Below are 115,343 nucleotides of genomic sequence, written 5' to 3'. Positions count from 1 at the left end.
GAATCCAGTGCATATTTGATGATTGGTGCGCTTTGCTCAGCATTGAAAATCCAGGGTTTCCAAGAAGATGAACCCATATTCATGGTGCCTAAACATAGGCGCGAAACTTTTAAACCTGAATTGCCTAAATTGATATATTCCATGGTCTTAAACCTTAATCTTTAGGGGTATAAAATGGATTTTTGATTGTTTTAAGTGCGACTAAATCATTCTTTAGCGGTAAATGATTCAATGCGGCATGAATGGCCCGAGCACAGGCCTTATAATTATTGCGATACACTTCATCCAAATCATTGCAGTTTGGATTGACCCAGTTCGCAGTGACTATGGCCCACTCATCTTCCGCTTCTACAGGAAAAACGCCTGACACAAGTGCTTCATTGATGGCCTTGGCAATCCCTGCCTGTGAGGCGCCCCATGTTGCATTTGCATGCAAATCCCCTTGGATTTCCGCTTTATTCACATACAAAGTCATTGGTTTTACGGGGATATTCGGTTGTGCAATCACCATAAATGGGCAATGTCCTTGAGAAGGTGAAGAGAGGCTATTTGCAAAAGCCTGACCCACTGGCCCGCCACGCGGACCAATTAAAATATTGATATGTGAGGCATTGACTCCGTCACCTTCAAATCCTTCACCGATATAAACCTCAGCAGTTAACTTATCCATGTACTTTCCTTGAGCAAATAAACTGCTATTACCATCCCTCGTTTTAAATAAAAATAAAATGCAAATTAATTCACAACACTATTAAAAAAACTAATATCAAAAAAACTCACATCACTGTGAATTAACTTCATAGTAAGCATGCAATATTTATTATAAATAACAGTAAAAATATGATTAATTAATCCAAAACAAGGAAATTAAAATTTAATTTATTTTCAAGGATAGAAAATGTTAAAAATAAAATCAGCACAAATTAAAACCCTACTCTTTATAGGTAGTTTAGTGCTAAATCAAACCATTTATTCTGGTATAAAATTTGGCGAACCAACTTCAAACTTGGGGCAGTTAAATATTGGTGGTGCAATCCGTGGTAAGTATGTCTATGACCATGATGCTAACCCGACTAGTAGCAAATTTTCTTTTAGTGATGCCATCTTACGTCTTGATTATGACTCGCCCAAGCTCATTGGCGCGTTAGATTATCGTCTATATGAATATTATGGTCATGTTGGCGATGCCAGCTGGTTAACGGATGCTTGGATCGGATACAAACTAGACCATCACCACAAGATTATTGCAGGTTTGAATCCAGTCCCATTTGGATTGGATCGTTATTGGGGAAATACCTTTTTTCTTGGCATTGCCAATGTGATGGGGCTGGAAGATGTCCATAATGTTGGAATCAACTATCAGTTTAAAACAGCTAAGAATCAACTCTCCTTGGCCTTCTATCCCATTGATGGCGGCAATTTTAGAGGGCATTCAAAAGATGCGCGACGCTTCAGTATTAATATGGTCAATGCTGATGATGCTGTTGAAAACGGAACTAATACCCAAGAAAAAAACATAGTCATTGCCCGTTATGCATACTCTTCAAACTATGCTGACCTCAACTACCAAGTTGGTACATCGGTTTGGTATTCAAGCATTGAAAATAAAAATTATTCCAGCACAGGATCACGTCAAATATGGTCTATTTTTGGCGATTTTAATTATCAAAACTGGAATAGCAAATTGCTGTTTGGTCATCAAGATATTGCCAATAAAGACCGCTTGAGTCCTGATCATATTAGCTTAGGCGGATTTGACTATTCCTATAATTCAGCAACGCAAGGCGACTTTTTTTCTACAGAATTGAGCTACTTATTCCCATACAGTTTTGAATATGTACAATCCATTCGCCCCTATCTCAATATCAGTGGTTATATCAACAAAAGAAATAGCAGCACAGATAGTTATAGAGTTATTCCAGGTATTGCATTTAAATTTAAAGACCTTGCCATTCAAGCAGAACATTTAATCGGTAAATATGACCCTTATCTTGGCGATCAAAATGGTTTAGCACAAGGAACAAATAATAATTGGAATCAAAAAACATATATTTCACTTGCTTATTATTTTTAACTAACCAATAGAATATTCCTTATTTAAATTATAAAAATTATTTTTATAGCTAAAAGCACCTCATACAAAATATACGCTATGCTACACTGAGTACAATGGATTGTGATGAATATGAAGCACCACTTCAGGACAAGAGTGGTCATCTTCATCTTATAAAAATCAGGGATATGATCAAAGGACCTATGGATGCGACAATTACCTCCCATGAACGCTTTACGCATCTTTGAAGAGGTGGTCAAGCATTTAAATTTCTCTCATGCAGCCCAGTCGCTCTGCCTAACGCATGGGGCTGTCAGCAGACAAATCAAATTACTAGAAGAGTATTTAGGTGTTCAGCTTTTTTTGAGATCACCCAAAGGAATCGAACTCACCTCTCATGGCCTTGAGTTCGCAAATGATATGCAAGTTGTGTTTGATCAAATTGAAGTCTCCACCCTCAAATTTAGGGCAAAAAACATTCGAAGCAAACTCAACATCGAAGCGCCACCAACCTGGTGTAATCGAATATTGTCACCAAATTTAAAAAATTTTTTGCTTGTAAACAAAGATTATTCTTTTACCGTAAACTACACTCAGGATGCCGAAAGTCATGAAGTTGCTGTAGATACAGATATTCGAATTCGCTTTGGTCTCGCCCCCTCCAACCATTGTCAGAGCAGTCTACTTTTAAAAGAAGACTATGTGATGGTGGCCAGCCCACAACTCTTTAAAGAGGGGCTCGCCCCGAATATTCAAGATTATCCGCTCATTCATGTCTTATATAATCGTAAAAGGCTAGATACATGGCAGATCTGGTTACAGCAAAACCACGCTGTTGATTTAATCGATTCACATTGCGCCATTGAGTTTTCAACCACAGAGCAAGTTATTCAAGCTGCTGTTGCGGGTTATGGTATCGCCATCATTGATAAACCCATGATTCAAAATGAACTGCATACTGGTCTGCTCAAGGCAATGATCGAGACTGGAATCCAAAGCAAATATGGTTATTGGATTGATATTCCCTTTAACAAAGCCACTCTTCCCAAAGTTCAAATTTTCAAATCTTGGTTAGAAAAGTTATTGATACAATAAGTTTCCAAGCCATTCTAACGGCGACGCTTTATTGCTAAACACCCTATGTTTTATTTTAGTTTTAAAGTCGCCACCTACACTTCATGCTACACTGCTGCAAAATTCAACGTTATTCTTTTTCGAATTTATGAGTCAAAAACAGCCTTATACCCCTGGCGAGTTTCAATGGGCTTTTTTATTGCCCAAATATTGGAAAATCTGGATCGCCATTACATTTTTAATGCTATTGGCCGTCTTACCTTGGGCAATTCAATGGCGCTTGGCCCATGGCTTGGCGGCTTTGTGCTGGCGCTTACTCAAATCACGCCGTAAAACTACACTCCGGAATTTAGAACTCTGTTTCCCTGAGTGGTCACCAGCTGAGGTTGAAGCACAAGCGAAACAGGTGTTTGTGGATATGATGCTCGGTGTATTTGAAACTCTCAATGCATGGTACTGCCCGAAGTGGTTTAAAGGTCGCCACAGTATTGAAGGTCTAGAACACATCACCAATGCAAAAGCACAAGGCAAAGGTGTGTTGTTACTGGGTACACACAGTACCCTACTCGATGCAGGCGGTTATATTTGTGCTCAATATTTCGAGCCTGATGTGGTCTATCGTCCTCAGAATAATCCACTGCTGGATATGCTGATTTATCGTTGCCGCGCCACCATTTATCAACATCAAATTGACCACGATGATATGCGGGGTTTGATCCGCCGACTCAAAGATGGCGGTGCGATTTGGTATAGCCCCGATCAGGATTTTGGTTTAAAACAAGGGGTGATGGCGCCCTTCTTTGGTGTTCCTGCTGCAACAGTGACTGCACATCGTCGTTTACTCAAAATATCGAAAGCCGTTGCGATTCCCTTATATTTCTATCGCTATGGTGATGTACGTAATCCACAATATAAAGTGCTGATTGAGCCAATTGTGGAAAATATGCCAAGTGAAGATGAAGTCGATGATGCGATTCGCGTAAATCAAATCATTGAAGCTCAGCTTCGTATTGCACCAACACAATGGATGTGGTTCCACCGTCGTTTTAAAACCCGCGCCGAAGGTTACGACAAAATCTATTAAGTTAAAAAAGCCGCCTTATTCATATATAAAGCGGCTTTTTTCTAAAGCAATAACAACAATTAATTCGGGAAAATCACCCCAGTATTTAAATCAAAATAGGTTGGGGTATTGCTATACACTGAACCCAATTTGACATTAATAAACCAGCCCAAATTGCCTTGATCTTGTAAACGGTTTTGAATCTCACTCGGAAGATCAAGCTTATAAATCGCATCTTCTTTAAAGACTTTTGATTCAATGCTTGTTGTACTAACGCTATCACGTTCAAATAAATAACCTTTGGTGTTAAAGAATGCAATCGCATTGTCCTTATCAATCAAATGATAACCCTCAGCCGCTTGTTGCTTCAGTAGCAAATCAAGCTTAGTTGGGTTGTCATCATAGAACCCTGCCTCTGTTTTTGGCATCTCAAAATAACGATAACTATAAGTTCCATTATGGGTACTGCTATTCACACAGGTCGGCACATAAAAAGTCCCATTGCTAGCACCATTATTGGTAAAAGTACTGCCTGCATAAATCAATTTACAACCTTGCGCTCCAAGTTCATTAAAGGCTGCCATAATATTGGTTCGGTTTGCATTACCACTCACAATAAAGCGATTGTCATAATTATAAGTTGCTGACTTTTTATCGTTTTTAACAAATAAATATTTATAGGTATTGCTTGGATCTTCACCTAAAGAAGACTTATACGCAAAGCCGAGCGCACCTTGCTTTTTAATTTCTGCTAACCAGAATAAATAGACATTGGCAACCACGTTGGTTTTTACATCGACAATTTTATAGCTATAAGTATCGGTTGAAGCATTATTTTTCACATATAAGTTTTTAGGTTCAGGGAAGTCACTATTGGCTTTTTTCACATCCAAAGACGTAGCTGCCAAAGCAAAACCTTGGCTGCCTTGCGTATTGGCTTGCGCCAAGAAGTTCGTCCAAGAACTTTGATTATCGAGTAGACGATAACTTGCGGTGGCTTTACTCACAGTCGGTTTTAATAAGCTATAGCCTTCGACAGTGGTACGGGTATAACAGGTCACTGTTTTCGATGGGTCGACTGCGTCCATATAGGCTTGAATATCTTTGATCGTTGCCGTTTCATTCACGGCACACATCCCATTACCCTTAAAAGCATAAGCCCATGCGCTTCCATTACGGTATCTATCCGTATATTTCACTCGATTCGCTGTCGTTGTACCGCTAGTTTCTGTCGGAGCGATCTCGGTAATCAACGCATCATCGGAAGCAACATCGTAATTTTTAATCACAGCACCTGTGCAATCCTCTTTTTCAAACTGACGTGTTTCGGTGGTAAAGCGAACACTATTCGCGGAAGTCTTATGCACTGTTAAATTTGAACGGCGTCCTTCAAAGCAAAAACCTCCTAACCATGAACCCACAAAGCGATCAGCCACGACTGGGGTTGGTGTCGGTGTTGGCGTTGGTGTTGGGGTTGGTGTCGGTGTCGGCGTTGGGGTTGGTGTCGGAGTCGGCGTTGGCGTTGGAGTTGGGGTTGGGGTTGGTGTCGGCGTCGGTGTTGGCGTTGGAGTCGGGGTTGAATCTGAATCGTTATCAGATCCACAACCCACCAAGATTGCGCAGGTTACGCTCAGTGCTAATTGTGTCCATATATTTTTCATTGCATCACCCTCTGTGTGATTTTTTCACATATTTGTGTATGTGAAAATTTAACACTTTTATACTTGAGTGCAAATATGTTTATGCGTAAATTAATAACGAAAGGTCAAAATCATTTTTTATGGATGGTTGGAATGTATGGATACACAAGCAAGCCTAGCAAGACAATTTAGTGCCTTATCGAAAGAATGGCGTGCATGGCTAGAAGAAAATTTAGATCGTGGCTGTAACCCAGTCGACTTGGCTAACATCTTGTTACGAGAAGGATTGATTGATCTGAATCAAGATTTTTCTGTGCCAATACAAGCTGAAGAACAGCATTACGCAGTACTTGAGAAAATCGCAACAGAAAAACAAACTCAACTCAGCAGTACATTTACGCCAGAACAAAAGAAATGGCTGGCTCAAGCAGTACTTGATGGTTTAAGCAAAGCCGAAATTTATTATTCATTAGTGAAACAAGGCTTAAGTGAAATTGATATTGCCCTCGAATGGGTCCAGTTAAAACAACATCCTTATTTTCAAATTGCTCAAGAGCAGCATTTCCTGCTCAAAAAACGCAATTGGTTACTCAACACTCTCGATCATTTTGCCCGTTTGAATCCTGATTATCAGCAAATCAAGCGAATTTCAAAACCGGAGTTTCCTGATTTTATTCAACATTATTACAGCCGAAACCTGCCTATTATTCTGACCGATGCCATCCAGCATTGGCCCGCCTTACACAAATGGTCACCGCAATATTTCAAACAGACTGTCGGTATGCAGGAAATTGAAGCCCAGTTTAATCGTGAACAAGATCCTTTATTTGAACGTAACTCGATTCAACATAAAACCAAAATGCAGATGAATGATTTTGTTGATTTAATTGAAAAAACTGAGCATTCCAATAATTTTTATATGACCGCCAACAATGCCAAGGCCAGCCAATCCAGTTTGGCCGTATTGTTTCAAGATATTGGTCATTTTCATGGCTATACTGACCATGCTCAAGTTTATGATCGTAGTTTCATCTGGTTTGGTCCCAAAGGCGCTTTTACCCCGCTACATCATGACTTAACCAATAACTTTTTAGTGCAAATTTATGGACGGAAAAAAGTCACCCTGATTCCTGCAATGCAAACACCACATCTCTATAATGATGTGGCTGTGTTTAGTAAAATTGCCGATCCTCATCGTCCTGATCTCCTTGAGTCATTCCCTGATTTTGCCCATAGCAGCAAAATCGAATGTATTCTCAATGAGGGTGAAACCTTGTTCATTCCACTGGGCTGGTGGCACTGTGTCGAGAGTTTGGATATCTCTATCAGCGTTTCCTTTACTCATTTTAATATTGATAATGCTGGAGCTGAATCCTTTCCATCTCCAAGTGGACATTAAACCATGTCAACGAATGACCTATACCGAATCTGTTCTTAAGGTGCTTTAATGGTAAAACCAACAGACCAAGCCATCCTCAACACAACCTCATCTGCATTAAATGCACAAGGTGTTATTCCGCAAGATGCAGAAACCACCTTGGATAGCATTTATCCGATGATGCAACATATCGCACGTTGGTTAATTCATTCAGGTGTCGGCTATACCGATTTCGTGGCGGCACTCAAACCGATTTTTTACGAGCAAGCCTTGCTTGAATTAGATCGAATCAAGCAGAACAAGACTGATTCAGCAGTCAGTTTATTATCTGGACTGCATCGAAAAGATGTCAGCAGTTTTAGGCAGCAAGCCAATCAAACTGCCACAGAAACACCAAATTTCGCCATTAGTGTTCCTGCCCGTGTCATTGCCCGCTGGATTGCACTTGATCTTCCAACTCAAATTCCTATTTCTGGTGAAGAAAATAGTTTTGAAGCCTTAGTCAAGCATATTTCAACAGAAAAGCATCCGCGCTCGATTTTGTTTGAACTACAACGCTTAGGTGTGGTTGTGCAAATCGATCAAGATGTCATGTTACAACAACATAGCTTTACCCCAGATAATCAAATGCAAGAGAGCAAAGCACTGTTCTCTGCGAACCTTAGCGATCATTTGGCCGCAGGGATTGATAATTTTATTAGTGAAAAACCGTTTACCCATCTTGAACAAGCCGTGCATGCCGAAAAATTAACGGCTCAATCGGTTGAAGCACTTCGAGAGTTGAGTATCGAACTGTGGCAAGACATGGCAAAACAACTCTTAAATGCCGCGATTCATCATTGTGATCAAGACCAAGAAAAAGCTGATGCACATTATCAATTCCGATTTGGCGTTTACCAGTACGATACTCAAATAAAACTACAAGTGCCTTATATTTTTAAGGATAAATAACCATGAGAAGCTTATTGTGCCCTCTCGTTTCTCTCATTTCAGTGCTTAGCTTAACTGCATGTGGCGAAAATTTTTCAGTCGCGAATGTGAGTTTAGGTGGCAGTGGATCTGGTACACAAAAACCTCTACCAGGCGGTGGTGGCAATGGTGGGAACTCTAATCCATCTACAGGCGATAAAGATGAAGCCTATGAATATGTGGTAACGATTCCTCATGAAGCACAAGATACTTGTTTCGGCATTCAACGAAGTCTGCGTTTAATCGACTCAGGGACCAAACAGCCATTGCCTACAGGTCGAATTCAATCCCTTAAGACCACACCACTACAAATTGAAATTAAGAACACGACACCCAATTATATCTATCAATTGATACCGCTTTGTCGACCTATTGAATATCAAATTGGCCAAAATGTATTATTCGAGGGCCAATCTCTCAGGTGCGAGGCAGATCAAGATGAATTACAAGTTTTACGTCCATTTGAAACTCGTCGCTATGAACTTGATCTCACCTTTGCAGAAACAGAGCTTCCTTTCGTAGTAAATTACAACGCCTTTTACCAAACCGAATTACCAACAGCAAATACCGCATGGGAAAAATGTGATGCAGCTAAAATCACAATCCCTATTCATAAACGTCGAATTGTAAAAGTCATTGAAACGTCAGATCAGCCAACCGAGACTCTGCCAGAGATCCCAAAGGGAGAAAAACCAGAATAAGAATTTAAAAAATTAAAGCCCGAGTTCTGCATCCTGCAAAACTCGGGCAAATGAGGTTGTGCTTTCAAACTACTTTTATTATCCTGCGTCCATCGCATGCATCATATCCATGATGACTTTTCCATCTCAGCGTCGCTATCCTTAAGCGGAAATCCATTCCTGCGTCCTTGTGCTGATGTATTTAGAATAAACCTTTTACCGATTCCGTACTATTCGTTGCAGACTTAAATCTATGTACGAAATAACGTACATTAATTAGTTAAACTTTAAAATTAAGCCATTGTACAAGTCTCTCTCAGCTAACATCAGTTTTACATCCGTTGCTTATGCGGTTGAGCTAAAGAATCAGTCACTGCTTTTTCTTCTTGCTCAGCCTTTTCAATACCCTCTTGTATCGCTTCTTGCGCTTCTTGTTCATCCTCTGCGGTTTGCTCTAACGCTTGCTGCTGCTGTTCGAACACCCGTCCTGTTTGTAAGACCACATACACGGGGAAATGATCTGAACCAATATGCGGAAGGCGTTTCATATCGACCAGACCAAAATCGGTACTATGAAAGATATGATCCAGCGACCATCTTAAAAGAGGATAATCTGCATGAAAAGTATTCATAAAATAGCGCCCGACTCGAGGATCAAGTAAACCACTGATACGCTGAAATAACCGCGTTGTTCTTGACCATGCGACGTCATTTAAATCTCCCATGACGATACAGCTCTGATCAATATCTTTAATCTGATCCCCCACAATCAGCAACTCCGCATCTCTTAAAGTCGAGTCCTTGGCCTCGGTTGGACTCGGTGGTTTAGGATGTAAACAATACAACTGCACTTGTACGCCTGAAGGTAATGTCACCGCGGTATGAATTGATGGAATTTCATCACTTAGAATAAATTTAACTTCGGTATCATTTAAGGCTAAACGGCTATATAAATGCATGCCGTACAAATTTTCTAAAGGCACGGCAACACGAAACGGATAATCTGCTTCAATTGGACTCAGCGCTTGCTGCCATTCCGCATTTGACTCCAATGTGAGCACCAAATCTGGTTTTAAAATTTCAATCTGTTCGAGTAATAGATGATACTGATGATTAGGCGTAAGCACATTCGCAACCAATAAGGAAATTTGCTGCTCTGGATTCAATTGCGCCTTTTTGACTTTTTTGACTTGCTTGCGCCATAACGGGGTATAAGGCAACACCATTTTAAGCTGATAAGCAATCGCCGCCACTAAGCCAAGAAAGAGCAGTTCAGTACTCAAACTCCACTCGGAAAGCACAAATAACATCGCAAAAAATGTGATGATGCCCAGTGCCAATATTTGTAATCTCGGAAAGTCTGCACCCCGAAACCACCATTCATCTCTGGGGATCAAAGACCAAAATGAAAGCCATATCACCAGCGCTGCGCAAATCTGAATCCATATCATGTTCATTTTTCTCTTTGGGGTAGCATAGATTTACAATAAAGTTTCCGCTTTATCAATTTTCTATCTAATATAAACAAGATATTCCACTCAATAAACGCACTGTTTTATTTCAGTAAAGCTTGCAGTTGTGGGCACTTTTGATACACTCAAACCCCTTTAAATTTTTTTACATACCGAGGCACAATGACATGAAAGTAGGTCTGGTCGGTTGGCGTGGGATGGTTGGTTCTGTCCTGATGCAACGTATGGTTGAAGAGAATGATTTTGCTCATATCGAGCCATTCTATTTCTCTACCAGTAATGCAGGTGGCGAAGCACCTTCATTTGGTGGTAAGACTGCCCCAGCACTTATGGATGCAACAGACATTAACAGTCTGAAGCAAATGGATGTCATTTTAACCTGCCAAGGTGGTGATTATACCTCTGAAGTTTTCCCTAAACTGAAAGCTGAAGGTTGGAATGGTTACTGGATTGATGCTGCATCTACACTGCGGATGGCAGATGATGCAATCATCGTGCTTGATCCAGTCAACTTAAACGTGATCAAAGATGGTTTGGTCAACGGGACTAAAACTTTCGTTGGCGGTAACTGTACCGTTTCATTGATGTTGATGGGCTTAGGTTCACTGTTCCAAAATAATTTAGTGGAATGGGCGACGTCAATGACCTATCAAGCAGCGTCTGGTGCGGGTGCGCAGAACATGCGTGAGCTGATCACTGGCATGGGTTATTTGTATAACAATACTCAAGCATTATTGGATGACCCTAAATCTGCAATTCTTGATATTGACCGTCAAATCGCAGAATTACAGCGTGGCGAAGGCTTCCCGAAAGCAAACTTTGGCGTGCCATTGGCGGGTTCATTGATTCCGTATATCGACAAACAACTCGAAAGCGGTCAATCGAAAGAAGAATGGAAAGGTCAGGTTGAAACCAACAAGATTTTAGGTAATCAACAAATCGTTCCGATTGATGGTCACTGTGTACGTATTGGTGCAATGCGTTGCCACTCTCAAGCAATCACATTGAAACTGAAAAAAGATGTGCCACTTGATGAAATCGAAGACATGATTCGCAACTCAAGCCAATGGGCAAAAGTAGTTCCGAATACACGCGAAGCGTCAATGACTGATCTGACTCCAGTTGCAGTTACAGGGACTTTAACTGTTCCTGTCGGCCGTTTACGTAAACTGAATATGGGTAAAGAATACCTCGGCGCATTTACTGTAGGTGACCAATTACTTTGGGGCGCTGCTGAGCCATTACGTCGTATGCTCCGTATTCTAGTTGAATATAAGAACGCCTAAGCAAAAATCCCTAAAAATCAAAAGCCGATCACATTTGATCGGCTTTTTTCTTGCGATGAACGATGAATAATTTACAATTCATTTACATCACGGTAATGTATACTTTTTCCAGACGATAACATCACTTTTTCATGGATCGAGATGACTGTTTATAACAAATTAAAAATTGCCATTTTAGCCATCATTTCTTCACAACACCTTTATGCAATTACACTTGATCCAATTCAAATCCAGTCTGCACCCGGCGAACTTTTGTATGCAGAAATGAGCTTTCATCAGGCAGATGCCAACTCCAAATTAGATGTGAGTTTAGCAACGCCTGAAGATTTACTGATGCTTGGCGCTGCACACCAGCCACCATCCAGCCTGAATTTTTTTACCCGTCGAAACAACCAAGGTGAAGGGGTTATCGTCATTACTTCATCCCGTCCAATAACGGATGCTGAGCTAAATATTATTTTAAAAATTCAGGAAGACGGTGCATCTCATCTAAAGCATATTCGCCAACCCATGCGTCAAATTGCCAAAGCACCGATCGCAAAGAATGCCAATGAACAATCATTGACACCCAAATTTATTGTCAGTGAAAAAGATATCGCTTTAAACCTACCTGAAAGTACCCGCTTTAATGTTGCGAATCCAAATCCGCAGCCACAGAATTTAAAACAAGAAACGCTGTTGAATGCACCTTTTACGCTGCCACCTGTGTTAGAAACATCAAAACCAAATTCGACAGCAACAGCCGCCAGTGCAGTTGCAATTGCTGCACCAGTTAAAGTAGAGGCTGTAACCACTGCTGCTCCCCCATCACAGCCCGTAACACCCGTCGCTGATACTGTAAAACAGCCGCTAGCGGCAACTCCAATGAAACAGGAAGATACTCAAACTGCGAATGCGACGACCAGCACCAAGCAAAATGCAGCATTGGATGAGGAATTAAAAGTAGCTGAGCTTAAACCGATCGAAACCAAAGAAAAAACTAAAACACAGGAACAAGTTCAAGAAACGGTTCAGGCCACCAAGAAAAAGCCTGCTACAAATTCAGCGCCAAACAATGACAAGCCTCAACAGCATTTGGTGCAACGCAATGAATCTTTATGGAGTATTGCGCAACGCATTGCGGGACAAACACAACAGCCTGTTGCTCAGGTCATGAATCAGATTAAAGCACAAAATGAACACGCCTTTATTGGGGGAAATGCCAATCGACTCAGACAAGGCTCTCATTTAAACTTTAATCTTACAGCAACGTCCGTACAGCAAAATAAAAATACCCAGCAAATTGCGGCGCAAACACAACGTCCGACCACTGGAAAAACGAAATATCGTTTGCAACAAGCTGAAATGTCTCTGGTGGCTGAAAGTCATCAAGATTCCAGTACAGGAAGTGCCAAGAAAGACACATTACAGCAAAAAACCAGTGCTGACTTATCATTAAAAGTTATGACAGCACGAGAAAAAACCGTTACATTACAAAGAAACGTAACACAGTTAGAATTGGCACTACGTCACAAGGAACAACGTATTCAGCTGTTGAATGCACGGCTTGCCGAACTGCAAGATCAGTTGAAAGCGCAACAGGACACTAAAAAGCCAACACGCTAGGTTGCGAGAATATTCTCATAAATTTGCATAAAAGCGGCTCTATCTTTAAGGGGTATAGATCATGTCAACTATAATCATTGTACTGCTGGTCATTGTACTGATTGTCGCCATCGTTTTAAAAAAACGTGAAAGCAATCAAGCCAATGCTGCACCGAAAAAAGGTGCCAGCAAAACGGCAAAAAAAGCAGCGACACGATCTGCTTCACGAACCACATTAGTCCGTGAGGAACAGGAATATGCCCCTCCAACCACGACTGAAATTTCTGAAAGTTTGCGCCAGAAACTTGAACAACAAATTCAAAACGGTAATTTCCAGTCTGCCGAAGCACAAATCAATCAGGCCCTAAAGCAAGATAACGCTCAACACGAACTGTATCTGTATTTACTTGATATTCATTTAAAGCAAAAAGATGATTTGGCAATTGATCAATTGATCAAACATATTCATGCCTTGAAACTTGAAGATATTGCACAAGCAGCTGAAGCTAAACATCGTGAATACGAACAAAACAAACAACCTGATTCCATTGATTTTAATTTAGCATCTCATCATTTTCAGCAACCATCTGCAGCTGCTGAGCCCCAAATTCAAAATAATGTTGCGGACTTTGATGCACTGGTTCAAGCCCCAGCAGCACAATCATTTGATGACTTGCAGTCTGAATATGCAGCACCTGCAGAAGAAACCAAACCTGTAGAGGCAGCGCCTGAAATTCAGCCTTTAGACTTTAATTTCTCCTTTGAGCAGAAGCCAACTCCTGAAGCTGCACCTGCCCCAGTTGAAGCACCTGAGAGCAAAGAACAGCCTCCACTTGAGTTTTCATTTAACTTAGAACCAACAACGCCGCCAAGTATTGAAGAAGCAAAAGTTGAAGAGGCAAAACCAGCGCTTGACTTTAACTTTACCAATTTAGAAGTTGCGTCTCAACCGATTGAAGAAAAAGCACCTGTAGAAGAAACGGCACCAAGCCTAGATTTTAACTTTGAACCTACTGTAGCAAAAACTGAACAACCTACGTCACTTGAAACCGCAGCGTTTTCATTTGATGTTGCTGAACCTGCCGCAGTTGAAACACCACCTGAGCCGATCGCTCCTGTTACTGCACCGTCAGCAACGATTGCGATTCATGACCCATTGGTACAGTCTTTCCCTGATCTACAACAGCTTGATGAAGCCCAACTGAATTTAGAGCTTGCAGAGCAGTATATTGAACTAGGTGCCTATGATTCTGCACGTGAGTTGTTAAAAAACAATCAGGCATTCAATGCAGAACAACAGCAACGTTCAGAAAATTTACTGAATAAAATAGCTTCCTGAATTTGATCAGTCTAATATAAGCAGTCTCTCAGACTGCTTTTTTTATGATGAAAACAATCGCTTTAATTTATATGGGTGGGACGTTTGGTTGTATTGGCGAACCCTTGATGCCAATGCCTGAACAGGATTTTTTGCCTTTATTAGCGAAGGTGATTCCAGCACATTTACAGGTTGAATGTTTTGCTGCGCCCAGCATTAAAGACAGCAGTGCCTGTACCGCAACCGATTGGTTGCAATTGGTACAACAAATCCAACAATTACAACTCAATGGCTTTCAGCATTTTGTCATCATTCATGGGACAGACACCTTAAGCTATGCTGCTGCAACACTGGCACGTTTTTTAGGCCATTCTTGCCATGCCATCATTACGGGCAGCCAATACCCATTATTGAATATTGAAGGCAACGATACCCGTGAATTCACCGATGCAATTGGTAATCTGTATTTAGCACTGGAGCAAGTGCTTGCCTTACCGAGTGGTGTTTATCTTGCCTTCCATGAGCAAGTCTTTCATGCACAAAGTACTTTAAAAGCCCATACCACTGAATTAGATGCTTTTGTTGGCATCAAAGCAGACCAGCGCTGTGACACCACTGCAGATGCGCTTATTGTCCAAAATCAACAGATTGATCAAGCCGCTCAACTCAGTATCTTGAATTTGATGTTGCAGCCGATTGCGAAACAACAATTTATTTTGCAGTTAAACAATCTTCTGCTTAGCCCACCCGATTTTTTGATTCTGCAAGGCTTTGGTACTGGCAATATTGCTGTGAATGATGAAATTCTGGCACTGTTTGAACAACTTTATCAGAAACAATGTTTGCCGATTATTAGTACGCAAGTGACCTTTGGGCAAATTGACCAACGCTATGCTGTCAGTTCATGGATTCAATCCGCCAAAGTTTTAGTCAATGATTGTCATAGCCATGCCGATTTATATGCAAAAGTCTTGCAAATGTATTTAAAATATCCGACCCACGAACAGTGGTTCGAACATTGGCATCAACATTAATTCTGAGGTTAGAACATGCAACGTTATGCAATCGGTATTGAATTTTGCGGTACTCAATACCGTGGTTGGCAAACCCAACAGGCTGGCGTTATCACTGTTCAGGAAACCCTAGAAAAAGTGCTGAGTCGTATTGCCAATCAACCGATTATGTTGCATGGTGCTGGACGAACGGATGCTGGTGTACATGCGACCAATATGGTGGCGCATTTCGACACTGAAGCTATTCGCCCAGAGCAAGGCTGGATTCGTGGTGCCAACAGTCAACTGCCCAAAGATATTTCAATCCAATGGATTAAATGCATGGATGAAAATTTTCATGCACGCTTTAAAGCAGTGGCCCGCCGTTACCGCTATGTGGTGTATAACGCTCCGACTCGCCCAGCCTTACTACATAAGCAGGTCACCCATCTTTATCAAACCCTTGATGTGCAAAAGATGATTGCCGCGGCAGCAAAATTTGAGGGTACGCATAATTTTGAAACTTTCCGCGCCGCAGCCTGTCAATCCAATCAGCCAGTACGCCACGTAAAACACTGCCGCCTATTTGAACATGGGCGCTATCTGGTCTTAGACATTCAGGCAGATGGCTTCTTGCACCATATGGTGCGTAATATCATGGGCTGCCTGCTTGAAATTGGGCAAGGTCTGTATGAAATCGATCATATTGATACCATGTTTGCCGCAGAAGATCGTACCGCTGCAGGTATTACCGCGCCACCTGATGGTTTATATTTTATTCAGTCTTATTATCCTGATGAATTCGACTTACCTCAGCTACCTTTAGGGCCACACTGGTTGAATTTAGCTGAATAATAAAAGGCCTTATCACTGTGATAAGGCCTTTTTTATTTGCAACCAATTAACGTTGTTTACGCTTACGATATTCAACAGGCGTTTCATTGGTCCAGCGCTTAAAGGCGCGATAGAAGGTACTTGGTTCAGAGAAACCCGTTAAATACACAATACGTTCTACACTTTCATTGGTATTTGCTAATAGCTTTTTCGCTAAACGGCAACGATAATCCGAAAGAATTTGCTGGAAGCTGGTATTGGCTTCGCTGAGCTGGGTTCTTAAACGACGTGGCGTGATATTCAACTGTGCCGCCACTGTCTCCAATGTGGTTTCACCACTTTCAAGAGTTGAACCAATGGCACGGCGCACTTCACCCACTAAATCATAACGTGCTAGTTCTTGTAATTTTTCAATCGCCAATTGCTCATGCAATTGCAATAACTCAGGTTCTGCTTGCCATAACGGATAATCCAGTACAGCGGCATCAAAATAAAGACGGGTTTCTTTTTGCCCCAGGCTCACTGGACAACCATAGACTCTAAAGTATTCGTCATCAGCAGCACCCTCATTGAAGTTAAAATCAATATAAATTGGGTGAAACTGACCTTCAGTAATAAATTTAAAGAAACGTAAAATGCCTGACATGGCACATTCAGAGAAATGACGGTTAACTAAATTATCTGGCCAATACTGTTCGCCATTGCTTAAATAGCAGCGACCATCTTCAATCACCAGTTTGGCGTCAAAAGCATCACTGATCAGACGTTGATAGGCCAAAGCACGCTTCAAGCCTTCGCCAAAGGTTTCACTGCTGATAAAGAGATGTTCAATGACTTGACCACGATATAACGGTAAATGCTCACCCAGATGTAGCCCAATATCAGGATCATTACTGACATCCTGTGCAGCAATCCAAAATGCATTTTGTGCACTTAACGGCGTTCTTGCATTGGTATCCACCTGATTTAATGCTACACCGGCCTTTGTTAAAATCTCTTCAGTTGGTAATCCTGCTTTACGAATTGCCTGATAACCAAAGCGCAATACAACTGATGCATCTGTTAGCTGACCCACGCAGTGCCCTTCCCTGTAGATACGTTATTATGACAATGAACAACAATTTTAGATTAACGTTGATTGACCAAACTGACAACAATATTCTGCTTATTTTGTTAAAAAAATTCCAAGATTGTCTGACAGTTTCTTTCGGTTAATATCTGACAGCCTCTCACCGACTTGATCTTGTAAATTTTAAATAAATTGACTATAATTTGCGCCTTCCCAATTTGATCTCAGGTAGGCTATGGCCAATAAAGAGGAACTCATTGAGTTCGAAGGCGTTGTCACCGAAACGCTTCCTAATACGATGTTCCGTGTACGTTTAGAAAACGGTCACGAAGTTATTGCTCACATTTCTGGTAAAATGCGTAAACACTATATTCGTATTTTGACAGGTGACAGTGTTAAAGTTGAAATGACGCCTTATGATTTGACGAAGGGTCGTATCACTTATCGTGCACGCTAAGTCAGATTAGTGAATGCAAAAAAGCCACATTATGTGGCTTTTTTTATTATTCATGCGAACGTTTATTCACTCAGGCGTGTCGTTTTACAGCCCACTGTCTGACATTCACGGATACGTTCTTGCAGCCAGTTGTTGCGTTCTTGCGTTGCATTCAATTGGCATTGCACATAAACCGTACTTTTGGAGTCATCACTACACTCTGCATCACGATGGCGAATCCACGCCAGTTGTGATTTTTTCAAAATTTTTTGTTGTGTATCACTCAGTTGTTTGCGTAATTGCTGATAGTTTTTATTTAAATCAGCATCTGCACTAGCAAAAATTTTATTGGTGCAGTAGATATCATCATAAGTATTACGGGCATTTTCGCAGTTATCAGCATAGCTCAAAGTTGCCATTGCCCCACAGATCAAGCCAAATATTATTTTGCGCATGAAGTTGTCCAAATCGCTTAATTATCATCATTATCTAAGCATATTTTTCTGGGCTTGAACATTGCCCAAAAGTAGACAAGATTGTATCTTTTTAGCAATTCACAGAAATGCTCTCGACACTCCTGCACTTTTGCCATTGAATAAAAAAAGATCAAAAAGATAAAGGATGATCATAATGAAAAATTATAAGTATCTGTTGTTCTGTACACTTCTCGGTTTACAAGCTTGTGCGACATCAAAGCAGCCAAATATAAGCCTGCCCGACTATCTAAAGCCGTTTATTGGGCAATCTGCGAACACCATCCAGCAACAGCTCGACTTAAAACCCTTAGGTTTCCAAACATTGGCCCGACCAGTTAAGCAAAATAATCAACTGATTTATACCGTGATTCGTCCCATCCGTATCCCAATTCCGATAGCACAATCAACCGAACTTGGCGCTCAGAATATTCCGATTCAAAGTGCTGGCAATGCAGGCAGTGCTTATGATCTGAACTTAAAATGCCATATTATTTTTGAGCTTGATCAGCAACAAATCGCACGATCTATTCGTTATGAAGGTAAAGCCTGCTAATCAAAGCAATAAAAAAACGCAGCTATTGCTGCGTTTTTTTATAGACTTCAGTGCTTAGTTTAATGCTGCAACCACAGCTTCACCCATCGCATCTGTCCCGACTTTGTTCATGCCTTCAGACATAATATCGGCGGTACGTAAACCTTGGTCTAAAACTTGACCGACCGCATCTTCAATTGCTTTTGCAGCCGCTTCCTCACGGAAGGTATAGCGCAGCATCATCGCCACTGAAAGCACCGTCGCCAATGGATTGGCAATATTTTGACCTGCGATATCTGGCGCAGAACCATGACATGGTTCATACATGCCTTTGCCATTTTCATCTAAAGACGCCGATGGCAACATCCCAATCGAACCGGTCAACATCGCTGCTTCGTCAGACAAGATATCACCAAATAAATTGCCTGTGACGATGACATCAAATTGCTTTGGTGCACGCACCAATTGCATTGCCGCATTATCCACATACATATGCGATAACTGGATATTTGAATACTGTGCTTGCTGTAGGTCAGTGACGGTTTGCTTCCACAACTCAGTTACTTCAAGAACGTTGGCCTTATCCACCGAACAGACCTTGCCACCACGCAATCCAGCCAACTCAAAAGCGACTTTGGCGATACGTTTGATTTCACTTTCTGAATAGACGTCAGTGTTATAGCCTTGTTTCTCACCATTTTCGAGTTCACGAATACCACGTGGTTGACCAAAATAGATCCCCCCCGTTAATTCACGAACAATCAGAATATCAAGGCCAGCAACGATTTCAGGTTTTAAGCTCGATGCATCTGCCAATTGTGGATACAAAATCGCAGGGCGTAAATTGGCAAATAGATTGAGTTCACTACGAATTTTTAACAAACCGCGTTCGGGACGGATTGAACGCTCAATGCTATCCCACTTCGGACCACCAACCGCACCCAATAAAATCGCATCGGCTTTTTTCGCCTGTTCGCTGGTCACAGCAGGATAGGGTTCGCCATGTGTATCAATTGCAGAACCACCAAGCAAACCATGTTCCCATGTCAAAGCTAAATTAAATTTATCATTGACCTTGGTTAAAACCTTTTCAGCAGCAGCTACGATTTCAGGACCAATGCCATCACCCGCTAAAATTAAAATATGCTTAGACATCTATTCTTCTTCCAATTTTCCTATGTGCAGCGATAACACTGCGAGCCAATTAAACCTTTTTCTCAACAAACTCACCTAAACCGGTACTGACGTCAAATGGACGGCAGAAACGGCGAATGGTGTGTTGCTCTTGCTGTAAATCCACACACAATGGATCAGGTACGGAAACATTAAGCAAACTACCTGAACGACGTGTTCGATCTCGGTACATTTTAAAGGTATAGCGCACATGCGGTTTAAATGCATGAATCACATGGAAAGTTTCGGAACGGTCAGGAGAAATAGGATAGAAGCGAATCACGACTTCGTATTGCTTGGCTGGCACACTTAAATAGACCTGCTGTTTGCGGCTAAATACTGAGCCATGTAAGCGTACAATACCGCGTTCCATTGCCTTTTGGCTAATCCGATGAGTCTTTGCATCAATGACATCGATATCACCAATACGTTCAAACTCACAATTCTCAACACCTGAACAATATAAAGTTGTGTTGTCCGCCTTACTTTCCAATGTGTTCTGTGCAATACGAACTTGATCCACCACATTGGGTGCATTTTGACACGCAGTCAAAGTCGTAACAGCGCCTAGACACAGTAAAATACTGCGAGCGAGTCTTCTTTTCATTATTCAAGCCCAGTCCTCATGTCTTGTAACATGTAAGCAAAATATTATCCGCTAGCATGTTAACAAGAGTTCAATCTCTGCGCTACGCCTATGTTAAAAATGTCTAAAACCTAGTGTAATTTCCCTGATCCAAACCTAGGCTTGGATCTCTTGAAACACCCATGGACGTGCTTGTTTCGCCTTTGCTTCAAAAGCACGAATATCATCTGCCACTTGTAAAGTTAAACCGATATCATCCAAACCATTCAATAAACAGTGCTTACGGAATGGATCAATTTCAAATTTAAATGCTTCACCCGTTGGGGTTCGAACTTCCTGAGCCTCTAAATCAATTGTTAACTGATAGCCCTCATTCTCAGCACATTCCTTAAATAACTGATCCACCACCTGTTCAGATAAAATCACAGGTAACATGCCATTTTTAAAACAGTTATTAAAGAAAATATCAGCAAAGCTTGGCGCAATGACGGTACGGAAACCATATTCATTCAATGCCCACGGCGCATGCTCACGGCTAGAGCCACAACCAAAATTGGTCCGTGCCAATAAAATACTTGAACCTTGATAACGCGGTTGATTTAACACGAAGTCAGGATTCTTTGGGCGTTTACTAATATCTTGACCTAAATAACCTTCATCCAAATAACGCAATTCATCAAATAAGTTATCGCCAAACCCTGTACGTTTAATCGACTTTAAAAACTGTTTTGGAATGATTAAATCGGTATCGACATTGGCACGATCTAAAGGCCCAACAATACCTTGCTCTACAGTATATTTTTCCATGCTTGTGCTCCTTTAGAATGAACGAACATCAACAAAATGACCTGCAATCGCGGCTGCGGCTGCCATCGCTGGGCTGACCAAATGGGTACGTCCGCCGTTACCTTGACGACCTTCAAAATTACGGTTTGAGGTCGAAGCACAATGCTCGCCCGGCTGTAATTTATCTGCATTCATTGCTAAGCACATCGAACAACCTGGTTCGCGCCATTCAAAACCTGCTGCCAAGAAGATTTGATCTAAACCTTCTTGTTCGGCTTGCTGTTTTACCAAGCCCGAACCTGGCACGATCATCGCCTGCTTGATGCTCGACGCAACCTTACGGCCTTTTACCACATCGGCTGCTGCACGAATATCTTCAATCCGCGAGTTGGTACATGAACCAATGAAAACGCGGTCTAACTGAATATCAGCCAAAGCTTGACCTGCAGTTAAGCCCATATATTGATACGCACGGGTCCAGTCATTGCGTTGTACATCATCTTTGGCTTGTTCTAAAGTCGGTACTGCTTGTGAAACAGGAATCACCATTTCAGGAGAAGTTCCCCAAGACACTTGTGGCTCAATCTCTGCACCATTCAAAACCACCACCGCATCAAATACGGCATCTTCGTCTGAATGTAAGGTATTCCAGTATTCAACCGCTTGATCCCACTGTTCACCTTTTGGTGCATAGTTACGATCTTTGACATAGGCAATAGTTTTATCATCGACTGCAACCATACCCACTCGAGCACCCGCTTCGATCGCCATATTACATACAGTCATACGACCTTCAATCGACATATCACGGAACACTTGGCCACCAAACTCAATGGCATAACCTGTACCGCCCGCAGTCCCAATTTTGCCAATAATAGCTAACACCACATCTTTTGAAGTGACACCAGTACCTAATACGCCATCAACACGCACCAACATGTTTTTCGACTTCTTCTGTACCAAACACTGCGTTGCCAACACATGTTCCACCTCTGACGTCCCGATACCATGTGCCAAACAGCCAAAAGCACCATGTGTCGCTGTATGCGAGTCACCACAGACCACGGTCATTCCCGGCAAAGTTAAACCTTGTTCTGGGCCAACCACGTGGGCAATACCTTGACGGATATCATTAATCCCGAACTCAACGATATTAAAGCTTTTACAGTTGTCATCTAAGGTTTGTACCTGAATACGAGAGGTATCATCTTCAATCCCTGCGATGCCCTGTTCACGCTCTTTTTTAGAGGTTGGTACGTTATGGTCAGGTGTTGCAACGTTAGCACTTAAACGCCAAGGTTGGCGATCGGCAAGCTGTAAGCCTTCGAAAGCCTGAGGGCTGGTCACTTCATGTAATAAATGGCGGTCGATATAAATTAAGCTCGAACCATCATCGCGTTGTTTTACTAAATGGTCATCCCATAATTTGTCATATAATGTTTTGCCTGCCATGTCGTCGCCCTCCATCGTGCTTGCCATTGGTCTGGGTATTTTTGATCTTAAATTGATTATAGCGATGCTTTCACATAAATCTAATTTATCATTTTTATAAATTAACAAACTTTTAGGAATGATTTTCAATTCCCTTGATAAACTTAATGTACTTTATAAGATACGAATACCTTTTGAATAATTCATAAAATAGCTATCCGCAAAATAACTAATTTTATATAATATTTCACAAATATATAAAACAACTCATACCTTAGGATACAAAATCAATGCAGAAAGTGATATTCCCATCTATTCTTATCTTTATAGCTCTATTAACTGGATGTGCAAGCACCCAAACCCAAAAACTGAATATAAATGCTGTAAAAGCATCAAATCCAACATCCGTGATTATCTCTAAACGAGAGAAACCACCTTTCCTTGCAACTACAGCATTAAATGTACAGTTTGCTCTTCTTGGAGTGGCTGCTCAGATATCTAGTGGTAACAAGATCATTAACGAAAATCAGGTAGAAGATCCCTCAATCTATATCGCTAACGAGCTATCGAAAACACTAGAGAGTCAGCTAGGGATAACGAATATCACAACAAGCACATCTAAAACTACAACGAATAATGTTAAGACACTTGCTGAACAATACAAAGGCGCAGATCTTTTACTCGACGTCCAAACCACACACTGGCAGTCTATTTACTACATTTCAGATTGGAATAACTATAAAGTTTTATACGCTGCAAAACTAAGATTGATTGATACGAAGAATCAAAAAGTCCTTGCTGAAAGCAGTTGTTCAAAAAACCAAGACGACAAAGAGAACTCACCATCTTATGACCAGTTAATTGCTAATAATGCTGCTGTATTAAAGGCCGCACTTAAATCACATGCAGATGCCTGTATCAGCGAGTTTAAAACAAATGCTTTAAGCTCAATCTAAAATTTCATATTAACGCTAGCCCAAAGCACTCGTTTGGGTTAGCCTGATACAGATAGAATCCCCCTTAACTGAATGATCATCCTATAACTTGTCATACAAAGTTTTATCTGTTTGAGTCTTGCCAGCCATATCGTCACCCTCCACCGTGCTTGCCATTGGTCTGAGTATTTTGATCTTAAATTGATTATAGCAATCGCTTCACATAAATCTAATTTATCATTTTTATAAATTAATAAACTTTTAGGAATGATAAATTGAAATTTTAGATCTTGATCATCTCATTAAATAAAAAAAATTTAAATCATCTTCGCTGAGCACATTTCATACGTGCTCTGGTTTTGAGCTACTTATTTAAATGAATCATTTCACGATTTATAAATCCAATCGTCCTAAATTGAAATTTCTTTTTTACATTTTATTCGATAATGATTATTATTTACATTAATAGAGCTTCTTAAGGGCATTCCCATGACTCGTATTCAAAAATTTGTACATAACAATCGTCGAACTTTTAAAAAAACTTTAAGTTATTATATTGTACATATTAGTGTGGCAATGATGGTTGCTTATGTGATTACAGGAAACTTTTGGATTGCAGCAACCTTAAGTTTGCTTGAACCAACAGTACAAGCCTTTGCTTTTTTCTTTCATGAGAAAATTTGGAATCATTTCGAATTTAAATTAAATAAAGATACTCAACAGCTTTAAAATTTCTTTGGATACTTTTGTATGAATCTCGCTGCTTTTGAAGCATTTGTTAAAGTCATGGAAACCGGTTCAATTTCTATCGCAGCAGAACAATTATTTATTACCCAACCCGCAGTCACGAAGCGGATTCATAGCCTAGAAGACTACTTCGGGGTCAAACTGTTTGAATCAGCCGGGCGGGGCATTCAACCTACTCATGCCGCACATTCTCTATTACCTAAAGTCCGAACTTGGCTGAATGAATTAGGGGAAATTCATCATACCTTGAGTCATGAACAAGCGCAGGTGCAAGGCCGTTTAAAGATTGGCACCAGTCATCATATTGGTTTACATCATTTGGCTGAACCGCTGAAGAACTTTGTGCAGCATTATCCCCAAGTGACCTTGGATGTGCATTTTGTCGATTCAGAACAAGCACATGAACTGGTTCTGGCCGGTGAACTGGAACTGGCATTTTTAACCCTACCGCCCGTTGGGGATGATCGTCTGAATTATGTGACCATCTGGAATGATCCATTGGTGTTTGTGGCTGCGCCCTTCCATCCTTTGTCACAACACCCCCAACTCAAACTTGAAGACCTGATTAGCTACCCAAGTTTGTTACCTGCTGCACAAACCTATACCAGTCAAATCACTTTGTCTGAATTTGAACGAAATGGCTTAAAACCGAAAATCACCATGAGCAACAATCCCTTGGAATCCATTCGAATGTTGGTCTCGATTGGTCTCGGCTGGTCAGTGTTGCCAAAAACCTTAGTCAATCAGGATTTAAAACAACTCGATTTAAAACTAGATATGCAACGTCAACTGGGTATGGTTTGGCATCCTGCACGAATTCAGTCTAAAGCGGCTGAAGAACTGATCCGTATGATGCATGTCGGTTAATTTCAGGATTAGTCTCCCCCACCACCACCACAACTGCTGCAACTACTACAGCTATTGCTGCTACTGCTGCAGCTTGACGAGGATGACGAAGATTGTGCTTGCAGGTATTGCGCATAATCCTTGGTCATCAATTCAATATTAAAATACTGTCCATCCTGCCAATTTAAAGCTTGATCAATCGCAAACAGTCTCGGTAATAGCGTGGTATTTCTTGGCTGATAGGCATGTAAACCGCAACTGTTCCGCCACGCGGCGAATAACTGTTGTGTTTGCTGTGTGGACGTTGTGCTCGCATCATAGGGGTTATGATGGAGCTGTCGACCAATAAGCTGTTCACACAAGTCTTGATACTGTTTTGGAAATTCCAGCATGACATGCCATAGGCTATCCACGGCATGTGAAGGCATGGCATAGGCCTGTTTTTGCATGACATGCAAAGCCAAGTAGTCCTTAAATCCAGCTTCGATCAATTGTCGTTGTTTTAGACCCAGTTCTGGATAATAGAATCTGAATTTATTCCAAAAAACTGGATCGAATTTGAATTGCTCAATCTTTTGTAATTTTTTAGATTTAGAACGCGCAATCAAGGCAAGATTCAGCACAATCACTGACCATAGAAAGGGCAAGATCACCCAAGCAGTAAACAGCTGTTGCTGCCAACTGTACATCAAAATCAAAAGCAAGATCGGGAGCGCGATCCATCGCATTTTGATCATCGGTTGTTGTCGTTTTAATTGCAATAATGTATCGAGCAAGATGGAAGTCTGAGCTTCCTGATTTATTTTTATTTTCATGGTTTGATCTTAAAAATAAATGATGACAGTAATATGACAAAAGAACCTCCCCAAAGGGAGGTTGAAGCAGACTTATCCAATCTGCAATAAACGGCGAATTTGCTGGGTCATCTGAGCGACATCTAAGAGATGATGCGGAATGGTCATCGACAATAATTGATCTGAGCGGAAACGGCGGTCAATCTCAAGCATGACATGGGTTTGATGCGCTTCAGCAACAAAAGACACTTCAACCTCATTAAAGCCACTGAACATAGTTGAAGATACAAACTCTAGTTCTTGGTAGCAGCCAATCGTCGATCTAAAGTGATGCGCTGTGAGTTGCCCTTTTTCGACATCCACCGTCGATAAAACAAATCCACATTGCTGCATCGCTTGTAAAAACATTTGCATGGCGGGTGTTGGCAAGATTCTTAAATAATCACGATCCGTTGCGTCTACGCCCCAATCCACATCCAGACGGGTATTGATCCAGACCCGTGTTGCATTACGGCGGCAAGCAACTTCGGTGATTGGTGTTTCATGCGGGATTTCCATGGTAAAAGGAACATGGTGTGATTGATTTGCCGGCAATGAAAAATTAGAACTGATTAACCACTGATCCAAAACCAACGGTTGATTAAATTCATGATCACCAGACTCGACCTCCGCCATGGTCATCAGTTGCAAATACAGACCTTTTATATCTTTATCGGTTGAGCCACCTTTAAAGTTAATCTCACCGCGTAGCGTCTCTCCTGCCTGTAAAGTCGAATTAAATAAACGGGTTTCAACAGTGACACCTTGCAGGCCCAAGCCTGACATAATTTTACTAAACATTTTTCTCTTTTTCTCTCAAATCAAGACTATTCTTCTATCTGTTCTAACAGGCCTATGATTAAAGGACATCATCGCCAGCGAGCTGAATCTTAGCATCTGCTACCGCATTCATAAATTGCTGATAGTCATTGAAATTACGTTCAGCTGACTGGGTCGCATAATCCTGTAAAACTTCAACGATGGTACTGCCTTCACCTAAATATCCCATCAATACATCCGCATTGCCGGCTTTGGCATGTGCATGGGCTAAAGCGAGACCACAGCTTTCCGCATATTCATAAAAATATTCATCATCCATATCAGTAAGATCAACCGAAATTTTCATATCTCGTAACTGACGCACATGGAAATCTTGATTTAAGCTGGAAAAGCCCAAGAAAATATCACTAGCCGCTTGCATCAATTGCTGTCCATGAATCACTCGCTCGCCTTCATGCTCAACCTTATCTTTAAATAGCGGACTCAGAATTGAAGGGTTGGCTTCTTTCATTTGTAAAATCAATGGTTCACGGTCTGCATCTTCAAATAAGGCAATCGCTGAACGGGTTCCGACACTACCGACCCCCACCACTTTCAGCGCTACATCGGTCCGTTGATAACGATCAAACAACACCTGTCGATCAAATTTCAATGAATCTCGATATCGTAGAAAGAATTCATCGACCTGCTGAGCAAAAGGTTCATCGGCTTTGGGATGCCACAGCAAAGGAGCATCATCAATAAAATGTCTAAACCCAGTTTCAGCATCTTGTTGAGTGAGCTTTGGTAATACTGAATGCGCATTACGTTTTTGAGCTGAATCTAAATGCTTGGCGCGTTTCTTCCTGAGTTTTCGGCATTCCGTGTTCTCTAATAAAGTCGTGGCATCGACCTTTTCATACCAAACTTGCAATGGTGATAAGGCCATATTTTCAAGCAAGTGTTTGCGGTAGCTATTCAGCATGGTTTTAATGGCTTTTAAACCACTGCGCTCTCCCAAGCCAATGTCTTTGGCCGCAATCACAAAACTGGTCACCAGACGTTTTAAATCCCACTCAAATGGCGCAACCAAGGTCTCATCAAAGTCATTGATACCGAATAACAGGTTACGTTCAGGACTGGCAAAACCGCCAAAGTTACTTAAATGGCAATCGCCACAAATTTGCTGAAACAAGCCAGAATTGTATTGTTCCCATGCTTGGTCAAACAGCATCAATGCAGGCATTCCACGATAGAACGTAAATGGCGAGACACTCATCCGCTTGGCACGAATCGGCTGTAATTGTGCTAGGCGTCCTTGATTGCTCCAATCATAAAGTGTTAACGCCGTGGTACCTTTGGGGCGTACTGAAAGTTGAGCCAAGTTTTCACGTGGAACTTTTTTTCGTTGTGTCTTACCTAATTGAAAGCCTTCGCTTTTGCTCAATAGCTTGCCTTGATAACGATGTCGTGTGAGATCAATACTCTCTGCGGTCCAGAGTTGTTTTGGTAATTTTATTTGTTGTTTTGGCATAACACCCCCTATAAATCCAGTAGTGTTATAGCAATAATTTGAGTGAATACGATAATAATTTTTTTTAATTCGATTTAGAACACTGCCAAATATTCCATTTCATCCGGACATATTTGGCAGCAAATCAAAACTTTAGATCGACCAGTCTTGAATGTCCCAAGCCTGTTCCTGCGCTAGCTTTTCTAAACGATCATCTGGATTGACCGCAATTGCATGGGTGGCATATTCCAGCAAGAAACGGTCGTTGATTGAATCAGAATAGGCCCATGACTCGGTCACGGAGCGACCAGCCAACCACTGATCCAGACGCGCAAGCTTGCCTTTTTGATAACACGGAATCCCTGTCACCTTGCCCGTATACTGTCCATCCACCACTTCTGCACTGGTGGCTATAATCTCGGTAATGCCAAATTCACGGAAAATCGGTGCGGTAATAAAGTCACTGGTGGCGGTGATGCCGACAATGGCATGACCAAGATCTTGATGTTTTTTAATCGCCTCAAAACCTTTAGGGCGCATTTGTGGACGAATCACCTTTTGCATAAACAACTGATGTAACTCAGTTAAATAGGCATTGTCGTGTTTGGTCAGAAATTCGAATACAAATTCATTATAGGCAATCGGGTCAAGCTGTCCCGCTTTATAGTCTTCATAAAACTTGTCATTCATTTGACGATGATGAACTGGATCAACCAAAGCCTCATTGACCAAAAACTCTCCCCAAGAATGGTCAGAATCGGTATTTAACAGCGTATGATCTAAATCAAACAAAGCCAATTGCATAGAATTTCTCGTTTAAACTGAAAATTAAGAAAAAAAATGTAAATCTATCTCCGCTAGTCGATAGAAATTCGTTAAGATCATAGCAATTTTTAAACATTTTACTTTGACCTTTTTCGAGTTGGACAAGAAGAGTGACTGTCCCCGAGATCAAAGTCAACGATATAGACAAAATTTAGGTAGCCAAATGATCGACTCAGAAGGTTTCCGACCCAACGTCGGGATCATTTTGGCAAACGATGACGGACAAGTTTTATGGGCAAAGCGCATTGGTCACAATGCTTGGCAATTTCCACAAGGAGGGATCCAATTTGGTGAAACCCCTGAGCAGGCACTTTTTCGTGAACTGAGAGAAGAAGTCGGTTTATTGCCCGAACACGTCCAAATTATAGCGCAAACAAAAGGTTGGCTGCGTTATCGTTTGCCACATCGGTACATTCGGTCAGATTCAGATCCGGTATGTATTGGACAAAAGCAAAAATGGTTTTTACTGAAGTTAACGGCATCGCCCCATCATATTCAGTTAAACCTATCAGACCCACCCGAGTTCGATGAATGGCAATGGGTGAGTTACTGGTACCCATTGGGTCAAGTGGTCAACTTCAAACGTGATGTTTACCGTAAAGCCATGATGGAATTATGTTTACAACTACCTCAGCGTTAATTGTCAAAGAATCATCACTTTAAGCAATGATTTTTGACAAGAGAGCTGTTATAACTAGGCCTATAACGATTCAATAAATTGGAGTAAACATCCATGTCAAACATGCAACTCGACACGCTTAGACGCATTGTGCAAGAAATCAATGCGTCCGTCAGTTTGCATGATTCCTTGGACATTATGGTCAATCATGTGGCCGATGCCATGCATGTCGATGTCTGTTCAATTTATTTATTGGACGAGCGTAATCGTCGCTACGTGTTAATGGCCTCTAAAGGATTAAAAGCTGAGGCAGTTGGCACCGTATCGCTCAGTGTCGGTGAAGGCTTGGTTGGCTTGGTGGGGCAACGTGAAGAAATTGTTAACTTAGACAATGCGCCCAAACACGAACGCTTTGCCTATTTGCCTGAAACAGGTGAAGAACTATTTAACTCCTTCCTTGGCGTTCCTGTCATGTATCGCCGTAAGGTGATGGGCGTATTAGTCGTTCAAAATAAAGAATCACAAGACTTCAGTGAAGCGGCGGAATCCTTTTTGGTGACTTTGTGTGCACAACTCTCAGGGGTAATCGCCCATGCACATGCGGTCGGCAATATTGATGTATTCCGTAAACCTAGCAACGGGCCAAGCTATAAAACCTTCCAAGGGGTATCGGGTGCTGGCGGTGTGGCTCTCGGTCGTGCCATCGTACTTTACCCCCCTGCTGATCTCGCTGCAATTCCTGATCGTGAAGCCGAGGACATCAGCGATGAATTGGAATTACTCGATCAAGCCATTGCAGCAGTACGTTTAGAGATACAATCGCTTGATGACAAAATGCAAGATTCACTGATGTCAGAAGAGCGTGCGCTGTTCAGCGTATTCTTGCGCATGTTAGATGAAAATGCCTTACCAAGCGAAATTAAAGACCATATTCGTGCAGGCAGTTGGGCACAAGGTGCTGTACGTAAAGTCATCGATAAACATGTGGCGCTGTTTGCACAAATGGAAGATGACTATCTGCGTGAACGTGTCTCTGATCTGAAAGATCTTGGCCGCCGAATCTTGGCTTGCTTGCAAGAAAATGATACCAGTCACCGTGAACTCAGCCCAGACAGCATTTTGATTGGCGAAGAGATCAGTACCGCAGCCTTGGTCGAATTACCCGTCGATAATATCGCAGCGATTGTCACTTCTGAAGGCGCTGCCAACTCGCACATGGTCATCGTTGCACGTGCTTTGGGCATTCCAACTGTGGTCGGGGTAACCGAATTACCGATTACCACACTCGATGATATCGAGATGATTGTAGATGCTTATCAAGGGCGTGTTTTCGTCAATCCACCACGTCGTCTACGTCAGCGCTATAAAGAAGTTCAAAAAGAAGAAGAGCAAATCGCCAAAGATTTGAAGCAATACGAAACCAAAGATGCAATTACCCCAGATGGTGTATCCATTCCTTTATTCGTCAATACCGGTTTGATGATTGATGTGGTTCGTGGTGTACAACGTGGCGCCAAAGGTGTGGGACTCTATCGTAGTGAAATTCCATTCATGCTACGTGAACGCTTCCCTGGTGAAGAAGAACAACGTGCCATTTACCGCCAACAGCTTAGCCATTTTGCCAACAAGCCTGTGATCATGCGTACCCTTGATATTGGTGCGGATAAAGACCTTCCTTATTTCAGTATTGAAGAAGAAAATTCGGCTTTGGGTTGGCGTGGCTTACGCTTTACGCTGGATCATCCTGAAATTTTTTCTGCACAAATTCGTGCCATGCTCAAAGCCAGTATTGGCCTAAATAATTTACACATTTTATTGCCGATGGTGACCAGCGTCAGTGAGGTTGAAGAAGTACTCTATCTCTTAGAACGTGACTGGATTGCAGTACAAGAAGAAGAGCAAGTCAAAATCACCAAACCGAAAATCGGCATCATGGTCGAAGTACCGAGTGTGCTGTTACAGATTGATGAATTTGCCGAACTGGTTGATTTCTTCTCGGTGGGTTCTAACGATTTAACCCAGTACTTATTGGCAGTCGATCGGAATAACCCACATGTCGCCAACGTTTATTCACATTTCCACCCATCAGTACTACGTGCCTTAAAGCGCTTAGTTGAAGATTGTCATATCCATCAAAAACCAGTTAGTGTTTGTGGTGAAATGGCGGGAGATCCGCTGTCGGCCATTCTATTGATGGCAATGGGCTTCAATACTTTATCGATGAGCTCAAGCAATATTCTGAGAGTCCGCAAAGCGATTTGCCATGTCCCAATGAGTGATGCCAAAAAACTCTTGGATGATGTACTGCAAATGAATAACCCACTGGTGATTAAAAGCTGGTTGGAACATTATTTCAAAACTCACGGCTTGGCGGATATGGTCAAATCCAATCGCATGCTCAATGTCTAAAATAGATATTTCGCTGTAAAACCAAGTATAAAAAAGGGCGACTCGTTCAACACCGTCGCCCTTTTCAATACATCTCTTTATTTTGCTGAACGCAGGTAAATCTGCTGTTTAGCACCATTCAAACTCACGCTTGGAAATTGACGATCATAATCAATCACGATGGCATCTTTACCTGTTAAATTTTTGGCATCTGATTCCCAAGTCACATAGTATTTGATTTTAGCATCATCACGGACTGGTGGCTGAATGCGCTGACGGTGATCCGCTGGGACGGTAAAATCAACGCTAAATGGTACTTGAGAGATTGCAACTTTTTTCTGTTGAATCAAGGTTGCTGGAACATCCGCGATCTGACTGTCCACGGCATATAAACTTACGGTGCCCTGTTGCGGAGTTACGGCATAACTACCTTGACCCACAAACTCAACCTTCAAGGAATTTGCTTTAGTCTCATCTTTTTGTGGCATGGAAGTACAACCTGCTAAAACAGTTAAAGACAACCCGAAACCTAATGCTAGTTTTTTCATTTTTTTAATCTCTTTAAAGATAATCCAAAATAACATAGCAAACGTTAAAATATGAAAGCTTTACATATTTTCTACTCAGCTTTCGATGTCAGAAACCCCAAGCAATTGATTAACTTTTATACACAACAAAAACCATAACAGAAACCGTTCTGGGCCTTTTTACATAACTCCAACAGGTAAAGGCGCTATTTTTCAGCAAAAATGGTGGCTCTCAAATTTAATTAATCTAGCGTCCGATTCAGTTTTCGTTAAAACCAAGCAAAGTAGTAAGTCTTTATTTTTAAATTATCTTTTATCTTTTTTTAACAATTTTTATATCCACAAATACGCAGCTCATGTTTAAGATTTAGACAGCTTCAATCGAATAAAGCATTTATAACATCAACTTTAATCCATTGGAAAAAAAGCTTTCATCAACCTAGAGTAAAAATACAAAGGATGTGAACTTGATCATTATAAATCGCACTTAGGCATCTGATATTTCGATACCCAATTTGCACATGAGACAGTTAAGCATTCATATCTTTGAACGGTCAAACAATTGAGGTGACCTAGCTCACAGGTCATCTTGATGGAGATAGAATATGAGCCAAGACGATAAAAAATGTCCTTATAGCCACTTAACCACTGATTTTGGTGCACCTGTGGTTGATAACCAAAATAGTATGACCGCTGGCGCTAGAGGACCGTTATTAGCCCAAGATTTATGGCTAAATGAAAAACTTGCCAACTTTGTCCGTGAAGTGATTCCTGAGCGCCGTATGCATGCTAAAGGTTCTGGTGCATTTGGTACATTCACCGTCACCCATGATATTACGCAATATACCCGCGCTAAAATCTTTAGCGAAATTGGTAAAAAAACCGAGATGTTCGCGCGCTTTACCACGGTTGCAGGTGAACGCGGTGCAGCAGATGCAGAACGAGACATTCGTGGTTTTGCTTTAAAATTTTATACCGAAGAAGGTAACTGGGATATGGTGGGAAATAACACCCCTGTATTCTTCTTGCGTGACCCGCGTAAATTCCCTGATTTAAATAAGGCCGTTAAGCGCGATCCTAAAACCAACCTACGTAGCGCAACCAATAACTGGGATTTCTGGACTTTACTACCCGAAGCGTTACATCAAGTGACCATCGTGATGTCTGATCGTGGTATTCCTGCAAGCTATCGTCATATGCATGGTTTTAGTAGCCATACCTACAGCTTCATTAATGCTGCCAATGAACGTTTCTGGGTAAAATTCCACTTTAGAACGCAACAAGGGATTAAAAACTTAACCGATGCAGAAGCTGGTGAATTGGTGGGTCAAGATCGTGAAAGTCATCAGCGTGATTTATTTGATGCGATTGAACGTCAAGACTATCCAAAATGGACGCTTTTCGTGCAAATCATGCCCGAGCAAGATGCCGAGAAAGTTCCGTATCACCCATTCGATCTAACCAAAGTATGGCCTCACGGTGATTATCCACTGATTGAAGTTGGTGAATTTGAACTAAATCGAAATTCTGAGAACTTCTTCTTGGATGTTGAACAATCTGCTTTTGCTCCAAGTAACCTAGTACCAGGCATTAGTGCTTCTCCAGACCGTATGTTACAGGCACGCCTGTTTAACTATGCCGATGCACAACGCTATCGCTTGGGTGTGAATTATCAACAAATTCCAGTCAATGCTGCACGCTGCCCTGTACATAGTAATCACCGTGATGGCCAAGGCCGTACCGATGCCAACTATGGCGGCTTACCACACTACGAACCAAACAGCTTTGGTCAATGGCAAGAGCAACCTCAGTACAAAGAACCGCCATTAAAAATTAATGGTGATGCTGATTTCTGGGATTACCGTGAAGATGATAATGACTACTTCAGCCAACCACGTGCCTTGTTCGAATTGATGACACCTGAACAACAAGATGCATTATTTGGTAATACGGCTCGTGCCATGGGTGATGCCTTAGACTTCATCAAGTATCGTCATATCCGTAATTGCTATGCTTGCCATCCTGCTTATGGTGAAGGTGTAGCGAAAGCATTAGGCATGACCGTTGCAGATGCTCAAGCTGCTCGTGAAACCGATCCAGCCCGTCATTTACCTAGTTTTCTGTAAACCTTAAATATTGAAATAAAAAGCCATCCTCGGATGGCTTTTTTAATGCAGTTGAGTGACAATTTATTCAACACCCAATTAGAACAATAAATATGCTGAAATCATTAGAACACCTAATCCAAAACCATGACATTATTCTGTTTGATGCAGAGTGCGTGCTATGCTCAGCTTGGGCAGATTTTATGATCAAGCATGATCCACACTGCCAATTCAAACTGGTCTCGGTGCAATCCAATCTGGGGCAGCAGTTATTAACGCGATATCACTTCCCAACTGACCAGATTGAAACCATCCTGTTACTAGAAAAAGGTCAATGCTATACCGAATCGACGGCCTTTCTTCGTATTATGCAGCGACTGAATTTCCCTTATCGCAGCTTGAAATATGCCCGTCTTGTGCCTCAAGCCATCCGAGATTTTGCTTATCGCCGTATCGCCTTAAATCGCTATCGCCTGTTTGGTAAAACTGAACAATGCTATGTCGTGACCCCAGATATTCAGCAGCATTTCCTCGTGGATGAAATTGTCACATGAACAGCGAAAACCAAACCATTCAGCAGATCTTAAGGTTTTCTCAGTGGGTGATTGCCAGCCTTTGGATGTATCAGGGCCTGATTCCCAAGTTAATTTTTCAGGTGCAAGATGAGCACTATGTTTGGCAGCAACTCAATATCGCTCCATCATATATTGCTTGGATGATTTCACTTTCAGGTCTCGCCGAAATCATTTTTGGTAGTCTTTTTTTATGGATGCAACATAAATATCTGCACGGGCTCAACATCATCAGCCTGATTGGCTTATTGATTGTCGTTTTAGTGATTTATCCAGACAAGATCTATCAGGCGTTCAATCCTGTGGTCATGAATATTGCATTGGCAAGTCTTTCGGTGATTTCACTGTGGTGTATCAAAGCACTACAAAACGCTAAGCCCGAATAAAGTGCCCTTCACGAATACAATAAAATGGATTCACCAATTTTGAAGACGATTTCATGGCTTGCTGCAGTTCATGTTCAGGCGCATCACGATCTTCATCCGTAAGCTGGAAGGTACGGTAATGTATCGCCAAAGAACGATGGGCATGCAGATCTAAATGGGCATGAAAAGCATCTTGCGGATTCATATGCACATAACGCATCAGCAAGCGTGGCTCATATGCTCCGATCGGCAATAACGCCACTCGCGCGTCACCATAACGTTCATGGATCTGTTTAAAGTGGGTGGAATAGCCGGTATCACCCGCAAAGAAACAATGGCCTGTTTTGGCGAGTAGGGAGAAACCGCCCCACAAAGCCCGATTTTGATCTCTCACCCCACGCCCAGAAGTATGCTGCGCAGGTGTATACGCGATCTTCAACTCATCATGAAACGGAATTTCCTGCCACCAATCCATTTCAATCACATGTAAATGCTTAGGTAGATAATAGCCATTGCCCAAGCCCGTATAAATCGGCATTTCGAATTTCTGATGTAACCATTCTAAAGTTGCCAAATCCATATGATCATAATGATTGTGGCTTAACAACACCCCATGAATGCTTGGTAAATGCTCTAAGGCAATTCCCGCAGGACAGACACGGCGTGGGCCATTGCCCTGTTTCGGGCTGACATACTCACACCAGACAGGATCGGTTAGGAAATTATAAGGGCCAATTTGAATGAGAACCGTGGCATGACCCACAAACCAAATTTGCCAGTCATTCAAATCGGCATGCGGGCGGTTCTGCGGCAGCTCCAACATGTGATTACGCAAAGTCCATTCATGTGAACGGTCTACATTCCAAGTATAAGACTGCCGTGTCGCCAGCCATTTGAGCAAACCTTTACGATCAAATGGGGTTAAGGGTTTCTGTAAATTATAAAAACGGTCAATGCCACAATGGTCAGAAGCCTCATGTGGAAAAGGAGGTTTCCCCCAAGTATGGCTCAAGCAAGATTGTGTCGGCAATTGATAGGTTAATGTCGGCTTATCTTTCATGTAGGTCTTCTTTGGTGGAATCTCATCGCATGAGGTGAATGGTTTGGTATACCGTTTAGGTCATGGACTATTTTTTAATGCGATCGCCTTTCAAATCGTAATGATTTTTTTAGGATTCTCGTTTTATTCCAGTTTCTAACATCGGTCTTTGATCCTAACATAAGCTTATGCCATATGTTGATTTTCTCTCGCTGAGTCAACACAATTTTACCGAACTAATAAGGCATAATGACAATTCAGTCCCAAGTGCAAATAACTCATTTTTGCTATTTTTTATATTTTAGAAAAAAGCATATTGTATATAAAACAAGCTTAGATATAATGCGGCAACAGTATGATTTTCTCACTATCATAAGCAAAACAATAATAAAACATTCTTGGACCCGTCTTATGGAATTACGTCATTTACGCTATTTCATTACCGTCGCTGAGGAGCTGAGTTTCAGTAAAGCAGCACTCAAACTACACACGTCTCAGCCCTCTCTCAGTCAGCAAATCAAAGACCTCGAAGATGATGTTGGTGTGCAACTGTTACATCGCACCAAACGTAAAGTTGAACTAACCGATGAAGGTCAGGTTTTCCTCGAACAAGCTCGCCTGACGCTCACACAGGCAGACAAAGCGGTGACCATGGCACGACAGGTGGCTGCGGCCAAAGTGCAATGCTTAAAAATCGGTTTTGTGCCCTCTGCCGAGATTCGGATTTTCCCTTATATCTTGCCGCGTTTAAGAGTTCGCCTACCCAAACTACAAATTCGAACGCTCAATCTCAAAGAAAGCGATCAAATCAATAAGCTTAAAAAAGGCGATTTAGACCTGATTTTTATTAATCAAAAATTTGAAAATGAAGCATTTGTAAGTCAATTGGTCATCAAAGAAGCTTTAGTGTTTATGCTGCCGAAACAACATCCTTTAGCACAGCATGCAGAGATCAACATTGCCCAATTACAGGACTTACCTCTGACCATTTTAACCCACAAGCTGTCTCAACCTTTGGCACGAATCATTACCCAATACATTAAACAGCAGCAAATTCATTTTCAAAGTATCGATGAAGCCAGCACCATTGCAGAGGCTATTCAAGCGGTGCATTCAGGGCATCGTTGTGCCATTTTACCGGCCTATATCCAAGCATTAGCCACTGACCAAATCGTCGTCAGACCGCTCAACCACCCGCTGCCCTGTCTAGATGTGTTTATCAGCTATCAAAAACAAGACCCAAGTGAGGCAACACAACAGTTCATTGAAGAGATTCAACGGGTATTTGCATTCGATCTCATCACCAATCTCAAACCAGAAGAGTAAATATAAAAAGCCGAACGAATCGGCTTTTTATTGGATGAGGAAACTTTCAGCTTAGGCGTTACTAAAAAATTCAGCAAATTTTTGATAGCTTGGTCTTTGTTTCATGTTGTCCAGATAATGCTCAATTGCAGGATGCGATTCGATCTCCCCCATTTTTAGCTGCCAAAATAACATGGCTGCAACCGTGACATCCGCGGCCGTAAACTGCTTGCCACATAAATAGGGATCAACTTCACTCAGTCCTTGCACAAAGGCATTGTAGGCATCCTGATAATCCCCATATCCAACAGAAGATTTTTGCTCAGGTGCGACATCCACACCGAGCATTTTATTAGTCGAAGCAGCTTCCCACGGCCCTGAAATAAAGAATAACCAACGATAATACACGCCACGCTTGGGGTCATTCAGTGCTGGTGCCAATCCTTTGTCCGCAAATTTATCCGCCAGATAAGCACAAATTGCATCCAGCTCATACACCACCACATCACCATCGACCAGCACAGGGACTTTGCCAAAAGGATTGATTTTCAGATATTCAGGCGTTTTCATCTCAGTTTGAAAAGCCACTTCGATACGCTCGCATTCAATGCCCAGTTCGATCAGCAACCAATCAACCACGACGCCACGCGAAAAATTATTGGTATAAAGTTGAAGAGCCATTTTGATATTTCCTTGGTGAGTTATTCTTATTTCAATGTAAGTGTTTTGATTGTCAGTTTTTGTCAGTAGTCGAACGACACACTTCCTGTGTCCACCAGCGTTGAAAGAGTTGTTGTTTGAATTGTGGGTACAGCTCCTGGCTCAGCGCCAATTGCTGAATGCGATCAATTCTAAAATGACGAAAACCTTGACGTAATTCGCACCATGCTGCCAGTACAATTCGATCATTAAAATAGCCCAGTGCAAAAGGCCACAATGTACGGGAACTGACCCGTTGCTGCTCATCCGCATAATCGACAACGATTTTGACTTGCTGGCGGATGGCTAAGCGCACCTGCTCCACCAAAGCTTCATTTACAGGTAACCAGACATTGATTGATCTTAATGTAGTGTGTTCTAGCATGTGCTGGCAGCGCTCTGGCAAAACTGCATTCAGTTTGGCAAGCACAGCCGTTGAAGCCGACTTTAGGGCCAGATCAGGAATATCGTTCAACCAGTTCAGAGCCAAGAAAATTGCTTCGATTTCGGTTTCATTCAATGTCATCGGTGGCAGTAGGAAATCTTGTTTCAGCTGAAAACCCAATCCAGCTGCGGCATCAATACAAACGCCTTGCTCACGCAAGGTATCAATATCGCGATAGACACTACGCTGACTGATCTGTAAACGCTCTGCCAACACCTGCGCGGTCACCGGATAGCGATATTCTCTCAGCAGCTGTAATAGATTAAGTAAACGGATTGAACGACTCATACGATCCCTATTGTTATTATGAATGATGGGAATACGAACCCTCCCATCATTGTCGTTTCATCTGATTCGGATAAATTAACTCTCGGTTAAGGCAGCCACATTCAACACACTTTGCAAATAAGCATGTAGATCCTGCACATTGTGCGCAATGGTCAAGGGTTGATATTGCTGCAAGGTTTCAATGCTATGCACCCCATAACTGACCCCAATCCGTGGCATATTCAGATTTTGTGCCATTTCCAAGTCATAACTGGTATCCCCCACCATCACAGCACGGTCAGCAGTGACATCCATTTCAGTCAAAATTTCCTGCAACATCAATGGATCTGGCTTGGATTTGGTTTCACTGGCAGCACGGGTGATATCAAACAGTGTATGACTATCGGTTTGTGCCAAGACACGATCTAGGCCTTTACGGCTTTTGCCTGTTGCCACAGCAAGCTTTAGACCTTGCTGTTTTAAATCAGCGAGCAACTCTGCAACACCGCTAAACCATGCATCCCCTTTGGAGTTTGCCACATAATGGTCTGCATAACATTGCAAAATATCTTGCTGTAAATGCGGAACTTGTGGAAACAGGATTTGCATGACTTCAGGCAAACCTAAGCCAATAATACTTTTTGCAGCTTCATCCGTCAGCGGTTGTTCAAATTGCTGTGCTGCGTATTGCAAGCTTGCTACGATTTGCCCAACCGAGTCGAATAAGGTGCCATCCCAATCAAAAATCACCAGTTCGATATTTTGACTCATTTCTGCTTTCTCAACTGATCGATCACCTGTTGCATATCTTCAGGCATGGGCGCTTCAATGCTTGGATAGTTTGGAATATCTAAACGCATCGCATGTAAGCACAAACGGCGGGCTTCTGGACCCGTATAGGCCGTATTATGGCCATATTTATCATCCCCAACCAAAGGATGACCAATACTGAGACCATGCACACGGATTTGATGGGTACGACCCGAGAGTGGTGATGCATGCACCAAAGTCGCGGCTTTAAAACGTTCAACCACTTTCCAGTCCGTCTTGCTCGGCTTACCCTCTTTGGTCACACGAACACGACGCTCACCATTGGCCAGTTCATAACGCAATAAGGGTGCATCAATCATTTGCTGATCTAGGCTGACTTGACCTTTGACAATTGCGGCATAAGTTTTTTGAATCTTATGCTCACGCAATAAGTCTTGCAGTAATTTTAAAGTGCTGCGCTTTTTACTGATCATCACCAAACCAGAGGTATCACGGTCAATACGATGGATCAGCTCCAGATATTTTTTACCAGTTGCGGCACGCAAGGCTTCAATCAAGCCATAAGCCACACCACTGCCACCATGTACCGCAATCCCTGAGGGTTTATTGATCACCAACAGCCCTTCATCCTCATACACCACACGACTGAGTAAACTTTGCGCTACGCTATCGCTTACTGGAGCAGCCGTTTCATCCTTTTGTTCATAACGAATTGGTGCAACCCGAATCTGGTCGCCAATGTTCAATCGCGTTTCGGCTTTTATTCTTTTTTTGTTTACGCGTACTTGTCCTTCACGAATCAAACGATAGATTCGACTCTTCGGTACACCTTTTAATCGGGTAAATAAAAAATTATCTATTCGCTGCCCGTCTTGATGCTCATCCACGTCAAACCAAGTGACACTTTGCCATTGTTGTGTAGAATTCATACGCTCGATTAATCCAAGATTTGCTAAATATGATTAAAAAATGATCATTTAGCTAAGTTATTTCACAAGAAACCTAAACTTAGCCCATAGGCAGATGCTGCAAGGTTTGATATATTCAGCGCACGGATACCGCCGTAAGTGAGCATCAAATCAGAAATTTTATTTAGATAAAATTTTCAATCGATGAGATATTCACCAACAACTCGGATAGGTCCTAAAGAATTATGCCGACGCCGAAGGCTTATTATATCGGCAAAATGGCAAACTGTTGCGTTTAATTGTGCATCAGCACATACAGTTTGTTCAGAAAAAATATGTCGCCAGCAATTTGCTGGTTATTAAACGTAAACTGATCCACATCAGACAATTTGCTCCCTGATGTCGCATTCAGGCTAAAGCGTTGATGCATTGGAACTGCTAAGCAGAGATACGATGATCATTCCGTATCGAGACTTCCAGATGGATCGACTTCAATGCTTAATGACAGTGAAAGTCACCATCCAATGCACCGCTCACCCGCCAGTGAAGCGTACAGGAAACTTTGATTATGTCGGATCTAGTGATATTTCACAGATGTAAGACATGCCATGAAATATCAACGGATTCCAGATTGAAGCAATATTGCTGACATCGAAATAACCGTATCAGAGCCCACAGCTGGATATTTACAGTCAGTGGTTTCAGAGCGACCTATACAACGTTGCTTCTGAGTCTTGATCGCGCCAATGAGATGTTTGCTCAAAAATATTGGGCTTGTTGTTTGTGTGCATCACTATTAGGTGTCACACCCATGAAACGTATGTTGATTAATGCAACCCACGCCGAAGAAGTTCGCGTTGCACTTATCACTGGTAATCGTCTTTACGATTTCGATTTAGAGAATCGTACACGCGAACAAAAAAAATCAAATATCTATAAAGGTCATGTCACTCGCGTTGAACCGTCTTTAGAAGCGGTTTTCGTTGAGTACGGCGCACAGCGTCAAGGCTTTTTGTCTATGCGAGAAATTGCAAACTCGTATTTCAAAGCTGACCCTCGTCAAACTTCAAATATTCGTGAACTCATTACTGAAGGCACTGAATTACTGGTTCAAGTTGAAAAAGAAGAACGTGGCAACAAAGGTGCTGCGCTTTCAACCTTTATTTCGCTTGCAGGCCGTTACTTAGTTCTGATGCCGAACAATCCGAAAGGTGGCGGTATCAGCCGTCAAATTTCAGGTTCAGTACGTGAAGAACTGAAAGAAATTTTAGCCTCTTTAAATGTACCGCGTGGCATGAGCGTGATTGTTCGTACTGCGGGGATTGGCCGTACTCAAGAAGAGCTTCAACTCGACTTGCAACACTTACTTGACCTTTGGGCACAAATCCAAGGTTCAGCAAGCTCTGGCCCATCACCGATGTTGGTGCATCAAGAAGCAGGTGTGGTGACCCGTGCGATCCGTGATTATTTACGTGATGACGTAGCTGAAATCCTGATTGATAGCGAACAAGCCTATAACGAAGCGTATAATTTCGTAAAAGCAGTGATGCCACGTCAGTTAGACAAATTAAAAACCTATACCTTGAATGAGCCATTGTTTGCTCATTTTGGAATTGAAAGCCAAATCCAAACGGCTTATGAACGTGAAGTAAAACTGCCTTCTGGTGGTTCAATCGTCATCGACCAAACCGAAGCCTTGGTTTCAATCGATATTAACTCGGCGAAATCAACCCGTGGTCATGATGTTGAAGAAACGGCGTTAAACACCAACTTAGAAGCAGCCGAAGAAATCGCACGTCAACTGCGTTTACGTGATATCGGTGGCCTAGTCGTCATCGATTTCATCGACATGACCAAAGACCGTAACCAGCGTATGGTTGAAGCAAAATTACGTGAAGCGACACAAAGTGACCGCGCACGTATCCAATTCGGTCAACTGTCACGTTTTGGTCTGATGGAAATGAGCCGTCAGCGTTTACGTCCTTCTTTAGAAGAAGCCACAGGTTACGTTTGCCCACGCTGTCATGGTACGGGTATGGTGCGTGACTTACGTTCGTTGTCACTTTCAATCATGCGTAAGGTTGAAGAAATTGCTTTACGTGAACGCCAAGGTGAAGTTCAAGTTGAAGTGCCTGTTGAAATCGCAGCGTTCTTATTGAATGAAAAGCGTCATAGCCTAGTGTACTTAGAACAAACTTCAAATGTTCGTGTGACGGTATTGCCTCACCCGCACTTGGAAACACCACACTACCAAATCCAGTTCAACCCTGATGGTTTTGCACCGTCAAGTTATGAACGTACTGAAGCCACTCGTTCTAGCGAAAAAGAATTGGGTTATGAGTCTTCAGACTGGCATTTGGAAGATGCAGAGCATCACCATGCGCCTGCTGCGCAAAACCAAGCTGCTGCACCACAGAAGAAAGGCGCTGCTCAGCAACAGGCCGCTCAAGCAAAACAAACTCAAGCAAGCACACAAAAGTCAGCTAGCCCTTGCGCTTGGTTAGAGAACCTATTTGTTCAAAAACAAGCTCAAACCACTGATCAATCCCGTTCTGCTCAAAATGCAGCCGCAGCGATTGAACAAATGGTGAATAACGGTGCGGTAAGCCGTGGCCAGTTTGGTCAAGTCAACGTGCCAGTTGTAGCTGAAACTGCTGCACCAGCAGCGACCGCAAACAATGCTTATATTTCACAAAATCCTGTGAAACAAGAAGCGCGTGAAACTTTTGAGAAAGACGAAAAATCTCATCGTCCAAATCAAAACCAGAAGAAGCGCAAGCACAAAGAACAGCGTGAACAACACGCACATGCACATGAACAACAAAATCAAGTGCATGAAGAAGTGGTTCAACTGTCACGCCAAGAACAGCGCCAAGAGCAACGTGAGTTAAAGCGTCAACAAAAACGCCAACAACCACAAGAGTCTCAAAACCAGCAACAACATCATGATGCTGCTCAAGGTCATGAGTCTGCGCCGTTGCCACGTCGTGACCGTAACCAGCAACGTCCAAATCGCCCAAATCGTCATCGCGATCAAAGCGTATTGAATGAAGCTCCTGCTGCAACTGAAGCACCAGCAAATCCACAACAGGTTAAAGTGGATGTAGTCGATGCGCCGCGTAGCGAACCAATGAACACAGCACTGGTTGTGAATATTGATCAAGGTCAAAGCGAAATTGTTGCATTGACGCCACAACAGACCAATGCGCCAGCTGCAAAAGCAGAAGTTGCAACAACTGTTGTAGAAAAAGCTGAGAAAAAACCTGTAGCTCAAGCAGAACCCGTGGTTGCGAAAGAAGCACCTGCTGCTGTGGTAGAAGAGACAGCTCAAGCACCGGTGAAACGTGCCAGCAATGACCCACGTTCACGTCGCCGTCAACGTGGTCATCAATCAGCTCAGAAAGCAGTTGTTGTACCAAAAATTGCACCATCGCAAATTCCAGCGTTGGGTCAATACACTTTGGGTAGCTTGATTCGTCATGTTTACGGTGAAGATTGCACCATTTTGATTGAGCAATTTGGTTTGATCACTACGTTTAACCGTGCCCTACAAAAGTTTGCTGAGCAATATGCAAGCTCTTTAGTGGTAGAAACAGTAGTTGAGGAAGAAAAGCGTCCTGTCACACGTGATGCTGAGCTTCCAAGTCAAAAGCCGACTGAAGAAGCTGAACCTGCGCCAGTGTTAGCATTAACACCACCTGAAGCTGCGGCTATTCGTGTTGCCAATGATCCGCGTGAACGTCGTCGTTTGGCTAAACTTGCTGCGGAACAAGCGAAAGAAGCACATATTGCATCGACTGCTGCTCCAGCACCTGTTGAAAACACTGAAACGCAAGAAGAAGTGAAACCAGCAGATGTTGCGGTTGTCACAGAAGAAGTAGCCCCTGCACCTGAGCAACAACCCTTAGAACTTGCTAGTACTGAAGTTGTCGCAGAAGTTGCACCCGTTGAAGCTGAAGCAGCTGAACCTACCGTAACTACTGAGGTTGAAGCCGTAACTGAAACCGTTGCAGAAGTTGCTGAACCTGTTCAAGCTGCTAAAAAAGCTGAACAAAAGCCAGCAGCAACAGAAGCAGAACTTGAAGATGAAGCAGCGAAAGCGGAAAAAGAGAAATCTAGCCGCCCTCGTCGCCCGCGTGGCCGTCCACCTAAAAAAGCCACAGCTGAGTGAGTCATTTGCTAAATTGCACTCAATAAGGCGAAGCCTAGTCATTCCGATGACTAGGCTTTTTTGTTATTTTGTTAAAATTAGGTTGATTGCTCTAGGCACTTACCATTACAAAACAGCATCAACAACAATGGTGTGAATGGTTGTGTTCTAACGGATAGCCATTTCTTGGATTGATCGAAAAATAAACAGGATTGATATGAGCCAAACTACGCAGACCGATATAATTACTCTTGGTGATGTTGCTACTCGACTTCCAAACTTCATCACTAAAGTCCCTCATATCCTCAATGGTCTTAAACAAGCATATTTGCGAACACCAACGTCTCCCGCGGGTTTAGGTATTGCCTTTGAAAAAGCAGTCAAGCGCAACCCTCAAGGCATCGCACTGTTATTTGAAGATCAAAGCTATAGCTATCAAGCACTCAATGAATGGGCAAACCAAATTGCACATTACTATTTATCGCTTGGTGCAAAAAAAGGCGATGTGATTGCTGTGATGGTAGAAAACCGTCCTGAACTGATTGCCAGCATTGTAGCTTTGGCCAAAATCGGGGTCACGATTGCCCTCGTCAATACCTCACAGGTGGGTAAAGTACTTGCACACAGCATTAACTTGGTCAATCCAATTGCCGTAATTGCGGGTGAAGAAGTTCGTGCTGCCATTGATGAAGCACGTCAAGACTTGAAGGTCGCTCAAGATCGTTTTCACTGGTTTGCAGACCAAGAAACGCGTAAACATGCAGGTACAGCACCGCAAGGCTATGTGAATCTTGCCCAACAAATTGATCAGTTTCCAAAATTCAATCCATCAACCACTCGTACTGTAAATGGCAAAGATGGATTGTTCTACATCTATACTTCAGGCACTACGGGCTTACCAAAGGCCGTAATTTTCACACATAGCCGCTGGACACTCGCTTATGGCACCTATGGTCACATTCTGAATCTCGGTAAAGATGATGTGATGTACGTGACGCTCCCGCTTTACCATGCAACCGGTGTGGTGGTGTGTTGGTGTGGTGTGATTGCAGGTAGTGCCACATTGGCAGTACGCCGTAAATATTCAACCAGTGCGTTCTGGAAAGATGTGCAAAAGTTCAATGCTTCTGCGATTGGTTATGTCGGTGAATTGTGCCGCTATCTGATTGATGCGCCTGTTACAGAACAAGATCGTGCGCATCGTGTGACCAAGATGATTGGTAATGGCATGCGTCCAAATATCTGGGGCAAGTTCAAAGAGCGTTTTGGTGTCGAAGAAGTGCTTGAACTTTATGCATCAAGCGAAGGCAACGTTGGTTTTAGCAACATCTTCAACTTTGACAATACGGTTGGCTTCTCTCCAACACCGTATGCAATCGTTGAATTCGACAAAGAAAAGAATGAACTGGTCCGCGATAAGAAAGGTTACTGTAAGAAAGTGAAGACTGGTGAAGTGGGCTTGCTGATTGGCAAAATCACCAGCCGCTCACCTTTCGATGGCTATACTGACCCAGAAAAAAACAAGTCGGTGATTTTGAAAGATGTGTTTACCCAAGGTGACTCCTATTTCAACACCGGTGACTTGGTGCGTGATATCGGCTTCCGCCATGCCCAGTTTGTGGATCGTTTAGGTGACACCTTCCGCTGGAAAGGCGAAAACGTTTCAACCACAGAAGTTGAAAATATGGTCTGTGAGTATGAAAAGATCGTAGAAGCAGTGGTTTATGGCGTTGAAATTCCAAATACCAATGGTCGCGCAGGTATGGCGGCGATTACCTTGGTTGATGGTGCGGCACTCAATGATGCAGATTTAACCGATATGGTCAATGTATTCAAAAAATGCTTGCCTTCTTATGCGATTCCAGTGTTCTTACGTGTTCAAGAGAAAGTTGAAACTACGGGCACATTTAAATACCAGAAGAATAAACTGAAAGAAGATGGCTTTAATCCAAGCAAAACTTCTGAACGTTTACTGGTTTTATTACCAGGTGCAAGCAGCTACACTGATGTAAATACAGAGATCTTTGACAATATTCAGAGCTATCAATACCGTTTCTAGTTTATTTTTTAGCTAAACAAGAGGAAATCGTGCTTTTTATAAACAATCATGCACATGTTTTTAAATTTCCTCTTGTGTTAGCTGAATAAGTTGCTAGAATACGCAACATCAAAACGAAGACGCATTTAGAACGAATTAGTTTTAATTGTGTGGCATGTTTAAACACTTGCTTATGGGTCGTTAGCTCAGCTGGTAGAGCAGCGGACTTTTAATCCGTTGGTCCCGCGTTCGAATCGCGGACGACCCACCATCTAATGTTTTGATAGTTTGTAAAATGTATTTTACAAATGCCTGTAAGAGGTTAAGCTACAGAAAATCATAGATTTTCTCTTGCGCTCAGGTAAAACGTTGTTTTACTTATCCTCGCTCAGGGTCGTTAGCTCAGCTGGTAGAGCAGCGGACTTTTAATCCGTTGGTCCCGCGTTCGAATCGCGGACGACCCACCAAATTCTAAAAAGCCTCATCATTGATGAGGCTTTTTTATTGTCTGCTCAATTTCTTTCAAAAAAATGACAGATTCATTTGAATGACTTTAAGCATCCATGCCTAAAGCATCACAACCGTTTAATTATAAAAATTTCTCTAGCACCGAGTTTAAAAAGATATGTCCTTGCTCAGTACAGGCAATTTGGTTTGCATCAGCAATCAATAATTTTTTCTCACGCAACTGATTCAGGCTTTCGCTCAAATCATCCAATTCAAGTCCCGTGCGCTGGGTATAAGTGTCAGCAGCTACACCTTGATTTAAACGCAAGGCATTCATCATAAATTCAAAAGGCAATTCTTCTGCCTCAATTCGCTTCATTTGCACGTGTTCAGCAGGCACTTTGGCTAAATAGTCCTTCGGTAAACGGGTTTTCTGAAAACGATAAACGCCATCTGGTCGGGTGACTTTGCCATGCGCCCCGGCACCAATCGCCAAATAATCACCAAATTGCCAATAATTTAAGTTATGCGCAGATGGCTGTTCTTTACGCCATGCTGAAACTTCATAATTCACATAGCCATTGGCTTTTAAATATGCTTCACCTTGTTCTTGAATATGCTCTAGCACTTCATCTTGCGGTAATACTGGCTGAGTGCGGAAGAAAACAGTATTGGGTTCAATGGTCAGTTGATACCAGCTAATATGCGTTGCACCCTGCTCCACAGCCAATCTCAGGTCGGTTAAGGCCTGTTCTTCACTTTGTTGGGGTAAACCATGCATGAGATCGACATTAACGCGCTCAAAGCCAGCCTGACGCGCCTGTTGAATTGCATCCAGTGCATTATTGGCTGAGTGGATACGACCAAGACGCTGTAAGTGGTCTGGATCAAAACTTTGCACACCGAGTGATAAGCGATTAATCCCCACTGCTAGATAATCGGCAAATGGATCATGTTCCACCGTACCTGGATTGGCTTCTAGTGTAATTTCACAATCGGCTTCAAAGTCTAAACGTGCTTTGAGTTGATCGAACAACCATTGATAACCTTGTGCAGAAATCAGTGAAGGCGTTCCCCCACCAATAAACACACTATGAATCGATCGGCCTTGTGCCATTTCAATCTGCGTCTCAAAGTCAGCCACTAATGCCACAAGATATTGCTGTTCCAAATCCAATGACAATTGCCCATCTGGAACGGCATGTGAGTTAAAGTCACAATAAGGACATTTACGTACACACCACGGCATATGGATATACAAGGACAGTGGGATATTTGCAGGATTTAACAGACTCAAAATACAAGCTCAATAATAGAACCTGACTATTTTAACATGACTCGGCTCGGTACAGTTGCAGCTTCAATACGGGATACAACTTATCATCCCCTACGGATTCAGTTAGACTGAAAGCAGAAAGAACAATTAGACCGATAATATGATGAAAATTTCCAGCCAATTGCTATTTATTCTGCCCCTAGCTTTAGGGATTGGAATTGCAATGGCCTTTCAAACGGCAATCAATGCACAACTTCGCGAGTATCTCAACTCACCACTACAAGCCGCCTTACTTTCCTTTTTTATTGGGACGATTATTCTAGCCCTGCTGGTTTATTTCCAAGGTGCAGCTAAACCGAGTTTAAGTGAACTTTCCCAAATTCCATGGTTTCTCTGGTTAGGGGGATGCCTTGGGGTTTATGCAATCAGTATGAGCATTTATACTGCACCTAAACTTGGATTTTTAACTTTCTCGGGTTTAGTGATTTTCGGGCAACTGGTCATTTCAATGTTGATTGATCACTTTGGCTGGTTAGGTACAGAAAAAACACCAATCAATTGGCAACGCCTGCTGGGCAGTATTGTGATTTTTATTGGTGTGCTATTCACACTACAACGCTAAGTCTCCCTCATTTTAATAAGAGTATTTTTTGTGTCCCATGCCACAACCAAGCGGTTTGAACTTAAACAGCTGTTCCATTTGATGTTTCCGATCCTGATTACACAGTTTGCGCAAGCTGGATTAGGTTTAATTGATACCATTATGGCAGGGCATCTGTCTGCCACCGATTTGGCCGCGATTGCCGTGGGTGTTGGTCTATGGATTCCAGTCATGCTGCTCTTTGCAGGAATCATGCTGGCAACAACACCTTTGGTGGCAGAAGCCCGTGGTGCAAGAACCCCTGAAAAAATTCCAACCATTGCCCGCCAGTCTTTATGGGTCGCTGTGATTCTCGGTATTGTAGCGATGTTGATTCTGCAATGTATGCCCATGTTCCTACCGCTCTTTGGTGTGCCTGAAAGCTTAATACCGAAAGCGAGCCTATTCTTACACGCGATTGGCTTTGGTATGCCTGCAGTGATGATGTATGCCGCACTACGCAGTTATTCTGAAGCATTGGGACACCCACGTCCTGTCACAGCCATTAGCTTGATTGCCTTACTGGTCTTGATTCCGCTGAACTTTATCTTTATGTATGGCTTTGGGCCAATTCCTGCACTAGGCAGCGCAGGCTGTGGTTTTGCAACAGCGATCTTGCAATGGTTGATGTTTATCACTTTAGCGATTTATATTTCCAAAGCCAAAGCCTATCAACAGGCGCCGATCTTCACCAAGTGGGAAAAACTTGATCCCGTGTGGATTAAACGCATTTTAAAACTGGGTTTACCGATTGGCCTCGCCGTATTCTTTGAGGTCAGTATTTTCAGTACTGGGGCGATTGTACTAGGTCCGCTCGGTGAAAATGCCATTGCAGCCCATCAGATTGCCATTTCAGTCACCTCACAGCTGTTTATGATTCCGCTGTCCTTAGCCATTGCCTTGACGATTCGTGTTGGCATGTATTATGGCGAACAAAACTGGCATGCGATGCGACAAGTACAAATCGTGGGATTGATCACCGCTACGATCTTTGCTGCCTTCACCATGACCTTGATTGCGCTTGCACGTCCCTATATCGTGGCGATTTACACCACGGATATCGATGTGATTCCAGTGGCGATGTATCTGCTTTGGTTCGCGATGGCTTATCAGCTGATGGATGCTTGGCAGGTCAGTGCCGCAGGTTGTTTACGTGGCATGCAAGACACGCAAGCGCCAATGTGGATCACCTTAATGGCGTATTGGGTGGTGGCCTTCCCGATTGGTTTGTATCTGGCTCGCTATACGGCTTGGGGCGCTGCGGGTGTCTGGCTCGGCCTGATTATCGGTTTAAGCATTGCCTGTGTACTGCTAATCGGCCGTTTATATTTGAACAATAAACGTTTGGCACAGCGTGCCCTCAATACATAAAAATTAACTCGCATTGAGCGTTATTGATTCAGGGCAGCATGGATGCTGCTCTCAAACTCATCCTCTCATTCAATACCTCCATTTCCCCCCTTCACAGCATACTTACATCACTTAACATTTTGGTATAGGCAATTTAAGTTTTGTCGCCTATGATCAAAGCATCACGTTGAAACTGGATCACCCGAGGTCAAGTCCATATGGCAAAACATGCAAGCTCTCCCAGTAAGCGTTTTTTTAAACTGGCTGGCATGACCGCAAGTATTGCCAGCAAAAGCGTTGCCAACTCCATTCGTAATCTCACCGCAGATGAAGAACAAAAAAATGCTGCTCGCAGCAAATTGTTCCAAGACATCGGCTTACAAATTGCCGACACCTTAGGTGAGATGAAAGGTGCGGTGATGAAAGTCGGGCAAATTGCTTCGCAATATAAAGACATCTTCCCACCAGAAGTCGCGAAGGCGATTGCCAAACTGCAACGTCAAGCCCCTGCCATGCCTTTTGCTGCAATTCAGCAACAAGTTGAAAAAGAGTTGGGCAAACCTTTAAACCAGATTTTTAGCTCGTTTGAGACTGAACCTTTTGCTGCTGCCTCGATTGGTCAAGTACATCGTGCAGTACTGCCAGACGGTCAGGCTGTGGTGGTGAAAGTGCAATATCCTGGGGTGGATCAAGCCTGTGAAAGTGATTTAAAACAGGTTCGTCTGGCCTTACGTTTAATGGGCGTGTTAAAAATTGATAAGAAGCTGCAAGATCAACTGTTTCAAGAAATCCAAGACAGTTTATCTGCCGAACTGAATTATGAAATCGAAGCACAAAACTTAGAAGTGTTTAAAACCTTCCATGAAAAGCTGGATGATCAAATCATCATCCCAACCGTGTATAAAAACTATTCATCGCGTCGGGTACTGACACTCAGTCTTGAACAAGGTGAATCGATTGAAACTGCCAGCACATGGTCAGTTGAAACGCGTAATCAAATTGGTCGTCGTCTGATTCGTGCTTTAGGACAGGAAATGTTTTTCTTGAAACGTTTCCATTGTGATCCACATCCCGGCAACTTTGCGTTCCGTGAAGATGGCAGCGTGATTATTTATGATTATGGCAGCGTTAAAACCCTTTCACCTGAAATCATTCAGCACTTCAAAGCACTGGTCAATGCAGCCCGCCAAGAGGATATTGCTCAGGTTGAAGATCTACTGGTGGAACTGCATTCGATTGCTGAGAAACAAAAATTCCCAACTGAACTGTATACCCAATGGATTGAAATCCTGTTGCGTCCATTAAGTACCCATTATGACTTTGCCAAGAACTCATCGCATCACGATGGCATGCTATTAGTGAAAAAATCCCTGAAATACTGGGATGTGTTTAAGCCTTCTCCAGATACCTTAATGGTCAACCGAACCATTTCAGGACATTACTGGAACCTGATTCACCTCAAAGTGCATGACAATCTCAACGATTTATTTGAAGAATTGGTCCCAAACTAAACGTCATAACAATGCCAATCAAATGATTGGCTTTTTAACTGTTCATCTATGTTTAGTTAGTCAATTTGCACTGTATAAGGATAATCTGCACTCTCCTGATTTTCATCCACGTTAAGGATGACTTTTCCCTTGTCCTTTTCACCATACAATTTCAAATGATAAATGTATGTATTTTTAGTTTTATGGACATTAAACAGAACTGTAGATTTATAGATTTTATAATCTGTGATATGTCCAAATTTCGCTAAAATCTCAGGATCATTTTTAAGGATAGGCTCTATTCGATTGATATTCGATTCAGAGTAAGTACATTTATACATTAAAGCGAAAAATGCAATAAAAACAATGAATGCGGGAATGAAAAAACGCGAGTCAGAATTAATCCTCATTGTTATTTTTGCTCATACTCGATATATCCCTGCTAATTTAACAAATCAAATGGCTTGAGCAAAGTTCCATATCTCATACTCGCTGATACATTGCTTACAAATAAATTCCAAAAAAACTTGAAATGAATAAGATTGACGGCATATATTGTTATGTTATAACATTTCTATTAATAATAGGAGTCATTCAAAATGCGTAAAGATATCCACCCTGCTTATCAACAGGTCTTGTTTCACGATACCAATGCCGATGCTTACTTCTTAATTGGTAGTACGCTTCAGACCAAACAAACCAAAGAATATCAAGGTCAGGTCTATCCTTACGTTACCCTTGATATTTCCAGTGCTTCACATCCGTTTTATACAGGTGAAGTTCGTCAAGCCAGCAATGAAGGTCGTGTCGCAAGCTTTAACAAACGCTTTGCACGCTTTAACCGTAAAGCTTAATTTTCATTTAAGTTTCACACATTAGGCTGTAAGCATTAGAAGTCTAAGGCTATCTCTCCTCCACTTAGACTTCTTTTTTTATACCTCACTTTCAAGAATCCAGCTTGGCCTGCCCCACCACCCCAAATTCAATCGGTGTTTTGACATAAAACAAAGAGATTTCTTTGTCATTCAGATAGTTCATTAATTCTGTTGCCTGCTCATCTGTCACTGCAAACTGAATCTGCACAGGTCGATCCGCCAATTCAAAAAAACTAGCCGAATGAAATAAGCCTTGATGATCCACACCTTCCAGTCCAGCGAGCACTGTTGCTCCACGCAAATTCATCTGTTTCGCCACAGCCAACAACCACTCACTCATCTGTTGTCCCTGATAAGCCCGATTTTGTGCCGTATAAAAACTCAGTAAAAATCCATTCATTGTCATCACTCCAAAGCTATGCAGCACTGAGCCATTGATGCAAGCTCATGCCTAAAATGGTAAACAGTAATGAGCCAATCACATGAATCAGAATCGCTGCACAGGCATAACCCAACTTACCACTTTGTAATAAGGCAATAATCTCAGCAGAAAAGGTCGAAAAGGTGGTTAATGCACCACAAAAACCTGTAATCACAAACAGTTTGTAATTTGGACTCAGTGAACTTTGAGAAAAATAAGAAATTGCAAAACCAATAATAAAGCCACCAACAAAGTTAACGGTGACTGTACCTAAAGGAATATTGGGAAAAATTGGATTGAGTTTTAAACCCAAGAACCAACGCAACCATGCACCGAGTACCGAGCCAAGCGCGATTGAGAGTAAAGGATAGTACATGGTTTACTCCACACATCGCGCAGGAGATAAAGCGATATTTAACATGGATAGATCTATGTATTTTTGATTATTTTTCATCTGCGAACTCCAAAATGGGAACAGAGCACGCACGAACCTACGCCCCCTGTTCAGGGTAACGTAGGCATCATTAGCCACAATGGCGGTTTGTAATAGGAGGAATGCCATCTCCTTTGTTCTAAAATAACATAATTTTTAGACAACTCAACCGCTGTTTTTAAGCTTCAAGCAACTGTGTATAAACATAAAGTTATCCACAATTTATGTGGCCTTAAATAAAACTTGCTCACCCAGCACTTCAAAATCCAGTGCAGGAACCACAAAAGCAAAAGCTTCAGCATCATGATCTAAACCGAATTGTTGCAACAATTGAGGAGCCTGTAATGTACGAACCTCAGCGGCTTGAATCTGTTGAAACTGAACTGGCATCTGAATATCCCCTTGCGACATGCATGTCGGTTGATCCACCCATTCTGCCCATGCATGATCTTGATCAACCAAGAATCGAACTGCTTCGTCCCATGAGGAAAATAGACACTGCCATGCAGCAGGTAACTGTTTTTCACTTTGGATTTGCACATCACTCTTCAAGGAATAATGATCATCAACACTCATTTCAGTATGAATCACTTGTTCATCCCGTTGATGCTGAAACGTCGATGCATATTGTGCTGGCATCACGTCACTGGCCAATCGGCCACCCATCACATATAAGGCTTGATCAACGATCACTTGTTCAAAGATCACGGTCTTGGGCTGTGAGTCATCCAGATAAAAGCGCCAGTTACTTTGCAGGGGGGAAGGCATAAGCTGACGTAACTTGCCGAGGAAAGCAAAACCAAAATGCTGATGCTGATACGTCAAAATGGTAAAAATGGTTTTGCCGTCTTTTTCCCATAACGGTACGTATTTCGGATAGCGCAGACGTACTTGCTCAACATCAACCAACCAAGACAAATACACCACATTGCTGACCTGACTCTGCAAGCGCAGAAAAGGCAGTCGTCGCATGATCATACGACGGAGTTGCAACAGCAAACCACAACTTAAAATAGGCGCTAAAAGGCGAAATAAAGCGGTGGAAGTTGATAACTTTAAACGATGTCTATTCATTATTATTCAATAGATTAATGTTCTGTTTGAGCATAAACCGCTGAATCAACGACGTCTAGTTCAAATCGCTCTCAGCTTCTATTCTACAGTTTCAATGTTATGATACTTGCCATTGATTCACTCAACATGGAATTTTTGAAATGGCACAAAGCTTATTGGCACAACTTAAAGATGGCACAGCAAAGTTTGCTGATGTATTGGCATTTATCGAAGCTCGTTATCAACATACCCCAACCGCTTTTCAAAATGGCGCACAATCGAATGCTGCAACCGAAAATCAAGGCAGTGCCAAAGTACTTAGCTTCGCCAAAAGTGAAGGCTTGAGTCAAGCGGATACGCTCAGTTTATTTGCGGAGCATTATGCGTCTGTATTGGCAACACCAGAAGCCAACGACCATCAAAATATCCGCCAGTTTATGCAACATGGCTGGGATGGCGTTAAGTTTGAAGGTGAAGCACTCATTGCAAAATAAGAAAAAGGAGGTATTGAGCCTCCTTTTTTCTTTCATGTTTTAGGATTCAAGGACGCGACAATTTTCGCAAGTCTGTCGTTAAACTATAAAAATCTCCACCCATTTTGCCCACACTCTGAAGTTGCTGCTGATCAATCATTTGACCATTCCACAAATGATCAGCGACATAAATCGATTTCACATCCAACAAAGCCACAGTACCTCCTGATGGCAGACTACTGAGTTGAATCACCTCTCTTAACTGACATTCATAACGCACAGGTGCATGCTTCACTGCCAAGGCTGCAACCGTATGGCTGGGTTCAGACTCGATCTGTGCAAACTCAAATTCGCTTTGCTCTGGAGGCAATAAAGCACAGGATAAATTCATTTTTTCCAACAAGGCCGTATTGGCGATATGCACCACACATTCTTTGGTTGCAATCAGATTTCTGATGGTGTCTTTATCCTGCCCATTTCTTGGATTGACTTGTGAATACCACAGAATAGGTGGATTACAACTGGCGACATTAAAGAAGGAATATGGGGCGATATTGGCAACACCATCTGCGGATAACGTACTAATCCATGCGATCGGTCGAGGTGAAACTCCACCGACCAAAAGTCGGTAGATCTCATTGGGCTCTAAATCAGCAGTTTCAAAAATCATCGCAAAAATAGACCCACTTTAAGGACGTTCAGCATATTGCGGTAGATCATCAGCGATGCAATCCCACTCGGCTTTGGATGCAGCAAAAATATGCATGCTCGGTTTTTGTTGTAATGGTGTGTCTAAAGTCCCGATTCTTAAACGATAAAACTCTGGCTGTGCATCACGCGAACTGATCAATGGTGAACCACACTCCCCGCAAAACCAACGATACACACCCGATGCAGCAAATTTTTTAACCAGATGCTCACCCTGTACAATTTTAAAATCTGCACTGCTGATTGGTGCATTGGTTGCATAAGCCGTACCATTGGCTTTACGACAACGCTGACAATGGCATTGTATGATCTCACCAATTTCACCATGAATTTCATAGTGAATCCCATCACATAAGCAGCTACCACGATATATAGGCGAGATCTGAGTCATTGCACATTCCTTTAATGATTTTTCCACTAAAAATATAGGCTAGATCTCATCCCTATGCAAATTACAAATGGTATTGATTCAGAGCATTTCAATTTACTCCGACAATCTTTTGGATCGCCACCAACTAAATCTTTTGGCTTAAAACATCTTTGGCACGAGCATGATCAATATCCTTTTCCCAATGTGCAATCGCAACCGTTGCCACACAGTTTCCAATCAAGTTGGTACACGCACGTACAATTCCAATAAACCAATCCACGGATAACAGCAAAACTAAACCAATGGTTGGAAGGCTCGGAATCACAGATAAGGTTGCCGCTAAAATAACCAATGCTGAACCCGGAATACCATGTGCACCTTTAGAGGTCACTAAAGAAACCAATAAAATGGCGAGTAAATCATGCAGGGATAAATCAATATTGCAGGCTTGTGCAATAAATATCACTCCAAGCGTTAGATAAATAGAAAATCCATCGAGATTAAAAGAATAACCTGTTGGAATGACCAAGCCTACGGTTGATTCCTTGATCCCGAGATTTTTCAATTTTTTCATAATCTGTGGTAGTACCGAATCAGAAGATGCCGTTCCCAATACAATCGACAGTTCTGCTTTAAAATAATTCAGAAATTTGAATATATTCAAACCTGAAATTTTAAGAATTCCACCTAAAACAATCAGCACAAATAGAATACAAGTCACATAAAACAGTAAGACTAAATAGCCCAGTTGCATCAGTGAATCTACTCCAAATTTTGCGGTGGTATAGGCGACTGACCCAAAAACACCGATGGGAGCTAGACGGATAATCAAAGCCATCATTTTAAAAAACACTTCGGAAAAGGCTTCAATTGCCTTGCAAACTAGTTCGGCAAAATGTTTTGGAATCATTAATAACGCGATACCAAACAGAATCGCAATCAATAAAACTTGTAAAATATCGCCACGGGCAAAGGCATCTACAAAGGTTTTTGGAATAATATGTAATAAGAAATCTGCGCCCGAACTCATGCTATGTGCACGTTCGGTATAAACATTTAAATCCTTGCCATCTAGCTTCGTGATATCAATATTCATACCGACACCCGGTTTAAATATATAAGCAATCGCAATTCCCAGAATCAATGCAATAGTCGTCACCACCTCAAAGTATAGAATTGTTTTTGCACCCACTTTTCCCATTTTTTTAAGGTCATTTGCACCATACAGTCCAAGTACCACCACGCAGAAAACAATGGGGGCAATCAACATCTTGATCAATGCAATAAAGCCATCCCCTAGAGGCTTTAAAGCCAAAGAAAAATCGTGAAAGCTAATACCAATAATAATGCCAAGAATTAAAGCAAAAATAACTTGAAGAAATAGACTGGACTTAAACTGCTGCCACATTGAACATTCATCAATAACAAGATAAATCTCAACAGTGCAAGAAACTCGCCAACAAATAAAAATAGAGTGATTTAGAACATGAAAAATATATAAATTTAAGTCAATTCTTTTGAAAACATTATCTTATAGGACTGTGCTCTAAGCGTTGATGTACGCCTTCTCCCGCTGCACGCCCAGTTGCGAAACAAGCCGTCAGTAAATATCCCCCTGTTGGTGCATCCCAGTCCAACATTTCACCACAGCAAAAGACATAAGGATTGGACTGCAATTGCAGTTGTGGTGATACAGCACTTTGCTTGACCCCACCAGCACAGCTAATCGCCTCTTCGATTGGACGGAAGCCCTCTAAGGAGATTTGGAGCTGTTTGATTTGCTGTGCCATATGTTTGGCATCCGACCACAAGCTTTTTGCAACAACTTCACGCAGCAGATTAATTTTGACTTGATCTAAACCCGCTTTACGCCAAAGATTGGTGAGAGATTGCTTTTTATTGCCCTGTAATTTTTGTTCTAACTGATCAATACTGACATCAGGTAGCAGATCCAGATGTAATTGTAGATTCTGCTGTTGCGACAATTGTGCTCTTAAATTACGACCCAATTTATAAATCACGCCACTTTCTAAACCGTAATGAGTAATGATGATATCACCATGGCTTTGCTGTTCGGGATGCACCCATGCATTGACACGCTTCAGTGGCTGACCGAAACACGCCTGCATAAACGGCGACCATAGTTTCAGCACGCCAGCATTACTGGCTTGGAAAGGTTCAATCTCGCCTGAAGCTAACCATTGCTGCCATGCCCCATCACTGCCTAATTGCGACCATGACACTGCCCCACAGGCCAAAATAATCGCGTCATAGTTTGCGCTAAAACGCTGGATCTGGTTTTCTATCGTGAGTTGGTTATTGGATATATCCACACAACGATGACGGTAATGGAAACGCACACCATCGGTCATTAAGCGTTTTAACCACGCACGAAGTAAGGGGGCAGCTTTCATTTCAATCGGAAAAACCCGACCGGAACTTCCTACATAGGACTCAATACCAAGCCCTTGCATCCAGTTCTGAATCCACTGTGCATCCCATTGCTTCACCCAAGGCCCCAACCATGCAGCATGGTCATAACGTTGTATAAACGTATCGACGGGCTCCGCATGCGAGATATTGAGACCTGTTTTTCCAGCCATCAAGAACTTACGCGCCGCCGAAGGTTTCTGCTCAAATACATCAATTTCATAGTCGTATTGGCTCAATACTTCAGCAGCCATCAAGCCTGCTGGACCAGCACCAATAATCGCAACACGCTTAGACATCAGATTGCTCTTGCGCTTTTTGACCTTGTAAAGGGGCGAAGTCATCAAAACGCGTTACATAAGCTTCTGGTTTGCGGATGATCAACTGTTGGCACAACTCACCGCGCTCTAAATATTTAATTTCAAAATGCGTTCGGGCAGAATCTGCTGCAATTTTTTGCTTTTCGAAGGGCAGTTTCCACAGGGCTATTAATTGCTGTTCCGCTTCATCAATATATTCAGGAATATTGCTTGCCAGTGTAATCGTACCATTCGGTTGAAGGCGAGACAGTAGAAACTCGAAGAAAGGCATATTCAGCCAGCGCTGTGCCGGATTATGCGGTTCTGGATTTGGATAGAGAATAAAAAACTGTTGCACTTGCGCAGGGAACAGAGCATGCACTACCCACGGTAATGCATCAGCATGAATCGGATTTAAATACTCACGTGGCTCTAATTGGTGCTGCTTCTGCATCGCCAAAAATTTTTCTTTGGTTCGTTCAATTGCATACAACGTGGTGTGCGGATTTTGCCCCGTAAACAACAAGGCGTGCTTGCCTTTTCCTGCCCCAATTTCAACGCAGATCGGCGTATTGGGAATGGCAATAAAATCACGAGGGGCTTGCATACGTTGTGCTTGAAATTGACGAATCGACATAATCTCATCAAACTATCTAGAAATCGGCATAAGTCTAACAACTCACCTTACTTTTGCCTAATCTATTTAGTTTTTGTTTTAGGAATTTTCTATGCCACGTACATTTCCCTGCCCGCGTTGCGGTGAAGCCAGTACTTGGGAAGGTAATGCATTTCGTCCTTTCTGCTCAGAGCGCTGTAAATTGATTGATCTCGGTGCTTGGGCCAGTGATGAGTACAAACTGCCCACACAAGATGCGCCACAAGCTGATCTGAAACGGCATGAAGATGATTATGAAGATTAATCATCTTCTTGGTTAGTCGTGCCGAAATTAACCCGCTTTGCTTGCCACAAAAGGATTGAATTGCTTTTCATAACCGATGGTGCTCATCGGTCCATGGCCTGAGATAAATTGCGTTTCATCTGGCAGGCTAAAGCATTCGCGTTGAATCGAATCTAATAGCTGTTGGTGATTGCCTTTGGGAAAGTCAGTCCGTCCAATCGAACCTTTAAACAGTACGTCACCCGTCCACAACAAGCCATGCTTGGCGTTATAGAACATGACATGGCCTGGAGTATGACCTGGGGCAAAACGAACCTCAAATTCATCCTCACCCAATGTTAAGACTTCACCACCTTCAAGCCATTGATCGACTTTAACGGGCTGGGGAATGGGGAAACCATAACGCGCTGAGACTTCTTGAATCATGTCCAACCAGAATTGGTCTTCTTTATGTGGGCCAATCACTGGGATTTTCCAAGTTTCAGCCAATTCGCCTACAGCTCCAGCATGATCAAGATGTCCATGGGTTAACCAGAGTGCCTTGACCTTGAGACCCAATGCGTCTACTTCTTTTTTCAATACCGCCGCATCACCACCCGCATCAATCAAAATCGCTTCTTTGCTTTCACTGTCCCACAAGATTGAGCAGTTTTGGGCAAACGCAGTAACAGGGACAATTTTGACTTGTAGCATAGAAACCTCTGGCGAAATAAAGCGTCGATTTAACGATGGGCTAAGGTATGGGTCAGTGCGTCAAGATTAGCTTGAACCAGACTTGCAAGCAAATCTATATGTGCCTGATCTGCATTTAAGGCAGGAATATAAGCATATGCTCCACCGCCCGCATGCTGGAAAATTTCTTTATTCTGCATCGCCAGCTCTTCTAGTGTTTCCAGACAATCGGCTGAAAATGCAGGACTAATCACCTGTACGGACTGTACATTTTGCTCACCCCATTGTTGCAATAGTTGGTCAGTGTACGGCTTGACCCACTCTTGCTTCCCAAATCTTGACTGGAAGCTAATCGCCCATTCATCCTCGTTTAGATGTAAAGCCTCTGCCACCAAACGTGCAGTCACACGACAGCGATCGGCATAAGGGTCACCTTTATCCGCATAGGGCTGAGGAATTCCGTGAAATGACATCAATAATTTTTCAGCTTTACCATGCTGTAATTGATAGTTTAATACGCTATCAGCCAAGGCTTGAATGAACATCGGATGCTGATAATAATCTTTAATCAGCGTGATGCCAGGCAAATGGCGTTGCTGGGGAATCCACTTGGCGAATGCATCATACAACGGTGCGGTTGAGGTTGCAGAATACTGTGGAAATAACGGCAATAGAATCACATGTTCTTGTGGATTTTTTGCCAATTGATCCAGCACGGCATAAATGCTGGGTTGGCCATAGGTCATGGCAGGAACAACGGTCAGCTCAAACTGATGATTTTCTTCTTGTAACCGCTGTTTAATCAACAGTGTTTGTTCTAGAACAATTTCACGCATTGGCGAGTCATTTGACCAAACTGATGCATAAGCTTCAGCCACACGTTTTGGGCGAAAGGTCAGCACAAATACATGCAAAATGATCCACCAAAGCAGTTTGGGAATCTCAATCACCCGAGTATCAGATAAAAATTGCTTTAGAAAGCGTCGTACAGCAGGCACAGAGGCTTCATCAGGCGTGCCTAAATTTGCCAGAACTACTGTCACTTTAGGTTTTTGTGTCGCTAACATAGACCGCATCCGCTTTTCATTGAATTCATTCAATTACTTTAGCAGTTTTAGCGCTTTTTTCTAAATTGGATTAATGCATGGTCTTAAACTGAAAAACCCGATTACTATCTAGGACATTACTTTCTAGTAATTTCTGCCCTTTTGCCGTCAATTGCCACAGCATACGCTGACGATCATCGCGTCCAGTTGGCATAATCCATTCATTTTGACGCATCTGCAATTTAATCTCATGCAACGCCCGAATATTGACTTGAGCACGAGAAACCGCATGTGCTCTTGGCATCTCCTTGCGCGCATCTTCCAGACCCGTTTCATTTAAATATTCATTCATGCGTTTAGAAAAATATTCTTCAGGTGTTGGAATCACAAAGGCCGAGCCCAAAACATTTAATAATTGCGCCCATGTCATTTTACGATGTGGTTTAACTTCTTTGAAATTACCATCCTGATAAGCATGCATGCGATATTCAAAAGAATACAGTTCATGCATTGAGACTTTAGCAACATTGGTCAGTGGATCTGTTTCGCGGTTGCCCAGCTCTGTTTCCAGTTGTTTGACTTTGGCACGCAATGCATCAATTTCATCCCGCAATACCTGCGTATTTTGTGGACGGACCCAACCCACCACAGGATAACGTTCTAACATCTGCGGCATACTGGAGCGCACAGCGAGTTCTAAATCTCTTAATGTACGGTAACAAAAGACTTGATCGACTTCATGTTGAAGTTGCTTTCTAAATTCTTTAAATTTTTCTTTGAGTTCAGCTTTGGGATCATGCAATTTGCTATCACGCGATTCGGGATCTTCATGCATAAATACGATGACAGGCTTCTGTTTGGTCATCGCATAAATGTATTCCAGATGCATATAGCCCACACCTGAAACGGATTGCTCGCCATACTGACTGCCTAATAGAATCACCACATAGTCACAATCATCAATCTGACGACGTGCAATCGAGGTACTTAAGGGTGTACGTTGCTCTAAACCCCAAGACAGGAATCCCATTCCCACAAGAGTTTGTGCCAAAACCGCTCGCTCTGGTTGCATTTCATTACCAGAGGTGGAAATAAAGACTTGATAACGAGTATCTTGCATAGGCGAAGCCCCAATTCATTTATCAATAATATCAAGTATGCATCTTGATTTTTATTAACAGCTAACCCCAATAAAATCTATAAAAACGGCACGATTTAGTGATTTTCCACCCTAATATCGTCCAGATTTTTAATCTTCCATGTAAATTGCTCAGGGATCAGATGTTGTAAAACTGCTTGCAGCGCTACAGCATTGTTCCCACTGACATAACATTCGATCCGTGTAATATTATGACGCAATTTGTCACATAATAACCCATTTTTAATTAAAATATACGCGGTTTGTCGCGCAACTGCTTGTCCAGAATCAATTAATTTTAATTTTTCGTCAAAAACCTGACGAATCGCGTCTTTTAAAAAGGGATAATGGGTACAGCCCAAGACTAAAAAGTCAGCACCTTGTTGAACCACAGGCTGCAAAACCTGCTGCAACACCGTCAAACAAGCAGGACTCATTTGTTGTCCCGCTTCAACAAAAGGTACCAATTCCAGATTGGTCACGGTCAGGACTTTAACCCCTGCTGGTTGGGCAAAGTTTGCCATCACATCTTTAATCAGCTGTCCACGAAAGGTTGCTGGCGTCGCCAGTACCGCTACAACGTTAGACTGTGTTTGAATCACTGCAGGTTTTAAGGCAGGGACTAAACCTACAATTGGAAAACGCTCGCCATAATGGTCACGTAAATAATCCAGACTAAATGCAGATGCCGTATTACAGGCAACCACCGCAATTTTGCAGCCTTGACGATACAACCATTCTATTGCTTGTGCGGTAAGTTGACGGATTTCCTGATCGGAACGCGCGCCATAGGGTACATGTGCGGTATCGGCATAATACAAAATGCGTTCATTGGGTAAATGTCGGGCAATCTCCTGTGCCACCGATAATCCCCCCACACCTGAATCAAAAACGCCTATCGGTGCATCTGCTGATGCATGTGGCATAGGATTGAGTAAAAGAGGCATGGTTTGAACGGCAGTCATATACGCACGGATATTCGGTTATTCACTGGTTTAAGCTTAAACCTCAGGTGCTCAAATGCAAGATCAAATCACCACTTTTTAGTGTTAAAACCGTCTCGCCTTGTGCATTTTCAGACAAACTGCCGTAGTTGACGAGATGATAAAAACTCTGCCGCTGGATCAGGGCATTGATCCCGAATCGAACATGCACATAGGGCCTTAACTCCCCCTGATATTTGCGCATAAAAATCGGATGCGCTTCATCGACAATCACCACATCCTGATTGCATGTGGTCAGCTGTAAATAAGTGTTCCCTTCAAGCTCGACCTGATCAACCTGATTGATCAATAAAGGCTCATCTTCAACCTCGATTTCGATCTGTTCAACAGGGGTTTTGAGGTAGAATTTGCCATCCTCTTTCCAGAGCACCTTGGTAAACAGGTCCAGAAGCGCTTGGCGTTTGACCAATTGACCTTCGTGCCACCATTCGCCATTGGCTTTTACACGTAGATCCATTTTGCCGCAATGCTTTGGGTGCCATTGCTCTAAAGGGGGAATTGACCTTTTGTGACTTTGCTGTACATCTTTTATGTATTGTGCAATGTCCATTAAGTTTTTATCATCAGAAAACACGATTTTTCCCTTATTTTGTAAAGAGCTTTGTGGAGAATCATTTTCATTTATCATAGTTTATGCCTTGCTGACGAGAAAATATGACCACTCAGCCAATTGGCGAGATCAAGGATTAAAACTATACTATCCCAAACGTTTGCAAGCACAATACTATCATTTGTGTTTGGCAATTCAGAACACTCATGGCAGCACCGAATCGCAATATTACGGTTGCCACCCCTAAAAATATGAGGAGTCCTACATGGAACACATCGAACGTGAAGCGATGGAGTTTGACGTAGTGATCGTAGGCGCAGGACCTTCGGGTTTATCTGCTGCGATTAAAATTCGTCAATTAGCGATTGAAAACAACCTGCCTGATCTTTCTGTTTGTGTTGTTGAAAAAGGCTCTGAAGTAGGTGCGCATATCCTTTCTGGTGCTGTACTTGAACCACGTGCCATGAACGAATTATTTCCGAACTGGAAAGAAGAAGGCGCACCTCTCAATGTACCTGTAACGGGCGACGAAACATATTTCTTATTGTCTGATAGCAAAGCACAAAAAATGCCGCATTGGATGGTACCAAAGTCAATGCACAACGATGGAAACTATGTAGTTTCCCTTGGTAACGTGGTTCGTTGGTTAGGTCAAAAAGCGGAAGAACTTGAAGTTTCAATCTTCCCGGGCTTTGCTGCTGCTGAAGTGCTTTATCATGAAGACGGTACGGTAAAAGGCATCCAAACAGGTGATATGGGGATTGGCAAAAATGGTGAGCCAACGCATAACTTCACGCCTGGTTATGAGCTACATGCCAAATATACCTTATTTGCCGAAGGCTGCCGTGGTCACCTCGGTAAACGCCTAATCGCAAAATTTAATCTCGACAAAGATGCTGATCCGCAACATTACGGTATCGGGATCAAAGAACTTTGGGAAATCGACCCTGCAAAACACAAACCAGGTTTAGTGATGCATGGTGCAGGTTGGCCTTTATCTGAAACAGGTTCTACTGGTGGTTGGTGGTTATATCACGCAGAAAATAACCAAGTTACCATGGGCATGATCGTCGATTTATCGTATGAAAATCCGCACATGTATCCATTCATGGAAATGCAACGTTGGAAAACACACCCAACCATCAAGCAATTCCTTGAAGGTGGCAAACGTATTTCTTACGGCGCACGTGCTGTGGTGAAAGGCGGCTTTAATGCTTTACCTAAACTTACCTTCCCGGGCGGTTGCTTGATTGGTGATGATGCTGGTTTCTTGAACTTCTCAAAAATCAAAGGCTCACACACCGCAATGAAATCAGGCATGTTGTGTGGTGAAGCAGTGTTTGAAGCGATTGCTGCGGGTGTTGCCAAAGGTGGTGATCTTGCCATTGCACGTGTACTTGAAGGCGAAGACCACTTTGACAAAGAGCTCACTGCTTATACCGATAAATATAACAATTCTTGGTTAAAAGAAGAGTTATATAGCTCGCGTAACTTTGGTCCAGCAATGCATAAGTTCGGTCAATGGATTGGTGGTGCATTTAACTTTATCGATCAAAACATCTTTAAAGTGCCATTCACGTTGCATGATCTTAAACAAGACTTTGCCGTGCTTAAAACGGTGGATGCTTCAACGTTTAAACCAAACTATCCAAAACCAGATGGCAAGTTGACTTTTGACCGTTTATCTTCAGTCTTTATCTCAAATACCGTACATGAAGAAAACCAACCTGCGCACTTGAAGTTAACTGATCCGTCAATTCCAGTGAACGTGAACTTACCAAAATGGGATGAGCCAGCTCAACGCTACTGCCCTGCTGGTGTTTATGAAATCATGGAAAATGATGATGGTTCTAAACGCTTCCAAATCAACGCAGCCAACTGTGTCCACTGTAAGACTTGTGATATCAAAGACCCATCACAAAACATTACGTGGGTAACGCCTGAAGGCGGCGGTGGTCCGAACTATCCGAATATGTAATAAAGAATATAAAAAAACCAAGCTTCGGCTTGGTTTTTTTATGCTTCGCTTTTTTAATCGATTAGATCTAACACATCAGTCTGGATTAACGCAAAAGTAAATTGATTCCAAAATGTATTAAAGTCTTTAGGTATATCCTGTAAATCAACAAAATTAAAATTATTCCTTTCAATCTCCCAGTGCCGACTTAATTTTCGTCGAGCTTCGGCAAAGATCAGCTGATTTTTTCTAAGATACTCGGTCAATATAATTTCATCACGATGGCACTCAGCGCTTAACACCTCAATTGCCTGAATCTGCGCCTCTATATTTTCCTTAAATTCGGCATGTTGAAGCAACCACGTTAAATCAAAAATATCTTTATATCGGGGATTTACTATACATTGATGCAATTTCCATGCAATTTGAGTTGCTAACGATGGTGTTTGCTTCAGCTTAAAACTCGGCCCTACTAACGGCTGATAATTCAAATTTAATTTACTATCACTCACATCCAAATTAAATGAAACATCAACTTCAATCTCGACCATCTGCTCATTAACCCAAGCATGGAAAGCGGTACTCACTGTTGGAAAATCCTCTGACATCACATAATCCAGCTCCCACCAATATGAATCTATAGGAAAAACGTCATAGCGAATACCGTCATCAAGCTGAACCGTGGTTAGATAATGCATCCAATCATTTAAATGAGCTTGAACACCTCTTTTATCCAATAAGGGCTTTAAACATACCCAATCTAAATCTATAGGCTTTCGGTGAATATGCTTAGGAAAATACTGCCGTGTCAAAAAACTCCCTTTCAGTACAAAAGGAAAATAGGTGTGGCTTAACGCAAAACGGCGAATGAGCCCCTCATAGGCCATCATTTTTAGTTTATTCATATTCTTCTCAGATTTTAAATCAACCAACCTTGATCCAGTGCATCATTAGAATCATAGATGCAACTTTCATGAATTTCTTTGTGTGGCGTATATTTTTGATCAATCAAAGCTTGTCTCAACCGACCAACTCGCGCTCGATAATGTACTATTGAGTGAGATTCCCTTAACGTAATAAAACGAAATTTTGGCTGCCATTTTAAAGCATTATAAGAAAGATGAGCGCCATGATCGTGGCAAAGCCGCTGTAGTTGCTCTACATGATGATATTCAATCAATGCATGCCACTCATAATATTGAATATGATTCAAATAATTTGAATGCAGCGGTATTTCTATTTTTGTTCTGAGCACATCAAGGTGATGTGCTTGAAATAAACGAATCCACTGATTAATGAAAACAAATAATTCTTGCAAATGACTCGTAGTGATTATTTTTGAAAACATCATTTGCTTGGGGTAGGTCCCTTGCGCCAATACAATTTCTAAGGCTTTCGCTTGTATTTGCTGACATAATGTTAAAAATCGTTGATGCAAAACCGTAGAATTCTTGACATCAACGGTCAAATGAACCTCAAACAGTTGCCTTTCATTAGCGCTAATAAATTCACCCTTTCTGCACTAGATAACGATATTCCGTATTGCTGTTTTCATCCAAACTTTCTTCGTTTAATACCAACTCGTGTCCGAGATGCATACAAAATTTTGGAATATCCCATGAGGTAGACGGATCTGTGGCAAGCACCTCAACAACATCACCTGACTTGGCTTTGCGAATAGCTTGATGCAGCATCATCACCGGTTCAGGGCAACGTAAACCTCGCGTATTAATTTGAACAGCGGGAAGTTTGGGTTGTTCAGACATCATTAAACTCAAATATTCGAATTGTCATATTTTAGCATAAACCGCTCAGATGAAAATCATCAGCAGCATTTTGAAAAACTGTACGTTTTTTACATAGTTTTATTGATGCATATCCGCTTTATCTTCGGTATGATGAAAATCATCTAATTGATATAGAGAGTCTTTAGGAAAGATCATGGTCGAGGAATCCAGTCCGTCGTGGGGTATGCGTGGCTTAAGAAAATGGTTAGGCACCGCACCTGAAACCCGCGATGAATTACTCAAGTTAGTTCAAGACTCACGTCGCTTTTTAGAGCCAGATACTGTTGCTATGCTTGAGGGTGTTCTCGATCTGCCAGCAACCAAGATTCGAGAAGTCATGACACCGCGTACAGCGATTATCAGCTTACAGGAAGACGATCAATTACTTGATATTCTGCATGTACTGATTGATTCGGCACATTCACGCTTCCCTGTATTTTCAGCAGATCAAAGTGACAATGTGGTCGGCATCTTATTGGCGAAAGATCTTTTGCCATTTTTAACCGAGCGCAATGTCAAAGTCGATATTCGTTCATTGATGCGTCAGCCTGTTTTCGTGCCTGAAAGTGCACGCTCAGACCAAGTGCTACGCATGTTAAAAAATACCCAGACCCATATTGCCATCGTGATTGATGAATATGGCTCAACCTCGGGTTTGGTTACCCTCGAAGACATTCTTGAAGAGATTGTGGGCGAAATTGAAGATGAGCACGATATTGCAGATGAAGAAGCACTGTATATCGTACCAGACAATGACCCAACCACAGCCAATACTTGGATAGTGCAGGCACTTACACCAATCGAACACTTCAACACTATTTTAGATGCAGATTTTTCTGACGATGAAGTTGAAACTATGGGCGGCTTACTGCTGCAAGAGATTGGTTTAGTGAGCGATTTACAAGGTCAAACCATTGAACTTGGAGATTGGCAATTTACCATTATTGAAGCAGATGCACGCACTATTCATCTGATTCGAGCTGTCCGTCAATGAGAACCTATTTTGAGAAGCTGCTAAATCCATCTCAAGCACACACTCAGCTTCCTTTTATATTTCCCCTTTTGATTGCACTGATTTCAGGTGCAATCTTTAGTTTTGCCTTAGCACCCTATTATTTTTGGTGGCTCGCGATTTTATCGCCTGCATTATTGTATGCAGTATTACGTCAACGTAGTCCACGCCAAGCCTTTGCACTGGGTTGGGCTTATGGTTTTGGTTTATGGTTCGTCGGTGCTTTTTGGCTATTCACCTCTATCCATACCTATGGCGATACCAATGCCTTTTTAAGCATTTTGATGATTGCTTTTATGGCGGCTGCGATGGGTCTATTTACAGCCTTCCAAACTTGGCTGTATCGGCGCTTCTTCCCTGAGACACCGCTGACTTTCGCGCCACTTTGGGTACTCTTTGAATGGGCCAAGACATGGGTGTTCACTGGTTTCCCATGGTTGTTTGCAGGCTATGCCTTCACTGAACGTCTGCTCGATGGCTATGCGCCGTTATTTGGCGTTTATGCCGTTTCATTCGTCGTGATTGTGTTGGCCTGTGCTTTAGTTGAGATTCTAAATCGTCGCTGGTTCTGGGCAATTCCTTCTGCCCTACTGATACTGGGTGCTTGGGGCGCTGGATTGATTCAATTCGTTCAACCGAAAGCAGCCAAACCACTCAGCGTTTCCTTGGTTCAGGGCAATATTCCGCAAGACTTGAAATGGCTCACCGAATACCAGATCAAAACCTTAGAGATTTACGCCACACTGACTCGTGCTGAATGGGGTCGTGATCTGATCGTCTGGCCTGAGTCATCTATTCCGATGTTCCAGACTGATATTCCAGAATTCTTGGATGCGATGGCCGCGCAAGCAAAGAAAACCGATACCGCTTGGGTCACAGGTATTCCTTATTGGGATCTACCTAAATCACAACAAGTCGGCGAGCCGTTGTATTACAACAGTATTATGGCATCGGGTAGTGATTCATCGGGTTTGTATAAGAAGCAACGTTTAGTGCCTTTTGGTGAATATATTCCGTTATCAGGTGCGCTGAAATGGGTATTACCTGCCCTTCAAAATGATGTCAGCATGAGTGGTTTTTCACGTGGTGAGGCCTATCAGAAACCTTTAATGGTGAAAGGCCATGCATTGGCTGCAGCCATTTGCTATGAAGTGGCTTATCCCAACCTGACCCGTCGCAATGCATCAAATAGTGACTTCTTAATTACTGTGTCGAATGATGCATGGTTCACGGGGACGGCTGGACCTTGGCAACATCTGCAAATGGTACAGATGCGAGCCAAGGAAAATGGTCGTTGGTTTATTCGCGCCACCAATACAGGTGTGACTGCATTTATTGATCAGCATGGTCATATCGTAAAACAAGCACCAATAGATCAAGAAGCCGTATTACGTGGCGAATTACCTGCCATGCAAGGGCAAACGCTGTATAACCGCCTAAGCGATTACCCGATCTTAATTTTATCATTGCTTTTATTGATCGTAGGCTGGATCTATCGTCCGCGTAAAGTTGATATTAGCTTCAAATCCCGTCGATAAATTACAGTAACTTTGTGCCCAGAGGAACATCAAACTCTGGGACACAAAGCGCGACATCCCCGTCTGCATTATGAAAACCCGTCACCAGACATTCAGACTGAATCGGCCCAATCTGCTTTTTCGGGAAATTCACCACAGCAACCACCAGTTTTCCAAGCAAATCTTCAGGTTGATATAGCTTGGTAATTTGCGCACTGGATTTTCTGATCCCCAGTTCTTCACCAAAATCTACCTGCAAAATATAAGCGGGTTTTCGCGCTTGTTGAAACACTTCCGCTTGAATGATTCTACCCACACGTAATTCAACCTTAGTAAAATCATTCCATTCGATCTGTTGCATGCTTTTTCCTTTTTGCTCTTTTAAGCCCAGTTGCAGCATAGCGAATCTATCCAACTCAATAAATACGCTTATTTTTATTTTCTATTTAGCGACTTCATGCTAAATTAATTGTGCTGATTATAAAGCCGTAAACGTTTACGTCAATCAACGTGCCAACATATCTCCAACAAGGCTTGGAGCTATTTTATCTAGATATTTTTATCTTGGATAAGGCACTGGCGTTTGTTGGTTTACGGAGTCAAAAATGCAGAATTCAAAATCTTCTACTTTTAATTTTCAGAAAATTCCAAATCGTTACGCATCCATTGTTTTACCCTTCTTTTTATCCATTATTATGACTTTCATCGTGTCTTGTATAAGTACACTGAGAAGTATGGGCTTTGAGCAGTTCTCTTTCGCAACGTGGATGTCCGCGTGGGGAATTTCATGGCTAATTGCTTTCCCTGTGCTGCTCTTGGTCTTGCCTGTCGTGCGCAAGTTAACCCTGCTCTTGGTTCGACCAGTTTAACTGCAGACCATAAAAAACGTAGATCTTTGGTCTACGTTTTTATTCACAATATAGGCTTAGAAATTAATCGACAATTGCACCGATAAATACGCCACCAGACTGGATAAAAACAGCATCGGAATATAGCGATAGGCTTTAAACACAAGCTGCTCATATTTAGAAATTAGCTCGTGGTTATTCCAGACACTGGTTTTTAAGGCACTGAGAAAACACAATACAAACCATGCACTCAACATACTCAATGCAAAAAAACCAATCATGATTTGGCTGCTTCCTTCTGAAGCTTGCCACAAACTTAATGCACCTTCACTAAAAGGCAATAAACTTAAGATGAGCAATACAGATTTAAGCATTGCCCAATGAAACTGATTCAGTTCATCCAACACAAAAAATGCTTTCATCTGATCTCCACATCTTATTTCAATGGTCTGAATTTATTATGCAAAGCTTTGATCTAAAGAAGAAGTCTATTTTTCTGCATAATTTCTTTTTCTTGTAACTATTAAATATGGGAATAATTCTTATTATAACTCTCACATATTCAATATTTTATTTATTTTATATTTTTCAAAATTTTAGCTTGTTATTTATAATTAAGAAACATTATCACTTCACTCTAGATTTATTTAATTCAAAAAGTGAAGTGATATTTTATTTCATCATTATGGCTGATAATAAATATCGGCATCATTGCCTTCGCCACCTTCTTTACCATCCGCACCAAACGAATATAAATCAAATGCACGACCTTCACGCCCTGGGATCACATACTGTAAATCATTTTCCCAACTGTCTTTTGGATAACCACCTTTGACATAACCACCTGGCAACCAGTTTTTCGCAGAAGCAGGTTGATTCACCAACGCATCCAAACCACCATCCTGCATCGATGGGTAACGACCATTGTCTAGCTTATACTGATCCAACGCACCCGCAACACCTTTTAAAGTAATACTGGTGGTATCCACTTTGGCCTTTTCACCACGCCCCATCACGTTCGGAACGATCAATGCAGCCAGAACACCTAAAATTACAATAACAACCATCACTTCAATGAGTGTAAATCCTGAGGCACGATTCATTCGAGCAACGCTCGAACGTGCCGCAAGAGAAGAGGCTATGCTTCGAGTGCAAGGATTCAAGCTTTGTTCAACATTGTGCTTATTCATTGAGTTATTCATATTCATCTCTATCATGTCACTCATCAAATCATATTGTTCATATTAATAATTGGCAACATTACCGCAATCACAATCACCAATACAATTGCTGCCATAAAAATCAGCATCAAAGGTTCAAGTAAAGCCAGTAATGTGGAAATAAAGGTGGTCACCTCACGATCTTGCATGGTGGATGCACGATCCAACATACGATCTAGCTCGCCTGATGCTTCACCGCTTCGAATCATTTGTACCATCATTGGGGGGAAATAACCGCAACGCTCCAATTGCGTTGCCAAATTACCACCTTCTGTTACACGCTCCATCGCCACTTCAATGGCATCACGAATTACCCAGTTATTACTGACTTCCGCCCCAATTCGCAAGGCTTCAACCAAAGGTACGCCAGAACGGGTCAGAATCGACAAGGTGCTGGCAAAACGTGCCGCATTTATACCACGCGAAAGTTTACCAAATAGTGGCAATCTGAGCGTTAATCGGTCAAATGCATAATGTCCTGCCGTGGTTCTTAAAAAACGGGTAAACAAGATCACCGCGATAAAGGCCAGAATAAGCATGCCCAACCACGTATGTCGAATAAAGGCACTGGCTTTCATCAAAGCAACTGTAATCCAAGGCAAGGCTTCTTTGCTTTGTTCAAAGGTTTTGACAATTTCAGGCACGACGTAGGTCATCAGGCCCATCACAATCCCAAAAGACATCAGCATCAGTACAATCGGATAGATCATCGCGCCCTGCACTTTCTTCTGCATAGCAAAACGGTTTTCGGTGTAGTCGGACAGTTGATCTAGAATCAGATCAAGATGACCTGAACGCTCACCCGCAGCAACAGTTGCAATATACAGTTCAGGAAATCGCCCCGACTGCTGCATACTTTTCGCCAGTGAGTGTCCTTCCAAAACCTTGGATCGTACGGCGATTAATAAGTTTTGGACATGTGATTTTTCACTTTGTTTACTCACTGCACGCAGTGCTTCTTCAAGTGGAATTCCCGCAGCGACCAAAACTGAAAGCTGACGGGTCATCAAAGCCAGATCATAGGCACTAAAGCTTTTTTTAAACCATGAACGCTGTTGTTGTTTGTCTTTTTGCTCAACCGCATCGACCGCAATCGGTGTCCATGCTTTATCACGTAACTGTTGGCGAATTTGGCGTGCGGAATCCCCTTCCAGCACACCTTTATGTTGCTTTCCAGAAGCATCAATAGCTGTAAATTGATAAGCAGGCATGGTTCTGTTCTAATTGTCCCAAAATAGTAGTCGTTAAGTTGCATCCGTGTATGGGATGAGGAACCTTGTTCCGCAAGAAATTCATCGACATATTGCACAGCACTTTAGCATAATTATATGACATACAGTCATGCCATTTTACACATGAATGAAGCCGATATGCCTAGCCAAAATTCTAACGCTATTCTCTACCGTATTCGAGTCGCGATACCCGTCTATGTGTATGACACATTTGACTACACGGTCAGTGCTGAGCAATATGCGCAGGCGCAAATCGGTGCACGCGTTGCGATTTCTTTTGGGCGGCAAAACCTCGTAGGAATCATTACTGAAAAAGTAGATCCTAACGAAACATTTACAGGCCAATTCAAACTTAAAGCGATTACTGAACTGCTCGATGAAGAAGCCATTCTAGATCAACAAGTTTTAACTTTGTTGACATGGTCTGCACAATATTACCAATTCCCGATTGGTGAGGTGATGCAAAGTGCCTTGCCCACCTTATTAAGACAAGGGCGTGCCTTGGATATCCTGTTTCATCTATGGAAAATCACTCCGCATGATGACCCCAATGCCTTATTAAAACGTTCACAAAAACAATATGATGCTTATCAGGTTTTAAAGCTTCATCCACACGGTGCTACGGAGAATGTGCTCAATCTCAGTGGTGTAGAAACCTCAACTTTAAAGGCATTAGAAAAAAAGGGCTTGGTTGAATGCTGTCTAGAACCGCATGATTTCACCCCAACGCCTGTGCAACTGGCACAAGTCCCTTTGACACCCAACGAAGATCAAAAGAAAGCAATTCAACAGATCCTCAAAGCACAGCATCACTATCAGGCATTTTTACTCGATGGTTTGACCGGTAGTGGCAAAACTGAAGTTTATTTGCAAGTCATGCATGAGGTGTTAAAACAAGGCAAACAAGTATTGGTACTGGTGCCTGAAATTGGTCTAACCCCGCAAACGGTTGCTCGTTTTAAGTCACGTTTTCATTGTGATGTGGCCTTACTGCACTCAGGCTTAAATGACTCAAAACGTTTACAGGCATGGCAACATGCACAAACGGGCAAAGCTTCCATTATTATTGGTACACGCTCTGCAATCTATACCCCACTGCCGCATCTAGGCTTAATCATTCTAGATGAGGAACATGATCTCTCCTTTAAGCAGCAAGAAGGTTTTCGTTACCATACCCGTGATGTGGCTTTATATCGTGGTCATTTACAGAACTGTCCTGTTATTCTCGGTTCAGCCACCCCAAGTATTGACAGTTATCACTTGGTGGAATCGGGCAAATTACATCTGCTTGAGTTGAATCAGCGTGCAGGCGTCGCTGTACTGCCGAAAATGTATGTGGTGGATTTAAAAGTCGCAAAAAAGAAGCATGGTCTCAGCCAAACGCTCATCGAACAGATCAAACATACTTTAGAACGTAAAGAACAGGTGCTGATCTTTTTAAATCGACGTGGTTATGCGCCGATCCTGATGTGTGAAAGTTGTGGTTGGCAAGCCAACTGCCCACATTGCGATGCGCATTTTACTTTGCATTCACAGCCCTACCATTATTTGCATTGTCATCATTGCGGCACCATCAATCGCCTGCCTGATCATTGTCCTGCCTGTCAGAAACAAAGCTTAAAAACCCTTGGAGCAGGAACAGCAAAACTTGAAGAACATTTACAAGAATTGTTTCCTCACAATGAGGTAATTCGGGTCGATCGGGACAGTACCAGTCGAGTAGGGAGCTGGCAAAAGATCTATGATCGCATTCAGCAAAATAAGCCGAGCATTTTGTTGGGTACGCAAATGCTGGCCAAAGGGCATCATTTCCCGCATGTGACCCTCGTTGCGATTTTAGATATTGATGCCGGACTGCTCAGTGTTGACCCACGTGCGCCTGAACGAACCGCACAACTGATTGTACAGGTCGCCGGCCGTGCTGGTCGCGGCGAGCATAAAGGCAGTGTCTATTTACAAAGTCTGCGCCCTGATCACCCGATGCTGACTACCCTAATTGAGCATGACTACCGCACTGTTGCCAAACAAATGCTGGCTGATCGCAAAATCGCACTCCTTCCACCCTATCGCTATGCGGTATTGGTTCGGGTTGAATCTAAAGATCGCGACTATAGCCAACAATTCTTAGCTGATATTGCCCAACAGCTGAGAGCAATGGCGGGCGATACCGTGGATATATGGGGTCCCATTCCTGCACCGATGGAACGTAAAGCAGGACGTTATCGTGCGCATATGGTGATTTTGTCGCCTGATCGCGCCAAACTGCATTTTTATTTACGTCAATGGTGGCAACAAGTGGTACATTTACCACGTCAGCATCTACTCAGACTTTCGATTGATGTTGATCCACAAGAGTTTAGTTAAAAGCTAAGCGTACACTGATTCAAATGACCAGTAGCATTTCAGAATATCATCTTTGCAGATCATATTTTTATAGGTGCCTCATTTAAGTTAGTCTAGACAGAATAGAAAAATTGAGGCATTCAATGTCTTTACTGCTCCCGATTATTTTTTTACTGGCTGCGGCTTTAATTTTTGTTCCTTTGACAAAACGCTATGCCTCCACCACTGTTTTGGGTTATCTCATTGCAGGGCTTTTACTTGGTTCCAGTGTTTCTGGTTTGATTGAAGACCCGCACCTGATCCAGCAATTACTGCATGTTGGTATGATTGCGGTGATGTTCTTTATTGGGTTTGCTTTTCGCCCTCTACAACTCTGGGCAGAGCGCAGAGGCATCTTAAAAAATAGTGGTTTACAATATCTGGTCACCACTATCCTGCTGGTTGGAGCATGTTTCATCCTGTTTCATCAGCTGCTGATTAGTCTGATACTTGGATCTGCTTTAGCGCTCTCTGCGGTCATTCTCCCACAACAACTACTCCAACAAAAACAACAGCTCAATCATAAATTAGGGCAAGCATCGCTGGCGACTTTACAGTTTCAGGCTTTTATTGCCGTCCTTCTGATTGCACTTTTTCCTTTATTGGAAGACACGGCCTCAACCCGTCATGGGATTGCTTATTTTGCTGCAATCATTGCCACTATTTCAGGCCTGTTCCTCGCCAGCCGTTATTTGGTTCGACCTGCATTCCGTTTTTTAGCGCATAAAAATAGTATTCATCTCATTCCTGCGCTCAGCTTATTGGTACTGCTTGCTGTGATCCTGATCATGGATATTCTCAATATTCATGTCTTGATTGCTGCATTTTTAGCAGGCTTGCTACTCGCAGAAACCGAATTTAAAACTGAAGTTGAACGTATTCTCGACCCTTTTAAAGATGCAGCAACAGGCTTATTTTTTCTGGCGATTGGCTTGGGCCTTTCATTGGCGCCTTTAACTAAAACACCACTGCTGATTCTGGCTTCAATCTTTGCTTTGATCTTGATCAAGGCCGCTGTGATTGGCGCGATCAGCTATTACCAACAACGCCATGCCAAACTCAGTACTCGCTTTGCAATCACCTTGGCACAAAGTGGTGAATTTAGTTTTATTCTACTCAAGCTGGCAGAAAGCGAAAATTTACTCGGCAAAGACTTATTAGAACCAGCCTTTCTCATTATATTCGGGTCGATGCTTTTCACTCCGCTCCTATACGAATTATTTGATCGAAAAATTTTGCCCATGCTACAAAAGAGTAAAATCGCGGTGGTTGATGCCGATGTTCCACAACATCCAATTCTCATCATTGGATTTGGTCGTTTTGGACAAGTCATCGCACGCGCTTTACATGCACAGGGTAAACACTTTAATGTGATCGATAGCAACCAACCTGATGCTGATTTTATTGAACAATACGGGCATCGTTTTATTGATGCCGATGTGACTCAAGTCGAAAACCTACGTGCTGCAGGAATCGAATATTGTAAATTACTGATCGTTGCGATTGATGATGTTGAAGACAGTATGAATCTGGCGCGGCACCTGCGTTTAAACTACCCAGATTTAACGCTTTTAGTCCGTGCTCGTGACCGTCACCATGCCCATTTACTGCATGGTTTAGGCATCTCACAGATTTGGCGTGAAACTTATGCTTCATCGTTAAATATGGCGCAGCAGGCCTTGATTGAAACGGGTCTTTCCAGCGATGAAGCAGAAATGCAGATGAGGCAATTCAAACAGGAAGATCAACGACTGCTGATACAGCAACACTGGACACACGATCAACAAGACATGATTGAAAGCTATCCAAATGCTATAGCCGAACTAGAGTATTTATTTGCACATACAAAAACTTTGCATATAGATCGTGTGAGCAATGATCAAAACACACAAAGTGATGCAAATTCACCCAATGAAGCATCTTGAGTTTTAGCAAACTGACACCATTATTGACTGCATACATGCACCTTTTTATAAAGCCCGAAGTGCTTTTCAAAGCAAGCTATTGCTTTGTTTCCCCCTAGAGGGGTACTGGAGAAAAATATGTCTGATTTACGCCAACGCTTTTTTATCGAAGACTGTCCTGTTCGCGGTGAAGTGGTTCATTTGGAAGAAGCGCTTCAAACCATTTTGGCGCAACGTGAATATATGCCTGCGGTACAAAGCCTCTTGGGTGAAATGCTCAGTGCAACGGCCTTACTTGCCAGCACGCTCAAGATTCATGGCCGTATTAGCTTACAGATTCAAGCGACCGGTACCTTCAAATGGGCCATGGCCGAATGCAACCATTTAGGTGAAGTTCGTGCCTTGGCTGATTACGAAGAAGATCCTCGTTTTGTCGAAGGTACAGACAGCCGTACTGTGCTTGCTGCGCTTAGCAATCCAGTATTGTTCATCAATATTGAGCCTGAACACGGCGAACGTTATCAGGGGATCGTACCGCTTGATCAACCAACCTTGGCAGGTTGCTTGACCCAATACTACGATTTATCGGCACAGATTCCGACACATATCGTTCTGGCTACCAATCAGCAACGTTCAGGTGGTTTATTGATTCAGCTCCTTCCTCGTAACGATGAAGAAGAGCAAAAAATGGTAGACGAAGATCTATGGCCTCGTTTGACCATGTTGACTGAAACCTTAAAACCAGAAGAACTGACAGATCTTTCAGCCAATGAAATTCTTTATCGTTTGTATAACGAAGAAGAAGTGCGCTTACCTGAAGTTGAACAATTAAAGTTTGGCTGTACCTGCTCTAAAGAACGTTGTGCCAATGCCTTGATCCAAATCGGTGTGACTGCAGTTCATGAAACACTGGAAGCTCAAAACCCAATCCAGATGGATTGTCAGTTCTGTAATACCCGTTATGAATTTACCGCAGAAGAAGCTTTGGGTTTGTTCGGTGAACATTTAAGTTAATTGACCAAATGTTAAAAAATAAAAAAGACGGGCTTCCGTCTTTTTTTATTTTGTATTAAGGTCTATGCGATAAAACAATGCTCAAATCTCCCAATAACATAGACTCTAACTTTGCCTTATGAATTACTTCGAATATTTACTGTTTATCATCAGTGTGATTGTGCTGATTGCGACCCCTGGTCCTGTGATGATTTTAGTTGCCAGTGCTGGTCTTAAGGGTGGCTATAAAAAGGCACTAGAGACGATTTTTGGAACCAACTTCGCCTCTTTAATCCTGATTTTTATTTCCGTACTCATTCTCAAAGGTTTTCTTACTATTGATGAAAACTACCTCAAAGCCATTCGGATATTAGGCTGTCTCTATATTGCCTATCTGGGCTATAGCATCATTAAAGAAGTGTTTCAGGCACCACATCCAACCGCCATTCAAACCGTATCTGCACAAAGCGGTGGCTTTAAAAAAGGCTTTCTGGTGGGAATTTCCAATCCGAAAGATATTATCTTCTTTTCGGCATTTTTCCCGCAGTTTATTCACATCTCACCGAACATCAATTTCAGTTTAAGTCTACTGACGGTGACTTGGATTATTTTGGATTTCCTCACCCTGTCTTTGGTCTATCTGTTCTTCCGCAGCCTTTCTCAAAGTAGTATTTATCCTAAGATTCTAGGCCTGTGTGGTGTCCTGCTAGTATTAATTGCACTCTATGGTCTGGTTGATACTTTTCTCTAGTCAATCACCGCAATACCAGTCTAAATTCTTTATCCACTGTGCTTGAAGCGCAGCGGAACAAGTCTTATACAATCGAATCCATTGAAATCTCTTGGATTCGTTTCATAATGAAAGAAACACATTATTATCTTTATTAAAATCATGGCAAAAAATTATTATGAAGAGCTCGGTGTTTCAAGAGACGCCACAGCAGATGAAATCAAAAAAGCCTATCGGAAACTGGCACGTAAATACCATCCTGACATTAGCAAAGAAACTGATGCTGAAGCTAAAATGCAGGCGATTAACGTCGCCTATGACACTTTGAGTGACAGTACTAAAAAAGCAGAATATGACCAAATGCTGGATCATCCTCAGGGCTTTTCTAATGCGGGCCAAGGCCAGCATAGTGGTTTTGACGGTTCACAGTTCTATCGTCAAAGCTCAGGTGATGGCGCTGACTTTAGTGGCTTTGAAGACTTATTTGGTCGCTTTGGCTCAGGCTTTGGTGGCGGGCAACAGCGCTCTCAACGCCAGCAACGCAGTTATCGTGGTGAAGATCAGCACGCCAGTATTCAGGTCGATGTAGACATTGCCTACCATGGCGCAACTCAACAGATCACCTTGCAAATCCCAACCTACAATGTGTATGGTGAACCTGAAGTGCAACGGAAAACCCTAGAGGTTAAGATTCCAAAAGGCATGAAGGAAGGTCAGCAAATCCGCCTCAATGGTCAAGGCCAAAGTGGTGTTAACGGCGGAGAAAATGGTGATCTGTATATTGAGATTCAATATAAAGATACCGACCGTCTTCGAGTCGAAGGTGCTGATGTGTATCAGACTATTGATGTCAGCCCTTGGGAAGCTGGTTTGGGCCAAAGCATCGAACTAAGTACTCCTGCTGGGCAGCTCAAAGTGAACTTACCGAAAAATGCCAAGAATGGGCAACAGTTACGCTTAAAAGACAAAGGCATTCCCAACAAAACTGCCGGGCAGTTATACCTGATTATTAATATTGTTTTACCGCCAGCGCACAGTGAGCAAGAGCAACAGGCCTACCAACAATTTGCCGATGCCTTTGCTGCATTCAAACCCCGTGCCTCTTAAGGAGTAAGATCATGACAACCATTCAATACAAAGAAATTCAATATGACGGTCATAGCCAAGTTGAAATCATTGATGAACAATTGGCACTTGATCTTGAGCACTTCGCCGAAGCATGTGGTCAAAGTACCGATTGGGTACTCAAGCTGATTGATTATGATATTTTGCAAATCTCTGTTGAACCACAAAGCTATCAGTTTATTGGTGAAGATGTCAGCCGAGCCAGACGGGCCTATCGTCTGCAACGCGACTTTGATGCCAGTCTGTCTGCCGTCGCAGTGATGTTGGATTTAATCGATGAAGTGCAACAGCTGCGTAAACAGCTCAAACATTTTCATTAAGCCATCCTGCAAATGACCAAGCCCATCCTATTTTAGCTTGGTCATTTTCTCCACTTCTTTCAACGTTTGCTTAATCGGTTCGTAGTCCAGAAACCACAACAAATTAAAATTACGTTGCCGATGTTGCTGAGCCAGTAAATCAATCACACTACGCTCTCCTCGTCCAACCAGATGTTGACGATAAAAATAATACAGTAGCATGACTGTACTCATCAGCATGACCCCAAGCATGATCCAGAAGCCAACCGGTGATTTCAACCCTGGAATAAACTCAAAGTTCATCCCATAGACCCCAGTCAGCAAGGTCAGTGGTGCAAAGATGGCGGTAATAATTGCCAAGATGCGCATGTTTTCATTGGTTTGGTTGGCAATCGCAGAGAAGTGTAAATCGATGGCCGATTGAATCGCATTTCTTAAACGTAGCGTATGCTTTTGCACCCGTTCTACATGACTCATTAAATCGTTCAGGCGTACCAACAGAATATCTTGTGCTTTATGCTTATGCTCACCCACCACATGATGGTAATTGTCGACCAGCTCGTCTCTGAACTCCTGTAAGGTCTCGATTTGCTCCTCGCAAAGATTTTCGATTTGCTGAAAGGCCATATCTTCATGAAACAATTGATGCCACTGCTTAAAACGACGATTACCCTGTAACAGTTGTTGTTGCCAATACTCGACCCGACGGGTCAAGGGTGTACGTAAATTCAGATAACCATCAATCATGCTATTCAATAGGCGTAAGCATAAATCTGCGGGGGTGCTGGCTAATTTACGTGGTTTATTCTGCTCTGCAATTGGTCGCCCCATAATGGTCTGAATGCGTTGAATATAACTCTCTACTGCCTGATTGCCCTGCTCTCTCACACTCACCAAAACGGTGGGCGTTAAGATAAAACTCATAGGTGTGGTCGCTAAACCAAAAACACTTTCATGTGATTCTGAAGTACTCTCATTTGCCAAAATCTGGTCATCTGGGCTAATCAGTTTGCGGAACACCAGTAGGTCATATTCCTCCACCGTATCAAATGCACAAGGATGCTCAATATTCAGTAGATCCCGCAAATGGAATTCATTCAGTACCAGTCCTGTATGCTCATAAATATTCTTCTGCCAAACCTCAGTATGATTCACCAGATCTTGTCTAAGACTATCCACCCATAAAAATTCAAGCGTATGTTCTGGTTGTTGTTCCGCACTGATAAAAATCGTATTTTCACTGTTATGACGATAAAAATAATAAAGTTGCATAGGACAATAGACATTAGAAGGGCGATAGAAATGCTGCCACGAAGCCAGATAAAAAGCTAGGCTATTACAGGACTGAAACGACATCCAATAAAAAAGCCCCACATGCACAGCATGGAGGCTTTTCCGAATATTAGGAAGATTACACTTCTTTCTTCTCAACCACACCATATTTAAGAGCTTGGTCAAGTTGCTCTTTATCCAAGGCATTGTCCCATTTGGCTACCACGATTGTGGCACAAGCATTCCCGACTAAGTTGGTTAATGCACGGCATTCTGACATGAAACGGTCAATACCAAGGATCAATGCCATACCCGCCACTGGAATTGCAGGAACAACAGACAGGGTTGCAGCCAAGGTAATAAAGCCCGCACCAGTAATCCCTGCTGCACCCTTAGAGCTCAACATCGCCACCAATAGAATGGTGATTTGTTGAGTGAGGGTTAACTCAATATTACAAGCTTGGGCAATAAACAATGCCGCCAAAGTCATATAAATATTGGTACCATCCAAATTAAATGAATAACCGGTTGGAATCACTAAACCCACCACCGACTTTTCGCAGCCCGCTTTTTCCATCTTCGCCATCAATGACGGTAATGCCGCTTCTGATGAACTTGTTCCGAGGACTAACCAAAGTTCGTCTTTAATATAACGAATCAGGTCAATGATCGAGAAGCCGTTATAACGTGCCACTGCGCCCAGAATAATAATCACGAACAGCAAAGCAGTAATGTAGAAGGTCGCAATCAACAACATCAAATTACCGATTGAGCTAATCCCATAAGCACCAATGGTAAAGGCCATGGCACCAAATGCACCAATCGGCGCAAACTTCATCAACATACCCACCAAGGTGAATACTGGCGTGGTGAGCTGCTGTAGAAAATCAGTGACTGGACGACCTAAATCACCTGATTTTGCCAATGCCAAACCAAACAATACCGCAACAAACAGAACTTGAAGAATTTGGCCGGATACAAATGGACTGACCAAAGTATCTGGAATGATATTCATCAAGAAGCCGGTAATGGTCGACTCATGTGCTTTGGCAGCATATTCATCAACTTTGGTACTGTGCAAGCTACTTGGATCAATATTCAAACCATGACCTGGCTCAATCACATTTCCGACAATCAAACCCACGATCAAAGCTAGAGTGGAGAAGGTCAAGAAATAGATCATGGCCTTCGCGGTCACCCGACCTACGCTGCCGAGGTTTTTCATTCCCGCAATCCCTGTCACAACGGTCAGGAAAATCACGGGAGCAATAATCATTTTAACTAATTTAATGAAGGCTTCGCCCAGTGGCTTTAAGCTTTCACCCAATTCTGGGAAGAAATGACCTAACAATATCCCCGCGACAATGGCGAAGATCACTTGCACATAAAGAATCTGATAAAACTTTGGTTTCTTGGGAGGCTGTTGGTCATCTTGACCTGTGGCGACATGATCGACAAGCATGTGCGATATTCCTTCATATTGGGATGAACAAATAGACTTCCGACTGTCTATCTAAAACCACATAAACGCAGGCAGGCACGGAAATTTGGGGAATTCTACGTTAATTGTGAGGCGCACAATTAAAGCGTTAGACTAATGTCTAATATCAAGAAATTTTATGTTTATAGTTTCAGTTTTTTATGTTCTTAACAATCATTCACTTAATAAAAAAGCGCATTGTTAAAACAATGCGCTTTTTTTAAGCAAAATGCTTGCTAGCATTAAGCTTGTTCAATGTCTTTCATTGTCAACTTGATACGACCACGGTTGTCGACATCAGCAACTTGTACTTTAACGTCCTGACCTTCTTTTAGTACATCAGTCACATTCGCAATACGCTCATTTGAGATTTGTGAAATGTGAAGCAAACCATCAGTACCTGGCATGATATTGACGAATGCACCAAATTCAACGATACGAATAACTTTACCCGCATAGATGGTACCTGGCTCAACTTCTGCAGTAAGCGCTTGGATTTTCGCAATCGCAGCTTTCGCAGCTGCTTTAGTTTCACCAAACACGCGTACAGTACCGTTATCTTCGATATCAATCGCTGCTTTAGTTTCTTCCGTAATCGCACGGATGGTCGCACCACCTTTACCAATCACGTCACGGATCTTGTCAGGGTTGATGTTGATTACTTCGAAGGTTGGCGCATGTGCATTGATTTCTGAACGTGCACGTGAAATCACTTTGTTCATTTCATTCAGGATGTGCATACGACCAGCAAATGCTTGGTTTAATGCCACTTCCATGATCTCTTCAGTGATCCCTTCGATCTTGATGTCCATTTGAAGTGCAGTAATACCGTTGGCAGAACCCGCAACTTTAAAGTCCATATCGCCCAAGTGATCTTCATCACCCAAGATGTCAGAAAGAACTGCGAAACGCTCGCCTTCTTTAACCAAGCCCATTGCGATACCCGCAACTGGTGCTTTCAATGGTACACCAGCATCCATCAGTGACAATGAAGCGCCACATACAGAAGCCATAGAAGATGAACCATTAGATTCAGTGATATCAGATACGATACGGATCACGTACGGGAAGCGGTCAGCTGCAGGAAGAACTGCTTGAACACCACGACGAGCCAAACGACCATGACCGATTTCACGACGTTTAGGACCTGATTCACGACCCGTTTCACCAACAGAGTAAGCTGGGAAGTTGTAGTGCAACATGAAGTTGTCAGTTTTTGTACCCGCTAAAGTATCAACCATTAACGCATCACGGGTATTACCCAAAGTGGTTGTCACTAAGGCTTGCGTTTCACCACGTGTGAATAATGCAGAACCGTGTGCACGATCTAATACACCAACTTGTACGTCGATACCACGTACAGTTTTAGTATCACGGCCATCAATACGTGGCTTACCTGACAAAATGTTGTCACGTACAGTACGGTATTTAAGGTCTTCAAATAATTCGTTTACTTCATCCGCAATACCCGTTTCGTCATTTTCAGGAACGAACTGAGCAACGGCTTCTGCATAAAGTGCATCAAGTGCCGCATAGCGGTCTTGTTTAACTGCAATGGTATATGCTTCAGAAATTTTCGCTTCAAAAGCTGTTTTTAATTGCTCAAGCAATGCTTCGTTTTTGCTTGGTGCAACCCAAGTCGATTCAACCGCACCCGCAGCTGCAGCAAATTCTTTGATCGCTTGAATTGCAATTTGCATTTCGTCATGACCAAAAAGCACCGCACCCAACATTTGGTCTTCTGAAAGCTCTTTTGCTTCAGATTCAACCATCAATACTGCTGATTCAGTACCTGCAACTACCAAGTCTAGGTCAGACTGAGCCAATTGTTCAAAATTCGGGTTAAGAACGTATTCACCGTTGATTAAACCAACACGTGCGCCACCGATTGGACCACGGAAAGGTGTACCCGCAATCGACAATGCTGCTGAAGTACCCAACATTGCAGCGATATCTGCATCCATCGTCTTATCCGAAGAAACAACAGTTGCTGTTACTTGGATTTCGTTGAAATAACCTTCCGGGAACAATGGACGGATTGGACGGTCAATGAGACGTGAGATTAAAGTTTCAGCTTCAGACGCACGGCCTTCGCGCTTACCGTAACCACCAGGGATACGACCAGCTGCATATTGTTTTTCTTGATAGTTAACAGTTAACGGGAAAAAGTCTTGACCCGCTTTTGCTTTAGGCTGAGCCACGACCGCAACGAGAACAGTCACGCCACCCATGGTAACTAAAACTGTATTTGCTTGACGTGCAACACGACCCGTTTCTAAAACAACTTGGTGTTGACCAAATTGGAATTCTTTACGAACGATATTAAACATTGACATGTATTATATTTTCCTAGTTTTATTCTAGTGAGACCCCTAAGGTTTGGCATTCAGACTACAACTGCTGTGTAGATAAATGACAAAGCTTAGAAGCCATCGCACTAGATCAAAATTTTAAATAAATTTAAACACAAAGAAGGAGCGAACAAGCGCCCCTTCTAAAGTCATCTAAGATAAATTAGATGAAACTCTCTTTTCAGCGATAAAGCATAGCAACATGCGAAATAGCGAAAACAAAGTAAAATCGAATTAACGACGTAAACCTAATGCGCCGATCAAAGCAACATAACGACCGTGATCTTTACCGTTTAAGTAGTCAAGTAATTTACGACGTTGGTTAACCATACGGATCAAACCACGACGGCTGTGATGGTCGTGTTTGTGTTCTTTAAAGTGACCTTGCAAATCATTGATTTGAGCAGTCAATAAAGCAACTTGTACTTCAGGTGAACCAGTGTCGTTTTCAGCACGAGCAAATTTAGCGATGATCTCTGCGCGATCAGTGTTAGTTAAAGCCATTCGATTTCTCCGAGATGCTTACAAAAATAAAATGATAATGATCAGTTGAAACCAACCGACTGCCGTGCATCACTACAGCAAGGCGCTTATTTTAAGTGATCTATCGCTATATTGCAAAATTGTTTTATATCCGCTGGCAATTCGGCAGCTGACAGCGCTGTACAAAATAGGCACACTAGCCTGATTCTGTTTTCAATTTATGACAGAGAAGAAAGAAAACGAAAATATTGCGAGGGAATCGTGAAAATTTTATCAACCAATACCTGTTATGTGCCGCATGACCTCAGTCAAGTCATTCGCAGCAAAGATGAAGTCTCAGCTGAATTGGGGGGCATGACCGAAAGACAGATTCAAAAGATATGGAACAGTGTTGAAAGTCTATATAAAACGGGGAATTATCCACTCATTAGCTTATGCCTACGTCGTCAGGGGCAGATTCTTCTCAACCGCAGTATTGGCTATGCGCAAGGTAACTCTCCAGATGGCCTAGCCACCGATGCCAAGATTGGGACACCAGATACTCCTGTCTGCCTGTTCTCTGCCTCCAAAATGGTCACGGCGATGTTGATTCATCTGCTAGATGAACGTGGTGAGCTCAATTTACTTGATCCGATTAGTTATTACATTCCTGAATATGGCGTGAATGGTAAACGTCGGGCGACCATTTTCCATCTGCTCTCCCATCGTGGTGGTATTCCACGTATCGACACTGAAGTCACACCAGAACTTCTATTTAACCAAGATGATATTTTAAAACTGCTCTGTGCCGCCAAACCTGTTTCTCCTTCAGGAACTCATCTTGCCTACCATGCGGTGACTGCAGGTTATATTCTGGGTGAAATCGTGCAACGTGTAACAGGTCAAAGCGTTCGCGAGTTTCTGGCTGAACACATTGAAAAACCAATGGGCTTGGATTATTTCAACTATGGTTTAAAACCTGAATATCGTGCTGATGTTGCTTTGAACTATGCGACGGGGATTCATCCAAGTTTAGGCACAGATCATTATCTCAATCATGTACTCGGTGGTGGCTTGCAACTCGCTGTTGATGTCACCAATGATACTCGCTTCATGGATACCATTTGTCCTGCGGGGAATATTTATACCAGTGCAGAACAAGCAGGGCGATTTTTTGAAATGCTGCTCAGTGGTGGTGAGTATCAGGGCAAACAAATCATGAGTCCTCAAACGGTATTTCGCTCCACCCTGCCAACCTCTGGGATTAGCTTAGACCGAACCTTATTGGCACCGATGCGTTATGCACTGGGTCCAATGCTTGGCAGCAACCCTGTGGGTCTATTTGGTCCAATGACAGGACAGGCTTTTGGCCATATTGGCTTCTCGAATATTCTGTGTTGGGCTGACCCTGAACGGGATATTAGTGTATCGCTACTGACGACAGGTAAATCGGTCGTCGGTACGCACTTACCTGCACTGGCAAAAACGCTGTACCAGATCTCCACCAATTGTCCTAAAATTCCGAAAAATCAACGTCGCTCCCTATTTGCAACCGATCGTACTGAAGCCGACCTGGTTTAAGGATAGCCACTAGAATGCCGCGCACAAAAAAGCCCAAGTTAAACTTGGGCTTTTGCGCTTAGATTTATCATTATTCTTTTTTGTTGTTTTTTATTCTTTTTTCTTACACCATTCAAACCCTCTGAATGCTCATCACCCATCCTTTTCTTTATTGTTTTTAACACATATTCGCTTTCTCTATACCGACTATTCTGTCAGAATCAATTATGGAGAAAAATAGCATTTCTCTTATCTCTGTGTAAGAAAAAACGTACAAGTCTGTATAACATTTAACTTAATAATAACAAAAAATTGTCAGACAAGAAGATTTATATTTCTTCCTTTTATTTGAAGATGCAATTGAAGTAAAACCAATGCAGATTTTTAAAGCGTGAATATTCACCTATGCTCAAAAACCCTAAATAGTATATGGATTATCTTGATTTTATAGCGAATTTTGAGATGAAAATAAAAAAGCCCTGTAGTCTCTCCCAAAACTACAAGGCTTAGCGGCTGTAAGTTTCCTCTTTTATCACTTACTTCACTGTAAGTTCGCTGTCATACGACGTTATTGTTATATTTTTGCGATTTACCTAGCTTTCCATGCTAGGCTCTTTGTGTGTACATAATCTCAAAAACCTTGCGCTTGCTCTAGCGACAATATCTCGAATCCTTGTAAGCTTTTACTTACAAAATAGTGAATTCTGAAGAATAAGTTCACAATCTGTTCAAATTGATCTTTTGCACTAAACCACTGCGTCGAACAGTCCGTATCGTTAAGGCCTGCTGTAATGCAGGTGCGTCAGCCAAAATACTCACCACTTTTTTAGCACGGGTGACTGCGGTATAGATCAATTCCTGACTCAACAGCTTCTCGGCATGCGCATCTAAAACAATCGCAGTATGGGTAAATTCCGAACCTTGTGATTTATGAATGGTTAAAGCAAAGGCGGTTTGCATACTGCGTGGCAGTCGATGCGCTGCAATCCATTTATTTAAGCTCGGGAAAAAGACTTCGAATTGCTGTGACTGGGTGCGATGCTTAAAACAGATCCCGATATCACCATTAGAAATCCCAAGCTGATAGTCATTATAGGTCATCATTACAGGACGTCCGATATACCAATCTCCGACAGCGATTTGTTTGAGTTGCTGATTGAGCCAATGCCCCGCATAACGATTCAGTTGCTCGATTCCCAACGGCCCATGTCGAACTGCCGTTAAGATTCGATAATCATCAAAGGCTTGAATCACGTTCTGGATGTGCTCAGTAGGTTCATCTGCCTGTATATAATGTTTTAAAGCTTCAATATAGGCTTGAAATCCAGCCATTAACTGATGTTGATAAGGTTCAATATCCACCTGCTGCTGCTCGGGTAAATATTCCAGCTGGATCAGGTCAGGCATATCTTTATTCAAACAAATGGCTTGTAAAGGTGCAGCCTGAACAATTTCCGTCTCTAGTTTTGATAAGACTAAATCGGGGTCGCTTAGATGTTGCTGTGCCTGAATAAATCGTGCAAATTGTCCAATCTTGGCTTCACCAGAGAAACGACGGCTGGTCTGTAGCTGGACTCGATTTTCAGCCAATGCCTGTACTTGCTGTAAATCCGCCAAAACCGAGCCGACATCAACAGAAGCCAATTGATTGGCATCACCGAGCAAAATAAGTCGGCATTGATCTGGGACTGCCTCGAATAACAGGGTTGCCAAATTCAAATCCAGCATTGAGGCTTCATCCACCACAATCACATCATAGGGTAGAGGCTGTTTGGGATGAAAGCGTGGTATTTGTCGATTGCCCATGCCCAGTAGACGATGCAAGGTCTGCGTGGTTTGATTGCGCAACTCATCAGTGACGAGCCCTGATTGTAATAATTTTGGATCATTAAAAGAGTTTTGTAATGCTTCCTGCATACGCTGTGCGGCTTTGCCTGTCGGTGCTGCCATAGCAATACGAATATCGGGAATGGTCTGGTTGAGGGCTGCAATAATACGTGCCAAGGTATAGGTTTTCCCTGTCCCTGGCCCGCCGGTAATAATGCTCAGACCTTGTTGCAACACCATTTTCAGTGCAGCCTGCTGGTGTTCATCACTGAGCAAGTCTTGATAATGTTCGGCATCAACAACCTGAATCGTTTGTCGCTTTAATCGACAAATCTGTTGTGCAAGGCGTTGCTCTAGATGCCAATATCGGTATAATGCCAAGCCCTGCTGATCATAGACACATGGGGCAACCTGCGTGCTTGCGATTTCACTGGAAACAGCCAAATCCGCCAATGCCGCAATCTGACTTGGCTCAACCTCAATACAACTGTCGCCTTGTAAACTGGCTTCAACCAATTGTTGTAATAGTTGTGCAGCGCTAACTGCTTGAGCAGATTGAGAAAATGGTGCTTGTGAGAGATAGTCACTCCACATATTTAACCACGTCATTTGCGTTGACTGATCATCAACTTGTTTGTCCACAGAGTTATCCTCAAACTTACCCACACGCTTGTCCACAAGGTTATAAACAGAGTTATTCACAAGCTAAGCTTTTGTTTAATTTAAAATCACACACTTTATCTACACCATTTTTCCAGCTTTATCCTCAGAAAAATATCCAAGTATTGCATCCAGACGTAAGATAAACTCATCCTCAGGCTTCCAGTAGAAACAGCCTTGCTGCGCCTGCCCATTCATGCCGCGTAAATACAGATAAGATGCACCACCCAAATGCTGCTGCATCTCATAATCCTGCAATTTCACCGATAGATAACGATGTAATGCCACCAGATATAACGCCGCTTGTAACCAATAACTCGACAGCGACATACTTTCTGCAATTTGAGTAGCTTGATAATCCAGTTGCTCTGCCCCTAAATAATTACTCTTATAATCGGCAATATGGTAACGCTGACCATCGAAGTAGACCAAGTCAATGGAGCCATTCAAGTAACGGGCAGATTTAGCCTCAAGCAGCTCAGGCATTTCGATGCCATATTCCTCAAATAGCTGCTGTACCCGCTGCATCGCCAGCACTCGATCAGATAAAGCCAGATAGAATGGACATTCCGACAAGTATTGTCCTGCAGCTAATTGTTTTAACTGAAAGCCCTGATTGAGTGGCGTGTGTAATACTTCATTGAGCCAATCAGCAATCCATTGATACAGTTGCTGCTCGCTATTTTCTTGTTCAGGAAAATGCAGTTGATACTGTTGCAACAGCTCTAACCATAAGCCTTGATAGGTATTTTTAAAACGACGGCGAATGTCTTCTACCCAGGTTTGGGGTTGCTGAAAATCAATCTGCTCAAAAATCTCATGTAGGAAATTACCAGCCAAAGTCCCTTTCGGGAAATATTGTTTAATCCAAGCAATTGGCTGAGCCGTGGCGATTTTTTCCGTTTCAGCAAAATTTAATTCATCTTCTGCTTGCTCAAAATTGGTATCGATATTGGCCAAACGATCCGCCCGAGTGGCCTTATGCTTTAGATGCTGTGCCAAATAACTAAAGCTAGTTTTTCCGCGTGCATAAAAACGTTGTGTCGGCAACGCTTGAGCCGACAGTGCAATTTGTTGTTGGCTTTGCTGCATCTGTAAGGCTTGTGGTCGCTCTAAGATGAGCGCAGCATCGGTACTATAGGGATGTTGAAAGTGATCGCCTTGATTCTTCCAAAAAGCTAAACCTGAAAATTTATTTTTATCGCCTTTTTCTGGTTCAAATACCGCATAGACCCGATGGCTGGCACGTGTCAGCGCCACATACCACAACCGGTTTTGTTCTGCTAAAGCACGTTGCTGATGTTGATCCAGCTCAATCTGCTGTAAAAAGTTTTTATCCGCCACAGCCACGACACGTTGAGTACGCGTCTGACCTGTCTCGGGCAACTGGATTTCAGTGGTAGAAAAATTCAGTGTTTTCTGCACTTCAGCAAAGGCCTTATTCGCCCCCAGTAAAAATACGATTTTAAACTCCAAGCCTTTGGACTGATGAATGGTCATCAGTTGCACGCCCGCTTCACTGGACAGCTTGTGTTCAAGCTCCCAATCACGATCACTTGGTGAATTTAATTGTTTTAAATACCAGTGATACAGGTTTTGCATCCCTTGTACATGTTCACTGTGCTGGCTCAAGAGATCAGTGAGGTGGCGTAGATTCACCACGGCACGTTCATTGTCTTTACTTTGTGTTGCCACCAGTTGTTGCCAAAGACCAAACTGATTTAGGCAACGCTGCCATGCCGATAAAAAGCCCTGATTCAGCCACATTTCGCGTATGTCATCAAACTGCTGAATATATGTACTCAAACCTTCTGCACTTTGTTCTAAGGCCAATAATCGAGCAAGATCAAAGCCAAATAAACGGCTGAGCAAAGCTCGTTTGAGCTTGGCTTCATCATAAGGATGAAGCAACGCCGTGAGCAGGGCTCCCACATCCTGTGCAATGCTGGAATCAAACACACTGCGTTTCGAAGGTCGGTTGACCCGAATCCCCATACGTTCCAATACATATTGCACTTCATCCAGTTGGCGATGGCTACGTGAAAGAATGGCAATATCATCTTCATCAATCGCAGTCGGAACATCACCCTCTAAGTACAATTGCTTTAAATAGGCTTGGTTGAGTAAATGCTGAATCTGCCACGCCACCTGTGTGGCCTGTTCATTGCCTTCTTGCAAGTGCAACCAACGTAAAGGCATTAGATTGGGTTGGGCATTTTCAATCAATGCGGGGTGTGGACGTGAACCCGCTTGAATCGGGTCATAGCTGACCTGCTCACCAAAATCGATCTGGCGCTGAAACAGCAGATCCACCACTTCCACCAGCTCTTTCACCGAACGGTGGTTATGAATCAACTTATACTCACGCCCCTGTTTGGCCATAATATCCTGATAGGCATTCAGGAAGGTCAGCATATCTCCACCACGGAAACCATAAATCGCCTGCTTACGGTCGCCGACCATGATCATGCAACCTTTTTGATAACGCTGTGGATGACGCCAGATACTGGCCAACATATCATCTTGGTCTTGGTTGGTATCCTGAAACTCATCGACTAGAATCAATGGGTAGCGTGACTGTACAAATACCGCAAAAGATTGTCCTTGCTCGCCTTTTAAAGCTTCAGACAAGGTCTTGATTTGTTGAGCAAAAGTAGTCTCGCCCTTTTGTTGCAACACTTGCGGTAGGCGTTTTTTGACTTCAATACATAAATAGGCTTTTAAATAGACCTGTAATTGCTCAAATTCTTGCTGAGTCTGCTGCACAGCTTGAAACAGCTTTTGCAGTTGCAACACGCATGGATGTTGATAGAAGCTTTCGGCAATTTCAGCAGGGCATTTCTTAAAAATTTTTTGTGCTTCGAGTTTGTCTAAAAACTTAAATACCGCATCACGTGCATCGGCAAAATAGGCATCAAAGATCTGTATATTCTCAGGACTATTGAGTGCAGTTAATAAGGGCGGCAAGGATTCTGTAAACAGTTTATGAAAGGCGTTATTGCGGAAAGAAGCACCATTAATATGCCCATAATAGGCACCTTCTAACTGAAAGTATTCCGCCAAGCTGCTCAAGTCAATCTGCTGTGCTTGCTGTTGCCACTGCTGCAACTGAGCTAACTCAATTTCAGGCATAGCAGGCAGTTTAAATTGTGCCGAACTAAAATTCAGCGAACTTTCGACCATCCCAACAAAATGATCGACACTTTTTAGCCCCCCCACACTATACAGCGCATTGATCACTTGCTGGGGTTGGGTCTGAATCCATTCACGCAACACATCATGAATCAATTGACGGGTATAGCTTTTGGCATCTTCAGTGATTTCAGCGCGTTCGATTTTGCCACTCTCAAAGGCAAACTCACGCAATAGCTTTTGGCTAAAACTATCCAAGGTTCCAACAAACAATTCATCCAATTGATCGATGACCAATTTGAGCCGTTCACAGGCATAGGCAATCCGCGGTGCAAAGTTTTGTAAGACCTGTTGTTTTAACGGATCAGCCTCCTGTACTGCCTGTGCTTGAATATCTTGTTCCAATACATCACGAAAAGGTTCTAGGTACGACAGTATTTCAACCAGACGTAGACGGATACGCGTTTTAAGTTCTGCGGCTGCAGCACGGGTAAAGGTGGTGGCAATCACCTGATTGGGCAGATATTTTTCTAAAAAAATCCGTACCATCAAACTGGATAGCGTATAGGTTTTACCTGTCCCCGCTGAGGCTTCAATCAGATGCAAGCCTTCAAATTGAATATCTCCAATCGGCTGATAAGACACTGGATACTTTGAGTTCATGTCTTACTCCACCCGTAAAAATTCAAAAATCGGTTGATACAACGCATAGGAATAATGATCACAGGCATATTGCAATAAAGCGGTTGCATCTTGCTCTTGCAAAATGAACTGCCAATCGCGGTGCAATTTACAGGCTTCATTCTGAGTCATATCAAAACCCGAGAAATCCCCCGTATCATTCCAGTCCTTCAATACTTGCTTTTGACTCTCTTCAGTTAAAACCTGAGTTGAATCCAGCTCAATCCACTCATATTGTTTGCCCTTTTCCAAAGGCTTTAACACTAAGGCAGCAGGCAAGACCACAGGCTGCTGCTGTGCATCGTGCCAAAGTTGTAACCATGCATTTAAATAATGCTGTGCCTGTTGTGAACTTAAGCCTTCACAAATCACTGTCTGATCGCTAAACACCACAATTCGGCGCTTCGCTGTGGCAGTGTCACTCTTGATTAGCGCCAGCCAAAGCAGATATTCCAGCCAGACTTTGGCAAAGCGCTTGGCACGTGCACTGGATGCATCCAAACTGACCCAATCTTGGCTCAGTTGTTTCGGGGTCACACAGGCGATTTGTAATTGTTTCGAGACGCGCCAAACCCGTTGCGTGGTTTCAGTCGGTGCTGGGGCATATTGCTGCAAGCGCTCCAACAAGCGTTGCTGCTCTAAGCGACTTTGCTGCCAAGCACTGTGCTGAACTTTGCCAACGGGCAGCTGATCTTGCAACAGACTTGGAGAGAGCTGCTCATCCTGCTGCTGTAAAAAATGCCGAATGGCATATTTACCGAGACCATCGAGTAATAATGGTTCAGCTTGATCAAGCAATGTTTGTGCAGTTAAATTTTCCACACCTAAGGTCTTTAAATACAGCCGCGCAGGGAAAGTAACATCCTGAATCCATTGCTGACTCTCCAAAATAATCATTTCATTTTGTTCAACGGGATAGGCAGTATTGGCCCACGCCTGCCGCTCACCTTTGACTTGCTGAATCTGTGACGCGACTTTAAACCATTGGTCTTGAAAGCGTACAGGTCGATCCGAAACAAAGCCGAGTGGATCGAACGGTTGTAGACGATGTAAATGATACAACGGATAAAGCTGTGCAGGGACTTGTAATGCCTCCAATCCAGCTAAGTCCGCTTCGGATAAAGGAAGACTGTCTTCAAATGAAGTTTCTTCTTCTGGGAGAGATTTAGAGGGCGCTGGTTTGACAATCAAAGCCAAATGATCACGGAAGCCCTGCAACACACTGGATGGCTCTCTGACTTCGCCATCATTGAGATCAAAGCCATTATAAAACAGCCAAACCTGTTCTTGTGCCAACAACACGACATCTAAAAATGCGCCTTGATCGTCTTCCAAACGAGAACGATCACCCAATTGCTGACGCAGTGCATCCATCAAATCAAACGGAATATGACTGTCCCGATTTGGAAATTTGCCTGTATCCAAGTTCAGCAACACAATCAGCCGATAAGGAATCGGGCGAATCTGTCCAATCTGACTAAAGGTAATTTGCCCAGTCGGCTCCACTTGTGCGGACTGACTTTCTAAAGCACGTTGAATTTCTTCGATGATATAAGGCAATGGCAAAGAAATTTGGCGCAACTGGGTTTCAGCATCTTCGTAGTAGCTGGCCAAAGTCAGCATCCGCTCTTGTTTCTGAATAATTTCACGAATTGCTTTCAAAGCCACCACATCAGCTTGTTCAAACTCCTGTACATCCGCTTTGATTCGCTGTAGCCAAAACTCGACCGGCAAACGTTGGCCTTGTTCATGTGCCAGCAACCAATCACGTCGTAGCGCTAAATCGCGATAGATCTGAATCACAATCCCAATCAGTTCAAAATCACTTGGCTGTACCAAGGCATAACTGAGCATCTCCTGCACCATCACATGGGCGGGTACTGCAATCCCCAAAGCCAAACGATCCAAGGCAAATTTAAAGCTATAACGATAGTCTTGATCATCATCACTGAGCGTTTGTTTTAAATGCTCAGCATCCAAACCACGTTTAAAGCCAGCATCGTCGAGTAAATTCAGAATCCGTTGTGCCTGCGTATAATCCAGCCCATAACGTTGTTGCGTCGCAGACAGATTGAGCCAATCGGCAAAGTCATCCTGCGTAAAACGACCCTGTGTCAATTGCAAGCGCCCAAGTACAGCACGCCATGCATTTAACGCATCTAGCTGCGCCACCCCTGCAATTTTTACAGGTAAGAACACCTCATGCTCATGGGCCAGCGCAGGAAAAACACTGCGAATCAAGGGCTCAAGTTCAGCTAGGTTCGGAGTCAAAATCAACACATCACTCGGACGGCGTGGATTGCTATCTGCTTGAGATAGCCAATGCAGTAACTGTTCTTTTAAGACTTCGAGTTGTCGCACACTGGAGTGGCAAACATGGATCTGAATGGATTCATCCTCAGGTGCAAGTTCATATTGCTGGGGCTGAGGTTCTGCCAAATAGAAAATGTCCGACTGAATTTTACCGAGTAACGTTTCAGGGAAATAATCCTCAAAAGCATCCACCCATTTACCCTCTTCTCCTGTCGCCAGTTGCGACAACAGCGAAAAGTGGTCCCGCGCTTGCTTACCTAACCGTGTCAGTAAGGGATGCCGAGATTCTCGATTTAAGGCATTAAAACCCAAACTAAAACTGTCAAAGAATGCAGCAATGTCTGCATCACTGGCATGGGGATGTTTCGCAATATAACGCTCTTTCACGCCGAGGTCATAACGCTTTTTCCAGAGGGGATCAACACTGTCGGCCCAATATTCCTGCGATGGGTTATAGTGCAGAATCACCACATCTAGATACTGTCCCAAACGACGTAAAAATTGCAGTTGGCTCGGTGGTAAATCTAGAATCGTAAATACAATCACCTGATTCGGTAGTTGTGCCAAAGCTCGGGATCGTGTCTGCTGATTGTCTAAAAGTTGCCAGAAATCAGCATCAATACTTTGTATTTCAACAAAATCATCGTGAAAATAGTGTTGCCACAACCAACGCTGCCATGCTTCCAACTGTTCGGTTTGCTGTAAGCTAAAGGCTGAAGTTTGTTGATCCGTATGCGCAATCAGTTGTTCGATATTTAAGGCTTTATTCTGTCCCCACGTCGATAGCCAATTCCCCGCACAAGTACAATTGCTTTGGCAGCCGCGTTGACAATGACCGCGATAAATCATGTAGTTATTAAACAGTTGTGAAACCTGTTCCGCCACCCAATACAACATACTTTGTTTTTTAAGTTGTTTTTCCGTACCTTGCTGCAACTGATCGGCACTGGCATAAATCCGTTGCACAATCGAATATAAAGGGTGCTCTTGTGCAAGGCTATTCTGTTCAGATTGAATAAAAGGCTGTAAGGCTTGATGAATACGCCACTTTAAAATCAAACGCGGAATATTGGCTTTACGCACTTGTTCTTTATTGTCTAATACTTGTTGGTAGGCATACCACTGAAAACCACGAATGCGCTGATGAAATTGATAGTTGGCGGTCATGCCTTGTTGTTCAGCAATTTTTTGTGTGAGCCATTGTTCTTGGGCAGGACTGGGAACAATAAAATGCTGGGTTTTAAACACCTGAAAGGGTGTCGTACTCGGTTGGGTAATTGATGCCATCACACCTTGTAATAACACTTCAAGGCGTTGACTTTGAATAACATGAATCCCCATGCGTTAATATAACCTCATCACAAAACGATCATTTAGTTGCACAAAATCGTACATATTCATCACTATACAACTTCAAATCACTATGTCACGCTAAACACACAAGGAAATAAAAAAATTGTTTTGAAATTCACCATTGCATGCGATTGAATGTACTATCAAGGAATAGACTTTAGGTATAACTTTATGAAAATTGAAAAAATTCCTGATTCGATTGATCCAAGTTTAAACTTGGAGCAGATCCGTGAAGAGTGTCTGGAACTCGCCAAAAAGCGAGCCTATTGGTCAGCGGGTGCAGCGATTGTACCAATTCCATTTTTTGATGTTGTAGTGGACTTGGGTATGCTGACACAAGTGATTCCCTACATTAATGCACGTTTTGGTCTCGCCCCTGAGCATATCAGTGTCTATGATCCTGAAACCAAAAAAATTCATTGGGACGAGTTACGTAAACGTGGCTTTGAGTTCTCGGGTTTTGTGGTGGCACGTACCGCAATGAAAGCCTCTTTTAATGGCTTTTTCACGAAAATTGCCACCAAGCAAGTAACCAAGTTTATCCCCTTGGGCGGACAAATTGTCGCAGCCAGCCTTGGTTATTTCATGATGCGTAAAATCACTGAAGCGCATGTGCAAGATTGCTATAACCTTGCCAAACGTATTCAGCAAAAAAGTCGTAGTACCATTGTGGCTTGATACAATTTAGACCACCTCTGCACATCACTGTAAGATGTTGGTGTTTACAGTGATGTAACAGATCAATAAAAAAACCACACAAATACGTTAATATTCACTTAATTTTTTAAGTTTCAATCAAGATTGTATTTTTAATCTCCACATCTCGATGATAAATAGATGATGGAGCGTCGTTGTGCAAACTAGCCAATCTCCTTCTCGGGTCCGTTCAATTTTTAACGTGACCAGCGGGAACTTCCTTGAACAATACGACTTCTTTCTGTTCGGACTCTATGCACAAGCCATAGGTGAAACCTTTTTCCATTCAGACAGCAGCTATGCCGCACTGATGAAAACCTTCCTCGTATTTGCTGTCAGTTTTCTGATGCGGCCAATCGGTGCCTTGGTACTTGGGCCTTATGCCGATCGCATCGGTCGTCGTCGTGGTCTGATGGTAACCCTGAGCATTATGGCCTTCGGTTCATTAATTATTGCCTTCACGCCCAGTTATGCCAGTATTGGCTTTGCCGCAACCGTGTTGATTTTCGTGGGGCGTCTAGCGCAAGGCTTTTCCGCAGGGGTTGAACTGGGTGGTGTCTCGGTCTATTTAGCTGAAATTGCGGAGCCACATAACCGTGGTTTTATTACCAGTTGGCAATCGGCCAGTCAGCAAGTTGCCGTGATTTTCGCAGCCGTTTTGGGTTATATCGTCAGTGTGGTGTTTACCAAAGCTCAGGTCGATGCTTGGGCATGGCGGATTCCATTCTTTGTTGGCTGTGCCATCATTCCCTTTATTTTCTGGTTGCGTAAATCACTGGCTGAAACAGAAGCCTTTGCCTCACGCAAAGAACATCCAACCACACGACAGATTCTGGGCACCTTAACGGCCAACTGGAAAATTGTATTGGCTGGCGTGTGTATGGTTGCCACCACCACGACCATGTTTTACTTCATTACAGTGTATACCCCAACCTATGGCAAAGAGGTTCTAAATTTAAGCCGTAGCGAAAGTTTAATTGCCACCATTATGGTCGGGCTGAGCAACTTTATTTTGTTACCGATTGGTGGGCATCTCTCGGATAAATTTGGACGTAAACCGCTATTGATCGCCACGACTGTATTGATTTTTATCAGTGCTTATCCACTGCTCACATGGCTGACCCATACCATTAGCCTATCCCATATGTTGATGGTGTTATTGTGGTTCTCACTGCTCTATAGCTTCTATAATGGTGCTTTGGTAGTTTCGCTGGCCGAAATGATGCCAAGTTCAGTGCGAATTGCAGGATTCTCGGTTGCCTATAGCTTCGCCACCTCTATTTTTGGTGGGCTCACCCCAATGATTGCCACTTTCTTGGTACAAACATCAGGCAATAAAAGTATGCCCGCCTTCTGGCTGATGTTTGCCGCAATCACCAGCTTCATTGCCACCTTAATTGTTTTCCGCCAACAGCGCAGTACAGCACCACAATTGGCAAATAACACTTAATACATATGACCAGCCATTGAAGGCGGATTAATCCGCCTTCAATTGTTTTAAAATCGCTTTTAAGACTTCAATTCGTGCTGAATATTTATCATCCGTTGCAATCACATACCACGGTGCATAATCGGTATCTGTGCGTTTAAACATATCCGCAGCAGCATTGAGATAATCATCCCATTTATCACGGTTACGCCAATCTTCTTCAGTAATCTTAAAACGCTTATGTGGCGTTTGTTCCCGTGCTTTAAAACGTAGCGCTTGTTCATCCTTGCTAATTGCCAACCAAATTTTCACAATCACAGTTTGGCTATCGATCAGATTTTCTTCAAAACGATTGATTTCGCTATACGCACGTTGCCATTCAACCGTTGAAGCAAAACCTTCAATCCGCTCAACCAGCACTCGACCATACCAAGTCCGATCAAAAATGGTGATCTTGCCACCATCATTGAGCTTGCTCCAGAAACGCCACAAATAAGGACGGCGTAATTCATAACGCTCAGGTGCTGCAATGGTATGAATCTCATACTCTCTTGGGTCAAGTTTTTTCACGATGCGCTTAATCGCGCCACCTTTACCCGCCGCATCCATGCCTTCAAAGGCGATCACCACTTTACGCTCATCGTAGCGTAAGGTATCGGCCACTTTCTTGGTCAGCTTACTTAACTCATCCTTATAGTCTTGCTTTTCTAGGCTGGCTTTCTCCGGTTCAAGCAGCGCTTGAGGTATTTTGGCCTGCTGCCATTTCTGTGTAACTTTGGTTTGATGCTCAGGTAGCTCTTGCAAGGTCTGTAATAGATATTGTGCAAAACATTGATCACGGTGTTTTTCATCTTCGCCATCCACAATATACCAGTCGTCGGTAAAACGTTGGCTCAAGCCTTGCAAGGTATCGTACTGTTTTTTATTTCGCCAATCTAAACCATGTAACTTATGCCAACGCTGCTCAGAGGCATCAATCTGATCCAAACGCTTTTGCAACGATTTCCAAGATAAATCAAACCAGACTTTAACAATATGAACATGGTTATTTTGCAGATCATGTTCAAATGCGCGCATCTGCTCCACATAAGCATCAAACAGGTTTTCATCCAAAGGTTTGGACACATGCATCGCGGTGGTTAACAGATCGCTATACCAGTTGCCAAACATCACCACAATTTGCCCTTCTGCAGGAATAAAACGGGTATAGGACTGCCAGAAAGTTTGATTATTACAGAGCAGTTGCGGAGCATCCGCCTTGACCCTTAAATAACGGGGGTCTAACCACTCACGTAACTGTTTAACCGCTTCGCCCTTGCCTGCCAGTTCAATCCCACTGACCAGCACCAATACACTTTTGGCGTTTTTCTTATCGCGACTTTGTTTTAATGCATATTGTGCTTCAATCAGTTCTAATGAAAGCTCATTTTCATCTCGTAATTCAAATATGGGTTGTTGTTTACTCATTTGCTGCTCTAAGTGGCTCATTCTTTATATTAAAATCAGTATAGTCAAAACTGCTTTCATCGCAGAAAAACCCGTGTACAATTTCTGTAGATCGCTTGAGCGATACAGTCATAGTGACCAATTATTATCCATTTAGAGTTTATGCTGTCATGGTTCTCCGTTATGATGCAGCCTATGCTTTTATGATTTTATTTTTCTTTGAGTTCGAACATGTCAAAACTCGCGGCCTTTGATCAGCTTTTATTACAATATCAAACTTTGAGTTACCATCAGAATCCAGCGATTGCACAGCGCTTGCATGAAGTACAAGCATGGATGAAACAACGTATTGCACAAACCCATGCTGAGTTTTTTGCGCAACCTAACAATCAGCTGATGGCCGCATATTTCTTAAACCGCTTATATGGTGGCCCAGATTTTGATGCGATGGCACAACAAATTGAACGTCTGCTGAAATATGCGCACAAAGCGGAAAGTCTGCTTCCAGAAAATGCGATTAAGACAGGAACAAAATCCGTCAGCCTAGCAGTCTTGGCCACTCAATTGGATGAACAGGTCGCGATTCAACTGCTAGAAGACTATCCGCTCGAAACACCGCTAACCGATGAGATTATGCGTCAAACCCTGATCAAGCTTGATCAAGGCGATGCACGTTATGAACAGTTACAACTGCTAGATGAGCTAGGCCTAACACTCGACAAATATATGCGTTCTACCATGATGTTTGCTGCTTTTAAAATGTGTAAAGGGATTGCACATAAATATCAATTCGAACAAATGTATCAATTTATTCAAGAAGGCTTTGCGGCAATGAAGCCAATGAAATCTGCGGCTACCTTTATTCAAACCTTTACCGAAAAAGAGCGGGAAATTATTGAAAAGGTCCATGCTGGCCATCCCGATCCTTTCCGCAACTAAGACAACTGTAAATTCCTGAGTGACTTTCAAGCCACTCAGGGCTATATATTTTTGCAATTCAGCACATCGATTAAAAACACTTTTGAGAAAGTGACTTTCTGTATATTATTCATAACAATTGCAGGCGAAAGCCTGTTAAAAAATACAAAATCTGTCATCATGCTTGCTGATTCGTGCCGCTAGAGCGAAAGTTTAGGAGAAAACTATGTCTAACGAAAACCAACAGCCTACCCCAGACGTTGAGCAAAACCCAAGTTCAGACAAAGTCAGCCCTTTCCTTAGCTCACCGCTTCCGCAAGGCGCGCCTCAAGGTCAACAACAATCATTACAACAAGGCCACGCTTCTGCTCCAACAGGCGCGATTCCAAAATACAACCTGCCTCGTGGTGCCAATACAGGTAACGTCGGTGAAACCACTCACTTCGGCTATCAAACCGTCAGCAGTGATGATAAAGCACAGAAAGTTGCAGAAGTGTTCCACTCGGTTGCCAGCAAATACGACATTATGAATGACTTAATGTCATTTGGTATTCACCGTCTCTGGAAACGTTTTGCGATCAATATGTCAGGCGTTCGTCGTGGTCAACATGTACTTGATATTGCAGGTGGTACAGGTGACCTTGCTAAAGTATTTAGCCGTGAAGTCGGTCCTCAAGGACATGTGGTTCTTTCAGACATCAACGAATCCATGTTGAATGTCGGTCGTGATCGTCTGATTGATGCAGGCTGCACCAATGTCGATTTCGTGTTGGCCAATGCTGAAACCTTAGAACCATTTGCCGATAATAGTTTTGACTTAGTCACCATCAGTTTTGGTCTGCGTAACGTGACCGATAAAGATGCGGCACTCCAAGCGATGTATCGTGTGCTTAAGCCAGGCGGCCGCTTGTTGATTCTTGAGTTTTCTAAGCCAGTATTTGAGCCATTCTCAAAACTATATGACCTTTATTCATTCACGGCATTGCCGATCATGGGTAAATTGGTTGCCAATGATTCGGAAAGCTATAAATATCTTGCTGAATCGATTCGTATGCATCCAGACCAACGTACCCTCAAAGGCATGATGGAAAATGCGGGCTTCCAAAGCTGTGATTACCACAACTTAACCGGTGGTATTGTGGCCGTTCACCGTGGATTCAAACTTTAAGGCTTAAGATATGTGGTCGATTTTAGCACTCGGTGCAGTCGAACGTATCATTCATCATGTGATTGATTTGGATGCGATTACTCGCATTCAGCTCAATCAATTACAGGGTCAATTATTACGTGTTGTGATCGACAGCCCACAACTCTCAGTTGATGTGTTTTTTGATGAAAATAGAGTTCGTCTCGAACCAACCGTGACTGGACAAAGTCAAAGCCCTTCTCTCTTTGAACAGCGCCCATTTGATTCCCAAACTAAAATCACGGATGCAACCGCAACACTCCATGTTGAAAATGGCGTTGAGCTGGTTAAATTATTGCTCAGTGATATGGATCAGATCGGTAATATCCCACTGCAAGGCGACTATCATTTATTGCAAGATATTCAAAGAATTATGCAACAAGCTGAGCCTGATCTAGCAGCGCATTTATCGCCTTGGATTGGTCCACAGCTGGCACATGAGCTTGGCAAAATTCAGCTTGCGCCAACGCAACTGAAACGTTCACTACAAAGCCATTTATTTTTTGTTGAAGATGCCTTAAAAGAAGATAGCGGTTTATTTGCCCCGCGTTGGCAAATGGATGACCTCAATCGAGAGACGCGTCAACTCAACCAAGAAGTAGACCGTTTGGAAGCCAAGCTTCAACAGTTACAGGCTCAACTCGCCCCATCAGCACAATCCACACAAGACTAGGTAAGACTTTATATGATTCCGCATGTTACACGGTTACTCGAACTCTGGCGTATTGCAGCACACTATCGCCTTGACACCTTGTTCCCTGCGGAAGAACTACCAGTAAAAGCACGCCATGCATTGAATATCATTAAAATGCATCCTGCGGCTTGGTCAAGTCGTGAGAAGAAAAATCCGCTAAAGCTGAAAGAAGCTTTAGAGGATATGGGACCCTTAGCGATTAAGCTGGGACAATTACTGTCTACACGTCGTGACTTGATTCCACCAGAAGTCTTAACACAACTGGTGTTACTGCAAGATCGCGTCAAACCCTATGACACCCAACTTGCAAAACAGCGCATTCAGGAATCATTAAAAGCAGATGTAGCAACCCTATTTTCTCGTTTTGATGAGCAACCACTTGCCGCGGCTTCAATTGCCCAAGTACATACCGCCGCTTTACATGATGGCCGTGAAGTGGTGGTAAAAGTCACTCGTCCCGATATTCGCAGTCAAATTTTGCAAGATTTTGAAATCTTGGCGTGGCTAGGGGATTGGCTAGAGAATCGTTTAGAAGCAGCGCGTGCGCTGCATCTGACTGAAATTATTCAAGACTATCGTCAAATCATTTTAAATGAGCTTGATCTCAGCCTAGAAGCGGATAATACCCGCCGTATGCGCCATTACTTTACGGGTTCAAGCATGATGTATGTGCCTGAAGTCTATATGGACAGTAAAGATGTGATGGTGGCTGAGCGTATTACTGGGGTCCCTATTTCTGATACGGCCACTTTTGATCGTTTAGGTATGGATCGTGCGGATCTGGCTGAAAAGGGTTTAACCATCTTCTTCACCCAAGTTTTCCGTGACAACTTCTTCCATGCCGATATGCATCCAGGCAATGTCTTTGTCGAGACCATTAATCCAAGCAATCCACGCTTTATTGCCTTGGACTGCGCCATCATGGGTGAATTGTCTAAGCATGACCAAATGACAGTTGCACGTATGCTGCTTGCGGTAATGAACAGCAACTTTATGCAACTGATTCAGATTGTGCATCAAGCCGGCTGGATTCCACCGGGCACAGATCAAGATGCTCTATCCCGTGAAATGCGCCGTACTGTTGGCCCGATGGTTTCCAAACCAATGGATCAACTTGATTTCGCAGGCATTTTGATTCAAGTGATGGATATTGCCCGTCGTTTCCATTTGGAAATTCCACCGCAACTCATGTTGTTACTCAAAACACTGGTGCATGTGGAAGGCCTCGGTACCGATCTTTATCCGCAATTAGACATTTGGAAACTGGCGAAACCGATTCTAACCGAATGGGTCAAAGCCAATATGAACCCAGTCAAAAACGTCAAAGAACTAGGACAACAAATTCCTGACCTATTACTCGGTGCTCAAGATATTCCAAGCCTGTTAATTGACAGTCTCAATGGTTTAAAAAATCAATCGGCTTGGCACGACAAACAGTTACGTGAAATTCAACAAATGCGTTTGCAAATGCAACAACAACAGCGTCGTAGCTGGATGTTTGGTAGCACGATGCTGATTTTGTTGACCATTGCGATTATTAGCCCATGGTTTATCTCAGTCATTCTGATTGTGCTGAGTAGTTTGATTGCATTGTGGCGTATCGCCAAATAAGCCCCTACACACAGCAAAGGCCGTATCCATCGATACGGCCTTTGCTTTTATGCAACTGAAAATTTTAACTTTAAATACTCATACACATTCTGGAATCTCAACCAATACATACATTTTAGGCAAGACTTACCTCTACATCAGGCCATCTTTCCACAAAGACTTTTCATCCTTGCATAGATAGACGATCATCGGCTCGATATTAAGGTGCATCAACACAGATTTTAAAGGAAGAGAAGCGTGAGTTTAAAAAATAGCATCCATAACTATGGCTCGATTGCAAAATGGCTACATTGGACAACCGCCTTACTTTTTCTACTCGCCTATTGCAGCGTTTATTATCGCCAATGGTTTACCGAAAAAGGCACACCTGAGAACTGGACAGCTTTACAACTTCATCTTTCCGTCGGGATTAGCCTTGCCGTGATGATTAGCCTGCGCATTATCTGGCGTTTGAGCAATCCACAGCCGCGATTAGAACCTGCCAGCCCCTTAGTAAACTTTGCGGCACATGCAGGGCATTTTGCCCTGTATGCCATCATGATCATTGCCCCGCTCACAGGCTACTTAGGCACAGGCGTCAATACTGAGTTTTTGTTCTTGTTTGAAATTCCAAAATTTGAACATACTGCCCTGTTCCAGAGCTGGGTAGCACAAGGTATGGGGCTAAGTTTTGAACAGTTCGAGAAACCGATTGATTTCATTCATAAGCAGATTCTTGGAAAATGGCTGATCTGGATCCTGATTTTAGGGCATGCAGGTGCGGCACTTTATCATCACTATGTTAAAAAAGATCGTACCCTGATCAAGATGACCACGGGTAAAGATGAATTGAAATAATCCAATCTGTGTTGGATTATCATGGGCCTTATCGCAGGATAAATTTCATTTAAAAAAATCCCTGAGATCAGTTAAGATCAAAGCTGACTGATCTTATAAACGCCTTAAAAGAACAAAGAATGAAAACACCTCATTTCGCCATTGTTGGCGCTGGCACAGCAGGATTAGCAACTGCAATCCTGCTTGCACGTGCAGGCAAGCGTGTCACTATTTTTGAACAAGCAGATCAACTCTCCCCTGTCGGTGCAGGTCTGTTGTTACAGCCTGCCGGCTTAGCCGTATTTGAACATCTCGGTGTACTTGAACATGCTTTAAAGTTGGGGGCCAAAGTCACAGGATTAGAAGGTCAACTTCCCAATAAACGCCTACTGGTGAATAGTCACTATCATCAAGCAGGCAGCAATCTCTATGGCCTCGGTATTCATCGAGCGACTTTATGTCATGTGCTGACCCACAAACTGGCTGAATATTCCAATCAAGTGACATGGCGGATGGGTCATAGTATTGAACGCATTCAAGAACAGCAAAATGAAGTTCGGCTCTTTGGTACTGATCAACAACACAAGTTTGATGCAAGTTTCGATGCCGTTTTGATTGCCAATGGCGCGCGCAGTCAACTCCGCCCTCAAGCATGGGTGAAAGTCGATCAGGCTTATCCATGGGGTGCGGCATGGAGTATTGTGCCTGAATGTCCAACACTCGATCCTGAAATTTTGCATCAGTTTTATGATCGTTCCAAAATCATGATGGGCGTGTTGCCTACAGGTGCTATACCGACAGCACCTCAGCAACGGCTGTCGAGTGTGTTCTGGAGCTTACCAAGCTCACAACTACAATCATTCTTAAAAGATGAATCAGCAACACAGCAATGGTTAAAGCAAGTGTCAGATCGCTGGCCTGATGTGGCAGAATGGCTCAAACAATTGTTGTCGAATCAACAACATCAACCACAATGGTTATCTGCGCAATATCGGGATGTGGTGATGTCTCAGTTTGGACAAGGACGAATCGGGGTGATCGGTGATGCTGCTCATGCCATGAGTCCACAGTTGGGACAAGGGGCCAATATGGCCTTGTTGGATGCTTGGGCCTTTTCACAGTCAGTGCAAATCGCACAAAAAAACCAGCAGATTGACTGGACCATGTTATGGCAACATTATCATCAACAGCGTCGTTCTTCGACCCAGTTCTATCAGTTCCTCAGTCGTTTACTCACGCCACTGTATCAATCCAATCATTGGTGGGCGGGTGGTATACGTGACCTGACCTTTCCATGGATGTATCAAATCCCCTATTTCCGTAAAGAAATGGCAATCACTATTTCAGGTCTAAAAACAGGTCTGTTTCAGCAACTTGATTATCAACAGGTGGCGCAATATGCTGAAAAAGATCATACATTTGATAGCAAAACGAAATCTTTACCTGAATATGAATAATATTAAAAAGAGCTACATTAAATATGAAAATTCGTCATTTAGATCATTTGGTGTTAACTGTCGCCGATATTGAAATCACCTGTCAGTTTTATCAATCGGCCCTAAATCTTGAAGTGATTACTTTTGCTGAAAACCGTAAAGCGCTGCAATTTGGCACTCAAAAAATTAACCTGCATCAAGTCGGTAAAGAGTTTGAACCCAAAGCTCTACAGCCAACAGCGGGTTCAGCAGATTTATGTTTTATTGCCGAAACCCCATTAGATCAGGTTATTGCCCATCTTCAAACGCAGAACATTGACATCGTTGAAGGTCCAATCGAAAGAACAGGCGCAATGGGTAAAATTTTATCGGTCTATTTACGGGACCCTGATCAAAACTTGATTGAAATTTCGAACTATCTCGATACTTAAAAACATAAATTCATCAATAAAAATAAGGTTAAAACATGAAATTTAGTTTTCTAAGGGCTTTATATCGACAGAATAAAGGCAAGGCGATTCGAAAAGGATGCTGGTTCTTACTCCCTAGCCTAGTTAACCTGTTTTGTTTTCTAAATTTTCACCATCATTTTATTGATTGGCAAGTCAATCCCAAATCAACAATAGGAAGATTGATTATTAGTCCTCAATTTCCATGGATGATCTTATGGGATAGCCTCCCTTTCTTATTGCTGTTATTGATTCATCAAAAATATTTAGCTCGCAGTTTAAATATTTGGGTCTCTATCACTGCTATCTATTTCCTGATTGATGCGTGGTATTGGTCAAGTTATTCTAGTGGGACACTACTCATCGTTGCTTGGGCATTGCCCTTTTTAAAAATAGAAAATACCAATTTGATCGGAACGTATATTCAACCCAACCCCTAAATCATTTTTTACCCAACAAGCATAGCCAACCCATGTCACAAACGCTACACTAACGGCTTTCCACTCAATGGATTTTCACTCATGTCAAACTGGTTAGATGAAGTTAAATTTGATTCCAATGGTCTTGTTCCTGCCATTGCACAACATCATCAAACTGGTCGAGTGTTAATGGTTGCGTGGATGAATCGTGAGGCTTTACAACTGACGGCTGAAAAAAATCAGGCCGTGTATTACTCACGCTCGCGTCAAAAACTCTGGCATAAAGGCGAAGAGTCAGGGCATTTTCAAACTGTGCACGAAATTCGTCTCGATTGCGATGCCGACGTGATTATTTTGCAGATTGAACAACATGGTGGCATTGCCTGCCATACGGGGCGCGAATCTTGCTTCTACCGCAAACTCACTCCACAAGGTTGGGAAATTGTTGATGCCCAACTGAAAGATCCAACCGCTATTTATGGTGCATCTGCCAAAGTTGAAGCACACGATCATGGCCAAACGGAGCAAGTGGATGTGCTGGGCTATTTAGGCCGTTTAATGCAACAGCGTAAGACTGCGGAAGCAGATAGCTCTTATATTGCCAGCCTGTATAAAAAAGGCATCAATAAAATTTTAGAAAAAGTCGGCGAAGAAAGTGTCGAAACTATCATCGCTGCGAAAGATTATGCCGTGCTTGCTTCACTGGAAAATAAACACGACCTGATTTATGAAGTGGCTGATCTATGGTTCCACAGCATTGTAATGTTGGGTTATTTCGATCTTGACCCGCAAGTGGTGCTCGATGAGCTCGCTCGTCGCCAAGGTTTATCGGGTTTAGTTGAAAAAGCCAACCGTAGTCAAGAAGCGTAATCAGAGCCTGTGTCAAATATAGAAAAACCCAAAGCCACCTATGAGCAAGCCATTGCCATAGACAATGCTCGTCTCGGTCAATCCTTTAAAGTGATTGCCTATGCTGGCACAGGTAAAACCACAACCTTGCAAATGATCAGTGATGCCATGCCAGAACGGCGGGGTATGTACTTGGCATTTAACAAAGCGATTGCTGCTGAAGCTCAGAACAAGTTTCATGGCAATGTGAACTGTCGTACCTTTCACTCACTCGCTTTTCGCAGTGCGCCACGTGGCGTAACCGATAAATTACGTTTACCGCGTCTTAGCCCCAGCTTTATTGCCAAAGAATATCGACTAGAACCGATTACACTCCGTCGTCTCATGGGCGGGCGTTATGAAAAATATGTGTTGATGCCTAGTCGCTTGGCCAGTCTAGTTGCCAATGCGGTCAGCTATTTCTGTTCAACCAGTTCACAATACCCAGCCCCTCGTCATATTCAGGCACCCAGTTGGTTGCATCTAGACGATATTGAATCCTTACAACAACATCTCTACCCTGCGGTAGAACGACGTTGGCTAGAGTCGATTGATCCGAATCATCAAGCGGGTATCGGCCATGATATTTACCTTAAACTTTGGGCCTTATCTGAACCGAATATCCCTGCCGACTATGTACTATTTGATGAGGCGCAAGATGCCGATCCATTGATGCTGGGTATTTTATTGCGTCAAAAAAGCACTCAAGTGATTTATGTCGGTGACGCACATCAGCAAATTTATGCATGGCGTGGTGCCATCAATGCCATGCAGCAAATGCCACTGCCTGAAAGTCGCTTAACCACCTCTTTCCGTTTTGGTGAAGCAATTGCCGATGTTGCCAACAGTTTACTCGGTGCATTGAATGAAACGGTGCCTCTGCTGGGTAATCCAAACCAAAAATCCAGCGTGGTCAACAAACCGCATACCAAAATGCGCGATGCAATCCTATGTCGAACCAATGCACGTGCGATGGAGTTACTGCTCTCTGGTTTAGTGCATGGCGATAAGGTCAGTCTGCAAGCCGATCACCAAAAACTCAGCCGCTTTGTCGATGCCGCCAGTTTACTCAAACAAGGCAAACGCATTACCGATGTGCCAGAACTGGCTTGGTTTAACTCTTGGCATGATGTCCATGAATATTGTGAAACCAATGATGGTAGTGACATCAAACCCTTGGTCAAACTAGTTGATGATCATGGTACCGATCCTTTGAAAAAAGCACTGGCGAAAATCACCCCGATTGAACACGCAGATTATGTGATTTCAACCGCGCATAAAGCCAAAGGTCTGGAATGGAATCGGGTGCATATCGAAGATGATTACCAATTTAAAATAAATGGGCTAGAACATAAAATTACAGATGAAGAGCTAAGATTACTTTACGTGGCCTGCACGCGTGCTAAAGTAAGTTTAAATATTCACCATTTATACGACTTAATACAACAATTAAAACGATGCGCTCCCTCAAGTCTTCGTCAGTCCGCAGGTTAAAGCGCTCTTGATTGAGGTCAGCTCATGCAACTTGAATCGGTTCAATTTAAACACATTGGCATGTTTCGGGATTTAAATCTCAAATTTGATCCTGAACAACGCCCTATCACCTTGATCCTTGGCGACCAAGCCACAGGCAAAAGCAGCATTTTAAAAAATATCTACCAGAGCCTGACCTGGTTTTCTGCACGTTACAAAGATATTCGTACCGCAGGTGTGGTGATTGCCGACCAAGATATTATGCTGAATCGCCTGCAAGCCAAAATTCAAATTCAGGTCCGCATGAGCAATGAACTTGCAGGGACTCTCACCGAAAGTAGCTCCGCTCAGCAGACCGATACCCAAAGTTGCGCATGGAAGCTTTATAAAACATTTAATAGTCAAGGGGTTGGGATTAGCCAAGTGGAGACCCAACAACTCGATCAAATGGTGACCCTATATCAAAAGACAGGGCTACAAGACCCATTATTCGGCTTGCCTTTGATCGCCTACTATCCTGCTGAACGCTTCGTGCAAGACGTCAATTTACAAAGCAAAAATACCCCTGGAACCCTGCAAGAAATCTCGGCCTACGATTTGACCGCCATCCCCTATACCACCTTTACGCGTTTTTTTGAGTGGCTGCGCGAGATTAGCGATGTCGAAAATGCACATTCAGCACATATCGTTAGACGCCTAATGGGCAACGATTTTAATCAGCAAAATCAATCTGAAATATTGCAAGAATTACAACAAGAACTGATTAATCATCCAAAGCAACTCTCTGCACCCAATCTTTATGCCTTGAAAAACAGCTTGCACACGGTTTTTCCTGAATTAAGTGATCTTTATATTCAATATGTGCCAAAACTACAATTGATGGTGCGCTATCACGATCAGTTGATTCCTTTTCAACAGCTGTCCGCCTCACTCAAAACTTGGATAGCACTGGTTGGGGATGTTAGCCGTCGGCTTTGCTTACTGAATCAACACTGTTTTAATCCTTGCTTAGAAGGTGAAGGGATTTTGATGATTGATCACATTGACCATCAACTCGATCAAAATAACTGTGCAGAAATTCTGGAACGCTTACATCAGGCTTTCCCATGTCTACAAATTATCGTCACAGGCAATCGAGATGCCTTGCTTGAGCATGCCTTACATTACCAATGTTTAAAACTCGACCCAACAGGGGTGTATCAACTTAATCTAGAAGCATCACAACAACAACTTTCAAACTTATATCACGGACTTAGCCAGACCGAAACAGCGCCCACTGTTCAAACCCAAACCTTACTACAAGCCGATTCATTGACCAGCAAAGTCGATGATTTGTTCCAGCAAATTCAAGACTTAAACGAGCAAGAAAAGAGCAATTTACTCAACCTACTTAAAATAGATGATACACCACAAGAAACACCGCTATAAAGCCGTATCAAAAAACAGAAATTGAAATGTTTTCAATCAAATGATGTTGTTTGTTTCATGTAATAACATCAGATTTTTGCTGCTATTTTATAGTAAAATAAATCGCATTTTTTATTTTCAAGTTGTGCAATACAACTTGCTGCCTCCGTTAACTTGATTGGGCTTCAAGATTTAAAGTTTTTGGTATTCTCTTTGAGTGCCTGTAAGTCTTGAAAGAAAATTCACCCCTTAGGTCTTCGACCTAAATCATCGACATGGATACCAGTGTGCTACCGATTATTATCTTATTACCGCTCATACTCGGCACCACCCTTGTCTCACAATTACAGCGTATTTCGCGTGGCGTGACGGCACTTGGGGCGATTGGCATCAGCCTTAGTTGTTTTATTTTACTTTTAACTCAGGCAGAAACGGTTCTTCAGGGTAATACCCTGCAACAAAGCTGGGACTGGCTTCCACAGCTTGGAATTAATCTGAGTTTTCGCCTAGATGCATTAGGTTTATTGTTTGGTCTGCTGATTAGCGGTATCGGCACGCTGATTTATATTTATGCCTATTACTATCTCAGTCCTAAAAATTCTCTCAGTAAACTCTACCAGCTGTTAATGCTGTTTATGGCAGCCATGCTGGGGATTTCACTCTCAAACAACCTGATTATCTTATTGGTGTTCTGGGAACTGACCAGTATTTCCTCTTTCCTATTGGTGGGTTACTGGAGTCAATACGAGGCAGCGCAACGTGGCGCCCGTATGGCTCTCACCATCACAGGCATGGGTGGTTTAGCCATGCTCGGTGGCTTTGTACTGATTGGACAGATCACCGGTACCTATCAGATTGATGAATTAGTGTTGATGAAGGATACCATTCAGCAACATGCGCTATTTGTTCCAGCATTATTGCTGATCTTGTTAGGTGCATTTACCAAAAGTGCCCAGTTCCCCTTCCATTTTTGGTTACCGAATGCGATGGCAGCGCCGACCCCTGTGTCCGCCTACCTACATTCGGCAACGATGGTCAAAGCAGGGATTTTCTTGTTGGCGCGTTTAGCTCCTATTTTTATTGGCGCTGCGCTGTATCACAATATCGTGACTTTTGTCGGTCTATTCACTCTGTGTATGGCCGCAGGTTTTGCAATTTTCAAAGAAGACCTGAAAGGGCTTTTGGCTTATTCAACCATTAGTCATTTGGGCTTAATCGTATGTTTACTCGGTATTGGCTCGCCATTGGCGGTGGCTGCCGCAATTTTCCACATCATCAACCATGCCACCTTTAAAGCGGCATTGTTCATGATTGCA

Annotated in this window: 105 protein-coding genes, 2 tRNA genes and 1 riboswitch (2 of these 108 running past the window's edge); of the genes, 58 read left to right on the top strand and 49 right to left on the bottom strand. The window is 42.7% G+C overall.

From position 1 onward, the window contains the following. A protein-coding gene (locus V6E90_RS16495) for an aldo/keto reductase (RefSeq protein WP_023270860.1) crosses the window boundary here: on the bottom strand, positions 1–143 show its start. Its footprint begins 886 nt before the window's first position; the window shows 143 of its 1,029 coding nt (coding positions 1–143); its start codon is at positions 141–143; the stop codon falls past the left edge of the window. 11 nt (positions 144–154) lie between these two features. Beyond that, the gene (gene fae / locus V6E90_RS16490) at positions 155–670 is read right to left on the bottom strand and encodes a formaldehyde-activating enzyme (protein ID WP_023270861.1); all 516 of its coding nucleotides are present in this window, start codon (positions 668–670) and stop codon (positions 155–157) included. A gap of 228 nt (positions 671–898) precedes the next feature. Between fae and V6E90_RS16485 the strand changes: the two genes are divergently transcribed. The 3 genes from V6E90_RS16485 to V6E90_RS16475 all read left to right on the top strand — a co-directional run bounded on the left by V6E90_RS16485 (position 899) and on the right by V6E90_RS16475 (position 4,211). Then, entirely contained in the window at positions 899–2,074 is a 1,176-nt protein-coding gene (locus V6E90_RS16485; RefSeq protein WP_332605928.1) for a hypothetical protein, read from the top strand. Between the two features lie 186 nt (positions 2,075–2,260). Continuing rightward, on the top strand, positions 2,261–3,148 hold the full coding sequence (locus V6E90_RS16480) for a LysR family transcriptional regulator (protein ID WP_332605926.1): 888 nt from the start codon (positions 2,261–2,263) through the stop codon (positions 3,146–3,148). Between the two features lie 127 nt (positions 3,149–3,275). After that, positions 3,276–4,211 (top strand): LpxL/LpxP family acyltransferase, encoded by a 936-nt coding sequence (locus tag V6E90_RS16475; protein ID WP_023270864.1) that lies wholly within the window; start codon positions 3,276–3,278, stop codon positions 4,209–4,211. 59 nt (positions 4,212–4,270) lie between these two features. Here V6E90_RS16475 and V6E90_RS16470 read toward each other — a convergent pair whose 3' ends face one another. Then, positions 4,271–5,851, bottom strand: a complete 1,581-nt coding sequence (locus V6E90_RS16470) for a PT dipeptide repeat lipoprotein (RefSeq protein ID WP_332605924.1) — start codon at positions 5,849–5,851, stop codon at positions 4,271–4,273. A 136-nt stretch (positions 5,852–5,987) separates the two neighbouring features. On the opposite strand from V6E90_RS16470, the gene V6E90_RS16465 reads away from it, so the two are divergent. From V6E90_RS16465 to V6E90_RS16455, 3 genes are read left to right on the top strand one after another with little or no spacing between them, the layout of a single operon-like run. Then, on the top strand, positions 5,988–7,229 hold the full coding sequence (locus tag V6E90_RS16465; protein WP_023270866.1) for a cupin-like domain-containing protein: 1,242 nt from the start codon (positions 5,988–5,990) through the stop codon (positions 7,227–7,229). Between the two features lie 48 nt (positions 7,230–7,277). Further along, the gene (locus tag V6E90_RS16460) at positions 7,278–8,159 is read left to right on the top strand and encodes a DUF6502 family protein (protein ID WP_332605923.1); all 882 of its coding nucleotides are present in this window, start codon (positions 7,278–7,280) and stop codon (positions 8,157–8,159) included. A 2-nt stretch (positions 8,160–8,161) separates the two neighbouring features. Next, on the top strand, positions 8,162–8,878 hold the full coding sequence (locus V6E90_RS16455; RefSeq protein ID WP_332605921.1) for a hypothetical protein: 717 nt from the start codon (positions 8,162–8,164) through the stop codon (positions 8,876–8,878). A gap of 311 nt (positions 8,879–9,189) precedes the next feature. On the opposite strand, the gene V6E90_RS16450 is transcribed toward V6E90_RS16455, so the two are convergent. Beyond that, positions 9,190–10,308 carry an endonuclease/exonuclease/phosphatase family protein gene (locus V6E90_RS16450; protein ID WP_016542421.1) on the bottom strand — a complete coding sequence of 373 codons (1,119 nt, stop codon included), beginning with the start codon at positions 10,306–10,308 and terminating at the stop codon, positions 9,190–9,192. 188 nt (positions 10,309–10,496) lie between these two features. Between V6E90_RS16450 and asd the strand changes: the two genes are divergently transcribed. The 5 genes from asd to truA all read left to right on the top strand — a co-directional run bounded on the left by asd (position 10,497) and on the right by truA (position 16,364). Then, a complete protein-coding gene (gene asd / locus V6E90_RS16445) occupies positions 10,497–11,615 on the top strand; it encodes an aspartate-semialdehyde dehydrogenase (RefSeq protein WP_016542420.1) in 1,119 nt (372 codons plus the stop codon). Positions 11,616–11,756: 141 nt separating this feature from the next. Next, positions 11,757–13,220 (top strand): FimV/HubP-related protein, encoded by a 1,464-nt coding sequence (locus tag V6E90_RS16440; RefSeq protein WP_332605919.1) that lies wholly within the window; start codon positions 11,757–11,759, stop codon positions 13,218–13,220. 61 nt (positions 13,221–13,281) lie between these two features. Further along, positions 13,282–14,538, top strand: a complete 1,257-nt coding sequence (locus V6E90_RS16435; protein ID WP_332605917.1) for a FimV domain-containing protein — start codon at positions 13,282–13,284, stop codon at positions 14,536–14,538. Between the two features lie 44 nt (positions 14,539–14,582). Continuing rightward, complete coding sequence (locus tag V6E90_RS16430; RefSeq protein WP_332605915.1) at positions 14,583–15,551, top strand: asparaginase domain-containing protein; 969 nt, start codon at positions 14,583–14,585, stop codon at positions 15,549–15,551. Positions 15,552–15,566: 15 nt separating this feature from the next. Beyond that, on the top strand, positions 15,567–16,364 hold the full coding sequence (truA, locus tag V6E90_RS16425) for a tRNA pseudouridine(38-40) synthase TruA (protein WP_016542416.1): 798 nt from the start codon (positions 15,567–15,569) through the stop codon (positions 16,362–16,364). A 46-nt stretch (positions 16,365–16,410) separates the two neighbouring features. Here the strand turns inward: truA and V6E90_RS16420 are convergent, their stop codons facing one another. Continuing rightward, on the bottom strand, positions 16,411–17,418 hold the full coding sequence (locus V6E90_RS16420; RefSeq protein WP_004656037.1) for an AraC family transcriptional regulator: 1,008 nt from the start codon (positions 17,416–17,418) through the stop codon (positions 16,411–16,413). 229 nt (positions 17,419–17,647) lie between these two features. On the opposite strand from V6E90_RS16420, the gene infA reads away from it, so the two are divergent. Beyond that, entirely contained in the window at positions 17,648–17,869 is a 222-nt protein-coding gene (gene infA, locus V6E90_RS16415; RefSeq protein WP_001284370.1) for a translation initiation factor IF-1, read from the top strand. A gap of 62 nt (positions 17,870–17,931) precedes the next feature. Here the strand turns inward: infA and V6E90_RS16410 are convergent, their stop codons facing one another. Then, the gene (locus V6E90_RS16410) at positions 17,932–18,303 is read right to left on the bottom strand and encodes a lysozyme inhibitor LprI family protein (protein ID WP_004656039.1); all 372 of its coding nucleotides are present in this window, start codon (positions 18,301–18,303) and stop codon (positions 17,932–17,934) included. A 175-nt stretch (positions 18,304–18,478) separates the two neighbouring features. Here V6E90_RS16410 and V6E90_RS16405 point away from each other — a divergent pair, with 175 nt between their 5' ends. After that, positions 18,479–18,877 (top strand): hypothetical protein, encoded by a 399-nt coding sequence (locus V6E90_RS16405; RefSeq protein WP_065343683.1) that lies wholly within the window; start codon positions 18,479–18,481, stop codon positions 18,875–18,877. A 54-nt stretch (positions 18,878–18,931) separates the two neighbouring features. Here the strand turns inward: V6E90_RS16405 and leuB are convergent, their stop codons facing one another. From leuB to leuC, 4 genes are all read right to left on the bottom strand, one after another. After that, positions 18,932–20,011, bottom strand: coding sequence for a 3-isopropylmalate dehydrogenase (leuB, locus tag V6E90_RS16400; protein ID WP_016542414.1), 1,080 nt, complete (start codon positions 20,009–20,011; stop codon positions 18,932–18,934). 49 nt (positions 20,012–20,060) lie between these two features. Further along, entirely contained in the window at positions 20,061–20,636 is a 576-nt protein-coding gene (locus tag V6E90_RS16395; protein ID WP_004656044.1) for a hypothetical protein, read from the bottom strand. A gap of 135 nt (positions 20,637–20,771) precedes the next feature. Then, positions 20,772–21,422 carry a 3-isopropylmalate dehydratase small subunit gene (gene leuD / locus V6E90_RS16390; RefSeq protein ID WP_016542413.1) on the bottom strand — a complete coding sequence of 217 codons (651 nt, stop codon included), beginning with the start codon at positions 21,420–21,422 and terminating at the stop codon, positions 20,772–20,774. Positions 21,423–21,434: 12 nt separating this feature from the next. Next, positions 21,435–22,853: a 3-isopropylmalate dehydratase large subunit gene (gene leuC, locus V6E90_RS16385; RefSeq protein WP_016542412.1), complete on the bottom strand. Its 1,419-nt coding sequence runs from the start codon at positions 22,851–22,853 to the stop codon at positions 21,435–21,437. A 269-nt stretch (positions 22,854–23,122) separates the two neighbouring features. On the opposite strand from leuC, the gene V6E90_RS16380 reads away from it, so the two are divergent. The 3 genes from V6E90_RS16380 (at position 23,123) to V6E90_RS16370 (ending at position 25,381) form a co-directional block, all read left to right on the top strand. Beyond that, positions 23,123–23,788, top strand: a complete 666-nt coding sequence (locus V6E90_RS16380; protein ID WP_023270873.1) for a hypothetical protein — start codon at positions 23,123–23,125, stop codon at positions 23,786–23,788. Between the two features lie 468 nt (positions 23,789–24,256). Then, positions 24,257–24,496, top strand: a complete 240-nt coding sequence (locus tag V6E90_RS16375) for a DUF2061 domain-containing protein (protein ID WP_016660478.1) — start codon at positions 24,257–24,259, stop codon at positions 24,494–24,496. 21 nt (positions 24,497–24,517) lie between these two features. Further along, on the top strand, positions 24,518–25,381 hold the full coding sequence (locus V6E90_RS16370; protein ID WP_332605909.1) for a LysR family transcriptional regulator: 864 nt from the start codon (positions 24,518–24,520) through the stop codon (positions 25,379–25,381). 8 nt (positions 25,382–25,389) lie between these two features. Here V6E90_RS16370 and V6E90_RS16365 read toward each other — a convergent pair whose 3' ends face one another. The 4 genes from V6E90_RS16365 to V6E90_RS16350 form a co-directional block, all read right to left on the bottom strand. Continuing rightward, positions 25,390–26,175: a hypothetical protein gene (locus V6E90_RS16365; protein WP_332605907.1), complete on the bottom strand. Its 786-nt coding sequence runs from the start codon at positions 26,173–26,175 to the stop codon at positions 25,390–25,392. Positions 26,176–26,247: 72 nt separating this feature from the next. Next, a complete protein-coding gene (locus V6E90_RS16360; RefSeq protein WP_262756977.1) occupies positions 26,248–26,994 on the bottom strand; it encodes a sporulation protein in 747 nt (248 codons plus the stop codon). Between the two features lie 58 nt (positions 26,995–27,052). Further along, the gene (locus V6E90_RS16355; RefSeq protein WP_332605906.1) at positions 27,053–28,486 is read right to left on the bottom strand and encodes a DUF2252 domain-containing protein; all 1,434 of its coding nucleotides are present in this window, start codon (positions 28,484–28,486) and stop codon (positions 27,053–27,055) included. Between the two features lie 132 nt (positions 28,487–28,618). Continuing rightward, entirely contained in the window at positions 28,619–29,269 is a 651-nt protein-coding gene (locus V6E90_RS16350) for an HAD family hydrolase (protein WP_065343680.1), read from the bottom strand. 184 nt (positions 29,270–29,453) lie between these two features. On the opposite strand from V6E90_RS16350, the gene V6E90_RS16345 reads away from it, so the two are divergent. Together V6E90_RS16345 and ptsP are read left to right on the top strand one after the other, a co-directional pair. Next, positions 29,454–29,930, top strand: a complete 477-nt coding sequence (locus tag V6E90_RS16345) for an RNA pyrophosphohydrolase (RefSeq protein WP_004656060.1) — start codon at positions 29,454–29,456, stop codon at positions 29,928–29,930. Between the two features lie 93 nt (positions 29,931–30,023). Continuing rightward, entirely contained in the window at positions 30,024–32,318 is a 2,295-nt protein-coding gene (gene ptsP / locus V6E90_RS16340) for a phosphoenolpyruvate--protein phosphotransferase (protein ID WP_016542404.1), read from the top strand. 77 nt (positions 32,319–32,395) lie between these two features. Here the strand turns inward: ptsP and V6E90_RS16335 are convergent, their stop codons facing one another. Next, positions 32,396–32,845 carry a hypothetical protein gene (locus V6E90_RS16335; RefSeq protein ID WP_065343714.1) on the bottom strand — a complete coding sequence of 150 codons (450 nt, stop codon included), beginning with the start codon at positions 32,843–32,845 and terminating at the stop codon, positions 32,396–32,398. Between the two features lie 584 nt (positions 32,846–33,429). Between V6E90_RS16335 and V6E90_RS16330 the strand changes: the two genes are divergently transcribed. The 3 genes from V6E90_RS16330 to V6E90_RS16320 all read left to right on the top strand — a co-directional run bounded on the left by V6E90_RS16330 (position 33,430) and on the right by V6E90_RS16320 (position 35,887). Next, positions 33,430–34,950, top strand: coding sequence for a catalase (locus V6E90_RS16330; protein ID WP_016542402.1), 1,521 nt, complete (start codon positions 33,430–33,432; stop codon positions 34,948–34,950). A 92-nt stretch (positions 34,951–35,042) separates the two neighbouring features. Continuing rightward, positions 35,043–35,483, top strand: coding sequence for a thiol-disulfide oxidoreductase DCC family protein (locus V6E90_RS16325; protein WP_332605902.1), 441 nt, complete (start codon positions 35,043–35,045; stop codon positions 35,481–35,483). After that, on the top strand, positions 35,480–35,887 hold the full coding sequence (locus tag V6E90_RS16320; RefSeq protein WP_065343679.1) for a DoxX-like family protein: 408 nt from the start codon (positions 35,480–35,482) through the stop codon (positions 35,885–35,887). The genes V6E90_RS16325 and V6E90_RS16320 overlap by 4 nt, the downstream gene beginning before the upstream one ends. On the opposite strand, the gene V6E90_RS16315 is transcribed toward V6E90_RS16320, so the two are convergent. Further along, positions 35,874–36,926, bottom strand: a complete 1,053-nt coding sequence (locus V6E90_RS16315; RefSeq protein WP_065343678.1) for an MBL fold metallo-hydrolase — start codon at positions 36,924–36,926, stop codon at positions 35,874–35,876. The genes V6E90_RS16320 and V6E90_RS16315 overlap by 14 nt on opposite strands. A gap of 390 nt (positions 36,927–37,316) precedes the next feature. On the opposite strand from V6E90_RS16315, the gene V6E90_RS16310 reads away from it, so the two are divergent. Beyond that, complete coding sequence (locus tag V6E90_RS16310; RefSeq protein WP_016542398.1) at positions 37,317–38,231, top strand: LysR substrate-binding domain-containing protein; 915 nt, start codon at positions 37,317–37,319, stop codon at positions 38,229–38,231. Between the two features lie 51 nt (positions 38,232–38,282). Here V6E90_RS16310 and V6E90_RS16305 read toward each other — a convergent pair whose 3' ends face one another. The 4 genes from V6E90_RS16305 to V6E90_RS16290 form a co-directional block, all read right to left on the bottom strand. Then, on the bottom strand, positions 38,283–38,891 hold the full coding sequence (locus V6E90_RS16305) for a glutathione S-transferase family protein (protein ID WP_016542397.1): 609 nt from the start codon (positions 38,889–38,891) through the stop codon (positions 38,283–38,285). A 52-nt stretch (positions 38,892–38,943) separates the two neighbouring features. After that, positions 38,944–39,642: a helix-turn-helix transcriptional regulator gene (locus V6E90_RS16300; protein ID WP_016542396.1), complete on the bottom strand. Its 699-nt coding sequence runs from the start codon at positions 39,640–39,642 to the stop codon at positions 38,944–38,946. A 75-nt stretch (positions 39,643–39,717) separates the two neighbouring features. After that, positions 39,718–40,392 (bottom strand): HAD-IA family hydrolase, encoded by a 675-nt coding sequence (locus V6E90_RS16295; protein WP_332605899.1) that lies wholly within the window; start codon positions 40,390–40,392, stop codon positions 39,718–39,720. Then, complete coding sequence (locus V6E90_RS16290) at positions 40,389–41,321, bottom strand: RluA family pseudouridine synthase (protein ID WP_016542394.1); 933 nt, start codon at positions 41,319–41,321, stop codon at positions 40,389–40,391. Before V6E90_RS16290 ends, V6E90_RS16295 begins: the two co-directional genes overlap by 4 nt. A gap of 432 nt (positions 41,322–41,753) precedes the next feature. Here V6E90_RS16290 and V6E90_RS16285 point away from each other — a divergent pair, with 432 nt between their 5' ends. From V6E90_RS16285 to V6E90_RS16265, 5 genes are all read left to right on the top strand, one after another. Continuing rightward, positions 41,754–41,900 (top strand): hypothetical protein, encoded by a 147-nt coding sequence (locus tag V6E90_RS16285; RefSeq protein WP_016542393.1) that lies wholly within the window; start codon positions 41,754–41,756, stop codon positions 41,898–41,900. A 211-nt stretch (positions 41,901–42,111) separates the two neighbouring features. Beyond that, entirely contained in the window at positions 42,112–45,471 is a 3,360-nt protein-coding gene (locus V6E90_RS16280) for an Rne/Rng family ribonuclease (protein ID WP_332605898.1), read from the top strand. A gap of 196 nt (positions 45,472–45,667) precedes the next feature. Beyond that, positions 45,668–47,509: a long-chain-acyl-CoA synthetase gene (locus tag V6E90_RS16275; protein ID WP_016542391.1), complete on the top strand. Its 1,842-nt coding sequence runs from the start codon at positions 45,668–45,670 to the stop codon at positions 47,507–47,509. A 174-nt stretch (positions 47,510–47,683) separates the two neighbouring features. Next, a tRNA-Lys gene (locus V6E90_RS16270) sits at positions 47,684–47,759 on the top strand. A gap of 120 nt (positions 47,760–47,879) precedes the next feature. After that, positions 47,880–47,955: transfer RNA gene (locus V6E90_RS16265), tRNA-Lys, on the top strand. 122 nt (positions 47,956–48,077) lie between these two features. Here the strand turns inward: V6E90_RS16265 and hemW are convergent. Then, positions 48,078–49,232: a radical SAM family heme chaperone HemW gene (hemW, locus tag V6E90_RS16260; protein WP_332605896.1), complete on the bottom strand. Its 1,155-nt coding sequence runs from the start codon at positions 49,230–49,232 to the stop codon at positions 48,078–48,080. Between the two features lie 139 nt (positions 49,233–49,371). Here hemW and V6E90_RS16255 point away from each other — a divergent pair, with 139 nt between their 5' ends. From V6E90_RS16255 to V6E90_RS16240, 4 genes are all read left to right on the top strand, one after another. After that, the gene (locus tag V6E90_RS16255; protein WP_016660479.1) at positions 49,372–49,833 is read left to right on the top strand and encodes a DMT family transporter; all 462 of its coding nucleotides are present in this window, start codon (positions 49,372–49,374) and stop codon (positions 49,831–49,833) included. 30 nt (positions 49,834–49,863) lie between these two features. Continuing rightward, on the top strand, positions 49,864–51,222 hold the full coding sequence (locus V6E90_RS16250) for an MATE family efflux transporter (RefSeq protein ID WP_016542388.1): 1,359 nt from the start codon (positions 49,864–49,866) through the stop codon (positions 51,220–51,222). A gap of 197 nt (positions 51,223–51,419) precedes the next feature. Then, positions 51,420–52,712: an ABC1 kinase family protein gene (locus V6E90_RS16245; RefSeq protein WP_332605893.1), complete on the top strand. Its 1,293-nt coding sequence runs from the start codon at positions 51,420–51,422 to the stop codon at positions 52,710–52,712. Positions 52,713–53,290: 578 nt separating this feature from the next. Beyond that, positions 53,291–53,545 carry a type B 50S ribosomal protein L31 gene (locus V6E90_RS16240; protein ID WP_004656092.1) on the top strand — a complete coding sequence of 85 codons (255 nt, stop codon included), beginning with the start codon at positions 53,291–53,293 and terminating at the stop codon, positions 53,543–53,545. A gap of 91 nt (positions 53,546–53,636) precedes the next feature. Here V6E90_RS16240 and V6E90_RS16235 read toward each other — a convergent pair whose 3' ends face one another. From V6E90_RS16235 to V6E90_RS16225, 3 genes are all read right to left on the bottom strand, one after another. After that, a complete protein-coding gene (locus tag V6E90_RS16235) occupies positions 53,637–53,966 on the bottom strand; it encodes a DUF190 domain-containing protein (protein WP_332605892.1) in 330 nt (109 codons plus the stop codon). A 16-nt stretch (positions 53,967–53,982) separates the two neighbouring features. After that, positions 53,983–54,363: a fluoride efflux transporter CrcB gene (gene crcB / locus V6E90_RS16230; protein ID WP_004802433.1), complete on the bottom strand. Its 381-nt coding sequence runs from the start codon at positions 54,361–54,363 to the stop codon at positions 53,983–53,985. Between the two features lie 132 nt (positions 54,364–54,495). Next, a riboswitch (Fluoride riboswitch) is annotated at positions 54,496–54,562 on the bottom strand. An 80-nt stretch (positions 54,563–54,642) separates the two neighbouring features. Beyond that, complete coding sequence (locus V6E90_RS16225; RefSeq protein WP_332605891.1) at positions 54,643–55,494, bottom strand: DUF2071 domain-containing protein; 852 nt, start codon at positions 55,492–55,494, stop codon at positions 54,643–54,645. 140 nt (positions 55,495–55,634) lie between these two features. Between V6E90_RS16225 and V6E90_RS16220 the strand changes: the two genes are divergently transcribed. Further along, positions 55,635–55,967 (top strand): HopJ type III effector protein, encoded by a 333-nt coding sequence (locus tag V6E90_RS16220; protein ID WP_332605890.1) that lies wholly within the window; start codon positions 55,635–55,637, stop codon positions 55,965–55,967. A gap of 46 nt (positions 55,968–56,013) precedes the next feature. Here the strand turns inward: V6E90_RS16220 and V6E90_RS16215 are convergent, their stop codons facing one another. The 5 genes from V6E90_RS16215 to V6E90_RS16195 form a co-directional block, all read right to left on the bottom strand. Next, positions 56,014–56,616, bottom strand: a complete 603-nt coding sequence (locus V6E90_RS16215) for a flavin reductase family protein (RefSeq protein ID WP_065343669.1) — start codon at positions 56,614–56,616, stop codon at positions 56,014–56,016. Positions 56,617–56,634: 18 nt separating this feature from the next. Next, the gene (locus V6E90_RS16210) at positions 56,635–57,045 is read right to left on the bottom strand and encodes a GFA family protein (RefSeq protein WP_065343668.1); all 411 of its coding nucleotides are present in this window, start codon (positions 57,043–57,045) and stop codon (positions 56,635–56,637) included. A gap of 124 nt (positions 57,046–57,169) precedes the next feature. Next, positions 57,170–58,432: a C4-dicarboxylate transporter DctA gene (gene dctA / locus V6E90_RS16205; RefSeq protein ID WP_016542380.1), complete on the bottom strand. Its 1,263-nt coding sequence runs from the start codon at positions 58,430–58,432 to the stop codon at positions 57,170–57,172. 118 nt (positions 58,433–58,550) lie between these two features. Next, positions 58,551–59,753 (bottom strand): TIGR03862 family flavoprotein, encoded by a 1,203-nt coding sequence (locus tag V6E90_RS16200; RefSeq protein WP_332605889.1) that lies wholly within the window; start codon positions 59,751–59,753, stop codon positions 58,551–58,553. Next, a complete protein-coding gene (locus tag V6E90_RS16195) occupies positions 59,746–60,390 on the bottom strand; it encodes an SAM-dependent methyltransferase (RefSeq protein ID WP_332605888.1) in 645 nt (214 codons plus the stop codon). Before V6E90_RS16195 ends, V6E90_RS16200 begins: the two co-directional genes overlap by 8 nt. Before the next feature lie 91 nt (positions 60,391–60,481). Here V6E90_RS16195 and V6E90_RS16190 point away from each other — a divergent pair, with 91 nt between their 5' ends. Further along, the gene (locus tag V6E90_RS16190; RefSeq protein WP_016542377.1) at positions 60,482–60,673 is read left to right on the top strand and encodes a DNA gyrase inhibitor YacG; all 192 of its coding nucleotides are present in this window, start codon (positions 60,482–60,484) and stop codon (positions 60,671–60,673) included. A 27-nt stretch (positions 60,674–60,700) separates the two neighbouring features. Here the strand turns inward: V6E90_RS16190 and V6E90_RS16185 are convergent, their stop codons facing one another. From V6E90_RS16185 to V6E90_RS16165, 5 genes are all read right to left on the bottom strand, one after another. Beyond that, positions 60,701–61,345 carry an MBL fold metallo-hydrolase gene (locus V6E90_RS16185; RefSeq protein ID WP_016542376.1) on the bottom strand — a complete coding sequence of 215 codons (645 nt, stop codon included), beginning with the start codon at positions 61,343–61,345 and terminating at the stop codon, positions 60,701–60,703. Between the two features lie 29 nt (positions 61,346–61,374). Beyond that, positions 61,375–62,391 (bottom strand): ferrochelatase, encoded by a 1,017-nt coding sequence (gene hemH, locus V6E90_RS16180; RefSeq protein ID WP_332605887.1) that lies wholly within the window; start codon positions 62,389–62,391, stop codon positions 61,375–61,377. Between the two features lie 70 nt (positions 62,392–62,461). Continuing rightward, positions 62,462–63,490, bottom strand: a complete 1,029-nt coding sequence (locus V6E90_RS16175; RefSeq protein WP_065343664.1) for a DUF4062 domain-containing protein — start codon at positions 63,488–63,490, stop codon at positions 62,462–62,464. A 95-nt stretch (positions 63,491–63,585) separates the two neighbouring features. Then, positions 63,586–64,473: a glutamate racemase gene (gene murI, locus V6E90_RS16170; protein ID WP_332605886.1), complete on the bottom strand. Its 888-nt coding sequence runs from the start codon at positions 64,471–64,473 to the stop codon at positions 63,586–63,588. 43 nt (positions 64,474–64,516) lie between these two features. Then, positions 64,517–65,140, bottom strand: coding sequence for a DUF1285 domain-containing protein (locus tag V6E90_RS16165; protein WP_251116229.1), 624 nt, complete (start codon positions 65,138–65,140; stop codon positions 64,517–64,519). A gap of 187 nt (positions 65,141–65,327) precedes the next feature. Here V6E90_RS16165 and V6E90_RS16160 point away from each other — a divergent pair, with 187 nt between their 5' ends. After that, a complete protein-coding gene (locus V6E90_RS16160) occupies positions 65,328–67,040 on the top strand; it encodes an electron transfer flavoprotein-ubiquinone oxidoreductase (RefSeq protein ID WP_065343662.1) in 1,713 nt (570 codons plus the stop codon). A gap of 53 nt (positions 67,041–67,093) precedes the next feature. Here V6E90_RS16160 and V6E90_RS16155 read toward each other — a convergent pair whose 3' ends face one another. Genes V6E90_RS16155 through tusA form a run of 3 tightly spaced genes read right to left on the bottom strand, consistent with a single transcriptional unit; the run spans position 67,094 to position 68,785 of the window. Next, on the bottom strand, positions 67,094–67,924 hold the full coding sequence (locus V6E90_RS16155; RefSeq protein ID WP_332605885.1) for a nucleotidyl transferase AbiEii/AbiGii toxin family protein: 831 nt from the start codon (positions 67,922–67,924) through the stop codon (positions 67,094–67,096). 14 nt (positions 67,925–67,938) lie between these two features. Next, the gene (locus tag V6E90_RS16150) at positions 67,939–68,487 is read right to left on the bottom strand and encodes a hypothetical protein (RefSeq protein ID WP_065343660.1); all 549 of its coding nucleotides are present in this window, start codon (positions 68,485–68,487) and stop codon (positions 67,939–67,941) included. Between the two features lie 40 nt (positions 68,488–68,527). After that, positions 68,528–68,785 carry a sulfurtransferase TusA gene (gene tusA / locus V6E90_RS16145; RefSeq protein WP_332605884.1) on the bottom strand — a complete coding sequence of 86 codons (258 nt, stop codon included), beginning with the start codon at positions 68,783–68,785 and terminating at the stop codon, positions 68,528–68,530. Positions 68,786–68,960: 175 nt separating this feature from the next. Between tusA and V6E90_RS16140 the strand changes: the two genes are divergently transcribed. Further along, positions 68,961–69,800: an HlyC/CorC family transporter gene (locus V6E90_RS16140; RefSeq protein ID WP_004656129.1), complete on the top strand. Its 840-nt coding sequence runs from the start codon at positions 68,961–68,963 to the stop codon at positions 69,798–69,800. Beyond that, a complete protein-coding gene (lnt, locus tag V6E90_RS16135; protein ID WP_332605883.1) occupies positions 69,797–71,356 on the top strand; it encodes an apolipoprotein N-acyltransferase in 1,560 nt (519 codons plus the stop codon). The genes V6E90_RS16140 and lnt overlap by 4 nt, the downstream gene beginning before the upstream one ends. Position 71,357: 1 nt before the next feature. Here the strand turns inward: lnt and V6E90_RS16130 are convergent, their stop codons facing one another. Continuing rightward, positions 71,358–71,696: a tRNA-binding protein gene (locus V6E90_RS16130; RefSeq protein ID WP_023270886.1), complete on the bottom strand. Its 339-nt coding sequence runs from the start codon at positions 71,694–71,696 to the stop codon at positions 71,358–71,360. Between the two features lie 244 nt (positions 71,697–71,940). Here V6E90_RS16130 and V6E90_RS16125 point away from each other — a divergent pair, with 244 nt between their 5' ends. Continuing rightward, positions 71,941–72,204 (top strand): DUF2798 domain-containing protein, encoded by a 264-nt coding sequence (locus V6E90_RS16125; protein WP_016660484.1) that lies wholly within the window; start codon positions 71,941–71,943, stop codon positions 72,202–72,204. Positions 72,205–72,260: 56 nt separating this feature from the next. Here V6E90_RS16125 and V6E90_RS16120 read toward each other — a convergent pair whose 3' ends face one another. The 3 genes from V6E90_RS16120 to gspF form a co-directional block, all read right to left on the bottom strand. Continuing rightward, the gene (locus V6E90_RS16120; protein WP_023270887.1) at positions 72,261–72,605 is read right to left on the bottom strand and encodes a hypothetical protein; all 345 of its coding nucleotides are present in this window, start codon (positions 72,603–72,605) and stop codon (positions 72,261–72,263) included. A gap of 261 nt (positions 72,606–72,866) precedes the next feature. Further along, entirely contained in the window at positions 72,867–73,409 is a 543-nt protein-coding gene (gene gspG, locus V6E90_RS16115; RefSeq protein ID WP_032865799.1) for a type II secretion system major pseudopilin GspG, read from the bottom strand. Further along, a complete protein-coding gene (gene gspF, locus V6E90_RS16110) occupies positions 73,409–74,614 on the bottom strand; it encodes a type II secretion system inner membrane protein GspF (RefSeq protein WP_016542363.1) in 1,206 nt (401 codons plus the stop codon). Before gspF ends, gspG begins: the two co-directional genes overlap by 1 nt. Before the next feature lie 159 nt (positions 74,615–74,773). Between gspF and V6E90_RS16105 the strand changes: the two genes are divergently transcribed. The 6 genes from V6E90_RS16105 (at position 74,774) to V6E90_RS16080 (ending at position 82,089) form a co-directional block, all read left to right on the top strand. Next, a complete protein-coding gene (locus V6E90_RS16105) occupies positions 74,774–76,999 on the top strand; it encodes a primosomal protein N' (protein ID WP_442881265.1) in 2,226 nt (741 codons plus the stop codon). A 122-nt stretch (positions 77,000–77,121) separates the two neighbouring features. Continuing rightward, positions 77,122–78,942: a cation:proton antiporter domain-containing protein gene (locus tag V6E90_RS16100; protein WP_332605882.1), complete on the top strand. Its 1,821-nt coding sequence runs from the start codon at positions 77,122–77,124 to the stop codon at positions 78,940–78,942. A gap of 117 nt (positions 78,943–79,059) precedes the next feature. Further along, entirely contained in the window at positions 79,060–79,935 is an 876-nt protein-coding gene (gene hslO / locus V6E90_RS16095; RefSeq protein ID WP_016542360.1) for an Hsp33 family molecular chaperone HslO, read from the top strand. 118 nt (positions 79,936–80,053) lie between these two features. Next, positions 80,054–80,665: a LysE family translocator gene (locus tag V6E90_RS16090; protein WP_332605881.1), complete on the top strand. Its 612-nt coding sequence runs from the start codon at positions 80,054–80,056 to the stop codon at positions 80,663–80,665. 141 nt (positions 80,666–80,806) lie between these two features. Beyond that, positions 80,807–81,751, top strand: a complete 945-nt coding sequence (locus V6E90_RS16085) for a DnaJ C-terminal domain-containing protein (protein WP_065343657.1) — start codon at positions 80,807–80,809, stop codon at positions 81,749–81,751. Between the two features lie 11 nt (positions 81,752–81,762). Beyond that, entirely contained in the window at positions 81,763–82,089 is a 327-nt protein-coding gene (locus tag V6E90_RS16080; RefSeq protein WP_004802375.1) for a chaperone modulator CbpM, read from the top strand. Between the two features lie 27 nt (positions 82,090–82,116). Here the strand turns inward: V6E90_RS16080 and V6E90_RS16075 are convergent, their stop codons facing one another. The 4 genes from V6E90_RS16075 to rpsO form a co-directional block, all read right to left on the bottom strand. Next, entirely contained in the window at positions 82,117–83,340 is a 1,224-nt protein-coding gene (locus V6E90_RS16075) for a magnesium transporter CorA family protein (RefSeq protein ID WP_023270892.1), read from the bottom strand. A gap of 139 nt (positions 83,341–83,479) precedes the next feature. Next, the gene (locus tag V6E90_RS16070; protein WP_004802372.1) at positions 83,480–84,802 is read right to left on the bottom strand and encodes a dicarboxylate/amino acid:cation symporter; all 1,323 of its coding nucleotides are present in this window, start codon (positions 84,800–84,802) and stop codon (positions 83,480–83,482) included. Between the two features lie 260 nt (positions 84,803–85,062). Next, positions 85,063–87,150: a polyribonucleotide nucleotidyltransferase gene (gene pnp, locus V6E90_RS16065; RefSeq protein ID WP_171257986.1), complete on the bottom strand. Its 2,088-nt coding sequence runs from the start codon at positions 87,148–87,150 to the stop codon at positions 85,063–85,065. A gap of 255 nt (positions 87,151–87,405) precedes the next feature. After that, the gene (gene rpsO, locus V6E90_RS16060; protein ID WP_004656162.1) at positions 87,406–87,675 is read right to left on the bottom strand and encodes a 30S ribosomal protein S15; all 270 of its coding nucleotides are present in this window, start codon (positions 87,673–87,675) and stop codon (positions 87,406–87,408) included. A 240-nt stretch (positions 87,676–87,915) separates the two neighbouring features. On the opposite strand from rpsO, the gene V6E90_RS16055 reads away from it, so the two are divergent. Then, on the top strand, positions 87,916–89,214 hold the full coding sequence (locus V6E90_RS16055) for a serine hydrolase domain-containing protein (protein ID WP_332605880.1): 1,299 nt from the start codon (positions 87,916–87,918) through the stop codon (positions 89,212–89,214). A 696-nt stretch (positions 89,215–89,910) separates the two neighbouring features. Here the strand turns inward: V6E90_RS16055 and recD are convergent. From recD to V6E90_RS16040, 3 genes are all read right to left on the bottom strand, one after another. Next, a complete protein-coding gene (gene recD / locus V6E90_RS16050; protein WP_332605879.1) occupies positions 89,911–91,662 on the bottom strand; it encodes an exodeoxyribonuclease V subunit alpha in 1,752 nt (583 codons plus the stop codon). Positions 91,663–91,761: 99 nt separating this feature from the next. Further along, positions 91,762–95,475, bottom strand: coding sequence for a UvrD-helicase domain-containing protein (locus V6E90_RS16045; RefSeq protein WP_332605878.1), 3,714 nt, complete (start codon positions 95,473–95,475; stop codon positions 91,762–91,764). A gap of 3 nt (positions 95,476–95,478) precedes the next feature. Further along, positions 95,479–99,147 carry an exodeoxyribonuclease V subunit gamma gene (locus V6E90_RS16040; RefSeq protein WP_332605877.1) on the bottom strand — a complete coding sequence of 1,223 codons (3,669 nt, stop codon included), beginning with the start codon at positions 99,145–99,147 and terminating at the stop codon, positions 95,479–95,481. A gap of 183 nt (positions 99,148–99,330) precedes the next feature. On the opposite strand from V6E90_RS16040, the gene V6E90_RS16035 reads away from it, so the two are divergent. Both V6E90_RS16035 and V6E90_RS16030 read left to right on the top strand, forming a co-directional pair. Then, positions 99,331–99,837 carry a hypothetical protein gene (locus V6E90_RS16035; protein WP_016542350.1) on the top strand — a complete coding sequence of 169 codons (507 nt, stop codon included), beginning with the start codon at positions 99,331–99,333 and terminating at the stop codon, positions 99,835–99,837. A gap of 175 nt (positions 99,838–100,012) precedes the next feature. Continuing rightward, a complete protein-coding gene (locus V6E90_RS16030) occupies positions 100,013–101,305 on the top strand; it encodes an MFS transporter (RefSeq protein WP_332605876.1) in 1,293 nt (430 codons plus the stop codon). A gap of 27 nt (positions 101,306–101,332) precedes the next feature. Here V6E90_RS16030 and pap read toward each other — a convergent pair whose 3' ends face one another. Beyond that, positions 101,333–102,751, bottom strand: coding sequence for a polyphosphate:AMP phosphotransferase (gene pap / locus V6E90_RS16025; protein ID WP_016660488.1), 1,419 nt, complete (start codon positions 102,749–102,751; stop codon positions 101,333–101,335). A 210-nt stretch (positions 102,752–102,961) separates the two neighbouring features. Between pap and V6E90_RS16020 the strand changes: the two genes are divergently transcribed. The 12 genes from V6E90_RS16020 to V6E90_RS15965 form a co-directional block, all read left to right on the top strand. Then, positions 102,962–103,669 carry an FFLEELY motif protein gene (locus V6E90_RS16020; RefSeq protein WP_016542346.1) on the top strand — a complete coding sequence of 236 codons (708 nt, stop codon included), beginning with the start codon at positions 102,962–102,964 and terminating at the stop codon, positions 103,667–103,669. Positions 103,670–103,874: 205 nt separating this feature from the next. After that, positions 103,875–104,816, top strand: a complete 942-nt coding sequence (gene ubiE, locus V6E90_RS16015; RefSeq protein ID WP_262757005.1) for a bifunctional demethylmenaquinone methyltransferase/2-methoxy-6-polyprenyl-1,4-benzoquinol methylase UbiE — start codon at positions 103,875–103,877, stop codon at positions 104,814–104,816. Between the two features lie 10 nt (positions 104,817–104,826). Further along, positions 104,827–105,507 (top strand): ubiquinone biosynthesis accessory factor UbiJ, encoded by a 681-nt coding sequence (locus tag V6E90_RS16010; RefSeq protein ID WP_065343647.1) that lies wholly within the window; start codon positions 104,827–104,829, stop codon positions 105,505–105,507. A 12-nt stretch (positions 105,508–105,519) separates the two neighbouring features. Next, positions 105,520–107,139: an ABC1 kinase family protein gene (locus V6E90_RS16005; protein WP_016542343.1), complete on the top strand. Its 1,620-nt coding sequence runs from the start codon at positions 105,520–105,522 to the stop codon at positions 107,137–107,139. 237 nt (positions 107,140–107,376) lie between these two features. Next, positions 107,377–107,976 carry a cytochrome b gene (locus tag V6E90_RS16000; RefSeq protein ID WP_332605875.1) on the top strand — a complete coding sequence of 200 codons (600 nt, stop codon included), beginning with the start codon at positions 107,377–107,379 and terminating at the stop codon, positions 107,974–107,976. A 119-nt stretch (positions 107,977–108,095) separates the two neighbouring features. Continuing rightward, positions 108,096–109,412 carry an FAD-dependent oxidoreductase gene (locus V6E90_RS15995; protein WP_332605874.1) on the top strand — a complete coding sequence of 439 codons (1,317 nt, stop codon included), beginning with the start codon at positions 108,096–108,098 and terminating at the stop codon, positions 109,410–109,412. Between the two features lie 23 nt (positions 109,413–109,435). Then, positions 109,436–109,822 carry a VOC family protein gene (locus V6E90_RS15990; protein WP_332605873.1) on the top strand — a complete coding sequence of 129 codons (387 nt, stop codon included), beginning with the start codon at positions 109,436–109,438 and terminating at the stop codon, positions 109,820–109,822. Between the two features lie 35 nt (positions 109,823–109,857). Continuing rightward, positions 109,858–110,280 carry a hypothetical protein gene (locus V6E90_RS15985; RefSeq protein WP_065343644.1) on the top strand — a complete coding sequence of 141 codons (423 nt, stop codon included), beginning with the start codon at positions 109,858–109,860 and terminating at the stop codon, positions 110,278–110,280. A gap of 81 nt (positions 110,281–110,361) precedes the next feature. Beyond that, the gene (gene hisIE, locus V6E90_RS15980) at positions 110,362–111,129 is read left to right on the top strand and encodes a bifunctional phosphoribosyl-AMP cyclohydrolase/phosphoribosyl-ATP diphosphatase HisIE (protein WP_016542338.1); all 768 of its coding nucleotides are present in this window, start codon (positions 110,362–110,364) and stop codon (positions 111,127–111,129) included. Between the two features lie 9 nt (positions 111,130–111,138). Continuing rightward, positions 111,139–112,641, top strand: coding sequence for a UvrD-helicase domain-containing protein (locus tag V6E90_RS15975; protein ID WP_016542337.1), 1,503 nt, complete (start codon positions 111,139–111,141; stop codon positions 112,639–112,641). Positions 112,642–112,665: 24 nt separating this feature from the next. After that, positions 112,666–114,048: an AAA family ATPase gene (locus V6E90_RS15970; RefSeq protein ID WP_332605872.1), complete on the top strand. Its 1,383-nt coding sequence runs from the start codon at positions 112,666–112,668 to the stop codon at positions 114,046–114,048. A gap of 254 nt (positions 114,049–114,302) precedes the next feature. Next, positions 114,303–115,343, top strand: partial view of a monovalent cation/H+ antiporter subunit A gene (locus V6E90_RS15965; protein ID WP_332605871.1) — the 5' end (the start) only. It continues 1,812 nt past the right edge of the window; the window shows 1,041 of its 2,853 coding nt (coding positions 1–1,041); it begins with the start codon at positions 114,303–114,305; its stop codon lies off the right edge, out of view.

Source organism: Acinetobacter sp. ESBL14 (genome assembly GCF_036668815.1).
Taxonomy (GTDB): Bacteria; Pseudomonadota; Gammaproteobacteria; order Pseudomonadales; family Moraxellaceae; genus Acinetobacter; species Acinetobacter gyllenbergii.
The sequence above is the reverse complement of the archived record's forward strand: the minus strand, read 5'-3'. Positions and strand labels throughout refer to the sequence as shown.

Excerpts from the sequence above, each read along its gene's own strand:
- V6E90_RS16225 (WP_332605891.1), bottom strand. The coding sequence starts at position 55,494 with ATGAATAGACATCGTTTAAAGTTATCAACTTCCACCGCTTTATTTCGC.
- V6E90_RS16320 (WP_065343679.1), top strand. The coding sequence starts at position 35,480 with ATGAACAGCGAAAACCAAACCATTCAGCAGATCTTAAGGTTTTCTCAG.
- V6E90_RS16045 (WP_332605878.1), bottom strand. The coding sequence starts at position 95,475 with ATGAACTCAAAGTATCCAGTGTCTTATCAGCCGATTGGAGATATTCAA.
- murI (WP_332605886.1), bottom strand. The coding sequence starts at position 64,473 with ATGACTGCCGTTCAAACCATGCCTCTTTTACTCAATCCTATGCCACAT.
- V6E90_RS16435 (WP_332605917.1), top strand. The coding sequence starts at position 13,282 with ATGTCAACTATAATCATTGTACTGCTGGTCATTGTACTGATTGTCGCC.
- infA (WP_001284370.1), top strand. The coding sequence starts at position 17,648 with ATGGCCAATAAAGAGGAACTCATTGAGTTCGAAGGCGTTGTCACCGAA.
- V6E90_RS16335 (WP_065343714.1), bottom strand. The coding sequence starts at position 32,845 with ATGAAAAAACTAGCATTAGGTTTCGGGTTGTCTTTAACTGTTTTAGCA.
- V6E90_RS16290 (WP_016542394.1), bottom strand. The coding sequence starts at position 41,321 with ATGAATTCTACACAACAATGGCAAAGTGTCACTTGGTTTGACGTGGAT.
- gspF (WP_016542363.1), bottom strand. The coding sequence starts at position 74,614 with ATGCCTGCTTATCAATTTACAGCTATTGATGCTTCTGGAAAGCAACAT.
- rpsO (WP_004656162.1), bottom strand. The coding sequence starts at position 87,675 with ATGGCTTTAACTAACACTGATCGCGCAGAGATCATCGCTAAATTTGCT.
- truA (WP_016542416.1), top strand. The coding sequence starts at position 15,567 with ATGCAACGTTATGCAATCGGTATTGAATTTTGCGGTACTCAATACCGT.
- V6E90_RS16040 (WP_332605877.1), bottom strand. The coding sequence starts at position 99,147 with ATGGGGATTCATGTTATTCAAAGTCAACGCCTTGAAGTGTTATTACAA.
- V6E90_RS16405 (WP_065343683.1), top strand. The coding sequence starts at position 18,479 with ATGAAAAATTATAAGTATCTGTTGTTCTGTACACTTCTCGGTTTACAA.
- V6E90_RS16105 (WP_442881265.1), top strand. The coding sequence starts at position 74,774 with ATGCCTAGCCAAAATTCTAACGCTATTCTCTACCGTATTCGAGTCGCG.
- V6E90_RS16245 (WP_332605893.1), top strand. The coding sequence starts at position 51,420 with ATGGCAAAACATGCAAGCTCTCCCAGTAAGCGTTTTTTTAAACTGGCT.
- V6E90_RS16365 (WP_332605907.1), bottom strand. The coding sequence starts at position 26,175 with ATGAAAATAAAAATAAATCAGGAAGCTCAGACTTCCATCTTGCTCGAT.
- crcB (WP_004802433.1), bottom strand. The coding sequence starts at position 54,363 with ATGTACTATCCTTTACTCTCAATCGCGCTTGGCTCGGTACTCGGTGCA.
- V6E90_RS16345 (WP_004656060.1), top strand. The coding sequence starts at position 29,454 with ATGATCGACTCAGAAGGTTTCCGACCCAACGTCGGGATCATTTTGGCA.
- ubiE (WP_262757005.1), top strand. The coding sequence starts at position 103,875 with ATGTCTAACGAAAACCAACAGCCTACCCCAGACGTTGAGCAAAACCCA.
- V6E90_RS15985 (WP_065343644.1), top strand. The coding sequence starts at position 109,858 with ATGAAATTTAGTTTTCTAAGGGCTTTATATCGACAGAATAAAGGCAAG.
- dctA (WP_016542380.1), bottom strand. The coding sequence starts at position 58,432 with ATGTGGCAGCAGTTTAAGTCCAGTCTATTTCTTCAAGTTATTTTTGCT.
- V6E90_RS16450 (WP_016542421.1), bottom strand. The coding sequence starts at position 10,308 with ATGATATGGATTCAGATTTGCGCAGCGCTGGTGATATGGCTTTCATTT.
- V6E90_RS16035 (WP_016542350.1), top strand. The coding sequence starts at position 99,331 with ATGAAAATTGAAAAAATTCCTGATTCGATTGATCCAAGTTTAAACTTG.
- V6E90_RS16315 (WP_065343678.1), bottom strand. The coding sequence starts at position 36,926 with ATGAAAGATAAGCCGACATTAACCTATCAATTGCCGACACAATCTTGC.
- gspG (WP_032865799.1), bottom strand. The coding sequence starts at position 73,409 with ATGAGTGACATGATAGAGATGAATATGAATAACTCAATGAATAAGCAC.
- V6E90_RS16455 (WP_332605921.1), top strand. The coding sequence starts at position 8,162 with ATGAGAAGCTTATTGTGCCCTCTCGTTTCTCTCATTTCAGTGCTTAGC.
- hslO (WP_016542360.1), top strand. The coding sequence starts at position 79,060 with ATGTCTGATTTACGCCAACGCTTTTTTATCGAAGACTGTCCTGTTCGC.
- pnp (WP_171257986.1), bottom strand. The coding sequence starts at position 87,150 with ATGTTTAATATCGTTCGTAAAGAATTCCAATTTGGTCAACACCAAGTT.
- V6E90_RS16305 (WP_016542397.1), bottom strand. The coding sequence starts at position 38,891 with ATGGCTCTTCAACTTTATACCAATAATTTTTCGCGTGGCGTCGTGGTT.
- hisIE (WP_016542338.1), top strand. The coding sequence starts at position 110,362 with ATGTCAAACTGGTTAGATGAAGTTAAATTTGATTCCAATGGTCTTGTT.
- V6E90_RS15990 (WP_332605873.1), top strand. The coding sequence starts at position 109,436 with ATGAAAATTCGTCATTTAGATCATTTGGTGTTAACTGTCGCCGATATT.
- leuC (WP_016542412.1), bottom strand. The coding sequence starts at position 22,853 with ATGGCAGGCAAAACATTATATGACAAATTATGGGATGACCATTTAGTA.
- V6E90_RS16200 (WP_332605889.1), bottom strand. The coding sequence starts at position 59,753 with ATGTCTAAGCGTGTTGCGATTATTGGTGCTGGTCCAGCAGGCTTGATG.
- V6E90_RS16330 (WP_016542402.1), top strand. The coding sequence starts at position 33,430 with ATGAGCCAAGACGATAAAAAATGTCCTTATAGCCACTTAACCACTGAT.
- V6E90_RS16090 (WP_332605881.1), top strand. The coding sequence starts at position 80,054 with ATGAATTACTTCGAATATTTACTGTTTATCATCAGTGTGATTGTGCTG.
- V6E90_RS16255 (WP_016660479.1), top strand. The coding sequence starts at position 49,372 with ATGATGAAAATTTCCAGCCAATTGCTATTTATTCTGCCCCTAGCTTTA.
- V6E90_RS16165 (WP_251116229.1), bottom strand. The coding sequence starts at position 65,140 with ATGATAAATGAAAATGATTCTCCACAAAGCTCTTTACAAAATAAGGGA.
- V6E90_RS16140 (WP_004656129.1), top strand. The coding sequence starts at position 68,961 with ATGGTCGAGGAATCCAGTCCGTCGTGGGGTATGCGTGGCTTAAGAAAA.
- V6E90_RS16480 (WP_332605926.1), top strand. The coding sequence starts at position 2,261 with ATGCGACAATTACCTCCCATGAACGCTTTACGCATCTTTGAAGAGGTG.
- V6E90_RS16240 (WP_004656092.1), top strand. The coding sequence starts at position 53,291 with ATGCGTAAAGATATCCACCCTGCTTATCAACAGGTCTTGTTTCACGAT.
- V6E90_RS16360 (WP_262756977.1), bottom strand. The coding sequence starts at position 26,994 with ATGTTTAGTAAAATTATGTCAGGCTTGGGCCTGCAAGGTGTCACTGTT.
- V6E90_RS16355 (WP_332605906.1), bottom strand. The coding sequence starts at position 28,486 with ATGCCAAAACAACAAATAAAATTACCAAAACAACTCTGGACCGCAGAG.
- V6E90_RS15970 (WP_332605872.1), top strand. The coding sequence starts at position 112,666 with ATGCAACTTGAATCGGTTCAATTTAAACACATTGGCATGTTTCGGGAT.
- V6E90_RS16440 (WP_332605919.1), top strand. The coding sequence starts at position 11,757 with ATGACTGTTTATAACAAATTAAAAATTGCCATTTTAGCCATCATTTCT.
- V6E90_RS16085 (WP_065343657.1), top strand. The coding sequence starts at position 80,807 with ATGGCAAAAAATTATTATGAAGAGCTCGGTGTTTCAAGAGACGCCACA.
- V6E90_RS15995 (WP_332605874.1), top strand. The coding sequence starts at position 108,096 with ATGAAAACACCTCATTTCGCCATTGTTGGCGCTGGCACAGCAGGATTA.
- V6E90_RS16280 (WP_332605898.1), top strand. The coding sequence starts at position 42,112 with ATGAAACGTATGTTGATTAATGCAACCCACGCCGAAGAAGTTCGCGTT.
- V6E90_RS16160 (WP_065343662.1), top strand. The coding sequence starts at position 65,328 with ATGGAACACATCGAACGTGAAGCGATGGAGTTTGACGTAGTGATCGTA.
- V6E90_RS16075 (WP_023270892.1), bottom strand. The coding sequence starts at position 83,340 with ATGCAACTTTATTATTTTTATCGTCATAACAGTGAAAATACGATTTTT.
- V6E90_RS16475 (WP_023270864.1), top strand. The coding sequence starts at position 3,276 with ATGAGTCAAAAACAGCCTTATACCCCTGGCGAGTTTCAATGGGCTTTT.
- V6E90_RS16300 (WP_016542396.1), bottom strand. The coding sequence starts at position 39,642 with ATGAGTCGTTCAATCCGTTTACTTAATCTATTACAGCTGCTGAGAGAA.
- V6E90_RS16485 (WP_332605928.1), top strand. The coding sequence starts at position 899 with ATGTTAAAAATAAAATCAGCACAAATTAAAACCCTACTCTTTATAGGT.
- V6E90_RS16190 (WP_016542377.1), top strand. The coding sequence starts at position 60,482 with ATGCCACGTACATTTCCCTGCCCGCGTTGCGGTGAAGCCAGTACTTGG.
- V6E90_RS16100 (WP_332605882.1), top strand. The coding sequence starts at position 77,122 with ATGTCTTTACTGCTCCCGATTATTTTTTTACTGGCTGCGGCTTTAATT.
- V6E90_RS16430 (WP_332605915.1), top strand. The coding sequence starts at position 14,583 with ATGATGAAAACAATCGCTTTAATTTATATGGGTGGGACGTTTGGTTGT.
- ptsP (WP_016542404.1), top strand. The coding sequence starts at position 30,024 with ATGTCAAACATGCAACTCGACACGCTTAGACGCATTGTGCAAGAAATC.
- V6E90_RS16125 (WP_016660484.1), top strand. The coding sequence starts at position 71,941 with ATGCAGAATTCAAAATCTTCTACTTTTAATTTTCAGAAAATTCCAAAT.
- V6E90_RS16070 (WP_004802372.1), bottom strand. The coding sequence starts at position 84,802 with ATGCTTGTCGATCATGTCGCCACAGGTCAAGATGACCAACAGCCTCCC.
- V6E90_RS16020 (WP_016542346.1), top strand. The coding sequence starts at position 102,962 with ATGTCAAAACTCGCGGCCTTTGATCAGCTTTTATTACAATATCAAACT.
- V6E90_RS16215 (WP_065343669.1), bottom strand. The coding sequence starts at position 56,616 with ATGATTTTTGAAACTGCTGATTTAGAGCCCAATGAGATCTACCGACTT.
- lnt (WP_332605883.1), top strand. The coding sequence starts at position 69,797 with ATGAGAACCTATTTTGAGAAGCTGCTAAATCCATCTCAAGCACACACT.
- V6E90_RS16155 (WP_332605885.1), bottom strand. The coding sequence starts at position 67,924 with ATGAATAAACTAAAAATGATGGCCTATGAGGGGCTCATTCGCCGTTTT.
- tusA (WP_332605884.1), bottom strand. The coding sequence starts at position 68,785 with ATGTCTGAACAACCCAAACTTCCCGCTGTTCAAATTAATACGCGAGGT.
- V6E90_RS16375 (WP_016660478.1), top strand. The coding sequence starts at position 24,257 with ATGACTCGTATTCAAAAATTTGTACATAACAATCGTCGAACTTTTAAA.
- V6E90_RS16325 (WP_332605902.1), top strand. The coding sequence starts at position 35,043 with ATGCTGAAATCATTAGAACACCTAATCCAAAACCATGACATTATTCTG.
- V6E90_RS16295 (WP_332605899.1), bottom strand. The coding sequence starts at position 40,392 with ATGAGTCAAAATATCGAACTGGTGATTTTTGATTGGGATGGCACCTTA.
- V6E90_RS16235 (WP_332605892.1), bottom strand. The coding sequence starts at position 53,966 with ATGAATGGATTTTTACTGAGTTTTTATACGGCACAAAATCGGGCTTAT.
- asd (WP_016542420.1), top strand. The coding sequence starts at position 10,497 with ATGAAAGTAGGTCTGGTCGGTTGGCGTGGGATGGTTGGTTCTGTCCTG.
- V6E90_RS16310 (WP_016542398.1), top strand. The coding sequence starts at position 37,317 with ATGGAATTACGTCATTTACGCTATTTCATTACCGTCGCTGAGGAGCTG.
- V6E90_RS16130 (WP_023270886.1), bottom strand. The coding sequence starts at position 71,696 with ATGCAACAGATCGAATGGAATGATTTTACTAAGGTTGAATTACGTGTG.
- V6E90_RS16285 (WP_016542393.1), top strand. The coding sequence starts at position 41,754 with ATGATCATTCCGTATCGAGACTTCCAGATGGATCGACTTCAATGCTTA.
- hemH (WP_332605887.1), bottom strand. The coding sequence starts at position 62,391 with ATGTTAGCGACACAAAAACCTAAAGTGACAGTAGTTCTGGCAAATTTA.
- V6E90_RS16005 (WP_016542343.1), top strand. The coding sequence starts at position 105,520 with ATGATTCCGCATGTTACACGGTTACTCGAACTCTGGCGTATTGCAGCA.
- V6E90_RS16465 (WP_023270866.1), top strand. The coding sequence starts at position 5,988 with ATGGATACACAAGCAAGCCTAGCAAGACAATTTAGTGCCTTATCGAAA.
- V6E90_RS16380 (WP_023270873.1), top strand. The coding sequence starts at position 23,123 with ATGCAGAAAGTGATATTCCCATCTATTCTTATCTTTATAGCTCTATTA.
- pap (WP_016660488.1), bottom strand. The coding sequence starts at position 102,751 with ATGAGTAAACAACAACCCATATTTGAATTACGAGATGAAAATGAGCTT.
- V6E90_RS16275 (WP_016542391.1), top strand. The coding sequence starts at position 45,668 with ATGAGCCAAACTACGCAGACCGATATAATTACTCTTGGTGATGTTGCT.
- V6E90_RS16120 (WP_023270887.1), bottom strand. The coding sequence starts at position 72,605 with ATGAAAGCATTTTTTGTGTTGGATGAACTGAATCAGTTTCATTGGGCA.
- V6E90_RS16410 (WP_004656039.1), bottom strand. The coding sequence starts at position 18,303 with ATGCGCAAAATAATATTTGGCTTGATCTGTGGGGCAATGGCAACTTTG.
- V6E90_RS16010 (WP_065343647.1), top strand. The coding sequence starts at position 104,827 with ATGTGGTCGATTTTAGCACTCGGTGCAGTCGAACGTATCATTCATCAT.
- V6E90_RS16220 (WP_332605890.1), top strand. The coding sequence starts at position 55,635 with ATGGCACAAAGCTTATTGGCACAACTTAAAGATGGCACAGCAAAGTTT.
- V6E90_RS16185 (WP_016542376.1), bottom strand. The coding sequence starts at position 61,345 with ATGCTACAAGTCAAAATTGTCCCTGTTACTGCGTTTGCCCAAAACTGC.
- leuD (WP_016542413.1), bottom strand. The coding sequence starts at position 21,422 with ATGGAAAAATATACTGTAGAGCAAGGTATTGTTGGGCCTTTAGATCGT.
- V6E90_RS16460 (WP_332605923.1), top strand. The coding sequence starts at position 7,278 with ATGGTAAAACCAACAGACCAAGCCATCCTCAACACAACCTCATCTGCA.
- V6E90_RS16350 (WP_065343680.1), bottom strand. The coding sequence starts at position 29,269 with ATGCAATTGGCTTTGTTTGATTTAGATCATACGCTGTTAAATACCGAT.
- V6E90_RS16370 (WP_332605909.1), top strand. The coding sequence starts at position 24,518 with ATGAATCTCGCTGCTTTTGAAGCATTTGTTAAAGTCATGGAAACCGGT.
- fae (WP_023270861.1), bottom strand. The coding sequence starts at position 670 with ATGGATAAGTTAACTGCTGAGGTTTATATCGGTGAAGGATTTGAAGGT.
- V6E90_RS16080 (WP_004802375.1), top strand. The coding sequence starts at position 81,763 with ATGACAACCATTCAATACAAAGAAATTCAATATGACGGTCATAGCCAA.
- V6E90_RS16210 (WP_065343668.1), bottom strand. The coding sequence starts at position 57,045 with ATGACTCAGATCTCGCCTATATATCGTGGTAGCTGCTTATGTGATGGG.
- V6E90_RS16395 (WP_004656044.1), bottom strand. The coding sequence starts at position 20,636 with ATGAAAAGAAGACTCGCTCGCAGTATTTTACTGTGTCTAGGCGCTGTT.
- leuB (WP_016542414.1), bottom strand. The coding sequence starts at position 20,011 with ATGTCTAAGCATATTTTAATTTTAGCGGGTGATGGCATTGGTCCTGAA.
- V6E90_RS16175 (WP_065343664.1), bottom strand. The coding sequence starts at position 63,490 with ATGCAAGATACTCGTTATCAAGTCTTTATTTCCACCTCTGGTAATGAA.
- V6E90_RS16195 (WP_332605888.1), bottom strand. The coding sequence starts at position 60,390 with ATGTCGATTCGTCAATTTCAAGCACAACGTATGCAAGCCCCTCGTGAT.
- V6E90_RS16470 (WP_332605924.1), bottom strand. The coding sequence starts at position 5,851 with ATGAAAAATATATGGACACAATTAGCACTGAGCGTAACCTGCGCAATC.